98 protein-coding genes and 2 tRNA genes (2 of these 100 cut by a window edge) are annotated in these 115,343 nt (G+C 36.7%); 53 read left to right on the forward strand and 47 right to left on the reverse strand.

Annotated elements, in window-relative coordinates:
* Positions 1-298 carry the final stretch of an alanine dehydrogenase gene (locus APB85_RS10280; protein WP_057481816.1) on the forward strand. The gene continues 902 nt to the left of window position 1, outside the view, so 298 of the gene's 1,200 nt are visible here — the last part of the coding sequence; the start codon falls outside the window, past its left edge; it ends in the stop codon at positions 296-298.
* Between the two features lie 37 nt (positions 299-335).
* Positions 336-710, forward strand: coding sequence for a DUF4258 domain-containing protein (locus tag APB85_RS10285; RefSeq protein WP_057481815.1), 375 nt, complete (start codon positions 336-338; stop codon positions 708-710).
* A 67-nt stretch (positions 711-777) separates the two neighbouring features.
* Here APB85_RS10285 and bcp read toward each other — a convergent pair whose 3' ends face one another.
* The gene (gene bcp / locus APB85_RS10290) at positions 778-1,233 is read right to left on the reverse strand and encodes a thioredoxin-dependent thiol peroxidase (RefSeq protein WP_057481814.1); all 456 of its coding nucleotides are present in this window, start codon (positions 1,231-1,233) and stop codon (positions 778-780) included.
* A 92-nt stretch (positions 1,234-1,325) separates the two neighbouring features.
* On the opposite strand from bcp, the gene APB85_RS10295 reads away from it, so the two are divergent.
* The gene (locus tag APB85_RS10295) at positions 1,326-1,982 is read left to right on the forward strand and encodes an endonuclease III domain-containing protein (protein ID WP_057481813.1); all 657 of its coding nucleotides are present in this window, start codon (positions 1,326-1,328) and stop codon (positions 1,980-1,982) included.
* Positions 1,983-2,126: 144 nt separating this feature from the next.
* Here APB85_RS10295 and APB85_RS17325 read toward each other — a convergent pair whose 3' ends face one another.
* Both APB85_RS17325 and APB85_RS10300 read right to left on the reverse strand, forming a co-directional pair.
* Positions 2,127-2,279, reverse strand: a complete 153-nt coding sequence (locus APB85_RS17325) for a hypothetical protein (RefSeq protein ID WP_169929156.1) — start codon at positions 2,277-2,279, stop codon at positions 2,127-2,129.
* A 58-nt stretch (positions 2,280-2,337) separates the two neighbouring features.
* Positions 2,338-2,922 (reverse strand): RNA polymerase sigma factor, encoded by a 585-nt coding sequence (locus tag APB85_RS10300; RefSeq protein WP_057481812.1) that lies wholly within the window; start codon positions 2,920-2,922, stop codon positions 2,338-2,340.
* A 238-nt stretch (positions 2,923-3,160) separates the two neighbouring features.
* Here APB85_RS10300 and uvrA point away from each other — a divergent pair, with 238 nt between their 5' ends.
* A complete protein-coding gene (uvrA, locus tag APB85_RS10305) occupies positions 3,161-5,947 on the forward strand; it encodes an excinuclease ABC subunit UvrA (RefSeq protein WP_057481811.1) in 2,787 nt (928 codons plus the stop codon).
* Positions 5,948-6,137: 190 nt separating this feature from the next.
* Positions 6,138-7,343 (forward strand): hypothetical protein, encoded by a 1,206-nt coding sequence (locus APB85_RS10310; RefSeq protein ID WP_057481810.1) that lies wholly within the window; start codon positions 6,138-6,140, stop codon positions 7,341-7,343.
* Between the two features lie 81 nt (positions 7,344-7,424).
* Here the strand turns inward: APB85_RS10310 and APB85_RS10315 are convergent, their stop codons facing one another.
* The 4 genes from APB85_RS10315 to APB85_RS17625 all read right to left on the reverse strand — a co-directional run bounded on the left by APB85_RS10315 (position 7,425) and on the right by APB85_RS17625 (position 12,837).
* Positions 7,425-8,888, reverse strand: a complete 1,464-nt coding sequence (locus tag APB85_RS10315) for a polysaccharide biosynthesis C-terminal domain-containing protein (RefSeq protein WP_057481809.1) — start codon at positions 8,886-8,888, stop codon at positions 7,425-7,427.
* Position 8,889: 1 nt separating this feature from the next.
* Entirely contained in the window at positions 8,890-10,179 is a 1,290-nt protein-coding gene (locus APB85_RS10320) for a glycosyltransferase family 4 protein (RefSeq protein ID WP_057481808.1), read from the reverse strand.
* Positions 10,180-10,186: 7 nt separating this feature from the next.
* A complete protein-coding gene (locus APB85_RS10325; RefSeq protein ID WP_057481807.1) occupies positions 10,187-12,604 on the reverse strand; it encodes a YfhO family protein in 2,418 nt (805 codons plus the stop codon).
* Between the two features lie 80 nt (positions 12,605-12,684).
* Positions 12,685-12,837 (reverse strand): DUF4834 family protein, encoded by a 153-nt coding sequence (locus APB85_RS17625; protein WP_308430009.1) that lies wholly within the window; start codon positions 12,835-12,837, stop codon positions 12,685-12,687.
* A gap of 230 nt (positions 12,838-13,067) precedes the next feature.
* Here APB85_RS17625 and APB85_RS10335 point away from each other — a divergent pair, with 230 nt between their 5' ends.
* Positions 13,068-14,042: a transporter gene (locus APB85_RS10335; protein WP_057481805.1), complete on the forward strand. Its 975-nt coding sequence runs from the start codon at positions 13,068-13,070 to the stop codon at positions 14,040-14,042.
* 184 nt (positions 14,043-14,226) lie between these two features.
* Here the strand turns inward: APB85_RS10335 and APB85_RS10340 are convergent, their stop codons facing one another.
* From APB85_RS10340 to APB85_RS10350, 3 genes are all read right to left on the reverse strand, one after another.
* Positions 14,227-15,492: an aminotransferase class I/II-fold pyridoxal phosphate-dependent enzyme gene (locus APB85_RS10340; RefSeq protein ID WP_057481804.1), complete on the reverse strand. Its 1,266-nt coding sequence runs from the start codon at positions 15,490-15,492 to the stop codon at positions 14,227-14,229.
* Positions 15,493-15,638: 146 nt separating this feature from the next.
* The gene (locus tag APB85_RS10345) at positions 15,639-16,679 is read right to left on the reverse strand and encodes a PLP-dependent cysteine synthase family protein (RefSeq protein WP_057481803.1); all 1,041 of its coding nucleotides are present in this window, start codon (positions 16,677-16,679) and stop codon (positions 15,639-15,641) included.
* Between the two features lie 196 nt (positions 16,680-16,875).
* Positions 16,876-19,002 (reverse strand): S9 family peptidase, encoded by a 2,127-nt coding sequence (locus APB85_RS10350; RefSeq protein WP_057481802.1) that lies wholly within the window; start codon positions 19,000-19,002, stop codon positions 16,876-16,878.
* A gap of 63 nt (positions 19,003-19,065) precedes the next feature.
* On the opposite strand from APB85_RS10350, the gene APB85_RS10355 reads away from it, so the two are divergent.
* Positions 19,066-19,389 carry a YbaB/EbfC family nucleoid-associated protein gene (locus APB85_RS10355; RefSeq protein WP_057481801.1) on the forward strand — a complete coding sequence of 108 codons (324 nt, stop codon included), beginning with the start codon at positions 19,066-19,068 and terminating at the stop codon, positions 19,387-19,389.
* 83 nt (positions 19,390-19,472) lie between these two features.
* On the opposite strand, the gene APB85_RS10360 is transcribed toward APB85_RS10355, so the two are convergent.
* The 3 genes from APB85_RS10360 to APB85_RS10370 all read right to left on the reverse strand — a co-directional run bounded on the left by APB85_RS10360 (position 19,473) and on the right by APB85_RS10370 (position 23,713).
* Positions 19,473-19,988: a redoxin domain-containing protein gene (locus APB85_RS10360; protein WP_057481800.1), complete on the reverse strand. Its 516-nt coding sequence runs from the start codon at positions 19,986-19,988 to the stop codon at positions 19,473-19,475.
* An 89-nt stretch (positions 19,989-20,077) separates the two neighbouring features.
* Positions 20,078-21,106, reverse strand: coding sequence for a threonine aldolase family protein (locus tag APB85_RS10365; RefSeq protein ID WP_057481862.1), 1,029 nt, complete (start codon positions 21,104-21,106; stop codon positions 20,078-20,080).
* A gap of 186 nt (positions 21,107-21,292) precedes the next feature.
* The gene (locus tag APB85_RS10370) at positions 21,293-23,713 is read right to left on the reverse strand and encodes a zinc-dependent metalloprotease (RefSeq protein ID WP_057481799.1); all 2,421 of its coding nucleotides are present in this window, start codon (positions 23,711-23,713) and stop codon (positions 21,293-21,295) included.
* Positions 23,714-23,811: 98 nt separating this feature from the next.
* On the opposite strand from APB85_RS10370, the gene prfB reads away from it, so the two are divergent.
* From prfB to APB85_RS10390, 4 genes are all read left to right on the forward strand, one after another.
* Positions 23,812-24,910 (forward strand): peptide chain release factor 2 gene (prfB, locus tag APB85_RS10375; RefSeq protein WP_111327964.1). Its coding sequence is split into 2 segments (ribosomal slippage): positions 23,812-23,874 and positions 23,876-24,910, totalling 1,098 coding nucleotides; the frame shifts between segments, so codons are not numbered across the junction.
* Positions 24,911-24,980: 70 nt separating this feature from the next.
* The gene (locus APB85_RS10380; RefSeq protein WP_057481797.1) at positions 24,981-25,322 is read left to right on the forward strand and encodes an arsenate reductase family protein; all 342 of its coding nucleotides are present in this window, start codon (positions 24,981-24,983) and stop codon (positions 25,320-25,322) included.
* Between the two features lie 31 nt (positions 25,323-25,353).
* Positions 25,354-25,725 (forward strand): hypothetical protein, encoded by a 372-nt coding sequence (locus APB85_RS10385; protein ID WP_057481796.1) that lies wholly within the window; start codon positions 25,354-25,356, stop codon positions 25,723-25,725.
* Between the two features lie 119 nt (positions 25,726-25,844).
* Entirely contained in the window at positions 25,845-28,373 is a 2,529-nt protein-coding gene (locus APB85_RS10390) for an outer membrane beta-barrel protein (RefSeq protein WP_057481795.1), read from the forward strand.
* Positions 28,374-28,467: 94 nt separating this feature from the next.
* Here APB85_RS10390 and APB85_RS17330 read toward each other — a convergent pair whose 3' ends face one another.
* Positions 28,468-28,644, reverse strand: coding sequence for a hypothetical protein (locus APB85_RS17330; protein WP_057481794.1), 177 nt, complete (start codon positions 28,642-28,644; stop codon positions 28,468-28,470).
* A gap of 181 nt (positions 28,645-28,825) precedes the next feature.
* Here APB85_RS17330 and fumC point away from each other — a divergent pair, with 181 nt between their 5' ends.
* A complete protein-coding gene (gene fumC, locus APB85_RS10395; RefSeq protein WP_057481793.1) occupies positions 28,826-30,223 on the forward strand; it encodes a class II fumarate hydratase in 1,398 nt (465 codons plus the stop codon).
* A 171-nt stretch (positions 30,224-30,394) separates the two neighbouring features.
* Here fumC and ccsA read toward each other — a convergent pair whose 3' ends face one another.
* Positions 30,395-33,583: a cytochrome c biogenesis protein CcsA gene (ccsA, locus tag APB85_RS10400; protein WP_057481792.1), complete on the reverse strand. Its 3,189-nt coding sequence runs from the start codon at positions 33,581-33,583 to the stop codon at positions 30,395-30,397.
* 123 nt (positions 33,584-33,706) lie between these two features.
* Between ccsA and APB85_RS10405 the strand changes: the two genes are divergently transcribed.
* Genes APB85_RS10405 through APB85_RS10425 form a run of 5 tightly spaced genes read left to right on the forward strand, consistent with a single transcriptional unit; the run spans position 33,707 to position 36,802 of the window.
* The gene (locus APB85_RS10405; RefSeq protein ID WP_057481791.1) at positions 33,707-34,468 is read left to right on the forward strand and encodes a Rossmann-like and DUF2520 domain-containing protein; all 762 of its coding nucleotides are present in this window, start codon (positions 33,707-33,709) and stop codon (positions 34,466-34,468) included.
* Complete coding sequence (locus tag APB85_RS10410) at positions 34,452-34,964, forward strand: KdsC family phosphatase (RefSeq protein WP_057481790.1); 513 nt, start codon at positions 34,452-34,454, stop codon at positions 34,962-34,964. Before APB85_RS10405 ends, APB85_RS10410 begins: the two co-directional genes overlap by 17 nt.
* Positions 34,965-35,291 (forward strand): DMT family transporter, encoded by a 327-nt coding sequence (locus APB85_RS10415; RefSeq protein ID WP_057481789.1) that lies wholly within the window; start codon positions 34,965-34,967, stop codon positions 35,289-35,291.
* Positions 35,292-35,299: 8 nt separating this feature from the next.
* Complete coding sequence (locus APB85_RS10420) at positions 35,300-36,211, forward strand: geranylgeranylglycerol-phosphate geranylgeranyltransferase (protein WP_057481788.1); 912 nt, start codon at positions 35,300-35,302, stop codon at positions 36,209-36,211.
* Between the two features lie 6 nt (positions 36,212-36,217).
* Positions 36,218-36,802 carry a Maf-like protein gene (locus APB85_RS10425; protein WP_057481787.1) on the forward strand — a complete coding sequence of 195 codons (585 nt, stop codon included), beginning with the start codon at positions 36,218-36,220 and terminating at the stop codon, positions 36,800-36,802.
* A gap of 24 nt (positions 36,803-36,826) precedes the next feature.
* Here the strand turns inward: APB85_RS10425 and APB85_RS10430 are convergent, their stop codons facing one another.
* Both APB85_RS10430 and APB85_RS10435 read right to left on the reverse strand, forming a co-directional pair.
* The gene (locus APB85_RS10430) at positions 36,827-37,057 is read right to left on the reverse strand and encodes a ferredoxin (protein ID WP_057481786.1); all 231 of its coding nucleotides are present in this window, start codon (positions 37,055-37,057) and stop codon (positions 36,827-36,829) included.
* Positions 37,057-38,292 carry a peptidase U32 family protein gene (locus APB85_RS10435; RefSeq protein WP_057481785.1) on the reverse strand — a complete coding sequence of 412 codons (1,236 nt, stop codon included), beginning with the start codon at positions 38,290-38,292 and terminating at the stop codon, positions 37,057-37,059. The genes APB85_RS10430 and APB85_RS10435 overlap by 1 nt, the downstream gene beginning before the upstream one ends.
* 590 nt (positions 38,293-38,882) lie before the next feature.
* On the opposite strand from APB85_RS10435, the gene APB85_RS10440 reads away from it, so the two are divergent.
* The 4 genes from APB85_RS10440 (at position 38,883) to APB85_RS10455 (ending at position 44,926) form a co-directional block, all read left to right on the forward strand.
* Positions 38,883-39,422 carry a mechanosensitive ion channel domain-containing protein gene (locus tag APB85_RS10440; RefSeq protein WP_057481784.1) on the forward strand — a complete coding sequence of 180 codons (540 nt, stop codon included), beginning with the start codon at positions 38,883-38,885 and terminating at the stop codon, positions 39,420-39,422.
* 160 nt (positions 39,423-39,582) lie between these two features.
* The gene (locus tag APB85_RS10445) at positions 39,583-42,072 is read left to right on the forward strand and encodes a PIG-L family deacetylase (RefSeq protein ID WP_057481783.1); all 2,490 of its coding nucleotides are present in this window, start codon (positions 39,583-39,585) and stop codon (positions 42,070-42,072) included.
* Positions 42,073-42,177: 105 nt separating this feature from the next.
* The gene (locus APB85_RS10450) at positions 42,178-43,881 is read left to right on the forward strand and encodes a sodium:solute symporter (protein WP_057481782.1); all 1,704 of its coding nucleotides are present in this window, start codon (positions 42,178-42,180) and stop codon (positions 43,879-43,881) included.
* A 76-nt stretch (positions 43,882-43,957) separates the two neighbouring features.
* Entirely contained in the window at positions 43,958-44,926 is a 969-nt protein-coding gene (locus APB85_RS10455; RefSeq protein WP_057481781.1) for a Gfo/Idh/MocA family protein, read from the forward strand.
* 163 nt (positions 44,927-45,089) lie between these two features.
* Here the strand turns inward: APB85_RS10455 and trxB are convergent, their stop codons facing one another.
* Positions 45,090-46,082: a thioredoxin-disulfide reductase gene (gene trxB / locus APB85_RS10460; protein WP_057481780.1), complete on the reverse strand. Its 993-nt coding sequence runs from the start codon at positions 46,080-46,082 to the stop codon at positions 45,090-45,092.
* A gap of 247 nt (positions 46,083-46,329) precedes the next feature.
* Between trxB and APB85_RS10465 the strand changes: the two genes are divergently transcribed.
* A complete protein-coding gene (locus tag APB85_RS10465) occupies positions 46,330-46,944 on the forward strand; it encodes a trimeric intracellular cation channel family protein (protein ID WP_057481779.1) in 615 nt (204 codons plus the stop codon).
* Positions 46,945-46,985: 41 nt separating this feature from the next.
* Here APB85_RS10465 and APB85_RS10470 read toward each other — a convergent pair whose 3' ends face one another.
* The 7 genes from APB85_RS10470 to APB85_RS10495 all read right to left on the reverse strand — a co-directional run bounded on the left by APB85_RS10470 (position 46,986) and on the right by APB85_RS10495 (position 52,824).
* Complete coding sequence (locus APB85_RS10470) at positions 46,986-47,399, reverse strand: DUF6691 family protein (RefSeq protein ID WP_057481778.1); 414 nt, start codon at positions 47,397-47,399, stop codon at positions 46,986-46,988.
* 9 nt (positions 47,400-47,408) lie between these two features.
* A complete protein-coding gene (locus APB85_RS10475) occupies positions 47,409-47,966 on the reverse strand; it encodes a YeeE/YedE family protein (protein WP_057481777.1) in 558 nt (185 codons plus the stop codon).
* 140 nt (positions 47,967-48,106) lie between these two features.
* Complete coding sequence (locus tag APB85_RS10480; protein WP_057481776.1) at positions 48,107-49,009, reverse strand: NAD(P)-dependent oxidoreductase; 903 nt, start codon at positions 49,007-49,009, stop codon at positions 48,107-48,109.
* On the reverse strand, positions 49,000-49,140 hold the full coding sequence (locus APB85_RS17335) for a hypothetical protein (RefSeq protein WP_160319246.1): 141 nt from the start codon (positions 49,138-49,140) through the stop codon (positions 49,000-49,002). Before APB85_RS17335 ends, APB85_RS10480 begins: the two co-directional genes overlap by 10 nt.
* A gap of 48 nt (positions 49,141-49,188) precedes the next feature.
* Positions 49,189-50,730: an acyl-CoA carboxylase subunit beta gene (locus tag APB85_RS10485; RefSeq protein WP_057481775.1), complete on the reverse strand. Its 1,542-nt coding sequence runs from the start codon at positions 50,728-50,730 to the stop codon at positions 49,189-49,191.
* Positions 50,731-50,860: 130 nt separating this feature from the next.
* Positions 50,861-52,303: an acetyl-CoA carboxylase biotin carboxylase subunit gene (accC, locus tag APB85_RS10490; RefSeq protein ID WP_057481774.1), complete on the reverse strand. Its 1,443-nt coding sequence runs from the start codon at positions 52,301-52,303 to the stop codon at positions 50,861-50,863.
* A 35-nt stretch (positions 52,304-52,338) separates the two neighbouring features.
* Positions 52,339-52,824 (reverse strand): acetyl-CoA carboxylase biotin carboxyl carrier protein subunit, encoded by a 486-nt coding sequence (locus APB85_RS10495; RefSeq protein ID WP_057481773.1) that lies wholly within the window; start codon positions 52,822-52,824, stop codon positions 52,339-52,341.
* A gap of 166 nt (positions 52,825-52,990) precedes the next feature.
* Between APB85_RS10495 and APB85_RS10500 the strand changes: the two genes are divergently transcribed.
* A complete protein-coding gene (locus APB85_RS10500; protein WP_057481772.1) occupies positions 52,991-53,404 on the forward strand; it encodes a PepSY-like domain-containing protein in 414 nt (137 codons plus the stop codon).
* 78 nt (positions 53,405-53,482) lie between these two features.
* On the opposite strand, the gene APB85_RS10505 is transcribed toward APB85_RS10500, so the two are convergent.
* Both APB85_RS10505 and APB85_RS10510 read right to left on the reverse strand, forming a co-directional pair.
* A complete protein-coding gene (locus APB85_RS10505) occupies positions 53,483-54,829 on the reverse strand; it encodes an MBL fold metallo-hydrolase (protein ID WP_057481771.1) in 1,347 nt (448 codons plus the stop codon).
* 17 nt (positions 54,830-54,846) lie between these two features.
* Entirely contained in the window at positions 54,847-55,740 is an 894-nt protein-coding gene (locus APB85_RS10510) for a sterol desaturase family protein (RefSeq protein WP_057481770.1), read from the reverse strand.
* Between the two features lie 302 nt (positions 55,741-56,042).
* Here APB85_RS10510 and APB85_RS10515 point away from each other — a divergent pair, with 302 nt between their 5' ends.
* Positions 56,043-57,035, forward strand: a complete 993-nt coding sequence (locus APB85_RS10515) for an aldo/keto reductase (protein WP_103294453.1) — start codon at positions 56,043-56,045, stop codon at positions 57,033-57,035.
* A 53-nt stretch (positions 57,036-57,088) separates the two neighbouring features.
* Here the strand turns inward: APB85_RS10515 and APB85_RS10520 are convergent, their stop codons facing one another.
* The gene (locus APB85_RS10520) at positions 57,089-58,459 is read right to left on the reverse strand and encodes a hypothetical protein (RefSeq protein ID WP_146035379.1); all 1,371 of its coding nucleotides are present in this window, start codon (positions 58,457-58,459) and stop codon (positions 57,089-57,091) included.
* 172 nt (positions 58,460-58,631) lie between these two features.
* Between APB85_RS10520 and APB85_RS10525 the strand changes: the two genes are divergently transcribed.
* Genes APB85_RS10525 through APB85_RS10545 form a run of 5 tightly spaced genes read left to right on the forward strand, consistent with a single transcriptional unit; the run spans position 58,632 to position 62,015 of the window.
* Positions 58,632-58,988 (forward strand): hypothetical protein, encoded by a 357-nt coding sequence (locus tag APB85_RS10525; RefSeq protein WP_103294454.1) that lies wholly within the window; start codon positions 58,632-58,634, stop codon positions 58,986-58,988.
* Between the two features lie 60 nt (positions 58,989-59,048).
* Entirely contained in the window at positions 59,049-59,456 is a 408-nt protein-coding gene (locus tag APB85_RS10530) for a DoxX family protein (protein ID WP_057481766.1), read from the forward strand.
* A gap of 30 nt (positions 59,457-59,486) precedes the next feature.
* A complete protein-coding gene (locus APB85_RS10535; RefSeq protein ID WP_057481765.1) occupies positions 59,487-59,903 on the forward strand; it encodes a DsrE family protein in 417 nt (138 codons plus the stop codon).
* 32 nt (positions 59,904-59,935) lie between these two features.
* Positions 59,936-60,355: a DsrE family protein gene (locus tag APB85_RS10540; RefSeq protein WP_057481764.1), complete on the forward strand. Its 420-nt coding sequence runs from the start codon at positions 59,936-59,938 to the stop codon at positions 60,353-60,355.
* Between the two features lie 10 nt (positions 60,356-60,365).
* The gene (locus tag APB85_RS10545) at positions 60,366-62,015 is read left to right on the forward strand and encodes a bifunctional metallophosphatase/5'-nucleotidase (protein ID WP_083482197.1); all 1,650 of its coding nucleotides are present in this window, start codon (positions 60,366-60,368) and stop codon (positions 62,013-62,015) included.
* A 51-nt stretch (positions 62,016-62,066) separates the two neighbouring features.
* Here APB85_RS10545 and APB85_RS10550 read toward each other — a convergent pair whose 3' ends face one another.
* From APB85_RS10550 to trhA, 9 genes are all read right to left on the reverse strand, one after another.
* Positions 62,067-62,678, reverse strand: coding sequence for a class I SAM-dependent methyltransferase (locus tag APB85_RS10550; RefSeq protein WP_057481763.1), 612 nt, complete (start codon positions 62,676-62,678; stop codon positions 62,067-62,069).
* Positions 62,679-62,685: 7 nt separating this feature from the next.
* Positions 62,686-63,300: a class I SAM-dependent methyltransferase gene (locus APB85_RS10555; protein ID WP_057481860.1), complete on the reverse strand. Its 615-nt coding sequence runs from the start codon at positions 63,298-63,300 to the stop codon at positions 62,686-62,688.
* 7 nt (positions 63,301-63,307) lie between these two features.
* The gene (locus APB85_RS10560) at positions 63,308-64,348 is read right to left on the reverse strand and encodes an MBL fold metallo-hydrolase (RefSeq protein ID WP_057481762.1); all 1,041 of its coding nucleotides are present in this window, start codon (positions 64,346-64,348) and stop codon (positions 63,308-63,310) included.
* Between the two features lie 49 nt (positions 64,349-64,397).
* Positions 64,398-65,435 (reverse strand): cytochrome d ubiquinol oxidase subunit II, encoded by a 1,038-nt coding sequence (locus APB85_RS10565; RefSeq protein WP_057481761.1) that lies wholly within the window; start codon positions 65,433-65,435, stop codon positions 64,398-64,400.
* Between the two features lie 2 nt (positions 65,436-65,437).
* Positions 65,438-66,835 (reverse strand): cytochrome ubiquinol oxidase subunit I, encoded by a 1,398-nt coding sequence (locus APB85_RS10570; protein WP_083482196.1) that lies wholly within the window; start codon positions 66,833-66,835, stop codon positions 65,438-65,440.
* A 56-nt stretch (positions 66,836-66,891) separates the two neighbouring features.
* A complete protein-coding gene (locus APB85_RS10575) occupies positions 66,892-67,344 on the reverse strand; it encodes a methyltransferase family protein (protein WP_057481760.1) in 453 nt (150 codons plus the stop codon).
* A 37-nt stretch (positions 67,345-67,381) separates the two neighbouring features.
* Entirely contained in the window at positions 67,382-68,179 is a 798-nt protein-coding gene (locus APB85_RS10580) for a sulfite exporter TauE/SafE family protein (protein WP_057481759.1), read from the reverse strand.
* 70 nt (positions 68,180-68,249) lie between these two features.
* Positions 68,250-68,882: a Crp/Fnr family transcriptional regulator gene (locus APB85_RS10585; protein ID WP_057481758.1), complete on the reverse strand. Its 633-nt coding sequence runs from the start codon at positions 68,880-68,882 to the stop codon at positions 68,250-68,252.
* A gap of 96 nt (positions 68,883-68,978) precedes the next feature.
* Positions 68,979-69,629 (reverse strand): PAQR family membrane homeostasis protein TrhA, encoded by a 651-nt coding sequence (gene trhA / locus APB85_RS10590; RefSeq protein WP_201780893.1) that lies wholly within the window; start codon positions 69,627-69,629, stop codon positions 68,979-68,981.
* Between the two features lie 117 nt (positions 69,630-69,746).
* On the opposite strand from trhA, the gene APB85_RS10595 reads away from it, so the two are divergent.
* Positions 69,747-70,964: an exonuclease SbcCD subunit D C-terminal domain-containing protein gene (locus APB85_RS10595; protein ID WP_057481757.1), complete on the forward strand. Its 1,218-nt coding sequence runs from the start codon at positions 69,747-69,749 to the stop codon at positions 70,962-70,964.
* 3 nt (positions 70,965-70,967) lie between these two features.
* Positions 70,968-73,994, forward strand: a complete 3,027-nt coding sequence (locus tag APB85_RS10600; RefSeq protein WP_057481756.1) for an SbcC/MukB-like Walker B domain-containing protein — start codon at positions 70,968-70,970, stop codon at positions 73,992-73,994.
* A gap of 64 nt (positions 73,995-74,058) precedes the next feature.
* On the opposite strand, the gene APB85_RS10605 is transcribed toward APB85_RS10600, so the two are convergent.
* Positions 74,059-74,532: a UpxY family transcription antiterminator gene (locus tag APB85_RS10605; protein ID WP_057481755.1), complete on the reverse strand. Its 474-nt coding sequence runs from the start codon at positions 74,530-74,532 to the stop codon at positions 74,059-74,061.
* Positions 74,533-74,781: 249 nt separating this feature from the next.
* Positions 74,782-75,660 carry a cation diffusion facilitator family transporter gene (locus APB85_RS10610; protein WP_057481754.1) on the reverse strand — a complete coding sequence of 293 codons (879 nt, stop codon included), beginning with the start codon at positions 75,658-75,660 and terminating at the stop codon, positions 74,782-74,784.
* Positions 75,661-75,831: 171 nt separating this feature from the next.
* On the opposite strand from APB85_RS10610, the gene APB85_RS10615 reads away from it, so the two are divergent.
* From APB85_RS10615 to APB85_RS10625, 3 genes are all read left to right on the forward strand, one after another.
* Entirely contained in the window at positions 75,832-77,094 is a 1,263-nt protein-coding gene (locus APB85_RS10615) for a carboxypeptidase-like regulatory domain-containing protein (protein WP_229792197.1), read from the forward strand.
* A 325-nt stretch (positions 77,095-77,419) separates the two neighbouring features.
* Positions 77,420-77,493 (forward strand) — tRNA-Pro (locus APB85_RS10620).
* Positions 77,494-77,818: 325 nt separating this feature from the next.
* Complete coding sequence (locus tag APB85_RS10625; protein ID WP_201780892.1) at positions 77,819-80,026, forward strand: tetratricopeptide repeat-containing sensor histidine kinase; 2,208 nt, start codon at positions 77,819-77,821, stop codon at positions 80,024-80,026.
* Between the two features lie 501 nt (positions 80,027-80,527).
* Here the strand turns inward: APB85_RS10625 and APB85_RS10630 are convergent.
* The 4 genes from APB85_RS10630 to gyrA form a co-directional block, all read right to left on the reverse strand.
* A complete protein-coding gene (locus APB85_RS10630; RefSeq protein WP_057481752.1) occupies positions 80,528-80,752 on the reverse strand; it encodes a hypothetical protein in 225 nt (74 codons plus the stop codon).
* Positions 80,753-81,123: 371 nt separating this feature from the next.
* Complete coding sequence (locus APB85_RS10635; RefSeq protein ID WP_057481751.1) at positions 81,124-82,191, reverse strand: flavin monoamine oxidase family protein; 1,068 nt, start codon at positions 82,189-82,191, stop codon at positions 81,124-81,126.
* Positions 82,192-82,319: 128 nt separating this feature from the next.
* Positions 82,320-83,576: a tetratricopeptide repeat protein gene (locus APB85_RS10640; protein ID WP_057481750.1), complete on the reverse strand. Its 1,257-nt coding sequence runs from the start codon at positions 83,574-83,576 to the stop codon at positions 82,320-82,322.
* A 21-nt stretch (positions 83,577-83,597) separates the two neighbouring features.
* Positions 83,598-86,129: a DNA gyrase subunit A gene (gyrA, locus tag APB85_RS10645; RefSeq protein WP_057481749.1), complete on the reverse strand. Its 2,532-nt coding sequence runs from the start codon at positions 86,127-86,129 to the stop codon at positions 83,598-83,600.
* Between the two features lie 250 nt (positions 86,130-86,379).
* Here gyrA and APB85_RS10650 point away from each other — a divergent pair, with 250 nt between their 5' ends.
* Positions 86,380-88,941: an ATP-dependent Clp protease ATP-binding subunit gene (locus tag APB85_RS10650; RefSeq protein WP_057481748.1), complete on the forward strand. Its 2,562-nt coding sequence runs from the start codon at positions 86,380-86,382 to the stop codon at positions 88,939-88,941.
* Between the two features lie 117 nt (positions 88,942-89,058).
* Positions 89,059-89,433: a hypothetical protein gene (locus APB85_RS10655; protein ID WP_057481747.1), complete on the forward strand. Its 375-nt coding sequence runs from the start codon at positions 89,059-89,061 to the stop codon at positions 89,431-89,433.
* Here APB85_RS10655 and hutH read toward each other — a convergent pair.
* Both hutH and APB85_RS10670 read right to left on the reverse strand, forming a co-directional pair.
* Positions 89,430-90,938 carry a histidine ammonia-lyase gene (hutH, locus tag APB85_RS10660; protein ID WP_057481746.1) on the reverse strand — a complete coding sequence of 503 codons (1,509 nt, stop codon included), beginning with the start codon at positions 90,936-90,938 and terminating at the stop codon, positions 89,430-89,432. The two genes, APB85_RS10655 and hutH, sit on opposite strands and share 4 nt — an antisense overlap.
* A 250-nt stretch (positions 90,939-91,188) precedes the next feature.
* Complete coding sequence (locus APB85_RS10670) at positions 91,189-92,712, reverse strand: bifunctional ADP-dependent NAD(P)H-hydrate dehydratase/NAD(P)H-hydrate epimerase (RefSeq protein WP_057481745.1); 1,524 nt, start codon at positions 92,710-92,712, stop codon at positions 91,189-91,191.
* Between the two features lie 401 nt (positions 92,713-93,113).
* Between APB85_RS10670 and gcvT the strand changes: the two genes are divergently transcribed.
* The 4 genes from gcvT to APB85_RS10690 all read left to right on the forward strand — a co-directional run bounded on the left by gcvT (position 93,114) and on the right by APB85_RS10690 (position 96,210).
* Complete coding sequence (gene gcvT, locus APB85_RS10675) at positions 93,114-94,196, forward strand: glycine cleavage system aminomethyltransferase GcvT (protein WP_057481744.1); 1,083 nt, start codon at positions 93,114-93,116, stop codon at positions 94,194-94,196.
* A gap of 3 nt (positions 94,197-94,199) precedes the next feature.
* Positions 94,200-95,015 (forward strand): sugar nucleotide-binding protein, encoded by an 816-nt coding sequence (locus tag APB85_RS10680; RefSeq protein WP_057481743.1) that lies wholly within the window; start codon positions 94,200-94,202, stop codon positions 95,013-95,015.
* A gap of 89 nt (positions 95,016-95,104) precedes the next feature.
* Entirely contained in the window at positions 95,105-95,395 is a 291-nt protein-coding gene (locus tag APB85_RS10685; RefSeq protein WP_057481742.1) for a 4a-hydroxytetrahydrobiopterin dehydratase, read from the forward strand.
* Positions 95,396-95,490: 95 nt separating this feature from the next.
* Positions 95,491-96,210 carry a YebC/PmpR family DNA-binding transcriptional regulator gene (locus APB85_RS10690; RefSeq protein ID WP_057481741.1) on the forward strand — a complete coding sequence of 240 codons (720 nt, stop codon included), beginning with the start codon at positions 95,491-95,493 and terminating at the stop codon, positions 96,208-96,210.
* Between the two features lie 64 nt (positions 96,211-96,274).
* Here APB85_RS10690 and APB85_RS10695 read toward each other — a convergent pair whose 3' ends face one another.
* On the reverse strand, positions 96,275-97,477 hold the full coding sequence (locus APB85_RS10695; protein ID WP_057481740.1) for a proline dehydrogenase family protein: 1,203 nt from the start codon (positions 97,475-97,477) through the stop codon (positions 96,275-96,277).
* Between the two features lie 107 nt (positions 97,478-97,584).
* On the opposite strand from APB85_RS10695, the gene aroB reads away from it, so the two are divergent.
* The 6 genes from aroB to APB85_RS10725 all read left to right on the forward strand — a co-directional run bounded on the left by aroB (position 97,585) and on the right by APB85_RS10725 (position 106,968).
* Complete coding sequence (gene aroB / locus APB85_RS10700) at positions 97,585-98,652, forward strand: 3-dehydroquinate synthase (protein WP_057481739.1); 1,068 nt, start codon at positions 97,585-97,587, stop codon at positions 98,650-98,652.
* 61 nt (positions 98,653-98,713) lie between these two features.
* Positions 98,714-99,007 carry a hypothetical protein gene (locus APB85_RS10705; RefSeq protein WP_057481738.1) on the forward strand — a complete coding sequence of 98 codons (294 nt, stop codon included), beginning with the start codon at positions 98,714-98,716 and terminating at the stop codon, positions 99,005-99,007.
* Between the two features lie 303 nt (positions 99,008-99,310).
* Positions 99,311-99,979 (forward strand): response regulator transcription factor, encoded by a 669-nt coding sequence (locus tag APB85_RS10710; RefSeq protein WP_057481737.1) that lies wholly within the window; start codon positions 99,311-99,313, stop codon positions 99,977-99,979.
* Complete coding sequence (locus tag APB85_RS10715; RefSeq protein WP_057481736.1) at positions 99,976-101,361, forward strand: sensor histidine kinase; 1,386 nt, start codon at positions 99,976-99,978, stop codon at positions 101,359-101,361. Before APB85_RS10710 ends, APB85_RS10715 begins: the two co-directional genes overlap by 4 nt.
* A gap of 108 nt (positions 101,362-101,469) precedes the next feature.
* The gene (locus APB85_RS10720; RefSeq protein WP_057481735.1) at positions 101,470-105,813 is read left to right on the forward strand and encodes a CusA/CzcA family heavy metal efflux RND transporter; all 4,344 of its coding nucleotides are present in this window, start codon (positions 101,470-101,472) and stop codon (positions 105,811-105,813) included.
* Between the two features lie 9 nt (positions 105,814-105,822).
* On the forward strand, positions 105,823-106,968 hold the full coding sequence (locus tag APB85_RS10725) for an efflux RND transporter periplasmic adaptor subunit (RefSeq protein ID WP_057481734.1): 1,146 nt from the start codon (positions 105,823-105,825) through the stop codon (positions 106,966-106,968).
* Between the two features lie 81 nt (positions 106,969-107,049).
* On the opposite strand, the gene APB85_RS10730 is transcribed toward APB85_RS10725, so the two are convergent.
* Positions 107,050-107,124, reverse strand: a tRNA-Pro gene (locus APB85_RS10730).
* Between the two features lie 254 nt (positions 107,125-107,378).
* Between APB85_RS10730 and APB85_RS10735 the strand changes: the two genes are divergently transcribed.
* The 7 genes from APB85_RS10735 to APB85_RS10765 form a co-directional block, all read left to right on the forward strand.
* Positions 107,379-108,575: a PQQ-dependent sugar dehydrogenase gene (locus tag APB85_RS10735; protein WP_057481733.1), complete on the forward strand. Its 1,197-nt coding sequence runs from the start codon at positions 107,379-107,381 to the stop codon at positions 108,573-108,575.
* 92 nt (positions 108,576-108,667) lie between these two features.
* A complete protein-coding gene (gene udk, locus APB85_RS10740; RefSeq protein ID WP_057481732.1) occupies positions 108,668-109,276 on the forward strand; it encodes a uridine kinase in 609 nt (202 codons plus the stop codon).
* Between the two features lie 87 nt (positions 109,277-109,363).
* Positions 109,364-109,681: an FtsB family cell division protein gene (locus APB85_RS10745; protein WP_057481731.1), complete on the forward strand. Its 318-nt coding sequence runs from the start codon at positions 109,364-109,366 to the stop codon at positions 109,679-109,681.
* 30 nt (positions 109,682-109,711) lie between these two features.
* Positions 109,712-111,094, forward strand: coding sequence for a methylmalonyl-CoA mutase subunit beta (locus tag APB85_RS10750; protein WP_057481730.1), 1,383 nt, complete (start codon positions 109,712-109,714; stop codon positions 111,092-111,094).
* Positions 111,095-111,108: 14 nt separating this feature from the next.
* Positions 111,109-113,247 carry a methylmalonyl-CoA mutase gene (gene scpA, locus APB85_RS10755; protein WP_057481729.1) on the forward strand — a complete coding sequence of 713 codons (2,139 nt, stop codon included), beginning with the start codon at positions 111,109-111,111 and terminating at the stop codon, positions 113,245-113,247.
* 97 nt (positions 113,248-113,344) lie between these two features.
* The gene (locus APB85_RS10760; protein ID WP_057481728.1) at positions 113,345-114,226 is read left to right on the forward strand and encodes an SDR family oxidoreductase; all 882 of its coding nucleotides are present in this window, start codon (positions 113,345-113,347) and stop codon (positions 114,224-114,226) included.
* Between the two features lie 173 nt (positions 114,227-114,399).
* A protein-coding gene (locus tag APB85_RS10765) for a M16 family metallopeptidase (RefSeq protein ID WP_057481727.1) crosses the window boundary here: on the forward strand, positions 114,400-115,343 show its 5' end (the start). 1,888 nt of this gene lie beyond the right edge of the window; 944 of the gene's 2,832 nt are visible here — the first part of the coding sequence; it begins with the start codon at positions 114,400-114,402; its stop codon lies beyond the right edge, outside the window.

Genomic DNA, 115,343 nt, shown 5'->3' on the forward strand with positions numbered 1-115,343 from the left:
TATAGAAACCAGCGAGATCACCACCCACGATAAACCTATTTTTACCAAACACAATGTGTTGCACTATTGTGTGCCAAATATTCCTTCGCGCTATGCGAGAACTTCTTCACTTTCAATAAGTAACATATTTACACCTTATCTTTTGCATATCGCTGAAGAAGGTGGCCTGGAAAACACACTACGTTTTGATAAAGGTTTACGAAATGGTTTGTACTTTTACCACGGAATTTTAACCAATAAATCTATAGCCGACTGGTTTGATCTTTCTTACAGGGATATCAATCTACTTATTTTTTAAGATAATTTACAACCGGTGTTGCTTCAAAATATTTTAAATGAAATTAATTCATAGAATTGGATATTTCTCCGTTGGATTATTCTTTGGAATAATGCTTTTAATGTTCTTTTTAGGCGGAAAGAAAACATCTTGCGATTATTCTCCCGAAGCCCGGGTTTTAAAAAATATACGAATAAAAGAGCGTAAATTTTCTGCGGAAGCTTTTAACTATTTTGAGACGAATAAATTAGATACTGCTTTAGTATCAAAAAGCCTGGAAGATGGTGATGTAGATTTTGGCCGAAGTAATACCGATGCAAAACCTTGCAATATTTATCTGGTGACAAACGAAGTAAATTCAGCGATCCTTGAGCTTCAAATAGAAAATTGCGATAGCACAGCGACTATTCAGAAAGCAATTTTAAAAGATTAAAACAAAAAGAGTTTGCCTAAAGATTACCATCTAATAGACAAACTCTTTTCTATTTGTAAATTCTATGCTATTCAGAAAGAATTTGATCGGTATGTGCTTTAGTTTTCACCTTCTTGATCACTTCTTCAATTTTCCCTTCTTCGTCAATTATAAAAGTAGTACGGTGAATTCCATCATATTCTTTTCCCATAAATTTCTTAGGCCCCCAAACACCATAAGCCTGGATCACTTCTTTATCTTCATCGGCCAATAGTGGAAAGGGAAATTCATATTTATTTTTAAAGTTGGATTGCTTTTTTTGAGTATCGGCGCTTACTCCTAATATTGCATAACCTTTTTCCTGAAAACGCTCCCAGTTATCTCTTAGGTTACAAGCTTCGGCCGTGCAACCCGGTGTACTCGCTTTTGGATAAAAAAACAAAACCAGTTTTTTGCCTTTGAAATCTGATAATTTAACTGTATTTCCATCTTGATCTTCTACTGCAAAATCGGGTGCCTTATCCCCGGCTTCTAATGTTGTCATATTTCCTATTTTTGTATCGATTTAATCCTGAGTTTACCTCAAGAGTATTATAATTAGTTTTCAATCTCAGTTATCGAGTAAATTTAAACAATATGACCAAACAAGAAAAGGTTCAGTTCGTAATTGATACCTTAAATGATATTTATCCCGAAATTCCAATCCCGCTAGATCACAAAGATCCTTATACTTTATTGATAGCAGTTTTACTTTCAGCCCAAAGTACCGATGTAAAAGTAAACCAAATCACCCCAAAGCTCTTTGAAATAGCCGATAACCCAAAAGCTATGGTAAAACTTTCAGTAGAAGAGATAAAGGAAATAATTAAACCGGTTGGCCTTTCTCCTATGAAATCTAAAGGGATTTACGGTTTATCTGAAATTCTTCTGGAAAAGCATAATGGGCAGGTTCCCCAAAGCTTTGAAGCTCTTGAAGCTTTACCGGCGGTAGGTCATAAAACTGCAAGTGTAGTAATGGCCCAGGCCTTTAATGTGCCTGCTTTTCCGGTAGACACACATATTCATCGTCTAATGTATCGTTGGAATCTAAGTAACGGTAAAAATGTAACTCAAACAGAAAAGGACGCGAAACGCTTATTCCCAAAAGACCTTTGGAATAAACTTCATTTACAAATAATTTGGTACGGTCGGCAATATTCACCTGCAAGAGGCTGGGATCTTGAAAAAGATATCATTACCAAAGCGATTGGAAGAAAAACAGTTCTTACCGAATATTATAAAAAGAAGAAATAACTTGTAAGTAAATCACATCGCGGCAAGCCAACAAGACATTAAATGGAAAAAATTTTAGATTTCTAGGCAAGCCCAGGAGTATTGAATCTCTATTATCGAGTAAAAAAGACCTGTAGGCTAATAAACAGGTCTTTTTTATTGAGATTAATTAAGAATGGCTCCAAATTTAATTCCCTGGCAATCTACCACTCTTAATGCTTTTGAATAATTTAAAAGAAACTGTACCGTCTCTTTTTTAGGTTCCAAATTCTTCAACTGATCTTTTTTAGATAGTTTTTTAGTGTAAAGTTTCCCCATTAGATATTTTTTGCGTTGGTTTCTTATTCTAACGCAATCTTTTGAGGAATATTATAAATCATTTTGTTAAAACGAGATTATGCTTTTCAATAATTTTACGAAGATTTATTAATGCATAACGCATTCTTCCCAAAGCGGTATTTATACTTACACCCGTACGTTCAGAAATTTCCTTGAAGCTCATATCTTTGTAGATCCTCATAGTAAGCACTTCTAATTGATCTTCCGGTAATTCCTTAATAAGTTCCTTTACATCATTTTCTATTTGATCTTTAATGATTTGAGTTTCCACGTTTAAATCTGAATCACTTAAAACCGAAAAAATATTAAAGTCGCCACTATTATCAAATTTAGGCATACGCTTATTTTTCCTAAAATGATCTATGACCAGGTTGTGCGCAATACGCATTACCCAGGGTAAAAATTTCCCTTCTTCATTATATTTCCCTTTTTTTAAAGTATTGATCACTTTAATAAAAGTATCCTGAAAAATATCTTCAGCGACATCGCGATCAAAAACTTTAGAGAAAATAAAACTATAAATTCGGTGTTGGTGCCTGGTAATAAGTTTGCTTAGTGCAGCTTCGCTTCCGTCCATGTAATTACGCACAAGAACGGCGTCAGTAATTTCAACGTTATTCATATTAGTTACTTTAGTTCAGGATGGTAGGGGCTCCCGAGGTTAGGTTATTTAGTTTCTAAAAGTAACTTTATGCGATAGGCAGGTATCTTTTTATTAAATATGAATGACCAAATATAGCAAGATATATTCGACAAAAGCAAACAAAAGTTTAATTTTTTAACAATACAATAAGAATTTTATGGCTTTTTACCCTGCTGCTTATTAAGTATCTTTGCATCCTTGAACTAGAAAAATGAGCATGAATATTGACGTTGCCGAGGTAGATCCTAAGGAGAACATAATTATAAAAGGTGCAAAACTGCACAATCTTAAAAATATAAATGTAGTTATTCCCAGAAATAAATTGGTGGTGATTACAGGACTTTCCGGCTCCGGGAAATCCAGTTTAGCTTTTGATACCCTTTATGCTGAAGGCCAGCGCCGCTATGTTGAAAGCCTATCTTCTTATGCACGCCAGTTTTTAGGCAGGCTAAATAAACCTAAGGTAGATTATATTAAAGGTATTGCGCCTGCTATTGCTATAGAACAAAAGGTAAATTCTACCAATCCTCGTTCTACCGTAGGAACTTCTACCGAAATTTACGATTATTTAAAACTCCTATTTGCGAGAATTGGAAAAACCTACTCCCCTATTTCGGAAAATCAGGTGAAACGAGATCGCGTGGCAGATGTAATAGACCACGTTAAATCTTTTGAAGAGCGCGAAAAGTTATTATTGCTTGCTCCAATTCATATAGAAGAAGGCCGAACGCTTTCAGAAAAAATAAAAGTTCTGGCGCAACAAGGTTATAGCCGAATTAAGGTAAAAGACGATGTGCTTAGAATAGATGAGGCTGATCTTGAAAAAGTTAAAGCGGAAGATACTTTATTGGTGGTTGATAGAATTATCACCAAAGACGAAGAAGATTTTTACAATAGATTGGCCGATGCTACCGATGCAGCCTTCTTTGAAGGAAAAGGAGAACTTTATATTGAAAACTTAAAATCTGGAAAAAAGAGACATTTCAGCAATAAATTTGAGTTAGATGGGATTAGTTTCCTTGAACCTAATGTTCATTTATTCAGCTTTAATAATCCTTATGGTGCCTGTCCTAAATGCGAAGGCTACGGTGATGTTATAGGAATTGATGAAGACCTGGTGATTCCAAATACTGGACTTTCTATTTATGAAAACGCCATTTTTCCATGGCGTGGCGATAGCATGAGCTGGTACCGCGATCAATTAGTTAATAATTCGCATAAATTCGATTTTCCAATTCATAAACCCTGGTTCCAGCTAACGCAGAAACAAAAAGATTTGGTTTGGAATGGAAATAAACATTTTGAAGGTTTAAACGACTTCTTCCAGTTTTTAGAAAGTAAAGCTTATAAAATTCAGAATAGAGTGATGCTCTCCCGCTACCGCGGAAAAACGCGTTGCACCACCTGTAAAGGAAAACGCTTGAGGCCGGAAGCCGATTATGTAAAAATTGACGACCATAGTATTACCGATTTAGTTGAAAAACCCTTAGATAAAGTTCGGGAGTTTTTTGATACCCTAAAATTAAATGAATACGACCAACAAATAGCGAAAAGACTGCTTACAGAGATAAACAACCGACTTAAATTTTTATCTGAAGTTGGTTTAGATTATCTCACATTAAATAGAAAATCAAACACGCTTTCTGGTGGAGAATCGCAGCGAATTAACCTGGCAACTTCCCTGGGGAGTAGTTTGGTAGGGTCTATGTATATTTTAGATGAACCTTCTATTGGTTTGCATCCGCGTGATACAGAACGGTTAATTGGGGTGCTTCAAAACTTGCGTGATCTTGGCAATACCGTAATTGTGGTAGAACACGATGAGGATATTATGAACGCTGCCGATGAAATTATTGACATTGGCCCCGAAGCTGGAACCCACGGTGGTGAAGTTGTAGCCACGGGAACCCTGAAGCAAATTTTAAAATCAAAATCGCTCACCGCACAATATCTTAATGGAAAGGAGGAAATACCTGTACCTAAAGAGCGCAGAAAAGCTTCAGGAGAAATCAGGATTTTGGGAGCAAGAGAAAATAACCTTCAGAATATAGATGTAACCATTCCACTTAAAACCTTTACCGCGATAACCGGAGTTTCAGGAAGTGGAAAAAGTACGCTGGTAAAGAAAATTCTTTATCCGGCAGTTCAGAAGAAAATTGGAGGCTATGGAGAAAAAGCCGGCCAGTACACCGATATTGAAGGCGACTTTAAAAACCTGGGTAGCGTAGAATATATAGACCAAAATCCAATTGGTAGATCTTCTCGCTCCAATCCCGTAACCTATATTAAAGCTTACGATGATATTCGAAACCTTTTTTCTGACCAAAAGTTATCGAATATTCGAGGTTTTAAACCCAAACATTTTTCTTTTAATGTAGAAGGTGGTCGCTGTGAAGTGTGCAAAGGTGAGGGAGAAGTAACCATAGAAATGCAGTTTATGGCCGATGTTCATTTAGAATGTGAAGCCTGTAACGGGAAGCGTTTTCAAAAAGATGTGCTGGAAGTTCAGTTTGAAGGAAAAAATATTGACGATGTACTGAATATGACCATCGATGACGCCACTAACTTTTTTGCCGAAAACAAACTAGATAAAATTGTTAGAAAACTAAAACCTTTACAAGATGTTGGTCTTGGTTATGTGCAATTGGGGCAAAGCTCTTCTACTCTATCAGGTGGGGAAGCACAACGAATAAAACTGGCCTCATTCTTAGTAAAAGGTGCTACCAAAGAAAAAGCATTGTTCATCTTTGACGAACCTACTACCGGACTTCACTTTCACGATATTAAAAAGCTATTAAAATCTTTCAATGCTCTTATTGAGAAAGGACATAGCGTTGTGGTGATAGAACATAATATGGATTTGGTGAAATGTGCCGATCATATTATTGATATTGGCCCAGGTGGTGGAGTAAACGGAGGAAGTATCGTTGCAAACGGTACTCCCGAAGAAATTATTAAGTCAAAAAAATCTTTTACAGGAAAGTATCTCAAAGAGAAATTATAGCTATTATCTTTTCTGAAAAAATACGTGCTAAATTTAATTTGTATTGAATATTTTTTAATGAAATATTCATTTTTCAATATAAAACCTCTAAAAACCAGCTTTTTTAGAGGTTTTCTTTTTTTGGCACGCGGTTTGTATTTTATGTTTTGATTCTAATGAGAATCATCTTTAATCACCTAAAACGCAAACTATGAAAAATATCGCCTTTTTAATCAGCTTTTTATTTATTGGCATATCGGCTTCAGCAGCTTCTGATGCTACTGCCCCCAGAGCCTACAACGATGCTCTTATTTTTGTTGAAAATGGTGTTGAGTTTGCCGTTTATCCTAATGGGGAATTTGACTTCTATTACAATCCGGAATTTAGAAGAACAAATGTTGTAAATATTTCTACTCCAAATATGAATATCAGTTATAACTCGGGACATAATTATGATGCTTACGTGCAATATGACGATTATGGAGCGGTAATTCAAATTGAAAGTGTTCCGGTTTTTTATGATTACTACGGAAGAATTATTCGCGCCGGTGATGTTTTTATAGATTATAACCGTCGTGGCCGCATTGCAAGAGTTGGAGGTTTACATATTCACTACAACCGTTTTAACCGAATTACCAATTATACCGGTTATATAAATCATTACAATAATAGATATGTGTATAGACCGTGGCACCAGTATTATTCGAGACCCAGAAGTGGTGTAAGCATTGTGTTTGGTCAGCCGTATAGAGCATATTATCAACCGAATCGGGTAACTTATGTGCAGCACGTAAATTATTACAATAACTATTATACAAAAAATGTAAATCGAAATTTTTACAGACCAAATCAAACAGCAGTTTCCTATAATCATGGAAGAAGAACTTCAGGAAAACGAGATCTAAAAGAAATTAGAAATGACGAAGGCCGAGTAGCTTCAAACACAAATAATGTGAGAAGTAATCGTAATTCTGAAAGATCTAAAGCTACTCAAAACAGAAGCAGAAGTAGAACTTTTAGCTCTGAAAGAAATAGCAGCACCAACTCTCGCGGAAATGCTGTAAGATCATCCAGAGGTACAAATACGTATGATGCTGTAAAAAATAGAAATACCCGTTCCAGAAGTGAAGCCAGAACAGGCAGAACCAAGAGAAGTGAAGCGGTAAGCAGTAGGTCTTCTAATAGAAAAGTAAATTCATCTGCTAGAAATAGTAGAACTGTTAAAAGTACTCCTACCAGACAATCAAGTAGAGCTAGAACCGCGCCTAAACAAAGAAGTTCTCAAGCTACTGGCAGAAGTAGCAGAAGTAGTAATACCAGAGCGGTAAAAAGCAGTACGAATACAAGGTCTTCGGGTAGAACATCAAATTCTTCTTCACGAGGAAGAAGTTCGGCACGAAATGTGAATAACAGATAATAAAGAATTCATAATTTAATTTTTTGGTTGGTTAGTTGGAAACCCCTTGAAGCTTCAAAAAGTTTCGGGGGTTTCCCGTTTTTAGGAAGTTTTTAGCCTTAGGGCTTTATTGATTATGCTATTTACTTCTGAAGAAAAATTTAGAAAATACGCTAAGGCTACATAGCTTATTCCTATCAAAATAGACTTAAAAGCAATGTTCAATATTGGATGAAAACCAAAATCCCAGAAATAAAAACCGAAAGACAAAATTCCCCCAACCAATAATACTAGCCAGGTTTTTGAAGTAAAAGGGAGAAAACTAAATTTTTTATGAACCAACCAAATTTTAACCGAATTATAGATAAAAAAGGCTATAAAACTCGCAATTGCCGCTCCTTCTATCCCAAAGCTGGGAATAAAAACCAGGTTTAAAACAAACGCTACCAGCACAAGAAGAACGCCTATTAAGAGTACAATTCGATAATAATCTGAATTAAAAAGAATGCTATTATTATTTCCCAAAAGATTATCGTAAAGCTTCACCAGGGAGATCAACAGAACCACTAGAATACTCAATTCATATTCATCGGGAATTAGTTCGTACAGTTGTTTTACGTTTGTGATTATCAGGATAAAAATGAGCAAGCTTACAATCAATAAGTTTAAAGAACTCTTTTTATAAAGATCTTCAAGACTTTTCTTATTCTTTGTATTGAGGAATTCAGCTGTCATCGGGTTTGTAATTTGATGCATGGCCTTTTGCGGCACCGAAATCACTGTCGCGATATAAATTGCAATTCCATAGATAGCGACATTTTCTATGGGCATAAAATATTCTATCATCACTTTATCCAGGTCTAACAAAGCCGTAGCTACAGAAGCTGCTATAAGGATTAATGAAGTATATTTTAAGACAGGAGATAAATTCTGTGGAAATTTAAAATCTAGTTTAGGGAAGTATAGCGAAAATGCATACATCATCATCGCAATGAGTCGCAATATAAAAACTCCAGCAATACAGTAAATGAACTGATGGACCGTAATCCAGTTAAAATAAACTGCTAAAAGCAATAGACTGATGCAGAACCTATGAAAAACCTCTTTCATAAAGTTTCCAAAGACACTTTTATAATAAAGCTTAGACCAGGCAAAAAAGATCTCGAAATACGAAGTGGCGAAAGCGATTAGAAAGATCAACCAGATATAAGGCCTTATAAGTCCATTCCCTTGTGTAAAATAATCGATTAGAAAAGAATAGCTCAACACTCCAATTAATCCTAATATTCCAGAAACTATTAAAGGTAGGAACAGGATTAAATTTAAAAGCCTGTCTTTTTCCTGTTTCGTTTTATAAAAAGTAAAGAATTTTACGAGCGTACTATGCACCCCAAAGGCCATAAATGGCCAAAGTAAACTTGCTGCCGAAAGTAAAAACGTAACAAGCCCATAATATTCCTGCTCCAGGAAATATGTGAATAAAAATAGTGTGTTAATCGCGCCAATGGCAAAACCAAAATAGGTTGTAATTAAGTTGGTAAAAGATTGCTTTATAATTACACCCATTTTATACGCTCTTTATCAAACTCGCCAGTTCCTCTGTTAGATTTTTCCTGCCGTATTGAGAGATTTCTCCTTTCACAAAATTAGTATCTCCCTCTTTATATTTCTCGTATTGAGATAAAATTACGCCTTTAAGTTTATTTCTTTCTGAATATTGAAAATACTCGCCTGAATCGGTTTCTTTTAAGATTTGCTGAACATCCCATTTTTGTGGGCCAATAGCTAAAATTGGTCTTTTAGACATTAAATATTCGAACAATTTCCCCGGAATAATTCCCCGGGTTTCTTCGCTGTTAATTTCAATTAATAACAGTAACCGGCTTTTCTGTTGAAGAGCAATTGCTTGTTTATGGCTTAAATAACCAAGTAATTGAAGCTTATCCCCTAGTCCAGCCGATTTAATTGAAGTGACTACTTCTTCACTTACTGTGCCAGCCAGCTTTAATTCCAGGTCTTTTTCAAAATCTGAATTTTCTTTTACGAGCTCTGCCAGGGCTTTCCAGAGATTTTCGGGATTTCTTTCCGAAAGCAAAGAACCAATATGGGAAATACTAAATTTACCATCCAATTCGTTGGTTTGCGCTTCACTTTTTTCAGCATCAAATCCGTTGGTAATTACGCTTATTGGTTTGCTGGTTTTTTCTGTAAATTCAGCTTTCGTAGTAAAACTGGTAGTGATAATTTGATCAGCTGAATTTAAAACTTCCCGTTCAAGGCTTAAGTGCTTCTTTTTACTGGATTCAGTAAGTTTTAGCTTTTTATGATATCCAATTTGAGTCCAGGGATCACGGAAATCGGCTATCCATTTTAAATCGAGTTCCTGCTTCAATTTTAAACCAATAAGGTGTAAACTATGCGGTGGTCCCGTGGTTATTATCTTTATAATACCTTCTTCCTTCAAATAGGTTTTAAGAAATTTTACAGATGGTTTTATCCAAAATTTCCTCGCATCAGGAATAAATAGATTACCACGGATAAAAAGTAAAGATTTCTGCAAAAATGACTGATTTCTTTCATCAGCGATAATCCCTTTGCTAATGGTTTTAGTTTGATCTTTAGAAAAAAGTCCCGCTATTTGATAAGGTTCAAAAATAGGCGCCTTTAGAATAGTTATTCCTTCAGGAATTTCGTTTTCCAGGGAATTATCCAACATAGGATAATTAGGATTTTCAGGAATATAAATCACCGGTTCAATTCCAAAATCACGTAAATACTTTACAAACTTAAGCCAGCGCTGCACACCGGGACCACCGGCCGGAGGCCAATAATAAGTTATAATGAGTATCTTCTCCATTTAAGAACTATTCCCGGTTTCGGGATTTATAATAGAATCCGCCTAAAATAATTAAAACCAATATTATAGAACTTGCCAGGGCAATGCTGCTGCCGGTGTTTACTACTTCGGGTTCAAATCTAAAAGTTACAGTATGTTCGCCTGCAGGAATATTCATAGCTCGTAGCAGATAATTAGCACGAACATGTTCAACTTTTTCTCCGTCCAAATATGCCTGCCAGCCCGGCTGGTAATACATTTCAGAGAAAACTACAAACTGAGGCGAAGAGGCATTGGTTTTATATACCAATTCATTAGGCTGATAACTTTGTAATTGAATTTCTGCATTTCCGGTAGCTTTGAAATCTTCAGAAACTTCACTCTTAAATTCTGAATTTACAACCGCAGTATTTTGAAGGTCAACTTCTTTCAAATTCAATATTTCTTCATTGGCAGATTCAACCCATTTAATATTATCTACAAACCAGGCATTTCCAAAGGCATTTGGATTTTGCTGTGCCTGTGGCTGGCCCCCTTCAGAAGGAACAATAAAGTATTTGGCATTCAGCATATTTAGAACTTCCATATTGTTTTGCGAAATATAGAAATCATACAAATCTTGCATTCTGCCCGGTTTGGCGGCATGATAACCGCCTATGGCATTGTGAAAATAAGAAGTTCTACCCGTATTAAAAGGACTTCCGGAAACATCAAAAACGCGGTAGTGACCATCATCCTGCAATATTTGCTGATCGGCAGCATTAGGTTGGAACGGACGATCCATTTGTCTTGCACTTACAAAATCATCATTATTCACATAACGTTTATCTACCGAAATAAGGTCTACAAGAATTAAAAGTGCCAGGGCCGGAACCAGCCAGTTTTGGGTAATTTTCTTTTTTATATACAACCAAATTGCCGTTGCTGTTAATGCTGAAAAAATAAGCGACCTAATAAGGTCTTCGGTATAAATAGTCTTTCTATCTTCTTTAAGTGCTCTAACAAAATCGGCTCCCAGTTGCTGAATTAAAGCCGAATCTCCTGCACCGCTAAAATCAAACAGTACTGAACGGAAAAGCAATAAAGCAAGCCCAATTCCTCCTACGATAATACCAGACCATTTAAGCGCGTATACTTTTGTCTCTTTTTGAAGTTTAGGATCAAATAATTTATAAAGTCCGAAAACGGCTAAGACCGGAACGCACAATTCTATGATCACCTGTATGGAAGAAACCGCACGGAATTTATTATATAACGGAACATAATCGATAAAAAATTCAGTAAAAAACCCAAAGTTCTTGCCCCAGGAAAGAATTAGCGCCAGCACACTTCCACCAACAATCCACCATTTTAATCGGCCTCTTACAAGGTAAAGTGCAAAAACAAAGAGAAATAATACCGTTGCCCCAATATAAGCCGGCGCGCCTACATATGGCTGATCCCCCCAATATGTTGGTGCATTCTCAGCAAAATCGGCTGCCTGAACCGGGGAAGCACCAAGTTTCAGTAAGGAATCATAAATTTCAGCGTCTTTCCCAATATCTTCAGCATTAGAACCACCCATAAATCTTGGAATAAATAGATTTAAAGATTCCATTATCCCGTAGCTATATTCGGTGATATAATCGAATGTTAAGCCCGCAGCCGGTTTATCAGAACCATCAGGGGAAATTGTTAAACCTGTATCACCTCGGGTACTGTGGGCGGTGTACTCTTGTGTGGCAAGTAAATTGGTAGCGTTAGCACCTATGGCCAATATAACTGCCACTACCATTACTCCTAACGCTTTAAAAAATTTCGGAAGTATATTTTTTCGGTAGGCATCGATCAAATAGGAAATGCCGAGGACGATAACCAGCAGCAGTAAATAATATGTCATCTGAAAATGGTTCGCACCTATTTGAAGGGCCATTGCCAGTGATAATAATAAAAATCCCCATAAATATTTTTGCCTAAAAGTGAGGATAATCCCGCCTAAAACCATCGGCATATAAGCTATAGCGTGTGCTTTGGCATTATGCCCTACTCCAAGAATAATTATGAGATAGGTAGAAAACCCGAAGGCTAAAGCACCTAAAAATGCCAGCCGAAAATCGAGCTTTAAACAAAGTAATAAAATGTAAAAACCTATAAAATACAGAAAAAGATAATCGGCAGGTCTTGGTAAAAACCGAAGAACAGAATCTAGTTTTTTAACGTAGTTATGCGGATAATATGCGCCTAATTGAAAGGTTGGCATTCCGCCAAAAGCAGAATCGGTCCAATAAGGTTCCTGGTCGGTTTGGTCACGAAAATCGTTTTGCTCTTTGGCCATCCCGATATACTGAACGATATCGCTTTGAAAAATCTTTTTCCCTTCAAGAACGGGACTAAAATAAAATAAAGAAACTATTACGAAGCCTACCAAAACGAGAAGATGCGGTAAAAACTTTTTAAGATTGGCCATCTGAAATTTTTTAGATCACTTTCTATTTAAACTGAATGGGCAGCTTCTTCCCTATTCAATATAAAAAATTGATCCCGAAATTAATCAATTTCCTCGTAATCTATATATTCCCCAACGTTTTTATTAGATTTTCGGCCTGCTTTCGGCTTTTTATCAATGCTTACTTTTCCTTCCTTTTTTTGAGACGCAGGACCTTGCTGTTGTCTAAACTGCTGTTCGAAACGTTTTCCCATTTTCCGCAGGAAATATTTGAGAATAAGCGGCCCAAACCATTTAATTAGTAATTTAAAGGCAAAATATACTAATAGAATGATTAGAATCGTTTGTAATACATCGGAAAAAGAAGCTTCTAACATTTTCAGGAAATTTCTACAAAAATAAAAATAAGCCTTGAGAATAGCAGCCTTAGCTTCCTAAAAAAATAATAAATCTGCTATCTTTGAAAGTAACAAACCAATCTAATATGCACTATTTAAAAGTAGGAATCGCTTTTATTTTCTTCGGAATTTTTAACGCAAATGCTCAATATACAGAAACCATAAACTCAAATAGACCCGGAGAATCTCAGGGTGCTTACGCTGTAGGAAAAAATGTTTTACAATTAGAAGCAGGCGCTTACTTTGGAAATGATAATCATAGCCTGTTTAATAGTGATACCGATATTCTTGGAGCGAGTTATGGCTTACGTTATGGTTTTTTAACTGAAATCCTTGAACTTAATTTCTTTGGTTCTTTTCAGGATCAGGTAACTTCCATTCCAGTGGGTAACAGTGTAGATGAATTTAAAACCACCAACTTTAAGACGAACACCATAGGGGCTAAGTTTCTACTTTTTGACCCCGGCGTGAGTGTCAAAGAAAGAGAAGTGAATCTTTATAGCTGGAAAGCGAATCAACGACTGGATTTACGTAGCCTAATTCCCGCTGTTTCTGTCTATGGAGGTGCAAATTTTAGCTGGTGGGATAACCCATATATGTTTGAAGGCGAATCAGAAATAAGTCCGAAGGCAGCTATTATCACTCAGAATAACTGGGGCAACTGGGTTTTGGTTATGAATTTTATTGCAGATAAGTTTACTGAGGAATTTCCGTCTTATGGAGGAGTATTCACATTAACCCATGCCGTAACGCCTAAATTTGCGGTTTTTGGGGAGTTTCAAACGTATATAAGTGATTTATATGCCGATGATTTAGTTCGCGGTGGCGCTGCTTATTTATTCGGAAAAGATTTTCAACTGGATATTTCCGGGCTGGTTAATTTTAAAGATACACCATCAAGATGGCAGGTGGCTGCGGGAGTTTCTTATCGGTTCGATTTCCACGAAGATGATGAATATATTGAAGATACCTACGAAGGAAAGCGAAATCAACGCGGTGAAGAACTCGAAGAAACCGGATTTTACAAAGACGATGATGAAGGAGATGGTTCAGATAAATAAATCTAAACCTTATTTTTCCTAAAAATTAGAAATAGAAAAACCGTTTAGAAATAACTTTAAAGACGTCAAGCTGAATTCATTTCAGCTTCTAGGTTTAAATGAAACTAGACCCTGAAACAAGTTCAGGGTGACGAAGAAAAATAACTTCTAAACGGTTTTTTAAGCTTTATTTCAATAAATACAACTACTCTTTGCTCGCCATAGCGGCAGAAACTGAAGCAGATAATCTTTTATAAGTTCCGTTTTCTAAACGCTCTCTAATTGATGAAAAAGCAACTAAAGTTTCCTCAATATCTTCCATGGTATGAGAAGCGGTAGGAATCATTCTCAAAAGAATAAGTCCTTTTGGAATTACCGGATAAACTACAATAGAACAGAACACACCATGATTTTCCCTTAGATCTTTTACCAAAGCCATAGCTTCCGGAATACTTCCTTTTAAGTAAACAGGAGTCACACAACTTTGTGTAGTTCCAATATCGAAACCATTTTCTTTAAGTCCGTTTTGAAGCGCATTTACATTTTCCCAAAGCTTATCTTTAAGCTCTGGCATTGTTCTTAACATTTCTAAACGTTTCAATGCGCCAACCACCAATTGCATTTGCAACGATTTCGCGAACATTTGTGAACGTAAATTATATTTAAGGTAGTCTATAATTTCTTTATCGGCTGCAATAAAAGCACCTGTACTTGCTAAAGACTTAGCAAAAGTGGCAAAATATACATCAATATCATCCTGCACGCCTTGCTCCTCACCTGCTCCTGCACCTGTTTTACCAAGTGTTCCAAAGCCATGAGCATCATCAACAAATAACCTAAAATTATATTTTTGCTTAAGCTCAACAATTTCCTTTAATCTTCCCTGTTCTCCACGCATTCCAAAAACACCTTCAGAAATCAATAAAATTCCTCCTCCGGTTTGTTCTGCAATTTTAGTAGCGCGCTGCAGGTTTTTTTCTATACTTTCAAGATCGTTGTGTTTATAAGTAAAACGTTGACCTAAATGTAAACGTACACCATCTATAATACAAGCGTGAGCATCTACATCATAAACGATCACATCTTGTTTAGAAACCAAAGCATCTATGGTAGAAACCATTCCCTGGTAACCAAAATTAAGCAGGTAAGCCGATTGTTTATGAACAAAAGAAGCCAGTTCGTCCTGAAGTTGTTCGTGAAGCTGGGTGTGTCCACTCATCATTCTCGCACCCATAGGATAAGCCGAGCCATATTCTGCAGCAGCTTCCGCGTCTACTTTTCTTACTTCGGGATGATTAGCAAGTCCCAGATAGTCGTTAATACTCCAGGTGATCACTTCTTTCCCTCTAAATTTCATTCGGTTAGAAATTGGTCCTTCAAGTTTAGGAAATACAAAATATCCTTCTGCCTGCTCTGCCCATTTTCCTAATGGTCCTTTGTCTTTATATATTTTATCAAATAAATCCCTCATCGATCTTTTTTTAGTCGAGCCGCAAAAATACTTAAAATTGGCTCAATTGCACAAAGTTATTTTTTTCTTAAAACTCAAATAAAAGAAAAGCATCCTGCCGGGATGCTTTTGTATTTTTTATTTCTGAATCGGTTTCAAAATACTTCTTATTTTATAAATTCTATAGGCTGTGCCTCAATCTCATTTTTAGTATCAAAAAAGCCCTGTTCTTCCATCCAATCATCACTAAAAACTTTCCCCATATATCGGGAACCGTGATCTGGATAAATTACCACTACATGGCTATTCTCATCAAATTCGCCCTCTTCAGCAAGTTGTTTAAGTCCTTGTGTAGCTGCACCACTGGTATAACCTACAAATAAACCTTCGGTTTTAGCAAGTTCCCTTGCTGTATGAGCACTATCTTCGTCACTCACCTTAACAAAACGGTCAATAATTTCAAAATCTGTTGCCGATGGAATAAGATTTTTTCCAAGTCCTTCTATTCTATAAGGGTAAATCTCATTAGCATCAAACTCTTTTGTTTCGTGATATTTTTTCAAAACAGAGCCATAAGCATCTATTCCTATTACTTTCATTTCAGGATTCTGTTCCTTTAAATATCTTGCGGTTCCAGAAATTGTTCCTCCAGTTCCACTACAAGCAATAAGGTGTGTAATTTTTCCTTCGGTTTGGTTCCAAATCTCAGGACCAGTAGAATTAAAATGCGCGTCTATATTTAAATCATTAAAATATTGATTGATATAAACCGAGCCTTTTGTTTCTGAATGCAACCTTTTAGCCACCTGGTAATAAGACCTGGGATCATCTGCCGATACGTGAGCAGGGCAAACATAAACTTTGGCTCCCATCGTTCTAAGCATATCTATTTTATCTCTAGATGCTTTAGAACTTACAGCCAAAATACATTCGTAACCTTTTATAACACTTACCATCGCAATACTAAAACCGGTATTGCCTGAAGTAGTTTCTATAATAGTACTACCCGGTTTAAGAATACCTTTTCTTTCAGCTTCTTCTATAATATAAAGTGCAATACGATCTTTTGCGGAGTGTCCCGGATTAAAGGCTTCTACTTTAGCGAAGAATTCTCCTTTAAATTTCTGGGTGATTTTATTAAGTTTTATCAAAGGTGTATTACCTATAAGTTGTAATACATTGTCATATACTTGCAAATCTTCTTTCATAAATCGAAGTTCTTTACAAAATTTGGGTTAAAGATTTCGCCCATTTTATGAGCTCAAAATATTTCAACAAGGTCAAAATATTTTATTTTTTCGTCCCGATAACTATCGGAAATATATTCCGCCAACCTGTGCCGGTTGATTTCACTTACAATAAACACAAAAGTGAAACCGCACAAATTTAAGGTAAATTTTTTAATTAGTGGTCAATTCCTTCTAAATCCAACAAAAACGCATATTCTTCGGCCACTTCCTTTAAGGCTTCAAATCTTCCTGAAGCTCCGCCGTGACCTGCATCCATATTTGTGTGAAAAAGCAACAAATTATCATCGGTTTTTAACTCTCTTAATTTTGCCACCCATTTTGCCGGTTCCCAATATTGCACCTGGGAATCGTGCAAGCCAGTTGTTACCAGCATATTAGGATAATCCTGTGCCACCACATTATCATAAGGAGAATATTGCATCATATATTCGTAATAATCCTTATTATTAGGATTTCCCCATTCATCGTATTCACCAGTCGTTAATGGTATACTGTCATCTAACATAGTAGTAACCACATCTACAAATGGAACGGCCGCAATAACACCCCGATAAAGTTGCGGCGCCATATTAATTACCGCACCCATTAGTAAGCCGCCGGCAGAACCACCCATTGCATAAAGATGTTCTGCGGAAGTATATTTTTCCTGAATTAAATATTCTGAAACATCTATATAATCGGTAAATGTGTTCATTTTGTTGAAGAGTTTCCCATCTTCATACCAATTACGTCCCAAATATTCCCCGCCGCGAATGTGTGCAATTGCATAGATAAAACCACGATCTAACAAACTAAGTCTTACTGTTGAAAAATAAGGATCTATGGTAGACCCGTAAGAACCATAAGCATACTGTAATAAAGGGCTATTTCCATCTAGTTTAGTGCCTTTTTTATATACAAGGCTAACCGGTATTTTAGTACCGTCTTTTGCCATAGCCCAAATTCTTTCTGAGAGGTAATTATTTTTATCAAATTTTTCATCTAAAACCGCCTGCTCTTTTAGAACCATCTTTTCGCGAGTTTCCATATTAAAATCTATCACCGATGTTGGCGTGGTCATAGAGTTATAGGTAAACCTTAGAATATCGGTATCAAAAGAAGGGTTTATAGAGATGTAAGCAGTGTAAGTTTCATTATCAAAAGGGATATAATATTCTTCTGAATTATCCCAGCGTATCACTTTTATCTTGTTTAAACCATTGTGACGTTCGCTTACCACAAGATATTTTTTGAAAATATCTATGTCTTCCAACAGGTAATCTTCCCGATGCGGAATTACATCTACCCAATTTTCCTGGGTAGTTTTTTCAACCGGGGTTTTCATTAACCTAAAATTGGTGGCTTTATCTTTATTGGTCATCACATAGAAATCATCTTCATAATGTGCAATACTATACTCTAAGCCACGTTCTCTTGGCTGAAAAACCTTAAACTCACCAGATGGATCATCGGCTTTTAAGATTCGGTATTCTGTAGTTAAAGTACTATGGCTCCCAATGATGATGTATTCTTTTGACTTCGATTTATACACATAGGTATTGAAAGTTTCATCTTCCTCTTCAAAAACCAGTTCATCTTCAGCAGAATCAGTTCCTAAAATGTGCTTATAAATTCGGTAAGAACGTAAGGTTTGATCGTCTTTTTTAGTGTAGAAAAGTGTTTTATTATCTGCTGCCCAGGTAGAACCTCCGGTAGCATTCTCAATTTTATCAGGATAAATTTCTCCTGTTTGCAGGTCTTTAATCTGTATGGTATATTTTCTTCGGCTTAAAGTATCTACTCCAAAGGCCACCATTTTGTTATCGGGACTCACGTTTAACCCGCCAAGGCTGTAATATTCAAAACCTTCGGCCATTTCATTTACATCAAAAAGCAGCTCTTCCGGAGCTTCAAGCTCCCCTTTTTTACGAGAATAAATAGGATAATCTTTTCCGGTTTCAAACCGGGTAAGGTACCAGTAACCATTTAACTTATAAGGAACCGACTCATCATCCTCTTTGATTCTAGCTTTCATTTCCTCAAATAACCGATGTTGAAAATCCCTGGTGTGTTCAGTCATTTTCTGGTTATACTCATTCTCCTGGTTTAAGTAATCAATTACTTCTGCATCATCACGGTTGTTCATCCAGTAATAATTATCTACTCTCACATCACCGTGAAATTCCAGGTTTTTGGCTATTTTCTTCGCTTTAGGCGGTACAATTTCTTTTTTCAAATCTGCATTATTTTGAGCGCTTGCAAAGGTAATGCTTCCCAGTAAAATACATAATAGTCTATTCATATTAACAGGATTAATCCTGTAATTTAGTAAATTTGCCTTTTATAAATTTTAAAAAAGAAGACTATGTTTGGAGATATGATGGGTATGATGAATAAGATCAAGGAAACCCAACAAAAAGTTGAAGAAACTAAAGAACGCTTAAAAACTGTTAGTATTGAAGAAAAATCGAGCGACGGTTTGTTGAGTGTAACGATTACTGCTACCCGCGAGATTAAAAATATTAATGTTGCAGACGAATTACTGGAAGATAAAGAGCAATTAGAAGATTACCTGGTACTTACTTTAAATAAAGCTATTGCCAAGGCTTCTGATATTAATGAAAAAGAACTCGCAGCGGTTGCTAAAGACGGTATGCCAGATATACCGGGAATGGATATGCTTAAATAAGTTTATAGCTGATTTCCAGCAAAATAAAATACCTCACAGATATGAAAATTTGTGAGGTATTCTTATATAAATTAAAACTTTACTTAAGCTTCTCCCCTGGCGGGATATTCCTTTTCTAGCACAAAATCTATAGCTTTTAGCAATTCGTCAAATTTTGGTCTTGCAAAAGGCATGGTTTGTATTGAGGCTGCGTAAAGCGTATTATCTGGTTTTATTAAAAACAATCCGGGTTCAAAAAATACCTCGGGTTCGTTGTCATTTATTCCTTCAGAAACATATAGATCCCATTTTCTGGCATCTTCAGTAGCAAAGTTAAAACCAATAGTTAACTTATCTACATCCCATTCTTTTACTGTTTTTTCTGCCAGAGATTGATTGTTGGCACTAATGCAAATTATGTTTACACCTTTTTCCCTAAATTCTTCAGTTTTTTCATTTAATTCCTGCAAATAAGATTTGCAAACCGGGCAATGTAATCCCCGATAGAAAACAACCAGCGTAAAATTTTCGGGTTTTTGATCACGTAAGTCCCATTGCATTCCATTTGTAGTTTCTACTCTTAATCTAGGCACTTCTTTTTTGGGCAATACATTTTTCATAATTCAATTCTTTTTTTTAAAATTATAAAATTCAATTTCAGAAGCATATTAAAAGCTTTATAAGCTTAGGTTAAATTTTTCTAAGTGTACTATAATTTAACCTCCCGGAGCACCTTCAGGAATTTTTGGTGCATTTCTTCAGTATAATCTAAATGAGTAACAATTCTCAATTTGCCCTGCCCCATATTGCTTATTCTAATATTTTCCTTCTGAAGATTTTTCATAAATGCAGCTTCATCTGAAGCATTCTTGAGGTAAAAAATAATGATATTTGTTTCTACCTTTTCTACTTCCCCTACATAATCGGCGGCTTCTAAAGTTTCAGCAATATCAGCAGCTCTTTTGTGGTCTTCGGCTAAACGCTCCACGTGATTATCCAAAGCATAAATTCCGGCTGCGGCCATAAAACCAACCTGGCGCATTCCACCACCCAAAACTTTACGAATTCTAATGGCGTTTTTCATCAATTTCTTATCGCCAATAAGCACCGAACCCATAGGAATTCCAAGGCCTTTAGAAAGGCAAACCGAAATAGTATCAAATAATTTTCCGTAATCTTTAGGATCTTCATTTTTAGCAACCAAAGCATTAAAAAGCCTTGCACCGTCTAAATGCAAACCGAGTTTATGCGTATTGCAAACCTTTCTTATCTTTTTGATTTCTTTTAGATCATAACAAGCGCCTCCGCCTTTATTGGTGGTATTTTCCAAACACACTAAACTCGTCAACGGGCTGTGATAAAAGTCTGGCGGATTTATATTTTCTTCAACCTGGGCCGCGGTAATCATTCCGCGATCACCATCTATCAACTTGCAGGAAACCCCACTATTAAAAGAAGCGCCACCACCTTCATAGTTAAAAACGTGCGCCCATTTATCACAAATAAGCTGTTCGGCTGGTTGTGTATGCAATTTTATAGCCGCCTGGTTGGCCATACTTCCTGTAGGAAAAAATAAGGCTTCATCCCTTCCGAACATTTTTGCCAGTTTTTCTTCTAAGGCATTTACGCTAGGATCTTCTTTATAAACATCATCACCAACTTCGGCTCCCATTATTGCTTTCAACATTCCGCTGGTTGGGCGGGTTACGGTATCACTTCTTAAATCTATTTCTTTCATAAGCATTCTTTCGTCATTTCCGCGAAGGCGGAAATCTTTTTTATTGTTTAACTTTCAACTCCACAAAAGAAGAAATCTCTTTATATGGTTTATCATTTCCTTCCCGAAAAAATGGGATAAACTCTGGCGGAAATCTCTTTATTATTTTTTCTTTCGTTATTTCCCTAAGAGAGAAAATCTATTTTATTAATTTCTAAAATAATCCATTGGCTCACATCTAAAACTTCCAATAGGACTTCCATCGGGTATTTCAGGAACGTTTAACCTGGTCTTATATTCGCTGGGATTTTTCCTGTAATTTTCAATTTCCCTATACATCTGTTGATATAGAACACCTTCCATATTACTTAACCAATTTTTTAATTCCTCAATTTGCGCATTGGCAATCGCTGCTACTTTTGCCGTAGCCGATTCATTTTCGGCCAATTTTATTAACTGAAGCAAGACCTGGTAGTTTACTGCTTCCTGCACTTCATTTAAATAAGCGTTGCGGTGAGACTTTTTTATGGTATTACTTATCAATTCATTCAAAACTTCTTCCGGTCCCAACTGTTTCTTATCTAATGATTTTTGCTGAACTAATCTCGCCATTCTTTCTGGATGTAATAATAAGGAAAGCGATAAATTTGCCGAAGTCACCGGTGCCCCCAGGGCATCAAATGATACCCCGGTATTACTTTTAAAAGATTCGCGGCTGCGATTGTAACCAAAAGCTCGCGGTGGGAATAAGTCCAGTTTTTCCTGCGGAATTGCAATAACTTCTGCATCTAAAGTTTTCAAAATCGCATTTAACGCATTTTCCTGCATTTCTAAAGTTGCGCTTTCCCAATTTTCATTATTTCCACCTTTTACTACATAATTATAATCGAGTCCTCCAATGATTTTCACCGCCGATTCAACCTGGTAACGATGTAAAAAATATAACGGCACAAAAACATCTTCCAACACCGAGTAAGGCTCGCTAGTTCGAATATTATCTGCCGAAAAATTCTCGATACCTTTTTTTCTGATTTTTAAGATTCTTTCTAATTCTTCAGTTGCGTTTTTACCATTATCCCAAAGATGTGCGTTTATATGAGCTCCTCCCTGCGCCCGGGCATCTGAATCTGAAATAAATTGGTGACCGGCCTCTTGTGCCTGTTCTAAAACTGAGTTTAGAAATTCTCTTTCTGAAGTATTTTCAGGAATATCAGCATAAGAATATTTAACAGTTACTTTATCCCATTCCCCTATTCCGGTATCGTAGGCATTTGCAATGCTAATTTCGTCATTTTCCAGGCTGAATTGTGGATGCGGGTAATCCATTACCGAGGCGTTATCATTTACACTTGCAGCAAAATTATGAGCAAAACCAATAGTATGACCAATTTCGTGAGCCGATAGTTGCCGAATTCTAGCCACAGCCATTTCCATCATTTTCTCGTGATTTTTATCACTTTCAGCAAAGGGCTTATTTAATAAAGCCTGGGCGATCATAAAATCCTGCCGAATCCTTAAGCTTCCTAAACTTACATGGCCTTTTATAATTTCACCGGTTCTGGGATCTACCACGCTGGCACCATAACTCCACCCGCGCGTAGAGCGGTGAACCCATTGTATCATATTGTAACGTGTATCTAAAGGATCGGCATCTTCGGGGAGCATTTTAACCTGAAAAGCGTCTTTATAACCAATCTCTTCAAAAGCTTCATTCCACCAACGCGCTCCTTCCAGTAAAGCCGACTTTACCGGTTCTGGCGTACCGGGATCCAAATAATAAACAATCGGCTCTTCGGGTTCACTAATTTCAGCTTCGGGATTTTTCTTTTTTAAGCGATGGCGAATGGCAAATTTCTTTTCTATAGGTTCGTAAACCGGAGTGGAATAGTCTAAATAAGAAATTGAGATCGCACCGCTGCGAGGATCAAAAAGTCGTTTTTGATAATTATCATCGGGTAATTTCACAAAAGAATGATGCTGAATAACACTAAGCTTTTTAGCATCTGGCGCTACACTTTGCAGCGTTCTTCCCTTGGGTTCACCTTTAAAAGTAAGCAGAGCTTCAAATTCTACATTTTCAGGAAAAGCTTTTGTACGTCCTAAAGAAAGTGCACTTTTAGATTTATCGAGTTTATAGGTTCCATATTCTCCTTTTTTAAGTCGGCCGGCCACATTATGAGCATCCTCCATCAAAAAAGGAGTGAAATCTATAATATAAACTGAATCTTTTTCTTCCTTAATTTCAAAACCGTAGATAACCGATTTTGCAAAAGCCTGCTCCACACTTCGCTTCTCTAATGCGTTATCGGTTTCTGCTCTGTATCTCTGATTCGGTTGCACCAGCAGTAACTTATTTCCCGCTTTCTGAAATTTTACAATAGCTTCATTTCCTAACTGCCCACGATCTAATCCTATATCGTTAGACCCAAGTCCGCTGGTTAAGGCGTGCACATATAAAAATTCACTTTCCAGCTTATCAACTTCAAGGTAAATTTCATCTTTATCTTCGTTATAATGAAAATTAAAAAAGCCTTCAAATTCTTTAAGATTTTCTTTTTCAGAAAGAAATTGTGCCATTCCAGGAACTGAGAAACTGACTAACAGGAAAATAAGTAAAAAATGCTTCATTTACGTGATTTTATAGGAAGTCTAAAACTATAAAAATATCGTTAAATACTTTCCCGGCGCGGTCTTAAATTCTATTTTTACCTTTAAAATTTACAAGTATGATCACACACGAGCATATCAAAGATCTTAGAGAGCGCCTTGGTGCGTTAAGGAGGTATCTTTGACATTGATGCCAAGAAAATAGAAATATCCAATCAGGAAGAAAAAACTTTTGCTCCAGATTTTTGGGACGATCCTAAAAAAGCTGAGATCACAATGCGTGATCTTAATGCTGAAAAACAATGGGTAACCGATTTTGAGAAAGCGCAAACCTTGGTCGAAGATCTTGAGGTTCTTTATGAGTTTTATAAAGAAGGGGAAGCCAGCGACCAAGATGTTTTAGACAAAAACAAGCAAGCTTTAGACCTTATAGAAGATCTGGAGTTTAAAAATATGCTTTCTGAAGAAGGTGATAAGTTAAGCGCTGTTTTACAAATAACAGCCGGTGCCGGTGGTACCGAAAGTTGCGATTGGGCCGAAATGCTTATGCGTATGTACCTGATGTGGGCCGAAAAACGCAATTTTAAAATTAAAGAATTAAATTACCAGGCGGGAGATGTTGCGGGAATTAAAACCGTTACACTGGAGATTCAAGGTGAATTTGCTTTTGGATGGTTAAAAGGAGAAAATGGCGTACACAGACTGGTACGAATTTCCCCATTTGATAGTAATGCAAAACGCCACACTTCTTTCGCTTCGGTATATGTATATCCGCTGGCTGATGATTCTATAGAAATAGATATTAACCCTTCAGAAATTTCTTGGGAAACTATGCGTTCTTCAGGTGCGGGAGGACAGAATGTAAATAAGGTAGAAACTGCGGTTAGATTACGCCACGCTCCTACCGGAATTGTTGTTGAAAATTCTGAAACCCGTTCCCAGCTGGAAAACAAAACTAAGGCTATGCAGCTTTTAAAAAGTCAGTTGTATGAGATCGAACTTCAGAAGCAACAGGCACAGCGCAGGGAGATTGAGGATTCTAAGATGAAAATAGAATGGGGATCACAAATTAGAAATTATGTGATGCATCCTTATAAGTTGGTAAAAGATGTTAGAACTGCAGAAGAGACGGGGAATGTAGATGCCGTAATGAATGGAGAAATTGATATTTTTCTGAAAGCTTTTTTAATGATGATGGGACAACGGCAGGAAGATTGATAAGTTTCTGCCAATATATTTTAGATTTAAAATTTATTGTTTATTTTAAAATAGCCAAAACCAAAAAATAATGATTACCGTTTATCACAATGCCAGATGCAAAAAATCTAGAGAAGGTCTGGAACTTGTAAAAAATTCTGGGAAAGAATATCAAATAAGAGAATACCTAAAAGAGCCACTTTCCGAAGAAGAATTGAGTAAGCTATTGGACAAATTAAGTTTTTATCCAATGCAACTAATTCGTACCAATGAGAAAATTTGGAAAGAAGAATATAAAAACAAAGATCTTAGCGATAAGGAGTTAATCACTGTTATGGTGAAAAACCCTAAGCTTATTGAAAGACCTATTGTAGAAACACCAAACACAGCTGTAGTAGGTAGACCAGGTTCTAAAATTGAAGATATATTGTAATTAAATTTAGTATATCAAACCATCAAAAAAAATGAAAACTCAAAATAAAATAGCAATAATAGGCGCCGCCGGATTTTTAGTTGCAGGCTTTGTTTATTCCCATTTTTACTTGCATAAAAAGAGCAGGAAAGAACTTATTGAAATAGCTCGGGAACTTGCTTATACCTGGAAAAAAGAACTGGAACTGGATTTTGAACAAACAGAGAAACTGGAAGACCTCATTATCGAGTATACTTTAAAGAAGAATGAGATCATAAACGCAACAGCGCTGAGTGAAGATGAAATTATCTTCAAATTAAAATCAATTCAGAAAGCAGAACATAATAAGCTGCAAAAATTAATGACCGATAAGCAGTTTCAGAAATATTTGGAGCTAAATAAAAAAATTAGCCGTAAATCTTAGTTTCTGAATAGCAGCAGCATAAATTCATTTTAACATTTTAAATCTGGTTTTAACGCGAGTTTAACCCAAATCGCATTAAACCATCTTCGTTAATTAAGGTCAAAGAATAAAAAATTTCTATGACCACCAAAATGTTAAGTACGCTCAGTGCAGCGTTTTTTCTTTTTTTTACTTTCAGTAGTTACGCACAATCCTCTAGTAAAACTTATGAAATTTCTGGAAAAGTAATTGATAATGAGCTCAATGTACCGCTTGAATATGCGACCATTTCTATTGTAGATGTTAACGATGCGCAAAATGTTAATGGCGGTGTTACGAATTCCAAGGGTGTTTTTAATATTGAAGTAGACCCCGGCACTTATAATATTATTGTTGAATTTATTTCTTACGAAACCAAACGCTTTAATAATCGCCAGGTTAATTCAAATTTAAACCTGGAAACTATAGAGCTTGGTATTAGCTCAGACAATTTAGATGAAGTTGTGGTGAGAGCCGAAACCACCCAGGTTGACATTAGGCTGGATAAGAAAATATACAATATTGGGAAAGATCTTACTACGGCCGGAGGTACCGTGAGTGATGCCTTAAATAATGTACCATCCATTTCGGTAGATATTGAAGGAGGTATTAGTTTAAGAGGTAATGACAACGTAAGAATCCTTATTAATGGTAAACCTTCAGCTATGGCCGGCTTTGGAAATACCGATGTTTTAAGTCAATTACCTGCTGAGGCTATAGAACGCGTAGAAGTGATTACTTCTCCTTCTGCCCGATATGATGCCGAAGGTACTGCCGGAATCATTAATATTATTCTTAGAAAAAAGGAAACCCTTGGGTTTAATGGCTCCGTTACTGTAAATGGTGGTATTCCCGAAAATGCTAGTATTTCTACTAATTTAAACTACCGTACAGATAAATATAATCTCTTCACCACTACCGGTTACAGATATTCTGAATCCCCGGGTTACGGTTTCTTTGACACCCAATATTTTGAACCACGGGAAGATGTAATTCTTGATAACCTGATGTATGATAGAAATATAGAAGACAGGGATTATGACAGGATCAACCGCGGTTTCAATACCAATGTTGGGATGGAATATTACCTATCTGATATGTCTTCTATTACAGGAGCTATTTTCTATAGAATTGGTGATGATCGCGATGTGACCAATAATATGAATGATTATCTAATGGGAGACACCGAACTTTTAGGTACTAACAGGAGAGAAATTGAAAATGAAGAAGACGAGAGTATTCAATTCTCACTTAATTATGTAAAGAAATTCAATAATGAAGGTCACGAACTTACCGCTGATTTCCAGTTTGAAACTGATACAGAGACTCAGGACGCTTCTATTAATGAATTTACCATATATAATAATACAGAAATAGATGAAATTGATATTCCTTCGGAATCTACACTTACAGACGAAGATCAAAAGGAATATTTGATTCAGGCAGATTACGTATTACCTATTGGAGAGGAATCTCAGTTTGAAGCAGGTTATCGTGGTAATTTTGAAAATGAGGTGACCGATTACAAACTTTTTCAGGAAAATAGCCTTGGGGAGTTTGTACTAAATGAAACCCAGACAAATATTTTTGATTATTCAGAAAATGTTCAGGCTCTTTACACGCAATACGGTACTAAATTCGGAAGTTTTAGTTTTCTTTTAGGATTAAGACTGGAGAATACCAATTTAAAAGGTGAGATTGATTCAGAATTAACAGAAGAGGAATTACAGGAAGAATTCTCTTTCGCAGTAGATACAGATTTTGATAATAATTATCTTGGTTTATTTCCTACCGTAAACCTTATTTATGAACTTGGCAAAGATGAAAACATTACTTTAGGTTATAACCGAAGAATAAACAGGCCAAGAGGATGGTATATAAACCCTTTCCCTTCCAGAAGTAGCCGTAACAATATTTTCCAGGGGAATCCAAACTTAAATCCTGCATTTTCTAATGCATTTGATCTTGGATATTTAAAAAAATGGGAGAAATTCACCTTAACCTCTTCAGTTTACTTCCAAAGAGAAACCGATGCTTTTCAAAGAGTGCAGGAGGAAGTTTTTATTAGCGGACCTTCAGGTCAACAAATAGAAGTAATTAGAAGTATCCCATTTAACCTGGCTACAAACGACAGGATGGGTGGAGAATTAGGTTTTCTTTACAATCCGGCAGATTGGTTAAGACTAAACGGTAGTGTGAATGTATTCCGTTTTAAACTGGACGGTGAATTTAATGGCACCGATTATAGTCAGGACAACTCGAGCTGGTTTGGTAGATTTAGTTCAAAAGTTACTTTACCACTAAAAATAGATTGGCAAACAAACTTATTTTACCGAGGCCCTTCAGACGAAATTCAGGGAACTCAAGAAGGAATTTTAAACGTAGACCTTGCTTTTAGTAAGGAGATCCTAAACGAGAGAGCTACACTTTCTTTAAATGTGAGAGATATTTTTAACGGAAGAAAAAGAAATAGTTCTACCACTACAGAATTCTTTAGCCAGGAAAGTGAATTCCAATGGAGACAGGGACAATCTGTAAATGTTTCTTTTATCTATAGATTTAATCAGCAGAAACGTGAACAACGTCGTAACGATAGTGATCAGGACTTTGAGGAGGGTTTTGAAGGATAATTTATAACACAAATAAACCGGCTTACTTAAGCCGGTTTATTATATATTATTTAAAATTAAAGCATAAAAAAAGGGACATTAACTGTCCCCTTTTTTATGCTTTTTCTTCTTTCGCTTTTTTTCTTGCTGCTTTCTTTTCTTTAAGCAATTCTCCAACAGAACCACCTATCCAATAAGGTAAAATAGCCATTAGGAAAATCATAAGCCAGAATCCCATGGTTAAAATAACCAGGAAAGCCAGAAAACCGAGATATTGATCGAATTCGAACATAATTTCCAAAATTTTTTGATCTGGTCAAATATACTAAGCTTTGCTGGCTTATCACAATTAAATTTTCAGAAATTATAAAACTGCTGATTAAAATCAGGAAAATTAAAGGCTAAATTCTCTCTATTTATTCCTTTAAAACCCCGCTATCTTGTAAATTTGTGTAACAACTAATATAAAAATTATGAATTATAGAATAGAGAAAGATACTATTGGAGAAGTAAAAGTTCCGGCAGATAAACTCTGGGGTGCTCAAACCGAACGTTCAAGGAATAATTTTAAAATTGGACCGGCTGCCAGTATGCCTTTAGAAATAGTTTATGGCTTTGCTTATCTTAAGAAAGCAGCCGCTTATACAAATTGTGAATTGGGGGTTTTACCGGTAGATAAGAGAGATTATATAAGCCAGGTGTGTGATGAAATACTGGAAGGCAAACACGACGACCAATTTCCATTGGTAATTTGGCAAACCGGTAGCGGTACTCAAAGCAATATGAATGTAAACGAAGTAATTGCAAATAGAGCACACCAATTAGCCGGTAATACTTTAGGCGAAGGAGATAAAACACTTCAGCCAAACGACGACGTTAATAAATCGCAATCTTCTAACGATACCTTCCCAACGGGAATGCATATCGCGGCTTATCAAAAAATCACCAAAGTAACGCTTCCAAGTGTGAAGCAACTACGTGATACTTTAAAGAAAAAATCAGAAGAGTTTAAGGAAGTGGTAAAAATTGGCCGTACGCATTTTATGGATGCCACTCCCCTAACCTTAGGCCAGGAGTTTAGCGGTTATGTAGCCCAATTAGACCACGGAATTAAAGCTCTTGAAAGTACGCTTCCGCATCTATCTGAATTAGCGCTTGGTGGAACAGCGGTAGGAACCGGACTTAACACTCCAAAAGGCTACTCTAAAAGAGTATCTGAATTTATTGCCAAATTCACTGAACTACCTTTTGTTTCTGCTGGAAACAAATTCGAAGCACTTGCTGCGCACGATGCTTTTGTGGAAACTCATGGCGCTTTAAAACAATTAGCTGTTTCCCTAAATAAAATTGGAAATGATATTAGAATGCTTTCTTCCGGGCCACGAAGTGGAATTGGCGAAATCAATATCCCGGCTAATGAGCCCGGCTCATCTATTATGCCCGGAAAAGTGAATCCTACACAATGTGAGGCTTTAACTATGGTTTGCGCTCAGGTTATGGGGAACGATGTTGCTATTAGTGTTGGTGGAATGCAAGGCCAATTTGAGCTAAATGTTTTTAAACCGGTTATGGCAGCTAATCTTCTGCAAAGTGCAGAACTTATTGGTGATGCCTGCGTTTCTTTTGATGTTAATTGCGCAAAGGGAATTGAAGCTAATAAACCACGAATCCAGGAACATTTAAATAATTCTTTGATGTTGGTAACTGCTTTAAACACTAAAATTGGTTACTATAAAGCTGCCGAAATTGCCAATAAAGCTCACGAAGATGGAACTACACTGAAAGAAGCTGCGGTTGAATTAGGCCACCTTACCGAAGAACAATTTGATGAGTGGGTGCAACCTAAAGATATGGTGGGAAATATTAAATAATTCCTTCTAAATTGATAAGAACAAAAAAGCCTGTCTAAAATTTTAGACAGGCTTTGTTGTTATTCGTCATCCTGAACTTGTTTCAGGATCTAAGTTGTTATGAATCTAAAAATATTAGAAGCCTAACCAAGTTCCTTTAGACACTAGACTTTTAAATCCGAAGTTTACCACTTACTTTTCATTTTTTTTCTTAGGCTTTTTAGCATAAAACTTCTGAAATCTCCAGTAAGACACAGCTCCCAATAATGCTACTATCGCTACTGCATAGTAAATAAAAGTAGGTGTAATTACTTTATCTCCGCTAGCATAAGAGTGTAATCCGGCCAGGTAAAAGTTTACCCCAAAATAAGTCATCATAATACTGGCAAAAGCTACAATAGCCATAAAATTAAAGAACCATCTACTTCTAAGCCCTGGAACTAAACGCATATGGATAACAAATGCATATACCATAATACTAATTAAAGCCCAGGTTTCTTTTGGGTCCCAGCCCCAGTAGCGTCCCCAGCTTTCGTTGGCCCACTGTCCTCCAAGGAAGTTTCCTATAGTAAGCATCACAAGACCTACCGTTAAAGCCATTTCAGTAATAATGGTGATCTCTTTTATATTGAGGTCCATTTTCTTTTTATTGCTTTCTGTAGTGAAAATCATTAGCAGTAAGGCCACAGCACCAAGGATCATTCCCAGCGTAAAAGGACCATAACTTCCTACAATTACCGACACGTGAATCATTAACCAATAAGAATCCAGTACTGGCTGTAAATTAGCAATAGAAGGATCCATCCAGTTCCAATGTGCGATCATTAGAATCATAGAAGTTACAAAAGCCGTAGAGGCAACAGTTAAGCTACTTTTTCTTCCGAAAGCTAAACCAAAGAACATGGTGGCCCAACCTACATAGATCATAGATTCATAAGCATCACTCCAGGGAGCATGTCCAGAAATATACCACCGGGCAATTAGTCCCAAAGTATGCAGTATAAAAAGCAGTACAATAACACCGCCACTAATCTTCACCAGCCACTTTGTAACACTATTTTCCTTAAAGATCCTAACAATAACAAACACCAACATAAGTAGTCCGGCTGTCATATACATCCAGAATAGGTTCTTAAAAATATCGTATTTGTTATAAGCGATCTCAGCATTGATCTTATCTTCTGAAGGCATCACTTCTTCACCGAATTTCTTCTGAAATCCTTTTATGCTTTCCAGAAATTGATTCGCTTTTGTATAATCTCCGGTTTCACTGGCCTCAGAAAGTGAGGTCATATACAAGGGAAGAATCTGTTTAGTATACACCGAATCCATTCCTTTAAAAACCACGCCTTCATCCTCTAATTCAGGATAAGAAACCCATTTATTATTATCATCTCCCGGAATTGGGAAAATGCGAAGTATTTTGCCCTGAAGCGCACGATACAATAAATTCACTTTTTTATCGGTATTGATAAAATCTTTTTGAAATTTATTGGGAACCGCTGCCTGGTAAGCATCTTCCAGTAATGGTGAGAGTTTATAACTTCCGGTTTCATCAAAGAAACTACTTAGCGTTAAATACTTTTCCCCTTCATCTACACCCAAAACATTATGTAAACTATCATTATGTTTTTCAACATATATAATTGGAACATTGTACCAGATCATTGGATTTTGGGTTAACGAGACCAAAACCTGATCTGAACTTAAACCTTCATATTCATCAGATTTACTTAATTTCCGAAGTAATTCAGAAGAATAAGTATTGGCCGGTTTCATCCTTCCACTGGCATCCTGAATTACCAGTTTACCAAATTTAGCTGCGTGTTCTTCACTTACAGCGTTACTCTTAAGAATAGAATCTACTTCTTTTTTAGCCGATTGGGCGTGTTGGTGATCATCTTCAGGCGCCTGGGCAAACATAGAACCTGCAGCCATAAAGAAAATAAGCACGGTAGTTAACTTTTTCTTTTTGTCTTTTACTTTTTCCAGCATTTCCTTAAGATTTCCAAATCGAGAGCCTTTATCAAAAAGGATAAGCATCAAACCTAAATAAAGTAGAAAATACCCAATGTAGGTAACCCATGTTCCCCAGAAATCGTGGTTTACAGAAAGAATAGTTCCTTTCTCATCTGGCATAAAACTAGCTTGAAAAAACCTAAATCCTTTGTGATCCAGGACGTGGTTCATATAAATTTCATAAGGTCTATTCTCTTTTCCTTCTTCGACTATTTCTACCTTACTTTTAAAAGCCGAATAACTATTTTCTGTACCGGGATATTTGTCAGCTATAAAGTCATTAAGCTTTATCGCAAATGGTAATTCTATTTCTTTACTGCCGTAATCCAGGTAAAATTCGAGTCCAGCAAGTTCTACCTTTTGGGGTTCGCTGGTAATTCCCTGTCCGCCCATTAAGGTGACAGTTTTAGATTCGCCTTCAGAAGAAACCCTTAAAGTTAATGCATCAGATTGGCCGTCGGCTTTTTCCGGGGTTCTCACAATATCGTATTTCCCTTTTACCACCGGTTCAGGAATTACAAATTGCATATTTCCAATATTATATAAAGAGCGAAGCATCAGGTTTTGGGTAGAATCTTTTACTAAATCTCCACGCTTCTGGTCAGCCATTCGCATATAATCTCCCTCAAAAGGAGAATCTATGGTGTATTTCCCACTTGCTTCATTGTAAGTGATATTAATAGCACCTTCGGTGGGCTCGTTCAATGAAAACAAAACATTATGAATATTTTGAACTTCGCCTTCTTTCAAATAATGATCGTGGCGTTCCCCACCTCCTGCTTCAACAATTTTAAGATGATTTATCCCATCTTCAGCGGGTACCAATTCTTCTTTAGCACCGTAAATAAAATTAGTTGCTTCTATAGTAACCGGTTGGCCATTATAGTCGGTATTCAGCACATACTCGTTTTCAGTCTCTGGAGCAAAAAGCACCGGTTCCTGCAAAACCCTACGCCTGGGCTCGCCATCAATTTCACCGTCAATAAAGGTTGTGAGAAAAGTTTTTTGGGAAAGCATAACATTGGTAGTTTCGCCTTCGCGTATTGGCATAACACCCTCATAACTAATATAACGCGTAATGAACGCGCCAACCAGGATTAATACAAAAGATAGGTGGATTAAAAGGGAAGACCATTTTTCGCGTTTATGGAGGTTATAACGCTTAATATTTCCGGCGAAATTAATCACAAAAAACACCATTATAGCCTCAAACCACCAGGTGTTGTAGATTAACACCCTCGCTGTTTCAATACTATACCAACTTTCAATAAATGTTCCGAACGCCATGGCCACGGCAAAGACCACAAACAAGACTGCCATTATACGTGTAGAAAATATGACAGACGCTATTTTATTCTGCATGAAGTAACTCTTTTTACGGCTGCAAATTTAAGGATTTTTAACGGTTTGCGCAGGTAAAAACAAAGACAATCTCCTACACGAATGTTAATTTTATTGCCTGATTATTTTTAATAATTTAGCCGAATGATAGAAATGGTAATTTTAGGCACCGGAAACATAGCTTTTCATTTATTCAATGCCTTTTCTGAGTCGGAAAACATCCGGGTGATCCAGGTTTATAATCACCGGCAGGAAAGCCTGAAATATTTTTCAAATTTTACAGATACCACCACTAATATCAAAAACTTAAAACCTGCTCATTTCTATTTACTTGCTTTAAAAGATGATGTTATTCCTGAAATAGCCGAAAAACTTAAGAGTTATGTTGGTATTATTTTACATACCTCGGGTGCCGTTGGCTTAAATGCATTGGATAGCACAACTAATTTTGGCGTTTTTTATCCATTGCAGACCTTTTCAAAAAATAAGGCAGTAGATTTTTCTAAAATACCGGTTTGCATCGAAGCAAATTCAGCCGAAAATTTAGAAAAAATAAGAAGTCTGGCTTCAAGAATTACAATAGATGTGCGTGAAATTGATTCTGAACAGCGCAAAGCTTTACACGTTGCAGCAGTTTTTGTGAATAATTTCAGTAATCATTTATATTCAATAGGAGCTGAAATTTGTGCAGAGAATAAAATAGACTTCAGCATTTTAAAGCCACTTATAGCAGAAACTGCTTCTAAAATTGAGAGTTTAAATCCACTTGAGGCGCAAACCGGCCCGGCTTTGAGAAATGATCAAAAAACAATTGAAACCCATTTAGCATTTTTATCTAAAAAACATAAGGATATTTACAGTCTTTTAACCCAATCTATTCAAGATTTACATGGAAAAAAATTATAAAGAATACCTAAACCAAATCAACACCTTTGTGTTTGATGTAGATGGTGTACTCACCGATGGCAGCATACAAATTAGCACCGCAGGAGAACTTCTGCGAACTATGAATATTAAAGATGGTTATGCACTTAAAGCAGCAAAAACAGCTGGTTACACGGTTTGCGTTATTTCTGGAGGAAAAAATGAAGGCGTTAGAAAAAGACTAAGAGATCTTGGAATAAACGATATCTATCTGGGTATTCACGATAAAGTGGAACAAATGGATGAGTTCTTTGATATCTATGAGATCAATGCCGAAAATGTACTTTATATGGGAGATGATATTCCAGATTACTACCCAATGAAACTGGTTGGTTTACCGTGCTGCCCCCAGGATGCCGTAGCTGAAGTTAAAGAGATCTCCAAGTACGTTTCTCACAAAAAAGGCGGAAAAGGCTGTGTTCGAGATGTTATAGAGCAAGTGATGAAAGTGCAGGGAAAATGGATGGATAAAGTTTAAATGAACTGGATTCTACTTATTCTCGCCGGTCTTTTTGAAGTTGGTTTTGCATTTTGCCTTGGTAAAACGAAGGTGACCACGGGCAGTAGCTCCAACCTTTGGTTTGCAGGTTTTTTAATTTCACTAAGTATAAGTATGCTTTTGCTTTATAAAGCCACACAAACATTACCAATTGGTACAGCCTATGCCGTTTGGACTGGAATTGGCGCGGTAGGAACCGTGTTGCTAGGAATATTTATTTTTAAAGAACCCGCTAATTTTTGGCGTATTTTCTTTCTTAGTACCCTAATAATTTCTATCGTAGGTTTAAAATTTGTTTCAGAATAATCTAGCATATGATCGCATATATAAGGCTACTAAGGTGGCCGAATCTTATTTTTATAGCCCTAAGCCTAATTCTAATAAAATTTTCATTTTTTGAAGAATTTGGTGCTACAATTACGCTTAACGCGTTCGGCTACGCTTTATTAATTCTGGCGACGCTATGTATCGCGGCTTCAGGTTATGTAATTAATGATATTTATGATATCCAGGCCGATAAAATTAATAAACCCCAAAAGCTGATCGTAGGGAATAAGATTTCAGAGAAAAAATCCAACAACTTGTTTATCACTCTAAATATTATTGGAGTGGCAATAGGTTTTTATTTGGCAAATTTGCTCGGGAGACCTGCCTTTGTAGCGATTTTTATCTTTTCTTCAGCATTACTTTATTTATACGCGAGTTACCTGAAGCAAATTCCGGTTTTAGGGAATATTTTAATAAGTTTCCTCGTAGCTTTTGTAGTGCTATTGCCAGCAGTTTTCGATCTTTTTCCTTCAATTTCCCCGCAAAATAAAAAAATTCAATCTTTATTATTTTCTATTCTACTGGATTATGCTGTGTTTGCATTTTTAGTGAATCTATTGAGAGAAATGGTAAAGGACCAGGAAGATACAAAAGGTGATTACAACGTAGGCATCAAAACCCTGCCTATTGTGCTTGGCCATAGTCGCACTAACAAAATCATTTTTGCGATTGGCATTTTACCTATAGTTGCAATAGTCTATTATATTTATAATTATCTCTTTGAGAATACTTTTCTGGTAATTTACTCGCTACTTTTTATTCTTGCACCCCTCCTCTATTTTCAGGTGCGTATCTGGGAGGCTACGAAGAAAAAAGATTATATGCACTTAAGTTTAATGCTGAAAATTATTTTATTTTTCGGACTCATCTCTATCGGATTTTATCAATTTTTACTCTAATATGTTATGCTGAAAGAACTTTTAAAAAATAAAGAAATCATTCTTGCATCTGGCTCCCCAAGGAGACATCAATTCTTTAAAGACCTGGACATTCCTTTTAAAGCAGATGTAAGACCGGTTAAAGAAGTTCATCCAGATTACCTTCAAAAAGAAGAAATAACCGATTTTTTAGCGCAATTAAAAGCCGAAGCTTTTCAGAAAGAATTAAAAAAAGATCAAATTCTAATTACCAGCGACACCATTGTTTATAATGAAGGAAACGCAATGGGAAAACCGGCAACGGCATCTGAAGCTAAAGAAATGCTTAGATCACTTTCCGGCAAAACCCATAGTGTCTTTACATCGGTTTGTTTTACTACGCACAATCACCAGTCTACAGTAAATTGTGAGACGAAGGTAAGCTTCAAAGAACTTACCAGCGGTGAAATTGATTATTATGTAGAAAACTTTAAACCTTTTGATAAAGCCGGCGGGTATGCCATTCAGGAATGGATTGGCCTTATCGGGATAACTAACCTGGAAGGAAGTTATTTTAATGTGGTTGGTCTTCCCACTCACCTGGTTTATAAAGAACTAATAGATTTAGCTTAAAAGCAAATTGAATTTCATTACTTTTTAAATATCTTTCACTTTGATGATTTTAACCGGACAGGCCGCTGCCGCTGCTTCAGCCGGCGCAAGGATGCTATGATCTGGAGATTTTAAGGTATGGAAACCTTTCTTATCAATTGCATTCAGCAAAACCGATTTTCCATCCTTTTTAGACATCTGGAACTGTTCAGGAGCTAGTTCTACGCAATAATTGCATCCAATACATTTTTGGCGCTGTAAAGTGATGACTACCATTAGGCTTCTACCATTTTATAAAGTTTATCAGAAAGTCTAACCCTAAACGGGACTTTTATAGTGCAGGAATCTCCCTTTATAGCCTTTAGCATGCTGGTCTCATTTACATAAAGTTCCTCTAAATCAATTTCTTTAGCTCCGGTACTTGGCCCGGTTATTAGAAGTTTATCTCCTTTCTTAATATCGTAAGCCTCTATCTTAAATTCCGCGATTCCTGCTTTAGGGAAATAATGAATTCCTTTTCCAACATATATTTTTTTCTGCGTAGCCTGAGATCCGGAGGTTTTACTCCATTCTCCCAGTTTCTGACCTAAATAATAACCGCTCCAGAAACCACGATTATATACCGTTGCCAATCGCTCCATCCAGGCTTCTACTTTTTCTGAAGTAAATGTACCTTCATCAAGAGCATCTATAGCTTCCCGATACACCCTAGTAACTGTAGCTACATACTCGGGAGCACGACCACGGCCTTCAATTTTAAGTATCTGAATACCGGCATCCATAACTTGATCTAGAAAGTCAAGCGTGCAAAGATCTTTAGGTGACATCATATACTTATTATCGATCTCGACCTCAAAACCGGTTTCCTGGTCGATAACTGTATATTTTTTACGGCAATTTTGTTTACACGCACCACGATTTGCCGAAGAATTATCTGAATGCAGACTTAAATAGCATTTTCCCGAAACTGCCATACATAAGGCACCGTGACCAAAAATCTCAACTTTAACCAATTCGCCCGACGGCCCTTTTATCTGGTTTTTTTCAATTTGTTCGGTAATCTTTTTTACCTGGCGCAGACTTAGCTCGCGAGAAAGCACCATAGTTTCGGCGAAAAGACTGTAGAATTTTATCGTCTCAATATTAGTGATGTTAAGTTGGGTAGAAATATGAACAGCCATTCCTTGTTCTCTTGCCGAGGCAATGACGGCCTGGTCTGACGCGATCACAGCCGTGACCCCGGCCTCCTTCGCTTTGTTCAAAAGAGTTTTGATAAGCGAAAGGTCATGGTCGCAAATAATTGTATTAAGAGTAAGATAAGTACTTACATTCTTCGCTTCACACCTACGGGTAATTTCCGGCAGATCTTCCATAGTAAAATTTACAGAAGCTCTTGCCCTCATATTAAGTTGGTCTATTCCAAAATAAACTGAATTTGCTCCATTGTCAAGAGCCGCCTGCAGGGATTCAAAATTTCCCGCGGGAGCCATAAGTTCCATTTTCGTCTTCATTCAAAAATCTAATAAGTGATAATTTTAATAGCTAAATTCAAAAGATATTGCTGCCGAATTAAATCGGCTAAAAACACTGCAAAAAAATTAAAAACCTCATTCCTTCCTCCTGATTAAAATCATATTTTGATAGATTTCGAAATCTTTTTTGATCAGAAAATAAATAGAATAGGTGCAAGCAAAGACATTAGTATCCGCCTTTGGGGAAGCTAAAAAAAGAGGTAATAGCAATTTCCCAAAATATTAGCTATCTCAAAAAGATAGAAAGTGAAAACCGATTACTGAATGCACGAATAAATTCCTGACATAATTTGTGATTGCAAGCCTTGTCGTTAAAACACGACTATCCCGAAAACTAAAAAATTAATTGAAAACTTCATGTTTCTTGCTAACACGAAACATTAAAGTTTGAAGGTCGAGTAAAAATTACAAAATAAACCGACTATAAAATGTTATTTAATTGATTTACTGTATATTAAAAATTACTTATTAAAGTTTATATTTAATGTAAAAAATTAAGGAATTGTTATTTAATTTTTATTGAAAAATGGCTTTTTAGATTACCTTTGTATCAAAATTTAGCCTAAATTATGTACGAAGTTTTTTCATTGTATAGAACTGAAATCTCCTATACGGTAGTAACAGTTTTCGTTTTATTAATTGTTCAGTTTCTTTTAAAGAAAGCTGCGCATAGAGTTGGAAAACGCAGTGAAATAAACTTCACCCGAACTAAATTAATGTTCAAATACATTAATATTCTTATTCTCTTTATTGCTTTTTTCCTATTAGCTATCGCCTGGGGAATGGGGCTTACAGAACTTTCCCTAATATTTTCTTCTGTGTTCGCGGTAATTGGGGTTGCACTTTTTGCTATCTGGTCAATTTTAAGTAATATCACTTCCGGGGTTATTCTTTTCTTTTCATTTCCGTATAAAATTGGTGACAAGATCAAAATACATGACAAAGATCTTCCTATTGAAGCTATTATTGAAGATATAAAGGCTTTTCATTTACATCTCAGGACTTTAGAAGGAGAATTAATTACTTATCCCAACAATCTCATTCTACAAAAAGCAGTCTCTTTGGTAGAAAAAGATGTTTACCTTGATGAGGATAAAAGCAGCCTCTAAGAAATTCTTATTGGAAGATTCATCGAGGATTTAATTAAGAATAATATTTTAATTTGCCACAAGCTCTGGATCATTTAACTTCGATTATCGAGTAAATTCTTATCTTCAGGCGGCTAAAGTTTTTATATTTGGTCATCTTTATTTAATCGCCTTGAGATCTATGCGCAAACTACTTAGTTTCCTTTTCTGTTTTTTTCTGTTGAATTTACACGCACAGAAGCCTGAAAAATTAAACGCTGCTGAAATATTTCAGGAAATAAAAAAACTTAATTTCCTTGGCTCTGTGCTATACATTGGCGCCCATCCAGATGACGAAAATACCCGGCTAATCTCTTATTTTTCGAACGAAAAAAATGCCCGAACTGCTTACCTCTCGCTAACTCGTGGCGATGGTGGACAAAACCTTATAGGGCCTGAATTACGAGAGCAATTAGGTCTAATTAGAACGCAGGAGCTACTTGCAGCAAGACGTATAGATGGTGGGGAACAGTTTTTTACCCGTGCCAACGATTTCGGTTATTCAAAAACTCCAGAGGAAACCCTGGAAATTTGGAATAAAGAAAAAGTACTTAGTGACGTGGTTTGGATCATTAGAAATTTTAAACCTGATGTTATTATCAACCGGTTTGATCATCGTACACCGGGCACCACTCACGGTCACCACACATCTTCTGCCATCCTAAGTCTTGAAGCCTTTGAAGCCGCAGCAAATCCTGATAAATTTACGGAGCAATTAGAATTTACAGAAACATATCAAGCCAAGCGGGCATATTTTAATACTTCCCCCTGGTTCTATGGAGGGCAGGAAGCTTTTGAAGAAGCTAATAAAAACCAATTTGTAAGTTTTGATACCGGAGTTTATTTTCCGCTCCTGGGACTTTCAAATCCCGAAATCTCTTCTTTAAGCCGAAGTCAGCACCAATCTCAGGGTTTTGGCAGCACAGGTTCCCGGGGAAGTCAAATGGAGTACTTAGAGCCAATTAAGGGAGATACCATTCGCTCACAAAAGGTTTTTAAAGGGATTGATACTTCCTGGAGTAAGTTAGAGGGTGGCGCAGAAATTGGCGAAATCCTGACTCAGGTTGAAGAGAATTATAATTTTAAAAATCCCGCCGCTAGTTTACCAAAACTGGTAGAAGCTTATAAATTGATTCGTGAATTACCTAATGAACACTGGCGTGAAGTAAAAACCAAAGAAATTAAGAATATTATCTATTCCAGCTCAGGTTTATTTTTAGAGGCTGTCGCAAATCAAGCTTCGGCTACCGCACGGGATAGCGTTCAGATAAACCTCGAAGCTATTAATCGCAGTGATTTCTCGATTACTTTGAGTTCGGTAGAATTAAGTCCGAATAACGCTAAAATTAATCCAGAAATTAAACTGGGAAATAACGAAAATTGGCAAAATGAGATCACGCTGAAGGTTCCAGAAAATACAGCTTACACCACTCCCTATTGGCTCAAAGAGGCTGCAAATAACGGAATATATAAAGTAGAAGATCAACAATTAAGAGGTCTTCCCGAAACACCTACACTCACTAAAAGCCTTTTTAATCTTGACTTTAATGGAGTTATGCTAAGTTTTGAAAAACCTATAGTCTACAAATACAATGATCCTGTTCTGGGGGAAACTTATCAGCCATTTGAGATTATCCCAGAAGTTTCGCTTTCTTTTGAAGACGAAATGATAATTTTTGAAAACGATGAACCTAAAAACATTTCAGTAAAACTTACTTCAGGAAAGGCAAACGTAAAAGGTGAAGTGAGTCTTTCTGCTGGAGAAGGCTGGATTATTGAACCTAAAAATCATACTTTTCAGCTTCAGCAAAAAGGAAGTACCACAAATCTTTCTTTTGAAGTCACCCCGCCAAAAGAGCAGGATGAAAGCTTTATCATTCCAACAGCAACAATAGACGGCAGGAAATTTTCAGAAGAACTTATTTCTATAGATTACCCTCATATTCCGAAACAAAATCTGGTTGTTCCTGCAAAATTAAAAGTTGCACGCTTAGAGATTCAGAAAAAAGGAGAACTCATTGGCTATATTGAAGGTGCGGGCGATGTTGTTCCCGAAAGTTTGGAACAAATCGGTTATCGTGTAAATAAATTAAATGCTGCGACAATTTCCAGGTCTTCGTTACAAAAATATGATGCCGTTGTACTGGGAATTCGTGCTCTAAATACGGTTGAGGCATTAAAATATAAACAGCAAATACTTTTTGATTACGTAGAGAACGGCGGAAATTTAATTGTGCAATACAATACCAATCGAGGTTTAGTGACCGAAAATATATCACCATTACCGCTGGAATTATCACGGGATCGCGTAACCTATGAAACTGCTGAAGTTAGATTTCTAGCTGAAAAACATCCCGTTTTAAATTCCCCGAACAAAATCACTAAAAAAGATTTTGATAATTGGGTTCAGGAACGCGGACTTTATTTCCCGGATTCGTGGAGTGAAGATTTTACACCAATTCTCTCTATGCACGATAAAAATGAAACTCCCAAAAATGGAAGTTTACTCGTAGCAAAATATGGAGAAGGTTATTTTATTTATACGGGACTCAGCTTTTTTAGGCAGTTTCCTGCGGGCGTTCCGGGTGCTTATAGACTTTTTGCAAATATGATTTCAATAGGAAAAGAATGAAAAAACCCGAAAAATTTACCTGGAGCAGCTCATACACCTTCGTTCTTTTGGCCAATGCGGCTTACATTGTAATCTTTTACTTCATAATGTCCCTATTCTCATAATATGCAATTAATAGACTGGATAATCCTTCTTGGCACACTGGCCTTTATTGTAACCTACGGGGTTTATAAGACCCGAAATAATAAAGGCGCCCAGGATTATATTCGTGGCGGAAGCGAAACCCGTTGGTGGACCATAGGACTTTCTACCATGGCCACACAAGCCAGTGCGATAACCTTTCTTTCTACACCTGGACAGGCCTTTCACGATGGGATGGGCTTTGTGCAGTTCTATTTTGGGCTACCGCTTGCCATGGTAGTAGTTTGTATGTTTTTTATTCCAATCTATAAAAGGCTTAATGTATACACGGCTTACGAATACTTAGAATCACGTTTCGACAGAAAAACGAGAACTTTAACAGCAATCTTATTCTTAATACAGCGAGGTCTTGCCGCCGGGCTTACCATTTTCGCCCCGGCCATAATCTTGTCGGCGGTTTTAGGCTGGAACCTTTCAGGACTTACTGTTCTTATAGGTTCTTTAGTGATTATTTATACCGTTGCCGGGGGTACCAGAGCAGTTAGTGTGACCCATAAACAGCAAATGGCTGTAATTCTTACCGGGATGTTTGCTGCGTTTTTTATTATTTTAAGCTATTTACCCGAAAATATTAATTTTAATAATGCCCTGGAAATCGCGGGTGCCAGTGGTAAAATGAATATTCTCGATTTCTCCTTCGATTTTGAAAACCGTTATACTTTTTGGAGCGGGATTATTGGTGGTGGCTTTTTAGCGCTTTCTTATTTTGGAACAGATCAAAGCCAGGTGCAACGCTATTTAAGCGGAAGATCTGTCAAAGAAAGCAGAATGGGAATGATTATGAACGGAATGCTAAAAGTGCCGTTACAGTTCTTTATTTTGCTGGTTGGTGTCATGGTTTTTGTATTTTATCAATTCAATAATGCGCCATTAAACTTTAATCCCGCCGCGACTGAAACTGTTTTGAATTCAGAATATGGCCGCCAATATGAGGATTTAATGCTAGAGCACGACGCGCTCCAGCAGAAAAAACAAAATCTACATTTACAATTTGCAGAAAACAATGATTTTACCCCTGCAAATAATTCATCTTACCGTGAAAACTTAGCTTCTTTAAATGCTTCAGAAAGAGAAACAAGGCAAAAAGCAAGAGACTTAATCGATGCTTCTGATAAAGACGCCGAAAGCAACGACAAAGATTATGTTTTTATTCATTTTATACTGAATAATCTCCCACGAGGCTTAATTGGCCTATTACTGGCAGTGATCCTTTCTGCTGCAATGTCCTCTACCGCCTCTGAATTAAACGCATTATCTTCTACGACTTCCATAGATCTTTACAAAAGAAGCCGTAAAACAGAACAATCTGATCGACATTACGTAAAAGCTTCCAAGTGGTTTACCTTGCTTTGGGGACTTATAGCCATTGCCTTTGCTAGTTTCGCCAATTTGTTTGACAATCTTATTCAGCTGGTAAATATCATAGGCTCTATTTTCTACGGAAATGTACTGGGTATATTTTTACTCGCCTTTTTTATAAAAATTGTAAATAGTAATTCGGTTTTTATCGCAGCTATAATCACACAAATTATAATCATCATTATTTTTACATTTGATGTGATGCCTTATTTATGGCTTAATCTGGTAGGATGTCTCTTAGTTATCGCTCTCGCATTAATCCTGGAATTATTTATAAAAACACCAGAACACAAAATAAAAAAGACATAGCAGATAGTGGAGATTTCGAAAATTATTAGATCAATAAAAACCACAATCTATATGTTAAGACTAAACTCTATTTAAAATGAAAACAATAAAATGGGGCATTCTTGGCCTCGGAAAAATAGCCGGAAAATTCGTAACAGGATTAAAAGATGTAGAAGGAGCTGAACTTTATGCCGTGGCCAGCCGCTCTAAATCTAAAGCGGAAGCTTTTGCAAAAGAGTACAACGCCACCAAATTTTTTTCCAGCTACGAAGCCATGCTGAAGGATGAGGCTCTAGATGTAGTATATATTGCGACACCTCACGTTTTTCATCATCAACAAACATTACTATGTTTAGATCATAAAAAAGCGGTTTTATGTGAAAAACCTTTCGCTATCAATAAAGAGCAGGTAGAAGAAATGATTGCCAAGGCAAAAAAAGAAAACGTGTTTCTTATGGAGGCAATGTGGACACAATTCCTTCCGCATTTTGAATTTGTACTTGACTTAATTGAATCTGAGAAATATGGTAAGATCAAAAACCTGAAAGCAGACTTTGGTTTTCCGGCACCGGTAGACCTGGATAAACGACTTTACAATAAAGACCTGGGTGGCGGCAGTTTGCTGGATATTGGCATCTACCCTATATTTATGGCGATGAGTGCTTTGGGAACACCCGAGAAGATTCATGCAAGTGCTAAGTTTAGCGAAACCGGCATCGATACCGAATGTGATATGATTTTTGAATACACAAACGGTGTAGAAGCAGAGCTAGGAAGTTCTATTGTAAGGCAAACTCCCACTGCGGCTATTATTCAGTTTGAAAAAGCTACCATAACACTAAACACCAGGTTTCATGAGCCTACTAGCGTAAAGATTCAAACTCCGGAAAGTGAAGAAACCAAAGAGTTTAAAGTGAATTCCAATGGATATAATTTTGAAGCTAAACACGTTCAAAAAATGTTGCTGGAAGGTAAAACCGAAAGCACCGAAATGACCTTCGCAAAAAGTTTACAGTTAATTGAGTTGCTGGATAAAGTTAGAGATCAAATTGGTTTAGAATATTAAAATTCCTGGCTCTGCAATTCATATTAGCCGTCCTAGATCTTCGAAAGAAATCGGAGCAAGCTGTGAAATGAGTTCAGGCTGGCAATAAATTTTCAACTAAAAACAAAAAACCTCACAAATCTAAAAGATCTGTGAGGTTTTTTTATATATAAATTCCAGGAAATTAAGCTTCTACTTTTTTAGTAGTTTTCACCTCTTCTCCTTCTTCGCTTTCAACAACAGCTAAATAGCGCTCTGCATCTAAAGCGGCCATACAACCGGTTCCGGCTGCAGTTACTGCCTGGCGATAAATCTTATCCTGCACATCTCCAGAAGCAAAAACTCCCGGGATATTGGTTTTGGTAGATTTTCCTTCGGTCATTAAATACCCGGTATCATCCATTGTTAATTTACCTTTAAAGATATCGGTGTTAGGTTTGTGACCAATCGCTATAAACAATCCGGTGATATCGATTTGCTCTTTCTCACCAGTTTCTTTGTTAAGCATTCTAAGGCCTTCTACCACTTGTTCGCCAATAACTTCATCTACTTCTGTATTATAACGAAGATCTATATTCTTAGTACTTGTAACGCGATGTTGCATGGCTTTAGAAGCACGCATCTGGTCACCACGAACCAACATAGTTACTTTATTACAAATATTAGCCAAATAAGTTGCTTCTTCAGCCGCGGTATCTCCACCACCAACTATGGCAACATCCTGACCTTTATAGAAAAATCCGTCACAAACGGCACAGGCTGAAACTCCACCGCCACGTAAACGTTGTTCACTAGGTAAACCAAGATATTTTGCTGTAGCTCCTGTAGAAATAATAATAGTTTCAGCTTCAACCCATTTAGAATTATCTACACAAGCCTTATGGATTCCACCTACTTTATCGCTAAATTCAACTTCGGTAACCATCCCTATACGTACTTCGGTTCCAAAACGTTCGGCTTGCTTTTGCAAGTCCATCATCATTTTTGGTCCGTCAACACCATCGGCGTAACCAGGAAAGTTATCCACTTCGGTAGTGGTGGTTAATTGCCCGCCAGGTTCAAGCCCGGTATACATTACAGGTTTAAGATCGGCTCTGGATGCATAAATTGCTGCGGTATACCCCGCAGGACCAGACCCTATGATTAAAGTTTTTATTCTTTCTAATTTATCACTCATTTTATCTTGTTTTTCTGTCTTACAAAAGTAGTAACTTTCGTTATAAACTTACATGAATCTTATTAAGATTTACTATTTAGTAATAATTCCTGGGTATAGACTTCATTCCTAAAATAAAAATTACCGGCTTCTCATAATTAACTATACCTTTGTCTTAAAATCTCTATCGGCAAACCGGTAGATTTTTAGGATAAACTTTATATTTCGGGAAGTCCGCAACAATTTTAAAATCTCGATTATCGAGTAAATGGAACTTACTTTATTCAATATACTTGATATTTTAGGAACCATCGCCTTTGCTATCTCTGGTGCATTGGCGGCTATGGACCGCCGTCTTGATCTCTTTGGTATCTTTATTATTAGTTTTGTAACTGCCATTGGTGGCGGTACATTACGAGATACTTTAATTGGCAACACGCCGGTTACCTGGATGGAAAACACCATTTATATTTACCTAATTGGCGTCGTAACCATTCTTGCCATCGTTTTTAGAAATAAGATTAATTACCTTAAAAAATCCCTTTTTCTTTTTGATACCATTGGTTTAGGAATTTTCACCATAACCGGCGTTGAAATAGGGATTAGAAACGATCTTGATCCTATAATTTGTATCGCCCTTGGTGCTATGACGGGTACCTTTGGAGGCGCCATACGTGATATACTTTGTAATGAAATTCCGGTAATTTTTAGAAAGGAAATCTACGCAACCGCTTGCCTCTTCGGCGGACTTGTTTTTGTAATTATGCACGACCTGGGTGTTAACCAGGATATCATTTACCTTACCACCTCGCTAATTGTGATCTCAATTAGGTTACTTGTGGTAAAATATCATATCTCACTCCCCTATTTCTATATTTCTTAGGAAAATAAAAACTAGCTCTTCATTACGAACTCACACTGTAATTAATGCGGAAGTTTCTTCCGAAGTAATCCATATATAAAAGTACCTAAAAGAGATCCTGCAAATACAATTAATATCGGCATAAATCCTGCGCCAATTAAGGTGAATATTGGTCCCGGACAGGCACCTGCAAGCGCCCAACCTAATCCAAAGATAATCCCACCATACATATAACGGCTAAAACTTTTTTCTTTCGGAATAAATGTTATTCGCTGTCCAAAAAAAGATTTCAGGTTTTTACGTTTTATAATTTGAACGCCTATAACTCCTAAAAACAAGGCCGAACCAATAATTCCATACATATGGAAAGACTGGAACTGAAACATTTCATAGATCCTGAACCAGGAAGCGGCTTCAGATTTAAACATTACAATTCCAAAAAATATACCTATCAATAAATATCCTATACTTCTCATAATTTCAATTTAAAATATTAACGGAAATAATAAATGCACCATTACCAAACCACCTATAAAAAAGCCTATAACGGCTATTAAAGAGGGTAATTGCAAATTACTTAATCCAGAAATTGCGTGTCCTGAAGTACAACCCCCGGCATAACGCGCTCCAAAACCAATTAAGATTCCGCCAACTAATAGAATAATTAAAGCTTTAATACCGCCAACGGCTTCCCAGCTGTAAAGTTCAGTTGGAAGATAAGCTTCCCCGGCACTGCTAAAGCCAAGTTCTTCCAGGGTATTAATCGTATCAGGATTAATGGCTACCGAAAGATCGTTACTTAAAAAATTTGCTCCTATAAATCCGCCAATAATAGCGCCGGTTACCACAATAAGATTCCAGCGCTGTGATTTCCAGTCAAAATCAAAAAAATCGGCTTTAGAATCTGCACCGCAAATTGTACACATCGTTCTTAGGTTGGAAGACATTCCAAAACCTTTGCCGATAAAGATGAGTAAAAACATTATTAAAGCTATAAGTGGACCCGATACATACCAGGGCCACGGCTCAAAAATCCATTCCATAGTTCTTATTTTTTTCGAACTGCAAATTAACTAGAATTTTTCCAGCAAGACAGTAACAATTGTTACAGGATGAAGCTATAAAAATAAACCCTGAAATAAATTCAGGGTTTCGTACTAATTTTTATAAATATTCTCTCTAACTAATTAAAATAAGCTTTTAAATTCTCCAGTACTTTTTCTGATAGTCTACGTTGGGTTTCGGCACTCCAGCCTGCACTTTTTTTATGAGAAATAACTCGATCTATTCGTTTTGTATCCTCGGAAAGTGAAGCACCGCCATCACCATCAAAAATAGCAAAGTTACCTTCAGCTTTTATCCAGTTTACAAAAGCTTTTTCTTCAAAAGGAAGCCCTAAGGAGGTATTGATCAAAATTTTTCCTGAACCAAAAGTTTCAAATTCCTGTTCGCCCAGCAATTTGGTATTCTTTGGCAGATGAAGTGTGATGATTTCTGAAGTTTTTAGTAATTCTTCTAAGGATAAATATTGAAGTCCTTTTGCCTCGAATTCCTTCTTTCTACTTCTGCTATAATAATACACATCTGCTCCAAGTGGCAATAATGCTTCTGCTAACAATTGACCAGTAGTACCCAAACCTATAATTCCAATCTTTCTATCGGTGAGTTCCACCGGCATTTTTCGCCACTGGTTTTTACCAAAACCGTGGAGTAATTGAATTAATTCTGAAATTATAAATTCTATCACTCCGGGATCACCGTAGTCAAAAATACCTTTAACGCTAATTCCTTTCTCCCTTGCAAAATCTACGGCCACGTTTGCCGATTCATCATCGTAAAGGCTGCAAGCCATCCCAATGTATTTTAGATGACTGCATTTTTCAATAACACTTTTTGGAATCTGGGTTTTCCATGAAACAATTATAGCTTCCGCCTCTCCAATTCGCTCTAAAAGTTCCTTTTCTGAATCTGGGCTGTCTTTAAAAACCTCTACCTCAGCCTCGCTGTACTTTTGGAGTTCTTCAATAGCCCAGTCTTCCAACTTAGTATGGTCTACGCAAACAATTTTATTGAACTTTACTCCCATTCCGGTAGTATAGTTTCATCATAAACCTGGTTCAATAATATACCATCTTCACGAATTTTTCTGGAAATTTCAAATTCCAGTTCCAGCTTTTTTCTTTCTAATTTTATATTAGGTTCTGTATTTTCAGACATACTTATAAAATTTATAGGTTTAGTATTTTAAATTTGATTAAAAATATTCTATAAAGGAATATTCCCGTGTTTTCGCTCAGGTCTCAGTACTTCTTTATTTTCTAACATACTAAAACCTTTTAATAATTTTCTACGGGTTTCTTTAGGCATAATCACCTCATCTATAAATCCGCGTTGAGCGGCTTCAAAAGGATTAGCAAAAGTTTCTGCATATTCAGCCTCTTTCTCTGCTAACTTAGCTTCGCTGTCTTCGGCTTCTTTAATTTCTTTCCTGAAAATAATTTCACTGGCTCCTTTGGCTCCCATCACTGCAATTTCGGCAGTTGGCCAGGCAAAATTTAGATCGGCGCCAATGTGCTTAGAATTCATCACATCGTAAGCCCCGCCATAGGCTTTTCGGGTAATTACGGTTACTTTTGGTACAGTGGCCTCACTTAGCGCATAAAGTAATTTAGCCCCGTTTAGAATGATCCCGTTCCACTCCTGGTCTGTACCGGGTAAAAAGCCAGGCACATCTACCAATACTAACAACGGAATATTGAAACAATCACAATAACGAGTGAAACGAGCTGCTTTTTTAGAAGAATCTACATCTAAAACCCCCGCCAAACTCATTGGCTGATTGGCAACAATTCCAACACTTCTTCCGCCTAAGCGCGCAAAACCAACAATAATATTATCGGCATAATCTTTATGAATTTCAAAAAATGAATCTTCATCTATTATTCCTCTAATCACCTCGTGCATATCATAAGGTTTCGTAGAGCTATCGGGTACAATACTGTCAAGTTCTTCCCTTATTTCATCTCCTAATTTATATGGAAGTTTTTCCGGTGCCTTTTTGTTGTTCTGGGGCATATAACTCACCAGTTTCTTAATATCTTCAAGGCAGGCGATATCGTTAAAGGATGTGATATGCGTTACCCCAGATTTTGTTGCGTGGGTAGAAGCGCCACCAAGTTCTTCGGAAGTTACTTCCTCGTTAGTCACCGTTTTCACCACGTTAGGCCCGGTTACGAACATATAACTGGTATCCTGAACCATAAGTGTAAAATCTGTCATTGCCGGAGAATAAACAGCTCCCCCGGCACAAGGGCCCATTATCGCTGAAATTTGCGGAATCACCCCAGATGCCTTTACATTTCTATGGAAGATATCGGCATAACCACCAAGCGATTTTACACCTTCCTGAATTCTGGCTCCACCTGAATCGTTTAAACCAATCATTGGCGCTCCAACTTTCACAGCAAGATCCATCACTTTACAAATCTTCTCTGCGTGAGTTTCAGATAAGGAACCGCCAAACACGGTAAAATCCTGGGCAAAAATATAGACCAATTTTCCGTTGATGGTCCCATAACCGGTTACCACACCATCGCCATAAAATTTCTGATCTTCCATTCCAAACCCGGTAGTTCTATGGGTTACCAGAATTCCGATTTCTTCAAAAGAACCTTCATCTAATAAATAATCAATACGTTCGCGGGCGGTAAGTTTCTTTTTTTCGTGCTGTTTAGCTATTCGTTTTTCCCCACCACCAAGGTGCGCCTGCTTAATTTTATCCTGTAACTTTTCTATATTCTGACTCATCAATATTTTTTTTACTCGATCATCGAGATTTAAATACTCCGAGGCAAGCCTCGAAATTCAAAATTTTTCCATTTAATTCCTCGTAGATATGCCTCGAGGTAATTTACTTCAACTTAAAAAGATAGGAACATTAGTTTTGAGGTATACGCAATTGTTGCCCGTCTTCCAGATATTTTTTTAAGGCTACCAAAGCAGCAAGTTTTGCTTCTTCCTGAATTTCATCTTCAAGTTTTTCGGCGGAATAATACTTCTTTACAAAGTGTGTATCAAAGTTTCCGCTTCTAAAAGCTTCGTGTTCAAAAACAAACTTTCCAAAAGGAAGCGTGGTCATTACCCCTTCAACTTCATATTCCTTTATGGCTTTTATCATTAATTGAATTGCTTCTTCACGCGTTTTCCCGTAAGTAATTAATTTCGCCAACATCGGGTCGTAATAAATAGGAACTTCCATCCCTTCTTCAAAACCATTATCTACCCGAATATTTTCTCCCTTAGGAATAGTATATTTTTCAAGCTTTCCAACACTTGGCATAAAATTATCCATAGGATCTTCTGCATAAACCCTAAGTTCTACGGCGTGCCCTTTTATCTTTAAATCCTCCTGAAGCAACTTTAGCTTTTCGCCCCTGGCAATTTTAATTTGCTGTTCTACCAGATCAATCCCAGTTATATATTCGGTTACGGGATGTTCTACCTGCAAACGTGTATTCATTTCAAGAAAATAGAAATTCTTATTTTCATCGAATAAGAATTCTACAGTACCGGCACCAACATAATCACAAGCCTTGGCTACTTTTACCGCAGCTTTTCCCATTTGCTTTCTCAGTTTATCATCAAGAACAACCGAAGGAGCTTCTTCTACCACTTTTTGGTGTCTACGCTGAATACTGCATTCTCTTTCAAACAGGTGAAAATAATTTGCGTGGGTATCTGCTAAAACCTGTATTTCTATATGCCTTGGGGACGACACGTATTTCTCAATAAAAACAGAACCATCACCAAAAGCCGATTCAGCTTCGCTTATGGCACGTTTCATTTGGTCTTCCAGATCCTTCTCTTTTTCAACAATACGCATTCCTTTTCCTCCACCACCGGCAGAAGCTTTTATTAAAATAGGAAAACCGATCTCTTTAGCAATTTTCTTAGCTTTTTCAGGATCGGTAATGGCTTCATCTATTCCGGGAACCATTGGGATATCGTAAGCTTTAACCGCATCTTTTGCTGCAAGTTTACTTCCCATAATTTTAATGGCTTTAGAACCCGGGCCAATCCAGGTAATTCCATTTTTTTCTACATTTTCTGCAAAACCGGCATTTTCACTTAAAAAACCATACCCGGGATGAATCCCGTCTACGCCTAATTCTTTTGCTACTTCGATTATTTTATCGCCTTTAAGATAAGATTCATTAGAAGGCGCTTCTCCAATACAAACCGCCTCGTCGGCAAATTTTACGTGAGGCGCGTTCCTATCGGCTTTAGAGAAAACGGCTACTGTTTTGATTCCCATCTTTTGAATGGTTTTCATTACCCGAAGCGCAATCTCTCCCCTATTGGCTACTAATATTTTTTTCATTTTAATGATTTTGAATTTGGATTCTGTTAATTGAATTATTCCATTTCAATTAACAACTGATTCTTTTCTACCGTTTCCCCTTTTTTGATCGAAACAGATTTAACCACTCCATCTCTGGGAGCAGTTAGCGTGTTCTCCATTTTCATCGCTTCTAAAACGAGCAAGTAATCACCTTCCTGCACTTCAGCACCCTCTTCTACGTTAACTTCCAGGATAAGTCCCGGCATTGGTGCTTTAATGTCATTGATCATTTGTGCACTCCCAATGGAAAGTCCCATTTCTTCAATAAGCAAATCCAGCTCATTAGAAATGGCTACTTTATAAGTATTGGAGTTGATCTTAATATCGTATTGTCGCTGAAGAAAATTTTCGGTAAAAACCTCAGCTTTAAAACTGCGATTTTCCTTTAGCAGGTGGTAATGCTTATCTGCAATTTCCTGGGTATCTAAAGAAGTAATTTGGTCTTTGGTAAATTCAAATTCATAAGAGTCATTAACCTTAACCTTATATTTTTTTTCCATATTTCGTTGTTTTCAAATCTAATTTGAAGCTTGTTTTGTAAATATAGAAAATCGTTTGAAATTAGTTTTAAGATAAATCAGAATTACCGCATATATATTCACAAAAAATTAAAATAAATCGGAATTACATTTCTTATTTTAGGGTTAAACCAAAAAACTAAGAATTATGAAAAGATTATTTATAACAGGATTATTGGTATTTTTCGGACTCACTTTTGGGCATGCTCAAAAATCTGAACTACCCGAAATGGTATCAGCCTATGTTTCGCAACTTTTTCCGAATGAAAAAATTAAAACTGTAAAAGTTGATAAAGGAGACAATTGGGAAACTTATGAAATTAAAATGTCTGGAGGTACCGAACTTAGTTTCGACCAAAATAACCAGCCGACTGAGATAAAGTGTAAAAGCAGAATTCCCGCTTCAGCATTACCACTTAATATTGCAGGTTACGTGACAAAAAACCATCCCAATATTAAAATTGTAGAATATGAAATGGATGAGGAAGGACACGAAGTTGAACTGGAAAATGGAGATGAACTGGAATTTGATCCAGAAGGGAATTTTGTAGAAATGGATTAACAGGTTTTTCCTATTAAAATAAAAAATCCCCGTAGAAATGATTCTACGGGGATTTTTGATTAAATAAGTACCTAAAAATTACTTGTTATTAAATTCTTTAATCGCTTCACTTAGATCATAAACCTTAGTGTTCTTAAATTTATTCTCAAGAATACTGCTTCCGGCTGCAGAGCGATATCCACCGGCACAGTGCACCATAAACGGTTTATCTTCCGGTAACTCATCGGCACGGTCTCTTAGCTCATTTAAAGGAATTGCCTTTGCATTTTCAAAGATTTTACCTTCAGCAATTTCTCCAGCATTTCTAATATCTACAATAGTATATTTATCCTTGTTTTCTTTGAAATCTTTTAGATCAAAGTCATCTGAAGATTTTGAAACTTTTTCAGATAAAGTAAGCACACCTTTCATTTGCTTTTCGTAACCTACTTTTGCGGTTCTTTCCAATAGTTCATCAATTTGATCTACACTATTAACCACCAGGTAAAACTCTTCATTTGGTTTAATGATGGCTCCCAACCAGGTTTCATATTTATCACTTTCTGATCTAGCCATAATATTGATACTGTTTGGCAAATGTCCTTTTTTATAAGCATCTCCATCTCGAGCATCTACTATGGTCTTTCCTTCTTCTGGTGCTGCGTCTACATTAAGTTTTACCGGCACTTCATATTTCGCTTTCTGCACGTTTAGAGCTCCATTTCTATTTAGGTCTACATTGAAACCAAAATAAGCAGGAATAAAAGGCTGATCTTTTAAGATCTCTTCCACAAACTCTTCTTCAGTTTGCTCTTTAAATGCCCAGTTTCCCTGGCGTTCATTTCCCAGTGTACTGGAAGAAGCATCACTCATATTTTTTCCGCAAAGCGAACCTGCACCGTGAGCAGGGTAAATTATAGTATCGTCTGGCAAATCGTTAAATTTGGTTTGCATCGTGTTATACATTTGCTTTGCAAGTTCTACACGTTTTGCCTTCATATTTCCGGCTTTTTCACGTAAATCTGGTCTTCCTACGTTTCCGATAAAAAGGGTATCTCCACTAAACATAGCTGTTTCTCCTTTTTCTTCAGCAATAAATGTTAAACTATCTGGCGAATGACCAGGTGTATGTAAAGCTTTTACACTAACACTTCCTATTTGCACCTCATCCCCTTCATCAAAAGGAGTGTGTGGGTAATCTACCCCAACTTTTTCACTAATATAGATTTTAGCACCTGTTTCTTCCTGAATTTGTAAATGTCCACTTACAAAATCGGCGTGTGGATGCGTCTCAAAAACTGCAACAATCTTTGCGCCGTTATCTTCAGCATATTTATAATACTGCATAGGATTTCGGCTGGGATCTACCACTGCCATTTCTCCATTACTTACAAGGGCATAAGAATAATGCGCTAGAGGTTCGTCTTTAAATTGTTTTATTTTCATTGTATGTCTCTTTTTAATTATTGAGTTGATTTCTGTATGTTCTTCTTTTTAAATGGAAAAGTCATCTGACTTTTAAAATCTTCTGGAAATTTTTCATCTCCTTCAAAACCAAGTTCTATATTTTTTCCTTCCTGCGGGATATATGCCGTACCGAACAAATAATCCCATATACTAAGACTTAAGCCAAAGTTCATCCCGTGCGGTCTGTCCGCCGGAAGCGCTTTAGAATGATGCCAGATATGCATTTTTGGATTATTAATAAGATACCCCAAAATACCGTAATTCCAGCCTAGATTGGCGTGGTTTAAATGTCCAATAAACACTGCAAACATATGAACCACAAAAAATTGCTGTATTCCAAAACCTATCATTGCCAGGGGAATATACTGCACCGATTTATAGATTACAGTTTCCATAAAATGGAACCTAAACTGCGCAGCAAAACCCATTTCTTTAACGCTGTGATGTACTTTATGAAATTCCCAAAGCCAGGGCTGCTTGTGCAATTGTCGATGAACATTCCACTGTATAAAATCTGCGATCACAAACATAATAAGCAACTGCCCCCACACCGGGAAATTTTGTACTTCTATGGCTACAATATTAGTAACTCCAAAAAGGCCCAGAAAATCATTAAATAATTCTACGGCAACGTTGGAGATCGCATTATACCCAACCAGCGAAAACAGGAAAAAATTAAATAAAATATAGAACGTATCCAGCCAGAAGCCCTTCCGAAAAATCTTTTGATCTTTTCTCCAGGGGATCAAAATCTCCAAGCCCCAAACTAATAGCGACAAGCCTATAAGCCAATAAAAATAATTGGTCCAAGACGGATTGCTAATTTCATTTACCAGGTAATTAAAGTACCCAGTAAAAGAATTGGCTATTATGTTAAAGTACTTTTCCAGACTGTTTTAATTTCTTGAGGCAAAAATATAATAATCCTGCACTTCAGGCAGTAACTTTTGTTACAGTTGGTAATTAGCAAATTAATAAAAACTTTAGAGCAAGTTCGCGAAGCATTATCAATGGAAAATATAATTTGATTTCGAGGAAAGCTATGGGGCATTTAATCTCAATTATTGAATAAGTTTTTTTTAGTAGACCTTAACATTCTTAAACGTTGTAGTGTTAGCTTAAGTTAAATACTCAGTTTTTCAGTCATTTCTGCTTAATTTTATTTCAGATTAGAGAACAAAAAAAGACGATTATGAGTAAGATGAAATTGAAATACAAATATGGTTTAGGCGGTGTTGCCATAGGTCACGGCTTTAAACCTATAAGTAATGAACAGGCAGAATCTACATTAAAAGCTGCCTGGGAGGCTGGAGTAAGATACTACGATACTTCCCCATGGTACGGCCTTGGCTTAAGTGAAAGACGTTTTGGACATTTTTTAAGCAGTAAAAAGCGAGAGGATTATGTTCTTTCTACCAAAGTAGGCAGGGTTTTAAAGGCAACTAAAAACATCCCCGAAGTAATGTGGCAGGAGCCATCCCCTTTTGATTATAAATATGACTATTCTGCAGAAGCCGTGAGACGATCGGTTGAAGATAGTTTACAAAGATTAGGAGTAGCTTATTTAGACTATGCTTTTATTCACGATCTTTCTCCAGACCATAATGGAGAATATGAAGAAGGAGTAACCTGGGAAGATCATTTTGAAGTAGCAAAAAATGGCGCTATGCCAGAGCTTGAAAAGATGAAAGAAGAAGGCTTGATTAAAGCCTGGGGACTTGGAGTGAATACGATAGATCCTATTTTAAAAACCCTGGAGGTTGCCAAACCAGATGTATTCCTTTCGGCTATTCAATATTCTTTAGTGCATCATAAAGATGCTTTAAAGCGTTTATTGCCCGCTATTGAAAAAAGTGAAGCTACTTTAATAAATGCCGCTCCTTTTAACGCCGGACTTCTTACAGGCCAAAAACGTTATAATTATGGCGGGGAAATGCCTGAAGATATTAGCGACAGTTATAAAAAGATTTTGAAAATTGCTGAAAAACATAAGGTTAACCTTGTGGCGGCATCCTTACAATTCTCTTTAGCTCCAAAAGCAGCAGATACCGTGCTGGCTGGTGCAAGTAAACCAGAACAGGTTCAGGAAAATGTGAAAGCACTGGAAGAAAAAATTCCGGCAGAATTCTGGTCAGATTTAAAACAGGAAAATTTAATTGAACAAAAAGCTGAAGTACCAGCTTAGATCCCAAACCCACGAATTCACTAAAAAATTTGGTGAATTCGTGGGTTTCAATTTTAAAAATTGAAATTGGTAACAAAATTCAATTGGTTATAATTACTTCGGTTAAATATACTTTCGGCGTTGGTATGGTTTAGATTTTTCCTGTGAACCCATAAGATATCAAAACTCAATCCTTCAAAAAAACCCCTTGCCCGGTAACTTAAGTGACTATTTACCTGGAAGGATTCATCTACATTATATTTATTGAATTCAAAATCATCAACTTTAGCGCCCCTCACTTGTTGCACCTCTACCCCAATATTAAAATTATCTGGAAGGAACCGATATTCGGTTTTGAAAACAAAAACATCAACATTCCCCATTCCTTCCAGCCTGGATCGTGAAATTGAAGTAAAAAAGCGATCTCGTCCTAATTCCTTCGGAAATAAAAACCGTCCCGAATCAAAAGCGTGGGTATAAGCAAAAGCTAATTTTAATCCCGCTTGTTCCCAACCTATTTGCGAGCTTAGTACCTGCCCGTTTTCCCCGGGTTGCACATATCTATTTATGTAAGCCAGATCTTCTGAATAAGAAAAAGGATTTTGATAAACATATTGAATTCCGAAGCTAAAATCAGTAAGCTTATAGTCGACTTCCACCCAAAATGTATTCATTATTTTATCCTGGTAATAATCATAAAAATTAAGCTCAAGATTTTCTTTTTTAAGATTATAATTTATGATCCCTATTCCTGAAGAAGAATAAAAATTATGGTAATTAGCTTTTTCTCCGTTGGGTTGAAATCCGTTATTAAAAAGTCCGTGCGCTTCATCCATAGCAAAGCATTGGGTTGTTGCACGTGGGGAAACCCCATTGAGCCAACCAAGATTAACCTGATGTTTTGAATTAAAATTTAAATGCGCCCAGCCTCCTCTATGCACAAAAGGCATCATACGGCCATCGCTCTTGTTTAAGAGTGGCGTAAACTCGGTCTCAAATTTTCCATATTCTATATATGATTTTCCAAACCTGTAGCGAATAAAAAGCTCTTCAAGTCTATTGAGATCTCTAAAGTTCCCTTTATCCAAAATATTATAAAGCTCATATTCCCATTTGGCATTTTTTCCCGTTACAGCATCTACCCTATCCAAATCGCTTCCAAAGCTTTTATACACAAAACTCCCTTTTACCCCAAGTTGAAAACCATAATAATTTCCGGTAGTAAATCCAACTGCGGCACCTGTTGCATTGCTGTAGTAATCTTTTAGGTCTCGGCTATTTATTGTGTTCATAAAGTAATTTCTAACATTCCCACTAACTGCTGCGTGGTGAAAAATATCCTGCAGGTGAAAACTTTCTTCTTCGGGCTGCTCATTAATTTGAGCATTAAGGCTTAAACTCAACATAAAAACAATTAGAAAAGAAAGTTTATGGAGGTGTTGCAAAACAAAATTTTTAAGGTTCGGGGTGCAAAATTCCTGAATAATAAAGGCAGCTACAGTAACAAGGGTTACTTTTAAAATTTCAGCTTTGTAACATAAGTCACTAACATTCCGAAATCTTCTAATTATTTTCGCCCATGTTTTAACAACCTAAACTTGATCTTCTCTTATAATAGTGAGATTCAAAACTTACATAGCAATTTTATTTACCGTAGTTTTCTTCGGAAAATTTCTGATGCTAGACGCGAAAGTGCTTAATAGTGTTTTGCATTCTGAAGGTATTGCACTGGTAAACCCGTTTTGTAAGAAAAACGATCGGCAAACAGCCGATGATAGTATTTTAAGTCAGGATTCTTCTGTTTTGGTTGTAAGCAGCGATGCAATATGTACTTCTTTCTTTTTTGTTACGAATCCAGAATTCCAGGAAGAAGAGGTTGAAGACAATTTCCACGACTTCAATTATTTGAATCCGGCTATAATTTCTATTTACTTTTCTAAAGATTATCCGCCTCCAAAGGCATTAGTGGCCTAAACATATATAATTCCGGAGATAACTTCGGAACATATTTTTATTCACTAATTCTTAATCAACATGAATTCACAAATTTTAGTGAGTCGTCGCTCTATACAATTATTACGGGTGATGCTTAGCGGGATATTTCTCGTAGCCAGTTTACACCATTTATTCAATATTAAAAAAACCGTAAATAGAATTGACCAGGCCAGTTTTAAAGGACTTGCCTATTTTTTCGGAAACCCTGAATTGCTAGTAATTCTATCTGGCGTGGTTATGCTTATTGCGGGTTTTGCCCTGCTTATAGGTTTCAAAACTCGCTGGACTGCCATAATTCTACTGGCAGTTTTAATTCCCATTACCCTTACTGTGCAGGTAGGACAAATTACAACGCTGGGGCCGCTTTTTAAAAATATTGCAATAGCCGGCGGACTCCTGTTTTTTATCCTCAACGATTTTAAAGATCAACAAACAACAAAAATATAACCGGCTGTTTCAGCCATAAAATTTATAAAAATGAAAAATTCAATTTTAATCTTTACAGCTTTTTTTATGCTGTTTTCAATAACTACAAATGCTCAAAACCACGATCCTGAAAAAAATAATTATGTGGTTTTAACCAAGAAAATTCCGCAGTTACAGCCCATTTTAATTACTGCGGAAGAGCTACAAAAAGAGGATGGACATCATTTTGGTGATTTCCAGGTTATTGTTTGCGGCCAGACCGTAAAAGGCTTAACCGATAAAGAACAAATGCAAAAGTTTATCCAACGAGCCAAAAAAGCCAATGTTGCCATTAAGGCCTGCGGATTTTCCCTCAAAAAATTTGGTGTAGATCCTAAAGCGATTCCATCAGAAATGGAAGTTGTTGAGAATGGAATCCTATATGATTTTCAACTTCAGAAAAAGGGATATTTCAGTATAGAGCTTTAAAAAAAGTATTCTAAATCATATAAAATATCAAGATGATGAAAAAAATAGGAATTCTAATCTTAGTCTTTATGCTGGGCGTTTCAGGTTTTGCTCAAACAAAATCAGGAATTGAGAAGAATAATTATGTAGTATCTACTTCCAAAATTCCACAGTTAGAACCAATAATTCTTACTGCTGAAGCATTAAAACAAGAAGATGGACACAAATTTGGTGATTTTCAGATAATCCTTTATGGACGAAATGTTAAGGAGCTTACAGATAAAGAGAAGATGAAAAACTACGTTGAAAAAGCTAAAGCTGCGGGCGTGGAGATAAAAGTTTGTAAACTCTCTATAAACTTTTTAAAAATTGACATAAAAGATTTACATCCCTACGTAAAGGTAGTAGACCACGCCTTTACACATCTTTTACAATTACAAAAGAATAAGAACTACTACAGTATAGAACTATAAAAGATAATCTATGAAAATTAGTTTAAAGACAGCATTAATCCTGTTTTCAGGCATTGCTACCATTGGTTTATATACCTCTTGCAACAATGCAAATGGTAAAAACCCAGAGAAAAATAAAGATAAAACCACTAAAATCACCATTTTACAAACTGCCGATATTCACGGGCAACTTGATTCTCACCCCGAATTATTTTGGGAAGATGAAGAAATAGTTTTTAAAGAACGTGGTGGCCTGGCGCATATTCAAACCCTCTTTGAAGAAGAACGTGCCAAAAACCCAAATACGGTAATTTTGGATGGTGGCGATCTTATCCAGGGAAGTGGCTATGCCGCTCTTTCGGAAGGAAAAATTTTTCCTGAAATTATAAAGAATATGGATTACGATCTTCTAGTGCCGGGAAATTGGGAAGTAGTCTATGGCAAGAAAGTAATGATGAATGTTCTACAGGGTTTTGAAACTCCTGTAATTGTTCAGAATATGTTTCACCAGGAAGATAATAAAGAGCTTTTCCCTCCCTACTGGACCAAAGAAATTGAAGGTGTAAAACTTGGGTTTATCGGGATAAACGATCCTGATGTTCCTGTAAGGCAAAACCCGATTTTTAGTGAAGGTATTGACTTTAGCGGATTAAACGAGGGCGTAGAAGAACTTATTCTGAAAGTAAAAAAGGAAGAGAAAGTTGACGCGCTGTTTTTGGTAACCCATTTTGGGATTTTTAAGCAGGTAGAATTGGCTAACAATCCAATTGCTAAAGATGTAGATTATATCTTCGGAAACGATACTCACGAACGCGTACGGGAGCCTATTCAAGGGAAATATGCGAAAGTTACCGAACCCGGGGCTTTTGGCTCTTTTGTAGGTAAATTAAATCTTTATTTTAAAAATGGAAAGATTGTAGATGAGGAATATGAGCTGATAGAGGTTGATCCGAAAAAATACCCGGCCAATCCTAAAATTGCTAAACTAGTCGATAATGCAAAGAGACCCTATGAAGAACATTTGGAGACCGTGATTGGTTATACCGAAACGCCACTTTACCGCTATTTAACGGTTGAAAACCCCATGGATAATATGATCACCGATGCTGCCAGATGGAAAACCGGTGCCGATATTTCTATCTCTAATGGATTTCGTTTTGGAAATCCCATAGTTCCCGAAAATGGAAAACCGGCGCCTATAACCCGGGCTAATTTATGGAATTTGCTCCCGGTGAATGAAAAAGTAAAAACCGGAAAGGCTACCGGAAAACAGATAAAAGACTGGCTGGAAAGTGAGATGCACAATGCCTTCGCCCAAACTCCAACCGAGCGTTTTGGCGGCTGGATGGTTAGATTTTCTGGAATGGAAGTAGATTTTAATTCTCAGAATAAAAAAGGAGAACGAATAAAATCTGTTACGGTAAATGGCGAGAAAATCCAGGAGGATGAGTATTATACCATTTCTGCCTGTGTGCGGCCCGGAGACCCAATTGATAATCTTTGCCGAATGCCGAACGTTAAAAATGTTGAGGTACAAGACTATACTATTCACGAGGTAGTGGAAGAATACCTACAAAAACATTCCCCGGTTTCACCGACCCTGGATGGGCGTTCTTATTGCGAATATTTAGGTGAAAAATCTTTTTCTACGGTTCCCGGAACCGATTATGAATTCCACTAGATAAAACAAACCTCACAAGTGAAGAAAATAGCTTGTGAGGTTTTTTATAAATCACGGCTTTGTAGCTACAAAACGAATTACCGCTGCTTTGCCATTATGGTATTTCCCTTCAGAAAGTTCTATTAATTTATCTTCAAATTCCTCGAATTTAAATCCGTTAAAACTGGTTTGTAATTCTTCTTTTGAAAACAACATTTCAGCATTCTTAGGACCACCAGATTTTGGATTTTCTTTCTGAACATCTATCTGCGCTTTACTAAAAGCTTCAAAAATAATAGTTCCCCCAGGCTTTAATAGATTTCTAAATTCGGCAAAATAGCTGTGTTTATCCTCCGGTGAAAAATGAGCGAAAATTAAAGCTATAGCATCAAACTGTTCCGTTTTATAATCCATATCGGGCAATTTCCCAACCTGGTAATCAATTTCTACACCTTCTGAATTTGCCAACTTAAGGGCTTTATCCCTGCCTTCTTTACTAATGTCAAAAGCAGAAACCCTCCAGCCTTTTTTAGCCGCGTAAACTGCATTTCGGCCTTCTCCTTCTGCCGGGAACAAAATTTCTCCAAGCTGTATTTCATCAAGTTTCTCTTTGAAATACTTATTCGGAGCTTTTCCGTAAACATAATCCGGCTCGGCGTAGCGTTCATCCCAAAACTCTTTCATAAAATTTCTATTTTTTCCTGAAGCAACAAAACGTAAAATTCTGAATAGCTCCCGTTGGGGTTGTCTGATCTATGTTTTTACTTTCCACAAGATTAAATTTGGCTTCAAGTAAATTTTCAAGATCTTCTTTATCATATTGCTTAACCGTACGGCCGCTACATTTTGTAGGTCCATTCTTTGAAAAAGTTGCAATAATTACAAAGCCACCAGGAATAACCGAATTTTCCAGTGTACGAACATAGTTTTCAATTTGCTGATCTTCAGTCAAAAAATGAAATGCTGCTCTATCGTGCCAAAGATGATATGTTTGGGTTGCTTCAAAGCTTGAAACATCAGCATTTATCCAGGTTATTTTTTCGGCTTCGGCACCCAATCGGGCTTCAGCTTTTTCCAAAGCTTCTTTAGAAATATCCAGAACCGAAATATCGCGATAACCTTCTTTCATTAAAAAATCTACAAGATTAGAATCTCCCCCACCAATGTCTATAATCTTAGAGGTATAAGGCAATTCTAGTTGGTCAATAAAATTTAATGAAATCTCAGGTTTTTCCTGATACCAACTTGTTTCAGGATAAGATTTCTTTGCATATACTTCTTCCCAATGGGCTTTCATCTCTTTCATAATCAAATTATTTTTCTTCAAAATTCCACCAATACTTTTGCGAAAATTGCTCTCCTATAATATAAGTTTCTCCAATTTTAGGAGCAACTACCCTTTGTTGCTGCAATTCTGCTTCTGCCATTAAGCGTTTAATAGGTTCGTTCCAGGGATGCACAGAGAGTACAAATTTTCCCCAGTGCACCGGAAATAAGATTTCGGCATTTAAGTCTTTAGCAGCCTGTACTGTTTCTTCAGGAAGCATATGTATTTGTGGCCAATATTTCCCATACTGTCCGCATTCTAAGAATACAAGGTCGAATTTCTTAAATTGCTTCCCTATTTTTTTAAACTCGGAACTATAACCAGAGTCACTCCCAATATATATCTTATAATCTTCCCACTCTAGAGCAAAAGAAGACCATAAACTAGTATCTCTTTTAAATCCCCTACCCGAAAAATGTCGTGCAGGTAAGGCAGAGATTTTAAGGTCTTTATATATTTCTAAACTTTGATGCCAGTTTAATTCCGTAATTATTTTAGCATTTATTCCCCAATGTTCCAAATGCGCACCTACGCCTAAAGAAGTAATTATTTTTGAAATTTTAGGCCTTAATTGTTTTAAAAACTTATAGTCCAGGTGGTCGTAATGATCGTAGGTAAGAATTAGTAAATCTATATCTGGAAAGTCTTCTGCCTTATATAAATCTGTACCTGAAAAAGATTTTCCGAAAATCTTAAACGGGGACGCAAACCCGCTAAACACAGGATCTACTAAAATTTTATAGCCATTAAAACTTAATAAATAAGAGGAATGACCAAACCAAATTACGGCGGGTTCGTTTGAAGTAAAATCCTTTAAATTGGCTTTTTTATGCGGAATTTTCTCTGAAGGGCGAACACTCTTTGGCCTCTTAAGCATTTGGTTTAAGATTTTGGCTATAGACGCATCTTCAGTTTGCAGGACGGTAGGTTCTATATTCTGAAACTTAGCATCTCGCGTATTTTCGGCCTCCTTTATCCGTTTTAATCTTTCACCTGAAGGTTCTTTTCCAAATCTTTTAAAGAGCATTTTTTGAATTTATTCCATTTATAAAATTCAGTATTTTCCTATTTACAACTTACTCATATTTTTTCTCATTTTTCTCTAAAACCTTAATCATATTAAAAGAACGCATTAAATGAAAAAGCCCGGGTAAAATTATAAATCCACCAATAAGAAGCATGATGGCCAAATTGCTAATCGTAGCCTCTGGAGCCAGGTTTGCCAACAAACTTACTTCTTCGGTTGCTGTAATAATTATATAAGGAAAATGAGCGTAAAGTGCTGCAAACAGGACTAAAATTACCTGGAAAACCGCTAAATATCTACTGGCTATTCGGTATTCCTTCTTAATGAATTTCCACAATGGAAATAATAAGATGCCAGAAAATGCTACACAAGCCAGTGAAACCGGATTATGTATAAAATCTTCGGCAAATTTTATATCGCTGAAATATCCAAAACTGATTAAAATAAATCCGAGCACTACCAAAACGGTAGTGAAGAATGCCGAGTTTCTAGCGTAGTGCTTTCGGGCTTTACCTTCGGCTTCGCCAATTAGAAGCGTAGATGCTAAAAATGCACAAAGAGCGGCGTAAAATAAACCAACCAACAGGCTAAAAATATTGAGCCAGTGTTGCATAAAGAGATCATAAAAGCCGTAGTTTTCATAATCTTCGGTAATAATAATTTTACCGCCAATAAGCGCCCCAAAAGACATTCCCAAAAAAACTGGGGTAACAAAACTTCCAATTCTAAAAAGCCAGTTATACCAAAATTGAGACTTATCTACCACCGCATCATAATGCCTAAAAACAAAAGCGACACCTCGCAGGGTAATACCCAGCAAGACTAAAGTTAAAGGAATATGTAAGTAAATTATAATGATATTAAAGTAAGCAGGAAAAGCCACCCACAAAATTACAAGCATAATAATAAGCCAGATATGGTTTGCTTCCCAAATGGGACCCATTACCCTATAAATTGTATCCCTGGTATGTTCCTTATTTTTTGCAGAAGAAAACAATTCTACAATTCCGGCGCCAAAATCGGCACCACCGAGTAACACATATAAAAGCAATGAAAACAGCAGAAAAAATAAAACTATATACAACATAACTAATCTTTGCTTTTATTCTTCATATTAATAGGATTGTTTTTTCGTGCTCTTTCACGGTTATAAGATTCCTGAGAGGAATTTTCGTTAGATCCGTCCTCGTTGGGTTCTTGATTAAGAGATTTTATCTGTCGGTTCATTAACCAGGTAACGGTTATTCCCAGCACCGTATATAAAAACAGGTAGAAAAAGAAACTATACTTCATTCCAGGCATAGGAGTTACGGCATCTTCGGTGCGCATTATCTGGTGAATTATCCAGGGTTGGCGTCCAACTTCAGTAACTACCCAACCTGCTTCTATAGCTACAAAACCAAGGGGTGCAACAACTATAAATAACAGCCAATAATACTTATTATTAAGCCATTTTTTCTTCTTTAAACTGATAAAATAAATAAGCCCGGCAAACATCAATAATGTTCCGATCCCTACCATAATTTGAAAGGCATAATGCACAATAGCAACCGGTGGAAGTTCATCATCTGGGAAATCATTTAATCCTTTTACTTCGGCATCAAAATCACCAAAAGCAAGAAAAGATAAAGCCTTGGGAATTTCAATTTTATTGGTTACCGTTCGGTTTTCTTCATCTACAATTCCTCCAATATAGAGCGGAGCGCCTTTTTCGGTCTCGTAATGCGCTTCCATAGCAGCCAATTTTACCGGTTGACGTTCGGCTACATCTTTAGCCGAAAGATCACCGCTTATTGGCTGCAAAAATGCTGCAACTGCACCGAAAATGATTGCTATCTTAAAAGCTTTAGTATGTAATTCTACATTTCTTTTCCGGAAAATTTGAAAAGCGTGAATTCCTGCAACTCCAAAACTGGTAGCTACGAAGGCAGCTAAGGTCATATGCAAAGCTTGTGTAAACCAGGCAGGATTCAGTAAGGCTGCCACAGGATCTATATTGGTAAACTCGCCATTAATATAATCGAATCCAGAGGGAGCGTTCATCCAGCCATTTGCTGAAACTACCAGTATTCCTGAAGCTACTCCAGAAATACCTATGATAACCCCGGTAAACCAATGAAATTTTTCCGGGAGTTTTTTCCAGCCGTAGAGGTAAAATCCTAGCGCGATGGCTTCCACAAAAAATGCAGCACCTTCCAATGAGAAAGGCATTCCAATTATTGGTCCTGCATGTTTCATAAATTCGGGCCAAAGCATTCCCAGTTCAAAAGAAAGAGCAGTACCTGAAACTGCACCGGTAACAAAAAAAATAGCCACTCCTTTTAGCCAGGCCATACTTAATCTTTTATAAACAGGATTTCGTGTTTTTAACCATTTATGGTGCGCTACCACCATAAAAAAAGGCATTACCATACCAATACAGGCAAAAATAATGTGGAAGCCTAAAGTAAAGGCCATTTGTAGGCGAGCATAATCTAAATTCTCCATCAACTTCTAGTTTATTGATTTTAAATCCGTTAAATAGGGACTTTTCAATATAATTTTCAACGAATAAATTTAGGGAAAAATCTACCGGTGTTCTGCCGGTAATCACGATAATTTGGATACTTTAAACATAATTGTTCTTCTTCGTAATTTGATTTATACCTAAAAAGTAAAACTAACAAGAGCACGATACCAAGCTTATAAAACGAATTAAAATACAAAGCCAGAAAAAAGAGGGCAAAGAGGATTCCTGAATAAATGGGATGCCTAACATATTTATAAACTCCAGAAGTAATTAAAGTGGCGTTATTCTTCGGTTTAGGGAAAGGTGACAAATTGGTGTTTAGTTGCAAAAGCGCTGTAAATATAAATAAGAATCCCAACCCACTTAAAACCAAAAAAACCGGCTGAAAAACGTCTAGCCGGTTAAATTTTAATGTATCAATTTCAATAATAAAAGCAATAAAAAGTACAAGTTGTATCCCAACAAAAATGTAATTTTTATAATGCATTTATTTCAGTTTTAATCTATTCTAATAGTAATCTGTTTTATGAAATTTCGGCCCAAATAATATACACACCCATTAGCAGGACGAACCAACCAAAACCTTTTTTCAGTTTTTTACCGTCTATAAATTTATTGAGATAGATACCTACAAACATTCCTACCATAGAAAGTCCGGTGAAGATGGCTAAAAATATCCAGTCTATATTCATATTCTGAACATCCCCAATAAAACCTATAAGCGATTTAATTGCAATAATTAACAAAGATGTGGCCACAGCTTTTTTCATTGGGAGTTTGGCCAGAAGTACAAGAGCTGGAATAATTAAAAATCCTCCCCCGGCACCAACAATCCCGGTTAAGACACCTACTACGATTCCTTCAATAATGATTAATGGGTAGTTATAACTTATTTTTTCTGAATCTGCTTTTTTCTTACCATTTTCCCTAATCATTGAGACCGAAGCCAGAATCATGATAATCGCAAAAAACAGCATAATCCCGATGTTTTTCGTGATTTCAAAGCCACCAATACTAAAAAGAGATTCGGGAATGGCGGGCACCATATATTTTCGAGTAGCATAAACAGCTATAAAAGCCGGAATAGAAAACACGATAGCGGTTCTAAAATCTACCAGTTTCTTCTGCATATTTTTAAACGCACCTACCAAAGCAGAAGCACCAACTACAAAAAGAGAATAAGCCGTAGCTGTTACAGGATTAATTGCCAGTAAATAAACAAGCACGGGAACCGTTAATATAGAACCACCGCCTCCAATAAGGCCTAAGACAACTCCAATAATTAATGCTCCAAAGTAACCCAGTATTTCCAGTATTTCCATATCTAAATTTTATTTCGGTGCAAAAGTACTTGCAATATGGGGCTCTTACAGTAACAAGGGTTACATAGGTTTAAAGTGCCATAACTTCTATGCTGTTGCGTTGTAGTTTTATTTTTCCATCCAGTTCCAGTTTTTTAAGCAACCTTGAAATTACCACCCGCGAAGTATGTAAATCGTATGCAATTTGCTGGTGTGTCACGGCAATCACTTCATTTTGATTGATCTTCGCTTTATCTTCAAGGTATTTCATTAAACGCTGATCCATATTCATAAAGGCAATGGTATCTATGGTATCCAGCATTTCGGTAAGACGGGCCTGGTAACTGGCAAATACAAAATCTCGCCAGGATTTATATTTCGAGGTCCATTCCTCCATTTTTTCAATAGGGATCATCACTAACTTTGTGTCTCGCTCTGCCACGGCCCTAATTTCACTTTTGGTTTGGCCAAGACAACAGGAAAGAGTCATTGCACAGGTATCGCCACGTTCCAGGAAATACAATAAGAGTTCATCTCCATCCTTATCCTCACGCATAATTTTAATAGCGCCTTCAATTAGTAAAGGCATCATTTTCACATAATCGCCAATCTCAATAATTTTTTCGCCCTGCGCTTTAAACTGAAGTTGGCCTACCTTGTTTATCTCTTCAATAAGTTCATCTTCAAAAATAAAACCGTAGGCTTCTTTTAATTCCTGTAACATATAATATTGCTGTGCTATTTATTAATTCTGAAAACATTTTTTCAGAAACTAAAATTAGTATTTAAATTGAAATTGATCGTGTTTTTAGCCGAAAGTCTATCCCGGCAACACATAAAAATAAATAGAAAGGTAATGACAAAAGGTCCCGAAAAGCACGAAAATGTGGAAAATAGCATGGTTAAATTTCACTTTATCAAAACTAAATAACACGGCACCAATTGTATACGAAATTCCGCCGGCAAACAACCACCACAAACCTTCTGAACTTAAATTATTGTACAAAGGTTTAATGGCAAAAACAATGATCCAGCCCATAAGTACATACATAATAGTAGACAGGGTTTGGTATCTCCCGGTAAAGAAAAGTTTAAGAAAAATCCCGGTAAGTGCAATACCCCAAACCACTCCAAAAATCGTCCAGCCAACCCAACCGTCTAATGTTACAAGTGCAAAAGGCGTATAGCTTCCTGCAATAAGAACATAAATTGAAGCGTGGTCCAGAATATTAAGTTTATAACGCAAACTTTTATTGGTGGCACTATGGTAAAAAGTTGAAGCCGCATATAACAAGATCATACTTGCGCCAAAAATGCTAAAACTTACAAGGTGTACCGTTTCGCCAAGTTCGTTCGCCCTTAATATTAGCAAAACGAGACCCAAAATGCTTAAAATTAAACCAAACCCGTGGGAGAGCACATTTAATTTTTCTTCCAGCTCATCGTATTTTTGGTGAGGTACGTTTTTCACAGTGCTTTAATTGAATCTATAAAATTAAAAATATTCAGGCTTAAACGGAATATTTTAAACGCCCAATTTTTATTATTTTCGGGCTTTCACACCGGCACAAATTCTTAACCGATTCTTATGAAAATTCTGCATACTGCCGATTGGCATATTGGTAAAAAACTGCATAAACATAGTTTACAACCCGATTTTGACCTTTTTATAGATTGGCTTTGCAATTGTATTTCGGAAAATGAAGTAAAGGTTTTATTGGTGTCGGGAGATGTTTTTGATCTTGCAAATCCTTCTTCGGAAGCAAGGCAGCAATATTTTAAAGCTTTGATGAAACTGAAGCGACTAGACTGCAAGATAATTCTAACCGGTGGTAATCACGATTCTCCTACTATGCTTAATGCCCCACAGGAAGTATTACGCGAATTAGATATTCATATTATTGGCGGTTTACCAAACGAACTTTCAGAATGTATTGTTCCTATTAAAAATGATAAAAATGAAAACGAAATTCTTGTCGCCGCTCTCCCCTATCTTCGGGATGCCGATTTAAGAACTGCCAGCCAGGGAAATTCCTACGAAGACCGGCTGGAAGCTTTGCGAAAAGGAATTCAGCAAACATTTTTAGATACCGCTGAAATTTGTAAATCTCAATTCCCTGAAATTCCAACGATCGCTATGGGGCATCTTTTTGCTGCCGGCGCAGAAACCTCAGAAAGTGAACGCGACATTCAAATTGGCAACCAGGCAGCTTTTAATGCGCTTCAGTTTGGAGATTATTATAATTATATCGCACTTGGCCACATTCACAAACCACAAAGGGTAAATGCAGCTACTCCTACTTTTTACAGCGGCTCCCCTATTCCACTTTCATTTAGTGAGCGTACTAATAAAAACCGTATTCTTCTATTGGATACAGAGACCGGTTGGGAACCAAAAAGTATAGAAATTCCGAGTTTTAGAGAATTATTGAAAATTACTGGAACTCTGGAAAAACTTCAGCAAAAATTAATGGAGCTCCAGGCTCGGGAAGGACTGGCTTCTTTAATTGAAATTGAAATGCAAGAAGATAATTTTGACGCTAATAAAATCTATGAACTGGATCAGTTAGTCGATAATTTTAAAGTTGAAGGTTACGAGATTGTAAAGCATCGCGCCAGTTTTGAAAATAAGATTAGTGGTAGCGGCGAACTCTATGAGGAAAAACAACAATTGGAAGATCTGCAACCTTTAGATGTTTTTCAAAAATTGGTAGATAAGCAGGAAGAAGATGAGGAAACCCGCAAGGAATTAATGAGCGCTTTTAATGAAATTCTTGAAGAAGTGCATCAATCTAAAAAAGCTTAAATAATGAAGATTCTAAGCATAGCCTTTAAAAATATTAATTCCCTAAAAGGTGAAAATTTTATAGATTTTGAAGCAGCTCCGTTTTCGGGAAATACACTTTTTGCCATCACCGGGCCCACTGGAAGTGGTAAGAGTAGCATCCTTGATGTGATCTCACTCGCGCTTTTTAATCAGGTGCCAAGGCTGGGGAAAATCAGTAAAAAAGAAATTAGGGAAAAAGGAGCCATTCTTACCCGAAACCAAAAGGAAGCTTACGCCAAAGTAACTTTTGAGACCGGTTCGGGTCGCTACACTTCTTCCTGGAGTATTGAGGTGAATCGAAATGGAAATCTCAACGATTATAATATGGAGATTGCGAATCTTCAGGATAACTCGTTACTAGATCTTAAAAAATCTGAAGTTCCGGGGAAAAATGAAGAATTGATCGGTTTAAATTACGATCAGTTTATTAAATCGGTTTTACTGGCCCAGGGCGATTTTGCTAAATTTCTCTCGGCTAAAAAGGAAGAACGCGGCGAATTACTGGAAAAAATTACCGGTACCGGCATCTATCGGCAGTTAGGCATTATGGCTTTTGAACGTTTTAAAGCCGAAACTAAAGAAATTGAATCCCAGCAAAACGAAATAAAACTTTTTGAATCGTATTTGCTTTCTAAAGAAGATCTTGACACTTTCAAAAAAGATCTAGAAGAAAAAACTACTCAAACGGAAAGTTTGCAGAAGGATTTGAAGCTGATTGAAAAACAGCTGGACTTAAAGGAGAACATTAAAAAGCAGGAAAAAGAAATAAGCGGTTTACAGGAAGAAGAATCAAAACTGAATCAACAGCTTAAAGCATTTGAAGCCGAATATGGTGAAGCTCTTAACCAACACGAGAAACTGCAACCTATTGCTGAAGACTTACAATCCTGGAACAGATTTCAGCAGGAATTACAAAGTTTAAAAGAAAACCTGGGAAAGACCTCGGAAAAAATTGAAGCGAATAAAGAGAATACCTCCGGTTTTATTCAGCGTGTAAAAGGTTTTGTTCAGGAAGATGTTAGTGCGGAAAATTTAAAAGAAAAATTAAATCTTTTTACCGAAAAAATAGTCAGGCTTCAGGATGAGAAAACTTCCCTGGGACGTGATTATAAAAGTAAGCTACAATTATTCAAAACCGAAATTCGTGAATTAAAACTGAAATTTCCGGAGAATGATCTACAAACCGGAAAGAAATTACTGGAAGAATTTCAAGCTGAACAACTTCAGCAGAAACAGCAACTCGAAATTGATTTAAAAGAAGTTGATTTAGAAAAACTGATTTCGGAAAAAGCCCGTTTAAAAAACGACCTGGAAAAAGCGCGTGAAGCGAGACAGTTTTCAGAAAAAAAACTCCAGCTAGAAGAAAATAGTAACAAACTTACTAAAGACATTCAGGCGTATCAACCGGAACTGGAAGCTCTCCCAAAAGTTATTGAAAAGGAAGAAAACCTACTTATTTCCTTAAAAAAGGATTTAGAGATACTTCAGCTTAAAAAGGAAAATCAGCTAAAAACCGCGAAGTTAGAAGAACTTAGAAACTCGCTAAAAATAGGAGAGGCCTGCCCCCTTTGTGGTTCTAAAGAGCATCCTTATTCTGAACATCTTCCCGAATTTGAAGATAAGCTGGAAGTAAAGATTTCAGCAAAAAATAATGAACTAGAGGAGCAAAACAAAAAACTTATCCAGGCGCAATTAAAATTCGCACATTTAGAAGAATCGCTAAAAAAAGCTAAAAAGGATTTAACTGAGATTGAAAACCAGGTTTCGGAGAACAAGAAATTATTCAGTGAAAAATATCCTGATTTCAATTTAGCTGAAAAGATAAATTGGGAAACGTATATCGCAAAAATAAATACAAAAATTGAAAGCCTTGACGCATTTGAAACTACGCAACAAAAATTGAGTGCGATAGCCACTGGATTGCCAATTCTGGAAGAATTAGATCAAATTCTGCAACAAGGCAAATTACTACAGCAGCAACTTCAAGCAAGTTATTCAGGAAATAATATTGTGCAAGACAGCCGGGAATTACTGGATAAATGGAATGCTTTAATTCACGAAAAGAATTACTTAAAAGAAAACGAAAAAGAGCAAAAGGAGCAATTAAGTCAGCAATCAAAAAGATATGATAAACTGTTGGAAAAGCTTCAACCTGAAATTATAAAACAAGGTTTTGAATCTATTGAAAAAGCGTTCAGCGCACTCTTGCCGGGGAATAAATTCCTGGAGTTAAAAGACAAAAAAGATAATATTTTAAAACAAAAAAGTATTGCATCTACTGGAATTTCCACCTTACAAAAACAGCTCAAACAGTTTAAAGAAAATGAAAGCCAACGTACTGCTGAAGATTTAGCCACAGAACAATCAAAAAAACAGGGAGAATTTGAGCAGGCAAAGTCTACTTGCGAAGAATTGCGAAGAAAACTGGAAAATAACAACGAGTATCTCTCCCGACTAAAGCAACTGGAAAAACAAATTGCTGAAAAAGAAAAACAGAGCAAACGCTGGCGACTTTTAAATACGCTAATTGGCGACAGGCAGGGGAAAAAATTTAATGATTTTGCTCAAGATCTTACCCTTTCGCAATTAATTCACCTGGCAAATGTGAGGTTGAAAGACCTTAGCGAACGTTATAAAATAGACAAAGCAAACGAAGATGAAGACGACGGCCTGGTTACTATAGACGAAGATATGGGCGGGCAAAGAAGATCGGTTAAAACACTTTCTGGCGGCGAGACCTTTCTTTTAAGTTTGTCACTGGCACTGGCCTTATCTGATCTCGCTTCAAGAAATGTTGAAATTAACAGCTTATTTATCGATGAAGGATTTGGGACTTTAGATCCTGAAACTTTGGATCAAACTCTGGACACTTTAGAAAAATTACAGGCAGAATCTGGTAAAACCATTGGAATTATAAGCCACGTTGCTTCATTAAAAGAACGTATCGCTACTCAAATTCAATTAACCCGAAATGGGCAGGGTTATAGTAGTTTGACGGTGAAGTTGTGAGTTGTGAGTTGTGAGTTGTGAGTTGTGAGTTGTGAGTTGTGAGTTGTGAGTGAAAATAAAAATTTTAAATCACTTCTTTAGTCAGGACCTCAACGGTGCAACCTAATTTTGGAAGAATAAGTCGCATTTTTCTATTTCCAACTTCACGAATAATAGCCTCGTGGTCTTTAAAAACTCCATTTTTGATGCTTATTTTATCTCCCTGGTTTAGGTGATCTACTTTAGCATCGTCAACTTTTTCACCATCAAGCCATTCCTGGATGACTTCAATTTCTTCATTTCGTACTATTGCCGGCTTCCCCAGCCAGAATAAATACCGAACTACTCCCGGCACATCAAAAACCCGGTTGCGATTCTTTTCTTCCAGCTTTATAAAAACATAGGATTTAAAAAGAGGAGTTTTTAGTTTTTTCTTGCGGTCTTTCCACTGTTTGATTTCAGTAATTAAAGGACAATAAACCTCTACCCCCATTTGTTCCAAACTTTCGGCTACTCTTTTTTCAGTTCTTGGTTTGGTGTATAAAACGTACCACGACATAATTAAGATTTATCTGCAAGTATTACGTCCAGGAGTTCTAACTCCATCTCTTCGCAGTAGGGTAATGTTGAAGAAATTTAGATTGATTTGCTAATTAGTTACTCAAAAATACAAAGATTTTTAGGAATTATTATAACGATAGCTTATAAGAAAACTCGATTAATCGATGAACTACTGAAGGCTAATTTATTAGGAATAATCCCAAATTCAATAATTTCAAAAGAGAAGCAAACATTATAGAAAAAATTTCTATTCTAAACTACAGGTTTCTGAGTCCAGCTCAAACTGTACGGTAAAATGCTCAAAATTGTAAGCTTCAAGAGTATTCAATACTTCTGCTTTTAGCCTTTTATACTCTTCGAATTTATTTACATTTTCAAGCTTTACATGGGCCGTAAAAACGTGGTGCTCTCCTTCCTGCGACCAAATATGTACGTGGTGGGAAGAAGCTACTCCCCGGATGTTTTCAATTTTATTTTTTATTTCCTTTAAATTAATATCTGCCGGAGTACCCTGCAAGAAAATAAATAGCGTCTCTTTTAATCTTTTAAATACATTGTAAAGAATATATAACGTAATGGCCAGCGATAAAGCAGGATCCAGGTAATGGATGTCCTTAAACTGAAGAACAATCGAAACCACCAAGACGGCTACCCAACCCAAAACATCTTCCATAAGATGCCAGGAAACCACTTTTTCGTTAAGGGTTTTACCGCCACTCAATTTCCAGGCAGCATAAGCATTCACAGCTACTCCTATTATCGCGAAGATCATCATTCCCTGCGCATCAGAATGTTCAGGATTCATTAACCTTCCAACGGCTTCATAAATCACATATATAGAACCGCCAATAAGTACAAGACTATTAATTAGTGCTCCTAATAGTGAAAACCTTCTGTAACCAAAGGAAAATTTTGAATCGCTTTTTTGCTGTGCTTTTTGATCCAGGTACCAGGAAGTACCCAGGGAAAGGCTATCTCCCAGGTCGTGTACAGCATCAGAAATTATAGCAATGCTATTGACATAAATTCCACCAATAAATTCAAGAATCGTAAATCCAAAATTCAAGAAAAAAGCCAGTTTAAGGTTTTTTCCCGAAGAGTGATGATGATGATGATCGTGACCCATAATTTATACTAAAAGTCCATTATCTTTTCCTTTCGAAATTAGTCATTTTTTTGGCTATGGCTAAATCTTCATGCTAATACACCGCAAACTATAATTTCTGAAGGCGGCAATCACACTATTATTTTTGCTTAAAATTTCGTATATTAGAATGAATATCAAAACTTTATAGCTGTGAAAAATTTAAAAACCCTAATTCTTTTTTTAGTGGGTGTACTTGTTAGCTATACACCCCTAAGCGCAACGACAATTCTACAAAATACCTCTCAAGATTATGTAGAATATAAAGGTGAAGTAATTAACTCGAATAGCGAGGATATAATTATGAACGCCCATATCTCGGTAAATGAAACCAATATTTCTACGGTTACTAATTCCGAGGGAAAATTTTCTCTAAAAGTCCCAACAGGTATAAGACCTGCTACGGTAAACATTTCATATTTAGGTTACCAGAGTAAAAATTTACCGCTGAGTTATTTTAAACCAGAGGGTACTTTAATTTACCTGGACCCTGTGATGGAAGAACTTTCTGAAGTAAAAGTATATGAAGCAGGCGATGCTCGAGGTTTGGTACGGGCAATATTAGATAATCGTGGTGATAACTATATTGACGATCCCACCCAAATGACTGCTTTTTATAGAGAGAGCATTACTAAAGGTAATAGAAACGTTTCCTTAAGCGAAGCCGTAGTAAAAATCCATAAAAAACCTTATAGTCATTACGGAGAGGAAGATATAGAATTGATTAAAGCACGTAAGACGGCAGATTATGATCGTTTGGATACCCTGGCACTTAAATTACGTGGTGGGCCATTTAACACGCTCTTTATTGATGTCATGAAATATCCTGACTATTTATTTTATGAAGAGAACTTAGACAATTATGAATTCAATTTTGAAGAGCCAACCCGAATTGACAATCGTTATCTATATGTGGTAAGCTTTAAGGATTTGAATAAAGAAATGCCCTGGTTTTTTGGAAAACTTTACATAGATGCCGAAACCCAAAGCCTGGTAAGAGCAAAATTAAATATGAATGTAGATAACAGGCGCGCAGCTACCAATATGTTTGTAAATAAAAAACCAGGAGGAACAAAGGTATACCCTATTGAAGTAATGTATGATATTGACTATCATCAACAAGACGGCAAATGGTATTTTGGATATTCCAACGCCAAACTTCTCTTTGTAGTGAACTGGAAAAAGAAACTGTTTAATTCGAGGTACCAGGTAAATTCTGAAATGGCCGTAACCAACTGGCAGCTTGAAACCGAAGACCGGATTAAGAAAAATGAAAATTTCCTGAATAAAAGGGTTGTTATGGGAGATGATATATCTGGTTTCACCGATCTACAATTCTGGGGAAGCAATAATATTATAGAACCCGATAAGTCTATACAGAACGCCATAGATAAAATTCAAAGAAATATCCAGTAAAGAATTAATCATATAAATTGCAGAAGGTTGTTTGAATTGTTTTTCAAGCAACCTTTTTTTGACTGTATAAATAAATCAACGAGTTATAGATCGCAAATTAGCCGACTTAAAGTTTTTTTTGCAAATATCCTTACTGACTTTCAACAAGTTAAAATTGCCAGAAATTAAGCATCTAAATAATATGATTTTCGTTTTGATAATAGCAAATAAGCACTTTAATTTGCAACTCAATTTTAGGCAGTTTCTATTGTTTTCTTACAGTTTAACAGGAAAAGCCAGAAACTTAAATAAAACGAATTCTGAAAGCTAAAATTGAATTATGAATCGGGATGTGGCGCAGTCTGGTAGCGTATACGCCTGGGGGGCGTGGGGTCGCAGGTTCAAATCCTGTCATCCCGACAAAAAGCCACTGGTTATCAGTGGCTTTCATTTTTTTAGACATTTTTCGGACAGAATTTCTCTTATCCTTCTCAATTCTTTAAAACATATTGCACGATACTTCCAAAAAAGGGTTTTTAAAACGAATTGTAAAAACTCTAGACTCTATAGAGTTTCGCAAATCCTTTCCAAATAACTCGGTTTCCATCTTTTCGCATTAACAAACTTCTGTTAAACAGGCTAAATTTTTGTATTTCAGATACTTGTATGATTATTATAAAAGAGATTATCGTATATTTCTAGTTAGTAGGGTATTTTTCTTCTCCCCCAGTTTAATTAGTGATATATGAAAATAATTTCCGCTATAGTACTGGTTTGTAATTTTTCTGGCTTCAACTTTTCCCAGGATCAAATTCCTGCTATCAAAAAAGAGCCTGGAACCTTTAAGCGTATCCTGAAAACTGCGCCTGCTACTACTCTTACTAAAATTCACCAATCCTTAGTCCATTACAATTCTCACAATGGTTTATCAATTGTTCATCTCCCAACAGGCAGAGCGATGATCAACTCTTTTAAATCCTTTATCTGGTGTATTGCTTTGCTCCTATGCACGAACGGATTTGCCCAGAGTTCTTTGGTTAAAAAAAACGATAAACCTGTAGTTGAAATAAGTGTTCACCAAAACCTTTCTTCAGATGAAGTTCTGGCTTTGAGTAGAACTTATCAGGGTAAGGCATTGTGGTTTAAAGAAATGCCACATTTTAATAGAGATAGTACTGTTTATTATTTTGATAAAGCTGCATTACTATTGCAAAATAGCAAACCGCTACAATATAAGCGTTTGGCTGAATTATACCGCGATATTACAGACAGAGCAAATAGGTCTCATAACTTTAATATAGTAGATTCCCTGGCTCCCATAGGTTGGGCTTATTACGAAAAAATCCCTGAAAACAATAAAGATAAGGTTTTGGGTTATGAGCTATTGATCAATTGGGCTTTGATAAAAATTATAAGAGGAGAGCCAAAACCGGGCCTCGAGCTTTTTGTAAAAGCTCTGGATTTGCTTAAAGATGATAAACGGCCTGAAATTCAGCTTAAAATATTGAAAGATAAGGGTAGGTTCTACTATCAATATGGTTTGCCCGAGGAAGAAGAAATAGCAATTCAATATATAAAGAAGAGTATTATTGGTTATGAGAATTCAGATTACCCTGAAAAGCAAGAGGCTCTAGTCACTGCCTATAAGGTTCTGACATATTATTATGAAGAATCAAATCCAGATTCGACTGACTATTATATGAACCAATTTCAGGAACTATTGCCTCAAATTACAAATCCCTTTCATCATACCTGGTATTATTACTCAATGGGTAATCATCTAATCAATAGGAAAAAATATGAAGAAGCAAAATCCTACCTGATTGAAACTATACAAGTGCTAGAGAAATATAACTTAACCACGATTGATATTTATCAATTTGCACATTCTCGTATAGGGGATATTGCCAGGGAAGAAGGCAGATATGATGAAGCAATTTCGTATTACGAAAAAGCCAGGAATTCCTCAATTGCCATTAATACCAAGGCAAATACCGCATATTTTATTCAGAAATTATTCAATGTTTATGAACTGAAAGAAGATTATAAGACTGCTCTTAATTATTACAAAGAATGGTCAGAGGCCAATAATATCATAGAAGTAGAAAGAAACGAAAGGAGCCTTCGGGAAAGTGAATTACAGGTAAATGTTCTAAAACAAGATAAAGAGCTTGCTGCTAATCAACAAAAACAAACTATTTATACGGTTGCCTTAATTATTGGTGCCTTATTGCTCGCCCTATTGTATCGTAATTATAGACTTAAACAAAGTAGCAATCAAAAGCTAAGAGCATTAAATGGAGAGTTGGCCGAAAAAAATATTTTACTTGACCAACGCAATGCTGAAAACGAACTGCTCCTTAAAGAGATACATCATCGTGTTAAGAACAATTTAGAAATGGTAAAAAGCCTGATTGCATTACAGTCGGCTCAAATAGATGATCCCGCAACTAAAGATGCCATGATCGCCAGCCAAAACAGGGTACAATCGATGGGCATTATTCATCAAAAATTATATCAAGGTACCAATCTGGGAAGTATTGAAATGAAGGATTACTTCCTCAACCTGGGCGAAGGCATTCTCGACAGCTTTAATGCAGAAGATCGAGTAAAAATTGAATGCGCTATGGATAACCTGGAACTGGATATTGATACTGCCGTTCCCATTGGTCTTATTGTGAATGAGCTGCTCACTAATGCCCTTAAGTATGCATTTCCAAAACAGCAACAAGGCGTTATTAATATAAGTCTGGAAAAAAGTAGTAATCAAAATTTGAGACTGGAGGTGACCGATAATGGTGTAGGGAAAACTGCAGGCCTTGCTCCCAGAGGCACCGGTTTTGGATCACAATTGGTACAATTACTTACCCTGCAACTAAATGGGAAGATGAGAGAACACAATGATAAGGGAACTCATATTGAATTTGACTTTATGATCCAAAAAAGCGCATAGTGAGCTAAAGCATCACAAAATTAGTTGTGCCAGCCGAGATGTTTATTTTTGCAAAATATTCTTTTCAATTTATTGAATTGAGATAAAAAGTTACCGGAATAATTACTTTATGTAAAGAGGTTTAGGACACATAAGGAAACCAGCTAATATTTTTTATTTGATCTCAATTTTAAAGATAAGCTAGATGGTATTGAAACTTCCAGGATAAGTTAGAAACAGGGTATGCCGACCATATAATCCACTTTTCTACCCCAGACTATTAACTTATCAAAAATCTTAAAAATAAAGGATAACTATATTTAGATCATACAATTACCCTTTTCTAAATCTCAAGATATAAGAACTATCACTTTTATGAGAGCTGTTCTTGAGCTTTCTGTTTATATTTTATAAAGTCTATACTCTATAAAATGAATTATAAATAAACTTTGTTCACTCCTTTTGAATTTCGAGAACGAAGCTTAGTGAATAATTCCAATTGAGGCCAAGTATGTTTTAAATCTAAGCCTCCGAATTACCTTCAAGGCCTGGAATATCCTTCATAACTCCGTTTTCAGATTTACCCAGAACAATAACTTCTTTACTTTCTTTATATTCCTCTATTGCCAGAAGCAGTTGTTCTTTGGTATCCCTACGGATTTTTATTCCAGTTCTCTGATTTTTATTACGGACTTCAATATAATATCCGTCACGCAGATCTTTAGGTTTTGTGGAAGGTCTTCCCATATCTAATTTTTAAATATAAAATAGTGAATTAATCTTAATATTTTTCTATTTCCCTAAAATAATAATAACAGGCTAAATAAAAAGCGAAGAGTGAAGTTCTTCTCTATTTTTTTTTAATTACTCTCATAATTAACATACACTCCTGCTAGTATTTTAATTTTAAGGCTATTCAGTTACCAATCATAAGCTCAAAACCAGCAAATTAAAAATTTAGTTCTTATTTAGTTTGACAACTTAGTGAATGTTAGTTAGTTTTAAAAGCCCCGCCCTCTAGAATATTTTAGCTTTCCCGATGATGAAGTATAAAAAACTACTATTCTTTAAGTTAATTCATACCCCGGGTATTAAAAAAGATTCAGATAATTTTTATATTATCTATCCTGAAAATCTAATTTGGCTAAAGTATTAAAGGCAGAAATAACAGCTCCCTCCATATAACCTGCAAATTCAACTGCAGTTTCTGTTCCAGAGAAGTATAATTTTTTATTAAGGTAGCTCTGTTGCAAGAGTGGGTGGCCATTATTTTGATGCGGTCTTTGAACTAATTGTTTTCCTCCCGACACAAATTCATCTACCCAAATTTTATCTTTATAACTTATTGGTGTGAATGTTTCCTTTCCCAATAATTCTTCTAAATGTTGCAATACAAGTTTTTCTCTTTCTTCCGGGGAATAACTTATGGCGCCAGAATTTAAAAAGCCTGTAAAGCCAAATTTATTTTGTTCAAAATTAGTATGGTCGTACATTTCTGCAACGATTCCGCAGTGACTGTAAAGCATTCCCGAGTATCCAGAATTCCTCCAAAAAGGTTCTTCATATTCCAGGACAAACTTTATACTACCTGCCATCCAGGTTTGAACTTCTGGTAAAATTTTTGAGACATCGGCCGGCAAATTAGGCCTAAATTTTATAAGAGAACCGGCTAGCTCAGGCGGTAGACACAAGATAACTTTATCTGCAATTTGATTTTCTTTATTGGCAATTTCTATTGATAATTGATTGCCAACCTCTGTGATGGAAGTAACTTTTGAATTAAGGCTAAGGCTTTCAAAAGGTAGTTTCTTACTCAAGGTATTAATCAAGATTTGGGTGCCACCTACTATTCTGTAAGATGGATTATCAGATTCTGGAACAAAAAATTCCTGCGGTGGCTCGAACGATTTGGTTTGAAACAATGATTTACCTTTAGAAAATTGCGGATATTTTTTCAATCCTAATTCTTCTATCAAAGAGTTTAGGTTTGGATGCATCTCTGAAAACCAGGTTGCCCCCAACTCCATAGGCGTTCCCAGGTTACCTTTAACTGTTTGTATTCTTCCGCCTATTCGTGATGAAGCTTCAAGTACAGTGGTTTTTATATTTTGTTGTGATAATTTATAAGCTAAGGTAAGTCCGCTTAAACCTCCACCTATAATTATTATTTTCTCATTAGAATCCATTTAAAACTTCTTATTAATTCTTAGTCAGCTTAGAAAATACTTTCAGCAATTTGAGGTAAATTTCTTATTTAATAATAAAAAAACCACCGGAAAACCGGTGGTTTAGTACTATTCTATTTAGAGAATAATTACTCTAATCTAGCTTTAAGCTCTGCAGCTTTTTCTTGTTCACCTAATTGGTTGTAGATGTTTATAGCTGTTCTTATCACATTCTCATTTTCTGGATCTGATTCAATCACTTTTTCAAGGTAAGGAACTGCTTGCTCATAAATCTCTTTACGTTCTTCTTCAAGCTCTTCGTAACGCTTGTTATCTTCCTTACTCATTCCAAGCCCATTCATCTCGTCAATTATAGCACGCTCTTTTGCAAGGATAGCAACTACAATGTTCATTCTTGCATTTGTCATTTCAGGATCAATCTCAAGCGCTTGCTTATAATATTCAATGGCTTTTTCATTATCCCCTAATTCAGCAGCGGTAACGCCAAGATTATAGTATACGTTAGGATCGTTAGGATTTTTCTTTACCATTTCCTGCATAAGCTCATTGTACTTTTCTTTATTACCCATTCTGTAATAAACATCAGCTTCAGCTTGTAATAATGCAATATTGTCAGGATTTTCAGCTTTTGCGTCTTTAATCGCATCAATTGCCTTCTCATCTTCACCTTCCTGGATATAGATTAAAGCAATGTTTTTAGCGATCTCTCCCTTTTTAGAAGGAATTTTACGCTCCTGAGGGTTTTCATATTCCCCAGTTTTAAGCATAATATCTCTCTGTTCTTTAGTACTCATTATCTCTTCCTCACCAGTTTCTACATTGGTGGCAAGATATTCTACACCAGAACCATCATAACCTAATTCCTTTAGATCTTTATAGTATTCTAAAGCTGTAGTATAGTCCTGTCCATTTAAAGAGTTAGCAGCAGCATAATATAAATAAAGAGTATCCTGCTTATTTAATTGGTAACTGTAGTACAACTTATCTGAAGCACTCTCGAAATCTTCAGTATTTTGATCGTTGATAGCACTCTGAACCAAGGCATTTCTAACCTGTTCAAAACCCTGAACGGCTTCTTCTTCATTGCCTAACTCCTGAGCTTTCTGAAAAGCTTCAGCTGCGATTTCAAGGTCTTCAAGAGAAGCTTTCTCACCACTTCCTAAATAAGCTTGTCCTTTATAAAGATAGAATCTTTCTGTCCACTTTTCATTAGCCTCAGAAAGCATAGATTCAGCAGTTTGTAATTCAGTTTTGGCTTCTGCATAGTTGCCATCTTCTACGGCATCACCCGCATCTCTAATTTCACTTTTTTGTGCAACGGCAGCCACCGATAAAAATGACAACGCTACAGTAAAAATAGCTACAGTAAAAATATTAGTTTTCATCTTGTTTTGGTTTTTATTTAGTTATTCTTCACTATCGTCTACAATAGTTGTGCCATTTGGATTTTCTTCAGCATCTTCAGTCTTTTCCGGGTCTTCCATAAGCTCTACATCGTCTTCATCATGAAGCACTTTTGCAACAGCAGCAATAGCATCATTCCCTTTAAGATTGATCAATCTAACTCCCTGGGTTGCACGCCCCATAACTCTAAGATTAGAGACCTCCATTCTTATTACAATACCAGATTTATTGATGATCATTATATCCTCATCGTCTGATACATTTTTAATTGCAACAAGACTTCCGGTTTTTTCGGTGATGGATATTGTTTTGACACCTTTTCCGCCACGGTTAGTAATTCTATAGTCTTCAAGACTGGATCTTTTTCCGTATCCATTTTCAGAAACTACAAGTATATCTGAATTGAAATCTTCAACAGAGATCATTCCTACCACTTCATCTTTATCATCGGCAAGTGTAATTCCTCTTACCCCTGAAGCATTTCTTCCCATTGGCCTGGTTTTTCCTTCTTCAAACCTAATAGCCTTACCACTTCTTACAGCAAGCATTACCTGGCTATCACCATTGGTTAACTTTGCCTCTAGCAATTCATCGTCTTCCTTAATAGTAATAGCATTTATACCATTAGTTCTGGGTCTTGAATATTGCTCTAAAGAAGTTTTCTTTACCTGGCCTTTTTTGGTAGCCATAATCACATAATGCTTATTAATGTACTCTTCATCCTTAAGATCCTGAGTACATATAAATGCTTTTACGCGATCGTCTGGGTCTATATTGATAAGATTTTGAATAGCTCTACCTTTAGAAGCTTTACTACCCTCCGGAATTTCGTAAACCCTCATCCAGAAACATTTTCCTTTTTGAGTAAAAAATAACATATACTGGTGATTGGTTCCAGAGAATAAATACTCTAAGAAATCTTCATTTCTTGTATTAGAACCTTTTTGGCCAACTCCTCCCCTATTTTGCGTTTTATATTCGTTTAAGGAAGTCCTTTTAATATATCCGGCGTGAGAGATTGTAATTACCACACGTTCGTCTGGGATCATATCTTCTATACTAAGATCGCCACCAGAATATTCTATGGTAGAACGTCTTTCGTCGCCGTACTTTTCTTTAATTTCAAGAAGTTCGTCCTTAATAACCTGCATTCTGCGCTCTTTGCGCGCCAAAATGTCTTTCAGGTCTTCTATCGTGGCCATTATTTCATCGTACTCTGCGCGAAGTTTGTCCTGCTCCAGTCCTGTAAGTTGACGCAAACGCATCTCTACGATCGCCTTTGCCTGAACTTCGGTAAGCTCGAAACGCTCTATTAATTTGTTTCGCGCTTCTTCTGCATTGCTGGAAGAACGAATTAAGGCAATAACTTCATCTATATTATCTGAAGCGATAATTAATCCTTCAAGGATATGAGCTCTATCTTCAGCCTTCTTTAGTTCATATTCTGTTCTCCTTACAACAACTTCGTGCCTATGCTCAATAAAATGATAAATAATATCTTTTAAATTCAGCATCTCTGGCCTACCATTTACAAGTGCAATATTATTTACACTAAAAGAAGTTTGTAATGCAGTATGTTTATAAAGCGTATTTAATACGATATTTGGAATAGCATCTCGTTTCAATTGGTAAACGATACGCATCCCGTTTCTATCAGATTCATCTCTAATGAGACTAATACCCTCAATTTTCTTTTCATTCACAAGATCGGCAGTTTTCTTGATCATGTCTGCCTTATTTACCTGGTAAGGAATCTCGGTAACTACTATAAACTCTTTTCCGTTAATTTCTTCTAATGAAGATTTGGCACGCATAACAATACGACCTCTTCCGGTTTTAAAAGCTTCACGCACTCCGTCGTAACCGTAAATTATTCCTCCTGTGGGAAAATCTGGAGCTTTAATATGCTCCATTAACTCTTCAACCTCTATGTCGTGATTATCTATATAAGCAACGGTTCCGTCTATTACTTCAGAAATATTATGAGGCGCCATATTGGTAGCCATACCAACCGCAATACCACTAGCTCCATTTACAAGAAGGTTGGGAATACGTGTTGGAAGCACTACAGGCTCGTTTAAGGAATCATCAAAATTTAATTGAGTATCTACCGTTTCCTTGTCAATATCAGCAAGCATATCTTCACTGATTTTACGCATTCTGGCTTCGGTATAACGCATTGCCGCTGGGCTATCTCCATCTACAGATCCAAAGTTACCCTGGCCGTCTACAAGCATATACCTCATACTCCAGTGTTGAGCCATTCTCACCATAGTATCATAAACCGAAGAATCTCCGTGAGGGTGAAACTTACCTAATACTTCCCCAACAATCCTGGCAGATTTTTTATAAGAGCGATTAGAAAGTACTCCAAGTTCATACATTCCATATAAAACCCGGCGATGCACCGGTTTTAAACCATCACGAACATCTGGTAAAGCACGTGACACAATGACCGACATTGAATAATCAATGTAGGCCGATTTCATTTCATCTTCAATATTTATAGGAATAAGCTTTTCTCCTTCAGCCATATTGTAAAGTTTATTTTAGTTCTAAAATCTAACGTGCCAATTTACGTATTTTATAGATGTTGAAGCCCTGTTTGGCGTATTGTTTAATCAGATTTTATTAACAAATATTTAGTGTGCTATCGTTAATAAGTTCCTTATTTTACCCTTTGATTATTGAAAGTAATTTTGTCAATTAGCTAATATCATAGGATTAGGTACAATTTTTGAAAGTTAAGTACTGAATAAATCATAGAGAGAAAGGAAGATAAAGATGGATGATAATTTTTCCCCTAGAGTAAAAGATGTAATCGCATATAGCAAAGAGGAAGCATTGCGTTTAGGCCACGATTTTATTGGTACTGAACACCTTATGCTTGGTTTGCTGCGAGATGGAGATGGCAAGGCTATAGATATTTTAAACGCCTTAGATATAGATTTAAGTCACTTGAGACGTAAAGTAGAAATACTTAGCCCTGCAAATCCCGAATCTACTGCGGTTTCTAACGAGAAAAGGAATTTACACCTTACTCGACAGGCAGAACGCGCTTTAAAAACAACTTTTTTAGAAGCTAAGCTTTTTCAAAGTTCTAATATAAACACAGCTCATTTACTGCTTTGCATTTTAAGAAATGAGAATGACCCTACTACTAAACTACTTAATAAACTTAAAGTAGACTACGATGGGGTTAAAGATCAGTTCAAATATATGATTGCTAGCGATGAAACCGATTTTCAGGATAGCCCAACGGCTGAATCTTTTTCTGATGATGACGGCAATACAGATGACGCTACCAAGGATAGTCCATTTAGCGGTGGCGGCAGCGGTCCTGGGAAAACTTCTAAAAAATCTAAAACTCCAGTTTTAGATAACTTTGGTAGGGATCTAACCGCGATGGCCGAAAACGATAAACTTGATCCAGTAGTTGGACGTCAGAAAGAAATTGAAAGAGTTTCGCAAATTCTAAGTAGAAGAAAGAAAAACAACCCACTACTAATCGGTGAACCCGGAGTTGGTAAATCGGCTATTGCTGAAGGTTTAGCTCTTAGAATTGTACAACGTAAGGTTTCTAGAATACTTTTCGATAAACGCGTAGTTACTTTGGATCTCGCAAGTTTAGTAGCAGGAACCAAATATCGTGGTCAGTTTGAAGAACGCATGAAAGCCGTAATGAACGAGCTTGAGAAGAACGATGATATTATTCTTTTTATAGACGAAATCCATACTATTGTAGGTGCCGGTGGCGCTACAGGAAGTCTCGATGCGAGTAATATGTTTAAACCCGCATTGGCCAGAGGTGAAATTCAATGCATTGGAGCCACTACTTTAGATGAATACCGTCAATATATTGAGAAAGATGGTGCTTTAGAAAGAAGGTTCCAAAAGGTTATTGTTGAGCCTACCTCGGTAGAGGAAACCATAGAAATCCTTAATAATATAAAAGACAAATACGAAGATCATCATAACGTATCTTATACTGATGAAGCGATTGAAGCCTGTGTAAAATTGACCAACAGGTATTTAACCGATAGATTTTTACCAGATAAAGCTATAGATGCTTTAGATGAAGCAGGATCTCGCGTGCATATTACTAATATAGATGTGCCAAAACAGATTTTAGACCTGGAGCGAAAACTGGAAGAAGTTCGCGAAAAGAAAAACTCGGTTGTTAAAAAGCAGAAATACGAAGAAGCTGCTAAACTTAGAGACGATGAGAAAAATCTTGAAAAAGAACTTCAGGTAGCACAGGAAAAATGGGAAGAGGAATCTAAGAAGCATAAAGAAACAGTTGACGAAGATAGCGTTGCAGATGTGGTTTCTATGATGACCGGGGTTCCGGTAAACCGAATTGCTCAAACTGAAAGCAATAAATTGGTTGAACTTCCTAAGAAAATAAAAGGAAAAGTGATTGGCCAGGATGATGCGGTTGGTAAAGTAGTAAAAGCCATTCAAAGAAACCGCGCCGGGCTTAAAGATCCTAATAAACCAATTGGATCGTTCATCTTTTTAGGACAAACCGGTGTAGGTAAAACACAGTTAGCTAAAGTTTTAGCGAGAGAATTATTTGATAACGATGATTCACTTATTCGAATAGATATGAGTGAATACATGGAAAAGTTCGCTATTTCCAGGTTAATTGGAGCACCTCCGGGATACGTAGGTTACGAAGAAGGTGGACAGCTAACCGAAAAGGTTCGTAGAAAACCTTATGCAGTGATTCTGCTTGACGAGGTTGAAAAAGCGCATCCAGATGTTTTCAATATGCTACTTCAGGTATTGGATGATGGATATTTAACCGATAGTCTTGGTAGAAAGATCGATTTTAGAAATACGATTATTATCATGACCTCCAATATTGGAGCAAGAAAATTGAAAGATTTTGGACAGGGAGTTGGATTTGGAACTTCTTCTCAACGCTCTCAAGCCGATGAAAATGCACGAAGCGTAATAGAAAATGCGCTTAAAAAAGCATTTGCACCAGAATTTCTGAATAGAATTGATGATGTAGTGATCTTCAATAGTCTTGAACGTGAAGACATTCACAAAATTATTGATATTGAATTAGTGAAATTATTCAGCAGGATTGGAAGTCTTGGATACAGCTTAACTTTAAGTGAGAAAGCCAAAGATTTTATTGCTGAAAAAGGCTTTGATAAGCAATATGGTGCAAGACCTTTAAACAGGGCTATTCAAAAGTATATTGAAGACGCACTGGCTGAAGAAATCATTTCTTCTAAACTAAAAGAAGGCGATAAAATTTTTATGGATTTAGATGAAGAGAAAAATGAATTGACCATAAAAATTGACAAAGCAATTGAAGAAACAGAATCCTAGAGCTTTAAAAGATTATTAGTTTTATAAGAGGCTATTTGAAAATATTATTTCAAATAGCCTTTTTTTATCAAAGTCGTTGAAATATATTAAATTTGCCAGGAATTAATCCCTACATTAATGATCACAGAAATTATGGAATTGGAATTTGGGCAGGTGCGCATTTTTCAGAATATCCTAATCGCCGAATTGACCGAAGGCGTACTTTTCAATGCAAACAATAACTCAGAATTATTAAAAATTGGCCATGAGGTTTTTAAAAACAGACCTTACGGCTATATCTCTTTAAGAAAGAACTCTTATGCTGTAGATCCACTGGTTTACAGGGAAGCTGCTCTCGCAGAGAATTTAAAAGCTATTGCGGTAGTAAGCGAAAACGAACTTATTAAATTAAATGCGCATAACGTAGAACGCCAATTTTATAAAGATTCCGGTTCTTTTGAGGTATTCGATAGTTTAGAGGAAGCGATTAACTGGATTCAATTCAGAATTTAATCGAAGAAATTTTCAGTAAAATTAAAATTCTCCAGAAAAGATTTAGCCGATTTTATATGCGGTGCCATCGTTACATCGGTATGTAATATTGGAACTACTGCTCTAAATTCATTTAAAACATCACTTAATATTGCCGAAGTTTTTGCCGGTTCTCTAAAGTGCATAGCCTGCGAAGCATTGAAGAGTTCAATCGCTAAAACACTATTTAAATTCTCTACCACTTTTAAAAGCTTGGTAGCACCATTCGCGCCCATACTCACGTGATCTTCCTGCCCATTTGACGAAACTATAGAATCTACAGATGCAGGGACAGCAAGTTGTTTATTCTGACTCACAATACTTGCAGCCGTGTACTGCGGAATCATAAATCCGCTATTCAAACCCGGGTTTTCTACTAAAAATGCGGGTAAACCACGAAGACCTGAAACCAATTGATAAGTTCTTCTTTCTGAAATATTAGCGAGCTCTGCCAGGGCTATAGCTAAATAATCAAGGGCTAATGCTAAAGGCTGGCCATGAAAATTTCCCCCTGAGATAATTTTATCTTCTTCAATAAAAATATTGGGATTATCGGTAACCGAATTGATCTCTGTTTTAATGGTTTTCCTTACAAAACTCAACGTGTCTTTACTCGCTCCATGCACCTGCGGAATACATCTAAAACTATAAGGATCCTGAACATTATCTTTTTCATTTTTAGCAATTTGGCTATCGTTTAAAAACTTACGAATACGTTCAGCTGTTTTTACCTGTCCCCTATGCGGTCTCGCTAAATGAACTAATTCATCAAAAGGAGATAAATTACAATCAAACGCATCTATTGAGACTGAACCAATGAGATCGGCCAGGTAAGATAATTTATAAGATCTCAGTAAGGCATAAACACCGTGGGCACTCATAAATTGCGTACCATTAAGTAAAGCCAAACCTTCCTTAGACTGCAAATTTAAAGCTTCCCATTCCTGAATTTTTAGTAATTCCTCTCCACTTATTATTTTATCCTCAAAGTAAACTTCTCCTTCGCCAATTAAAGGCAGGGCCAAATGCGCCAATGGAGCAAGATCTCCGGAAGCTCCTAACGAACCCTGTTCGTAAACTACCGGTAAAATATCGAGATTATAAAAGTCTACTAATCTTAATACGGTTTCCAAAGCAATACCCGAATTCCCGTAGCTTAAAGATTGAATTTTAAGCAGAAGCATTAATCTTACAATATCTTTATTCACTTTATCGCCTGTACCACAAGCGTGAGATTTCACAAGGTTTTCCTGAAGCTCGGTTAATTTCCCCGGACTTATCTTTACATTACATAAAGCCCCAAAACCGGTATTTATACCGTAAACCGGGACATCGCTTTCAGTAATTTTTTTGTTTAAGTATTTTCTGGATTTCTGGATGTTAGATTCAGCTTCCTCGCTCAACGCTAACTTTTTATTATTCACCAAAATATCTTCAATGGTTTCCAGGTCTAAAATGGCTGAACTGATATAATGATGAGATTGCATAAAATATTATTTTTAGTAATGAAGGTTTATTCTGAATCTATAGCAGTCACAACAACTTACAGGGTTTGGTCCTGCAATATTCTGACCGAATTTTTAATCAAACAAAGAAATCAAAAAAATAAAATTTTTCGTTCTTGTATTTCTTTTAAATTCTGGGCCAAAATTCTTATTTCTGCTAATGTAATCCAAATTTAAAGCAGAAATTTTAAGAATTTTTCAAAAATAATATTTAAACAATTCTAAAAATAGGTTATCCTCTTTTTTCATCTTTCATTAAAGCAAGAAAAGCCGCTCCCATCTTATCACTAATATCACCAGATAGCATAGCTTCATAGCCAAGTTTTTCAGCACAAATATCGCCTGAGAGTCCGTGTAAGTAAACACCTAAAATAGCTGCCACCAAAGGCTCATATTTTTGCGACATTAAACCTGCTATTATTCCCGAAAGTACGTCCCCACTTCCGGCGGTGGCCATCCCAGGGTTTCCGGAATTATTGATATAAGTATGTTTTCCGCTAAAGACAAATGTATGCGCACCTTTTAAAACCAAAATCACCTTATACTTTTTAGTGAAATCTTCTATCTTCTTCATCTTATCAAAATCATCTTCCCATTTCCCTATTAAACGCTCTAGTTCTTTTGGATGAGGCGTTAATACGGAATTCTTAGGAAGCAAATCCAGTAATTCGTTATTCTCAGAAAGCATGTTTAATCCATCGGCGTCAATGAGCATAGGATTTTGAGTGCTTTCCAATAAAGCCTTAAAAGCTTTGACCGTCTTAGTCGATTTCCCTGCGCCCATACCAAAACATATTACATCGGGTTCGAGATCTGTTTCTATGTTTGTAAGTTCGTTAGCATCTTCATCGGTAATAACCATCGCTTCCGGCAGGTTGGTTTGCAATATATCATACCCACATTTTGGTGAAAAAATACTGCATAAACCGGCACCGGCTCTTAAGGACGATCTGGAAGAAAGCAGAATACTACCAATTTTCCCATAACTTCCCCCAACCACAAGACAGTGACCATAGTCCCCTTTATGAGTATTTCTATTCCGTGGTTTATAAAGTTGCCTCGCTTCGCGTTTGCCTATCAATTGCGCAACAGGCTTTACATCTTTTAAAAAGCCACGATCCAGGCCAATATCCAAAATCTGAACTTCTCCGGCAAAACCCATTGTTTCAGGCAGGTAAAAAACAATTTTTGGCGTTTGGAAGGTGAGCGTATAATTCGCTTTGATCACCGCTGCATCTTCAGCCGGAATTTTATCGGGGAATAATCCTGAAGGCATATCTACCGCTAAGCAAAAAGCTTCAGACTCGTTAATATGTCTCAGTAATTCTGCTAGCCAACCTTCGGCAGGGCGGTTTAAACCAATTCCAAAAATAGCGTCAACCACAAAATCACCAGGAGAAATCTCCGGGAAATCTTCTTTTCTTTTTATCAATTCGGGCCAGGTGTTGCTCTCTTTTTTATAGCGATCGTAATTTACCAGAAAATCATCAGAGCGTTTGTCGCTATAATTCACTACGTAAACTTCAACTCTATAACCGTATTTATGAAGTAAACGGGCCACTACCAGTCCATCGCCTCCATTATTTCCAATTCCGCAGAAAATTTTGATATTGATATCTGCACCTTCCAGCCTTTCGTGAATCTCATTAAAAACCAGGCTCGCAGCGCGCTCCATTAATCGCGTGCTCGAAATCCCTTCGGTTTCCATGGTTATTTCATCAGCTTCTTTTAATTGCTTTGCAGATAATATCTTCATAATTGGTTTGCTTGAAATTTACTTGATAATCGAGATTTGCCTCGAACTTAAACTATTATTTTTATAAACGCCTCGTGAGTTTTATCAGAGGTATTTTATGTTCATAAAATTACAAATTAAAGCCTGAAAGCTTCTGTTTAAAGGTTTAATCTAAACTTAAATTTCAGCGAAAATTGCAAATAAAACTTAAATAAAGTCTTCGAATAAATTGGCGCAAACTATTTTGAATTCAGCTTAAAACTCAAAGAAGTTCAGTCACTGACAATCAATATTCTTTTAAAAGCTGTTATTCCTATTCCAAAACACTGCTAGCCCGCTGTTTTTAATGATTCTCCATAAAAACCCCTTTTTAATATTATATTCAAAGCGAAATCAATAAATTTGCGCAAATTTTAAACAAAATGAAAGAAGTTGCCCTAGCCGCCAGACATAAAGAACTTAATGCCAAGATGGTACCTTTTGCTGGTTATAATATGCCTGTTTCTTATGAAGGTGTGAATATTGAGCATCAAAATGTTCGAGAAAACTTAGGTGTTTTTGATGTTTCCCATATGGGAGAATTTCTCATTACCGGCGAACATGCATTAGAACTTATTCAAAAAGTAACTACCAATGATGCTTCAAAACTGGTAGACGGGAAAGCGCAATACACGGTGATGCCAAATGAAACCGGCGGAATTGTAGACGATCTAATTATTTACAGAATTAATGCTGAAAAATATTTATTGGTAGTAAACGCTTCTAATATAGATAAAGACTGGAACTGGATCGCGCAACATAACACGATGGATGCGACCATGCGGGATATGTCTGATGAATTTTCTCTTTTAGCCATCCAGGGACCTAAAGCTGCCAAGGCAATGCAAGCTTTAACCGATGTAGATCTTTCTAATATGAAATTCTACACCTTTGAAGTTGCCGAATTTGCAGGTATAGATAAGGTAATTATTTCGGCTACGGGTTATACCGGCAGCGGCGGATTTGAAATTTATTTTAAAAACGAAGATGCTGAGCAAATTTGGGATCGCGTTATGGAAGCTGGAAAAGATTTTGGGATAAAACCAATTGGTCTTGCAGCACGTGATACTTTAAGATTAGAGATGGGCTTTTGTCTTTATGGAAATGATATAGATGAAACCACGTCGCCAATTGAAGCTAAATTGGGCTGGATCACTAAATTCACCAAAGACTTTATAAATTCTGAAGCCTTAAAAAAGGAAAAGGAAGAAGGACCAAAGAGAAAGCTAGTGGCTTTTGAATTGGAAGAACGTGGAATCCCGCGCCAGGGTTACGAAATTGAAGACGAAGATGGCAAGGTTATTGGCGAGGTAACATCTGGGACAATGTCACCCTCATTGGAAAAAGGAATTGGTTTAGGCTACGTGCCAACTGAAGTTGCTAAATTTGGCAACAAGATTTTTATAAAAGTTAGAAAAAAATCCATTCCGGCCATACAGGTGAAATTGCCCTTTTATAAAGGCTAATTTTTGGAACGAATTTTAATTTTAGGAGCAAGCGGCTTTATAGGCAATGCCTTATATAAAGAGCTATGCTCCTTTTTTGATACCCACGGTACCTACCATACTTCAAACGCGGCTTTTGAGGAGAATCATCAGTTTCATCAATACGATATTGAAACTGAAAATATTGAGATTCTGCTTCAAAATGTAAAACCTACGGTAATAATTTCGGCTGTTCGCGGAAGTTTTGACGCACAAATTATCGCTCATTTTGAAATAATAAATTACATTCTTACCCATAACTGTAAGCTTCTATTTATTTCTTCAGCCAATGTGTTTGATGCGTTTACCAATTTCCCTTCGTACGAATACGATAAAACCTTATCTCAGAGCATTTATGGAAGGTTTAAAATTAAAATTGAAAATGCTTTACTAAGACTACCTAACGATAAGTATAACATCTTACGCCTGCCTATGGTCTTTGGCCATAATTCTCCGCGCCTAAAACAAATTAAAACGCTTATTGATCTTGGCGAAGCCATAGAGGTATTCCCCAATGTGGTAATTAATGTGACTGAAATTGAAAAGGTAACCCAGCAGGTACATTATATTATTAACAGGAAAAAACAAGGAGTTTTTCATCTGGGAAGTAACGACCTTGTACATCAAAAAGATTTTATTGAAGAGGTTTGTGAAGTTTTAGGCCATAAAAACCTGGTCTTTAAAAATATCTATAATTCTAACTTCGATAGATTTTTAGCGGTTTTACCTAAAGAGAATATTTTGCCTAAAAACCTACAGGTTTCTGTACGCCAGGTTGCAAAGGCTTCTGTAAAGCAGTAGTTGTTAATCTTGTACTAAAAGTGAATTAGATTAAGAATTCAAGCTTTTGTTGCTTAAATTTAAGGTACTAATCACTAAATATTATTCAGATGACAAAGCTCAATGAAGACGATATCAATAAAAAACTGAAAAACCTGGAAGGATGGGTTTATAAAGATAACGCAATTCATACTTCTTTTCAATTTGCAAATTTTAAAGATGCCTTCACGGTTATGACGCGTATAGCCTTTGAAGCTGAAGCCCAACAACACCATCCTAATTGGGCAAATGTTTACAACGAATTGGAAATTTCGCTTTCTACACACGATGCCGATGGAGTTACGGAAAAAGATTTTAAACTGGCAAAAGCTATTGAAGAAATAGTTGAAGCTTCGGCTTAAATTCAGAAAAAAGAGTATTAAAATTTAAAGCTTCCAATTTTTAAATTGAATTGGAAGCTTTTTTATATTTTTGCCCCAATTTTTATTCAGAATAAATGGGAAGAGCATTTGAATTTAGAAAGGCGCGTAAGATGAAACGCTGGTCGGCAATGGCCAAAGCCTTTACTCGCATTGGAAAAGATATTGTGATGGCCGTTAAAGAAGGTGGTCCAGATCCTGATACCAACGCTAAACTAAGAGCAGTTATTCAAAACGCGAAAAGCGTGAATATGCCCAAAGATAATATTGAACGAGCCATTAAAAGGGCGAGTGATAAAAACCAGGGCGATTATAAAATTGTACTTTTTGAAGGTTACGCGCCACACGGAATTGCCGTATTGGTGGAAACCGCAACAGATAATAATAACCGTACTGTAGCCAACGTAAGGTCGCATTTTAACAAGTGTGATGGGAACCTTGGAACTTCAGGCTCGGTAGAATTTATGTTTGACCATACCTGTAATTTCAGATTAAATGCTGAAGGCTTGGATGTGGAAGAACTGGAGCTTGAATTTATAGATTTTGGAGCTGAAGAAGTTTTTGAAGATGAAGACGGCATTCATATTTATGCGCCGTTCGAATATTTTGGAGCTATTCAAAAAGAATTAGAAAATAGGGAAATTGAAATACTTTCTTCAGGATTTGAAAGAATCCCACAGGTAACAAAACCGCTTTCTCCAGAAGAAGCTGCCGATGTTGAAAAACTACTGGAAAGATTGGAAGAAGATGATGATGTGCAAAATGTATATCACACCATGGAAGAAACCGAAGCTTAATTTTCTTTATTGTAAGGCATAAAAAAAGCTGTTTGGAATTATATTTCTAAACAGCTTTTTACTATTAATGCTCTCCCCTATCGTGTTTTGTAGGCTCTCCTTTTCTACGTTTCTTTTCCTCTTCTAGAAGAGAAAGTTCACGCCCGGTTTGACCTTTTACAGAAGTATTTTCCTGAGCTCTTCTTAATAAATAAGGCACTACATCTCTTACCGGCCCAAAAGGCAATAGTTTTGCCGAATTATATCCTTTTTTAGCTAGGTTGTAACTAATATGGTCACTCATTCCATAGAGTTGGCTAAACCAAATACGGTCGTCATCTAAAGGCAAACCTTTATCTTCCATACTTTGTAAGGCCAGGTAATTACTTACCTCGTTATGAGTACCAATAAACAGGTGAATATCTTCAAGATTAGCTAAACAGTAAGACATTACGCTATTAAAATTAACATCGGTTGCTTCTTTGTTTTCGCAAATTGGCGATGTATAACCATATTTTTTAGCACGTGCATTCTCCTTTTCCATATAAGCACCACGCACAATTTTGGCTCCAACCTTAAAGCCTTCTTTTTTAGCTTTTTCGTGTAGGTTTTTTACATATTCTAACCTATCCCAACGGTAGCACTGGAAAGTGTTATAAATAAGAATTTTGTCCTTATTATATTTCTTCATCATTTCCTCCATAAGATCATCGGCTGCAAGTTGCATCCAACTCTCCTCGGCATCGGCATAAAGTCTTACATTATTTTCGTAAGCGCAATTACAAAACTTATCTACTCTTTCCTTAACACGCTCCCACTCTTCCTTTTCATCATCACTTAGATTTACGCGCTCGGTAATTTTTTCCCAGATGGCAAACCTTCCGATTCCGGTAGGTTTAAAGAGTGAAAAAGGTAATTCGTCACTTTCGGCAGCGAATTTAATCAGCTTCATTTTCTTTTCCAGGGCAGCATCAAATTGTTCTTCGGTTTCCTTGCCTTCCACCGAGTAATCAAGAATACTATGCAATTTTTTAGAGTACATCTCTTTGGTAAGCGGTTTACAATCTTCTTCGGTAATACCGCCACAAAACTGCTCAAAGATGGTTTTTTTAATTAGTCCTTCCACCGGCAAGTGAAGCTTTAAAGAGAATTTGGTTAACCAGGAACCTGCATCTACCAGCGTCTTCTTATTCATCATGCTAAACAAAAAGATAGCACGATCCAGCTCTAAATCAGATTTTAATTTAAAAGCCGTTTTTGTGTCGTTAAAGATTTTTCTATTAATCATGGGCGTGTGTTAATTGTAGCAAATATAATTATTGAAGTTTGATTTTATTATGAATATTTCTGCTTATTTTCGAAGCCATATTACAAATGCTAAAAACCTCATCAACTATGTCTCATAGTGAAGTTAAAGGGCCGGTTTACTATCAGGAAGACGGCTTTCTCAAGCTAAATGCTTTTATAAAAGAAGTAAATCCATCTAAAATATTTTTTTTAGTAGACAATAACACGCACCGTGATTGTCTTGCTATTTTTTTGAAAAAGCTGGAATCTCCTGAAAATGTTGAAATTCTTGAAATTGAAGCAGGAGAAATAAATAAAAACCTTGAAACCTGCACAGGCCTATGGAATGCACTTTCTGAATTGGATGCCGATCGCAAAAGCCTTATGATTAATATAGGTGGCGGTGTGGTAACCGATCTTGGCGGTTTTGTAGCTTCAACATTTAAGCGTGGCATTCGTTATATTAATGTTCCTACAAGTCTCCTGGCCATGGTAGACGCCTCTGTAGGAGGTAAAACAGGCGTTGATCTTGGTAACCTTAAGAACCAGATTGGAGTTATTAATCACGCCGAAATGGTGATCATAGATCCCGCCTTTCTTGGCACTTTACCGCAAACAGAAATGCGAAGCGGACTCGCTGAAATCTTAAAGCACGCTTTAATTAGTAGCGAAACTTACTGGAATAAAGTAACTAATCTAAGTGAGCTTACTTTAGACGATCTTGATGAAATCATTAAAGAATCGGTAGAAATTAAAGCAAAAGTAGTTACTGAAGACCCAGAAGAACACGGATTACGAAAAACATTAAATTACGGCCATACGCTGGGTCACGCTATAGAATCTTATTTTCTGACTCATTCTGAAAAAACGACGCTACTTCACGGGGAAGCCATTGCGGTTGGGATGATTCTGGCCACTTACCTTTCAAAGGAACTTCAGGACTTTCCTGAAGATAAATTAAAGGAAATTACTGTTAAAATTCTGGATATTTATGATCGGGTAGTATTTTCAGAAGAAGATATTCAGCAAATCATAGATTTAATGAAATACGACAAGAAAAATTCCCACGGAAATATAAATTTTGTCCTTCTAAAAGATATTGGAAACCCAGTGATAGATTGCAAAGTACCTAACCAACTAATTTGGAATGCTTTTGAATATTATAAGAAAGCTTGATTTATAACTTAAAAATACTATTTTTAAAACATACTAACTACACCCTCATAAACTCTTATTTATGAAAAGAATTATTGTTGACTACAAAAAACTAACTCCGGAAATCCTTGGCCTTTTAGTCGAGAAATACCCAGATGGGTACGACGACGACCAAATTATTGCGTTTAAAAATGCGAAAAATGAAACTATTGAAGCGGTTGAAGTAAAGACTGAAGATACGATCTACCTGGTTAAGGTAAGTACACGTCTTGAGAATACTATGGCCAATTTTGATGAAGACGATTACGATGATTCAGATTATAATGAACCAATCGTAGAAATTCCTGAAAAAGACGAGGAAGAAGAAGAAAAATAGCAGCACTTGTTTTTCTGAAATATTTTAAATTTTATAAAAAAGGGATCTTACTACGCCGAAGGATCCCTTTTTTATTTTTAAAGTTAAAAACTTTCGTTTTTTCACCATGTCAAAAATAGATTACCATAATATATATCATATTTCCAAACCTATCTTCTTTGTAATTTAAGAGCGCTTTTAAAAAGCTTAATTTAGTTCAGCTACTGAAAGAAACGTATAGATTATTAAAAATAACTTTCGGCTTAAGCTAATCTTAAGAAACTTCTAATCTATACTTAAACAAGTTTAATGAATATTTGAATAATGAGAATACTAATTGTAGAAGACGAAGCGGGCATTGCAGCTTTTCTAAAACAAGGATTAGAAGAGGAATCTTTTGCTGTGGATCTTGCCGAGGAAGGAAAAGAAGGCCTGCACTTAGCTTTATCGGGCGAATATGATTTATTACTATTAGACTGGATGTTACCGGGTTTAAGTGGTATAGAAATATGTAGGCAATTCCGGAAAGAATTTAAGGAAACACCTATCATTTTTCTTACCGCGAAAGACACTCTTGATGAAACCGTCTTTGGTTTACAATCTGGTGCAAACGATTATATCAAAAAGCCTTTCCATTTTGAAGAACTTTTAGAGCGTATCAAGGTACAGCTTAGGCCAAAATCTGGGGAGCATTCCTTCTTCACTTTAGGCAATATCACTTTAAATACTGAAACACACGAGGTGCATAAAAATGCTGATGAAATTCATCTTACCCAAAAAGAATTTGGACTCTTGGAATACTTAATGCGAAATAAGGGCAAAGTGTGTAGACGAACCCGAATTATAGAAAGTGTTTGGGACATACAGTTTGAATATAATACCGGAGTTATAGATGTATATATTAATGCACTTAGAAAGAAACTAGCATTATCTGAAGATGAAAATTATATCCAAACAGTTCGCGGAGTGGGATATATCGCAAAAGAATCATGAACCTGAACTTCAAAAATAGAATCACTTTACATTATATTGTAGCCACGGCAACTCTAATGGCCCTGGTATTCGGTGCTATCTTTTTTACCGTGAAAAATACTGTATTAGAAAACCTTGACAGTGATCTTTCTTATGAAGCAATAAAACATACTGGGGAAATAGCAATTAGCGGAGAGCGCATCTATTTTGCCAATAAAGCAGAATGGGAAGAACGCGAGCATCGGGAAAGTGAAGTAAATCCTGTATTTATTCAAGTGATGGATAAGCAAGGTAATTTAATGGATAAATCACCAAACCTTAAGATGGATCAACTTCCATTTAAACAAACAAAATTCGGGGGACATTTCAATACTAAGTTGAATCAAAAGAACATCAGGCAGGTTCAATTACCCATAGAGAAAGAAGGAAAAATAAAAGGATATATGCTTGCGGCTATGTCTTATGAGTCTGCCCTTTCAGTAATTTCAAAATTAAGAAATGTATTATTGATCTCCTTTTTTATTGTTTTGATTGGAGTGTATTTTGTTTCACGTTTTTTAGCCGGAAGAAGTATTAAACCCGTCCGGGAAATAAGTAATACTATTAGCAGAATTACCAGAAACAACCTCAACGAGCGGGTAAGCACTCCACACCACCAGGACGAAATTCATGAACTTTCAACTAATTTTAATGCCCTGCTGGAACGTATAGAAAATGCTATAGAAAGAGAAAAACAGTTCACCTCTGATGCTTCACATGAACTAAGAACGCCCCTGGCAACTCTAAGGGGAACCCTGGAAGTATTGATAAGGAGACCGAGAAGCCAGGTAGAATATGAAGAAAAAATAAGGTATAGTTTAATCGAAATAGACCGAATGACTTCTACGCTTGAGCAACTACTGCTACTAGCCCGTTTAGATAATTCAAGCTACCAAAAAAAGCACGACGAATGGACTTCCCTGCCCAAGCTTATTGATGAATCAATATCCCAATTTAAGAATGCTATAAATGAGAAGAACTTAAAGATAGATCTCGATTTTGATCATTCAGATAAAGCTCAAGGACTTTATTATTACAGCAAAATTATTATTGATAATATTTTAGGTAATGCTGTCAAATATTCCAGGGCTAACTCAAACATTAACATTGGAGTCAAAACGCTTGAAGATAAAATTATTTGTACGATCACAGATGAAGGAATTGGAATCAGGGAAGAAGATTTGACCAAAATTTACGACAGCTTTTTCAGGTCTGATGCGCTTAGTCATAAAAAAATAACAGGTAATGGACTGGGCCTTGCCATAGCTAAAAAGTGTGCTGATGCCATAGGAGCCGAAATAGAGATTAAAAGTACTTTTGGCCGGGGCACAACAGTAACCATCATATTCTTAAGCCAATCTTAAGAAAAGCTTGAGGAAAGCCTTAGGCCAATCACGATAACTTTGGGTGTCATTAAAAATGCCACATCGATAGAGGAGCAAATTTATCTTTGAAAAACACAAATAGAAATTATGCTAGACCGTATTATTAAATTTAGTATTTCTCATAAATTAATTATTCTTCTTTTTACGGTCTTTATCATTGGTTTTGGGTTGTATTCTCTGTCCCAAATTCCAGTGGGCGCAGTTCCAGATGTTACCAACAATCAGGTACAGGTAATTACAACCTCCCGAAATCTTTCTACCCAGGATATGGAACAGTACATAACCTACCCGGTAGAATTAGAAATGGCCAATTTGCCAGGAGTTAAAGAAATTCGTTCGGTGTCTAAATTTGGTCTATCGGTAGTTACTATCGTATTTGAAGAAAGTCTCGGCACCTATTTACCAAGGCAGCTTATTGCAGAGAAAATAAAATCGGCTTCTGAAAAAATACCAGACGGATTTGGAAAACCAGCAATGGGTCCCATTACTACCGGCTTGGGTGAAATTTATCAGTACACTTTAGATGCCAAACCAGGGTATGAGGATCGCTATTCTGCGGAAGACCTTAGAACTATTCAAGACTGGATCGTAAAAAGACAATTGTCGGGTATTAATGGTGTGGTAGAAATTAATGCCTGGGGTGGATATGTAAAGGAATATGAAGTCGCAATTAATACCAATAAATTGAATGCGATGGATATTAGCATTTCGCAACTGTTCACCGCACTTGAAAATAATAATAGCGTAGCGGGTGGCGGGTATATTGAAAAGGTAAACCAGTCATATTTTATTCGTGGACAGGGTCGGGTTACTTCTCTGGATGACATTAGGAATATAGTTGTTACAAATAAAAATGCAACCCCAGTTTATATCGGGGATGTGGCTAAAGTTGGTTTTGGACAGGCTACTCGTTTTGGTGCTATTACCGCTAACGGAAAAGGTGAAACCGTTCTTGGGCAGGTGATGATGTTGAAGGGTGCTAATTCTAATAAAGTTATTGAAGCCGTAAAAGATCGTGTAGCTAATATTTCAGAAACTCTTCCTGAAGGAGTGGTGATCAAACCTTTTTTAGATCGCAGTGAACTTATAGGAAGAACCACTTTTACCATTGCTGAAAATCTTATCCTGGGCTGTCTCATCGTTATTTTTGTAGTGGTTTTATTGCTCGGAAACCTCCGATCTGGATTAGTGGTTGCTTCGGTAATTCCACTATGCTTACTATTTGCGCTCTTCCTGATGTACATCTTTGGTGTTGATGCCAATTTAATGAGTCTAGGAGCGATAGATTTTGGGATTATTATAGACGGCGCGGTAATTATCGTAGAGTTTACGGCCTTTAAAATGACTCAAAAGCAAAATGAATATGAAAATCTCGATAAGCAAGAATTGCGAAACCTAAAAGATAGGGTTAGTTTTAATAGTTCTTCGCAAATGATGAATTCAGCCATATTCGGGCAGTTGATCATTCTTATTGTTTTTATTCCCATCCTATCCCTTAGTGGAGTTGAAGGAAAAATGTTTCGCCCTATGGCACTTACCTTTAGTTTTGCATTGATTGGGGCAATGATCTTCTGTCTTACCTACGTACCGGTAGCTTCGGCCCTATTTTTAAAATCAAAAGAACCTTCAGAAAAAAATATTTCCGTTAAGCTTATCAAGTTTTTAAATCGAATTTATAAGCCTTCCATAAACTGGGCTTTGCGCCGTAAAAAACTGGTACTAGCCGTGGCGGTCATTTTACTTATTTTTTCAGGCTTTATTTTCAGCAGGATGGGTGGTGAATTTATTCCGCAGTTAGATGAAGGTGATTTTGTAATTCAACCTGTCTTAAAAACAGGAACTTCCCTTAGTAAAACCATTGAAACCACCACAAGGATCGAAAAAATCCTGCTAGACAGCTTTCCAGAAGTAGACCAGGTAGTTAGCCGAATTGGTGCCGCAGAAGTTCCTACCGACCCTATGTCTATGGAAGAAAGTGATGTGATTGTCTCACTAAAACCAAAAGGGGAATGGGTCTCGGCTGACACAAAAGATGAGTTGGCTGATAGGTTTAAAGAAGCTTTAGCTATAATCCCGGGAATGGAAATCGAATTCACCCAACCCATAGAAATGCGTTTTAATGAATTGATCACCGGCGTGCGTGCAGATATTGCTGTGAAGATCTTTGGGGAAAACCTGGAAATATTAAATACTAAAGCACAAAAAATCAAAAGCCTCATCGCAGATGTGGAAGGAGCTTCAGATATCGTAGTTGAAAAAATTGTTGGTCTCCCCCAAATGAATGTAAACTACAAACGCGAAAAAATAGCTCGGTATGGTCTTAACATAGCAGAACTCAATAAAATTATCACTATGGGTTTTTCAGGAGCTACTATGGGTAGTGTGTTTGAAGGTGAAAAACGCTTCGATATGGTTTTAAGACTGCAAAAAGACCGGCGCCAGGATATTTCTAATTTAAAGAACCTTTATGTAGATACGCCTTCAGGAGAAAAAGTGCCGCTCAGCGAACTGGCAGATATCACCTATCAAAAAGGAGCTGCTAAAATCTCTAGAGATAATACACAAAGGCGAATTGTAGTTGGAATAAACGTGAGAGATAGCGATTTACAAACCGTTGTAAATAAGATCAAGCAAATTGTAGATGCAAATATTAGCTTACCTCCCGGGTATACTATCACCTATGGCGGGCAGTTTGAGAATTTGCAAAGCGCCACCTCACGTCTAAAAATTGCCGTTCCCATCGCGCTGGTACTTATTTTTATTCTGTTGTATTTCGCTTTTGGAACCTTTAGAGAAGCTTTAATGATATTTTCAGCTATTCCTTTAGCTGCCGTAGGTGGAGTTCTTTTATTATGGATACGCGGAATGCCCTTTAGTATCTCGGCAGGAGTTGGCTTTATCGCTCTGTTCGGTATTGCTGTATTAAACGGAATTGTACTTATTGAACATTTTAAAGAATTACGAGAGAAAGGAATGGAAAATAATGATAACCTGATTATAAATGGGGCCCAGGATAGATTACGTGCTGTTTTATTAACGGCTTCTGCCGCAGCTTTAGGTTTTTTACCAATGGCTGTTTCTACCGGAGCAGGTGCCGAAGTACAGCGGCCGTTGGCTACTGTGGTAATTGGCGGATTGATCACCTCTACCCTACTTACCTTAATTGTTTTACCGGTAATATATTCCTTATTTAATAAAGAGAAAAAGAATAAGGGGAAGGCCAAAGATAAGCTTCGTGTAAAGCCTTTAACTATCTTTCTATTATTGGTTGGTTTTTCCGGTTTTTCCCAGGAAACTGAGGTCACTACTATTGAGAATGTTGAAGAACTGAAGAAGATAGCATTTGAAAACAATTTTGGCCTCCAGGCCTCTTCTCTTCGCGTTGATGAAGCCGATGCCCTTATTGGAAGCGCCTTTACTTTTGACAAAACAGAAGGCTATTTTGGAAATGACGAGAGTAACCGTGCAAACGATCAATCGCTCGATGTTTTAGGGGTGCGCCAGTTTTTTAATTTTCCCACGGTTTATTTTGCACGTAAAAAAGTCTATAAAACCGGTTTCAGACAAGAACAAAGCACCTTTAAGCTGAAGCAGTTAAATTTAGAACAGAAAGTTTCAAGAGTATATTATCAGCTGCAGTATGAAAAAGCCAGGATTGCTGTATATGAAGATCTGGATAGTTTGTACCAAAAATTCGCTTATGCCGCAAAAAGAAGATTTGAACTGGGTGAAACCAATTACCTGGAAAAAATCACTGCTCGATCTAAACAAAAGCAGTTGGAAACTCAATTAAAGCAAGCACAAAATGAGCTTAGTATTTCTTATGAAAAACTAAAACCATTCATAAATACTGATCAGGAAATTATTATTAAAAAGGTTCCTATAGAAAAGCTAAGCATTAAAAGTTTAGGAGTTCAAGGTAATCCCGGTTTGGAATTTTACCAAAATCGTAATGATTTCTTCCAGGCCCGGGCTGCATTAGAAAAGCAAAATCTGCTGCCCGATATCAGCTTAAGTTACTTTCAATTTAATAACGATGTTATAGATACTCCTTTAAAAGGCTATCAGGTTGGCGTTCATATTCCACTGTTGTTCTTCGGGAATTCTTCAAAAATAAAAGCTGCAAATATTGCGAGACAGGCGGCCGAGCAGGAAACTGCAGATTATGAAGTAAGATTGAATTCAGAATACAAGCAACTTCTTCAACAACTAAATAAGCATCAGCAAGCGCTTTCCTATTATGAAAATGAAGGAAAAGGCCTTTCTGAAGAAATCATAAAAACAGCAAATTTAAGCTATAAGAATGGGGAGATAGATTTTTTTGAATATATCCAGAGCCTTGAAAACTCCTACAACATCATTCTTTCGTATTACGAAAACCTGAACGCGTATAACCAAACCGTACTTCAGATAAATTATTTAACCTTATAAGCTGATCTCATGACAAATAATTTAAAATCCATATTAATACTTCTTGCCGTATTATTAATGTCTTCCTGCGGAGATTCAGAAAAAGAAAATAGTGAAGAAACGGCCACTAATTCCAGCGATGGAGGAATACAATTAAGCTTTGCGCAATTTGAAGGCAGCGATATGGAATTAGGGGAAATTGAAGAAAACAGCTTCCCGATAAGTGTTGAAACTACCGGAATGATAGACGTGCCGCCAGAAAATAAAGCCATGGTGAGTTCTTTTGCCGATGGATATGTGCGAGAAACTCCTTTGCTTATTGGCGACGAAGTTAAGAAAGGGCAATTTTTGGTAAGCCTGGAAAATCCAGATTATGTGCAAATGCAGCAGGATTACCTGGATGCAATGGAGCAAATGAATTATTTAAAATCTGAATACCAAAGACAGAAAACACTTCTTGAGGAAAAAATCACTTCTGAAAGAAATTTTCTCAAAGCCGAAAGCGAATACAAACGTAACCAGGCAAAATACCGGGCGCTTCGCAAAAAACTACAAATGCTCAATTTGAATCCGGAAGCGGTTGAAAAAGGGAATATTTCTTCTATGATTCGCATCTACGCACCTATTACAGGTAGTATTACCGAAATGAAGATCAATAACGGGATGTACGTTTCTGCCGCCGATGAACTAATGCAAATCATAGATCGTGACCACCTCCATATTGAATTGAATGTCTTTGAAAAAGATGTGATGAAACTGAAAAAAGGACAGAATATAAGGTTTATTATTCCTGAAGCTAATACCGATACCATTGAAGGCAAAGTACACCTGGTAGGAACCTCTATAGATGAACAAAAAAGAAACGTAAAAGTACACGGACATTTTATAGACGAGCAGAAAAAAAACAGTTTTGCCACCGGAATGTTTGTAGAAGCCGAGATCATTATAGATAAAAGAAAAGCAAAAGCCCTTCCTGCAGAAAGTATCGTTTCCCTGGATAATACTAGTTATGTATTGGTATTAGACACAAAAACTGATAGCAACTATATTTTTAAACGTCGTGAAGTTCTACCTGGAGATACATTTAATGGTTTTACTATCATTAAAAACAGTGCTGACTTTAAGCAAGATGACCAGTTTTTAACCAAAGGGGCCTTTACCTTAATTACTGAATAGTAGAAACCTGAATTTTAAATAGTGAAGAAAATCTAATCCATAAAAAAAGCCTCACATTTTTAAATGAAAGGCTTTATTTAGTCGGGGTGGCAGGATTCGAACCTGCGGCCTCCTGCTCCCAAAGCAGGCGCGATAACCGGGCTACGCTACACCCCGAGTAATTTCTTAATCGCGCTCGGCGCGATAATTGGGCGAAGTTTATCCCGACTTTACGTCGGGGCTACACCCCGAAACTCAATAGCAAATGCCATCGTTTCAATTTCAAAATGTCAACCTGCAGTCATTAATATCCTGCAAAGCGGGTGCAAATATAAGAAAACTTCTCAGTCTACAAGAAAAACTTTAGATTTTTTATATCTTAGATGAAAACTTAGCTATAATGCAGGCTAAGCCAAACCAAAAAAAACATTATGAAGCGTATTTTATTATTATTAGGCCTGATCTTTACTTTTTCCGCTTGTGGAGAAAATCAAAAATCAGAAGAAAAAGCTGAAGTTGAAGAACAAACTGAAACCAGTGATCAAGACAGCAATCCCGTTCCCGACAAACAACCGGAAGCAGTTTCTCCCGACAGGGAATATGAACACGAGGTAGTGATTGGAGATATGTCAATCCCGTGGGGTTTTGACTTCCTACCCGATGGTAGTATACTGGTTACCGAAAAAGGAGGAGATATTTATCATTTTAAGGACGGAGAAAAAGTAGCGATCTCTGGTGCTCCCGAAATTTACAACCAGGGCCAGGGTGGCTTACTGGATATTGCGCTACACCCAGATTTTGAAACTAACAATTGGGTCTATATCACCTATTCTTCCCAGGAAGGTGAAGGCGAAGGCGGAAATACTGCCTTAATGCGAGCCAAACTGGAAAATAACCAATTAACAAATCGCGAAGATCTTTATAAAGGAGAAACTAACTCTACCAGGGGACAACACTTTGGATCACGAATTGTTTTTGACGGCGAAGGTCATTTATTTTTTACTATCGGTGATAGAGGAAATAGAGATGTGAATCCGCAGGACATTACAAGAGATGGTGGAAAGGTGTACCGACTTGATTTAGATGGAAGCGTACCTTCAGACAATCCTTTTGTAGGAGAGGAAAACGCGAAAGAAGCTATTTATTCTTACGGACACAGAAATCCGCAGGGAATGATCTTCAACGAGGAAACAGGTGAAGTATGGGTTAACGAACACGGCCCAAAAGGTGGTGATGAGATAAACGTAGTGAAAGCCGGAAAAAATTACGGTTGGCCGGTAGTAACCTACGGTGAAAATTATGATGGCACTACGATTACTGAAGAAAGAACCGGACCAGAGTTTCAGAATCCTCTTACCTACTGGGTGCCTTCTATTGCTCCCAGTGGATTTGAAAAAGTAACTTCAGATAAATATCCTGAGCTAAAAGGAAACCTGTTAGTTGGTTCGCTAAAATTTCAATATTTGGAACATTTAGCTATGGAAAATGGCAAAGTGACCAAGAGAGAGAAATTACTTGAAGGTCTTGGAAGAATGCGAGATGTTCAACAGGGTCCCGATGGATTTATTTATGTAGCGGCTGAAGGAACAGGAATAGTAAAAATGTTACCGCTTGAAGAAACAGAGTAATTTATAATCCCTAAGATCAGGGCTTAGGAATTAAATATCATATTTATTTCTAATTTGGGGCAAATGTTTAAATTTGCCCCAAATTTTTTTAGATGCTCATTATAGGAATTACAGGTGGAACCGGAAGTGGAAAAACAACGGTGGTAAGACAAATTATAGATGAATTAAAAAATGAAGAGGTAGATGTTATTTCTCAAGATTCCTACTATAAAGATCTAAGTCATTTAGCAAAAGAAGAACGGGTTAAGACCAATTTTGACCATCCAAAATCTATAGATTTTGATCTCCTGGTAGAACATTTAAAAGAACTTAAAGCTGGTAACACTATTCAGCAACCTGTTTATTCTTTCAAAGAACACAATCGTACTAAAGAAACACTGGAAACCCAACCCAGGAAAGTCGTTATTGTGGAAGGCATCTTGATACTCGCCCATCCGGATATTAGGGAGATGTTTGATATTAAGATCTACGTTCATGCCGATAGTGATGAGCGTTTAATTCGCCGACTTAAGCGAGATATTTCCGAACGTGGACGCGATTTAGATGAAGTTCTATGGCGATATCAAACTACGCTTAAACCAATGCACCAGCAGTTTATAGAACCCACCAAAGAATTTGCTGATCTTATAATTCCTACTAACAGGTATAATACCGTAGCTGTTGATATTGTACAGACCATAATCAAGGACCGCTTGGCCTAATTTTGTATCTTTATTCCAAATAGCCGGTAAGGCATTAAAACTTACCAATCACCAAATAGTCTTAATTAGTTACTGAAGCTAGAAGAATTGAATTTAAAAGAATTAAGAAACAAAAGATGGTTTAAGGTTATCAGCAATAAATATGTTTTGCTGATACTTATTTTTGGTGGCTGGATGTTTTTTCTTGATAGCAATTCCTGGCTAATTCATAACGAACTAAATCAGGAAATAGACGAACTTGAAGAAAACAGGCAATATTATAAGAATGAAATTTCTAAAGATAAAGCTACAATACAACAGCTTCAGGATTCAGTAGAAATAGAAAAATTTGCGCGACAGCAATATTATATGAAACGTCCCGATGAAGAAATATTCATAATTGAATATGATACTATTGAAGAGTAACCGGGAATTAATTTTCAGAAAAAATACGCAATGAAAGAATCTTTATTTCAGGAATTTGACGAAGTTTCTGCAAAAGAATGGAAACAAAAAATACAATTTGATTTAAAGGGAGCCGATTATAACGAGAAACTCGTCTATAAATCCCTTGACGGAGTTAATATAAAACCCTTTTATAATGCTGAAGATATTCAAGACAGCATAAAAACACCTTCTCCAAAAAACTGGAACATTTGCGAAAGATTATACGTAGTTTCTGCTGAAAAAAGCAATAAACGCGCAAACGAAATCCTTAAAAAAGGAACCGAAAGCCTTTGGTTTATTATCCCAAATGAAGAAATTTCTATTGAAAATTTACTGAAAGGAATAGCTCTGGATAAAACTATAATTTACTTAAGTTTTAGCTTTTTTTCTGAGGATTATTTCAAACGTTTGCGGGAATTATTAAAAGGGAAAAAACATCAAATTTTTCTTCAATTTGATATTATAGGCAACCTAGCCCGCTCGGGAAACTGGTTCCATAATCTTCAAAAAGATCACGAAATCCTTGAAAGTATTTTTACCAATTCAAAAAATTTTAAATCGGTAATCAGTATAGATACCACTTTATATCAAAATGCCGGTGCGAATATTCCGCAGCAATTGGCTTATGCCCTGGCACACGTTAACGAATATCTTAACCATTTTCAGGAAAACCCGAATTTCGAGAAATTTCAACCACAATTTTTGATCGCTTCGGGACCTAATTATTTCTTTGAAATTGCTAAAATTAAAGCCTTAAGATGGCTGTACGCTACTTTAGCTTCAGAATACAATATTCCAGAAACTTGCCATATCCTGGCTCAGCCTACTAAAAGAAACAAAACGCTTTACGATTTCAACGTAAATCTTCTTCGAACCACCACCGAAAGTCTGAGCGCGGTTTTAGGCGGTGCCGATACGGTTTATAATATGCCTTATGATGCTATCTATCATAAAAACAATGAATTTGGCGACAGGATTGCGCGTAACCAATTGTTGGTGATGAAACACGAGGCTTATCTTGACAAGGTTGCCAATGCTGCTGAAGGTGCTTATTATATTGAAAGCCTCACCAAACAATTTGCGGAAATGGCCTTAGATATTTTTAAAGAAATAGAAAAGGGCGGTGGCTTTTTAAAGCAATTAAAAGAAGGAGCTATTCAGCGAAAAATAAAGGAAAGCGCGAAAAAAGAACAGGAACAATTTGACACGGGCGAATTGGTATTAATAGGTACTAATAAATTCGAAAACCCGCAGGATAAAATGAAAGATGAACTGGAATTGTATCCGTTTTTAAAGCAAAATCCGCGTAAAACTCTAATAGAACCTATCCTGGAAAGACGCCTAAGTGAACAAATGGAGCAGGAAAGAATAAACCAGGAAAAAGCCGATTAATTAAAAAAAGAGTAATGCAAAGAAAAGATCTTCAACATATAAAACTTACAGCACCAGTACTTGGAAAACGGCAAAAGGAAGGTGAAAATAACACCTATAAAACTCCGGAAGAAATAAACTTGCAGCCTTCCTATTCAAAAGAGGATATTAAAGATCTAAAACATTTAAATTTCGCCGCAGGAATACCTCCATATTTACGTGGTCCTTACAGTACCATGTATGTAAGCCGGCCCTGGACAATCCGCCAATATGCCGGATTTTCTACTGCTGAAGAAAGTAATGCTTTTTACCGTAGAAATCTTGCTGCCGGCCAAAAAGGACTTTCAGTAGCCTTTGATCTTCCTACCCATCGAGGTTACGACAGTGATCACGAGCGCGTGGTTGGAGATGTTGGAAAAGCCGGTGTGGCTATAGATTCGGTAGAAGATATGAAAATCCTTTTTGATCAAATTCCGCTCGATAAAATGTCGGTTTCCATGACCATGAATGGTGCGGTTTTGCCAATTCTAGCTTTTTATATCGTTGCTGCCGAAGAACAAGGCGTAAAACCTGAGCAACTTTCAGGAACTATTCAAAATGACATTTTAAAGGAGTTTATGGTAAGAAACACCTACATCTACCCTCCAACTCCTTCTATGAAGATCATTTCAGATATTTTTGAATATTCTTCGCAGAATATGCCGAAATTCAACAGCATAAGTATTTCAGGGTATCATATGCAGGAGGCCGGTGCTACCTGCGATATTGAACTCGCTTACACCTTAGCCGATGGATTGGAATATATTCGAAAAGGTTTGGAAGCCGGAATGGATATAGACAGTTTTGCACCCCGACTTTCATTTTTCTGGGGAATTGGGATGAACCATTTTATGGAAATCGCTAAAATGCGAGCCGCCAGAATGCTTTGGGCAAAACTCGTAAAGCAATTCAATCCTAAAAATCCAAAATCCCTTTCACTTAGAACACATTCACAAACCAGCGGGTGGAGTTTAACCGAGCAGGATCCTTTTAATAACGTAGCGCGAACCTGTATTGAAGCTGCAGCGGCAGCCTTTGGCGGAACGCAAAGTTTGCACACAAATGCTTTAGATGAAGCCATTGCACTCCCAACAGATTTTTCAGCAAGAATAGCGAGAAACACACAGTTACATCTTCAACAGGAAACAAAAATCACAAAAACGGTAGATCCCTGGGCCGGAAGTTATTATGTGGAAAAACTTACCGACGAGATCGCTGAAAAAGCCTGGAAACTCATAGAGGAAGTTGAAGAATTAGGCGGAATGACCAAAGCCATTGAAAAAGGAATACCGAAGATGCGCATTGAAGAAGCCGCAGCAAAAAAACAGGCCAGGATAGATAGTGAAACCGATATTATTGTGGGCACTAACAAATACCGACTCGAAAAAGAAGATGAGCTGGTTACTTTGGAAGTAGATAACCAGACCGTAAGAAAACAACAGATAGAGCGCCTAGAGAAAATAAGAGCCGAAAGAAACACCGAAAAAGTTAAAAAAGCGCTAAAAGATCTTACCGAATGCGCGGAAAAGGAAAACGGGAATTTGCTTAGCTTAGCTGTTGAGGCGGCAAGACATCGCGCAACCTTAGGTGAAATTAGCGATGCGCTGGAAGAAGTTTACGGTAGGCATAAAGCTAAAGTACAAAACTTTAGCGGTGTATATTCTAAAGAGATGAAAGAGAACACTTCGTTTAAAAAAGCCAGGGAACTGGCCGATAAATTTGCAGAACAGGATGGAAGACGACCCCGAATTATGATCGCAAAAATGGGTCAGGATGGTCACGATCGTGGCGCCAAAGTAGTCGCTACCGGTTATGCAGATCTTGGTTTTGATGTAGATATTGGTCCACTTTTTCAAACCCCAAAAGAAGCAGCAAAACAGGCAGTGGAAAACGATGTTCATATCCTTGGAGTTTCCTCTTTAGCAGCAGGACACAAAACTCTGGTTCCGCAGGTTCTGGAAGAATTAAAGAAATTAGGTAGAGAGGATATTATGGTAATTGTTGGCGGGGTTATTCCGTCGCAGGATTATCAATATTTATTTGATGCCGGCGCTGTGGCGGTTTTTGGCCCGGGAACTAAAATAAGCGATGCCGCTATCCAGCTTTTGGAGATTTTAATAGAGGAAGAAGTTTAAACTCGTAAAAATAACCTTGCAGGTTTTATGAATTATAAAAAGACTTAAAATATTATATCTCACTTAGTGAGTAAACCAACCAACTAAAAAATATACTATGGATTTTACTAAAAAAATGCTTCGGGACGATGCTTTAAAAGGCAAAACAATTATCGTAACCGGTGGAGGAAGTGGCCTCGGAAAAGCAATGACCAAATACTTTATGGAACTTGGCGCTAATGTAGCTATAACTTCCAGAAATCTGGAAAAACTTCAAAATACAGCCAAAGAACTTGAAAATGAGACCGGAGGTAAATGTTTCGCTGTTCAATGCGATGTTAGACATTACGATCAGGTAGAAAATATGCGCGATGAAGTTCTAAAAGAATTTGGAAACATAGATGTTTTATTAAACAATGCTGCAGGAAACTTTATTTCTCCAACCGAGAGATTAAGCGCCAATGCTTTTGATACTATTATTGACATTGTGCTAAAAGGAAGTAAAAACTGTACCATGGCGCTTGGAAAACATTGGATAGATACAAAACAAAAAGAAAAAACCGTACTAAATATTGTGACCACTTATGCGTGGACAGGTTCTGCTTATGTAGTGCCAAGTGCTACCGCGAAAGCAGGAGTTTTGGCTATGACGCGCTCCTTAGCGGTAGAATGGGCAAAATACGGAATTAGGTTCAATGCAATTGCACCCGGCCCCTTCCCCACTAAAGGCGCCTGGGATAGATTATTGCCGGGAGATTTAAAAGATAAATTCGATCTTGCTAAAAAAGTTCCACTAAAAAGAGTTGGTGAGCATCAGGAATTGGCAAACCTTGCCGCCTATTTGGTCTCAGATTTTTCAGCTTATGTAAATGGTGAAGTAATTACCATAGATGGAGGCGAATGGCTTAAAGGTGCAGGCCAGTTTAACTTATTAGAAGCAATCCCCGAGGAAATGTGGGATCAATTGGAGGCCATGATTAAAGCTAAGAAAGGTAATTAAGTATCTTTTTTTAAGTTTATATTTCAAAGCCTGGAACTTTTAAAAGTTGCAGGCTTTTTTATTTCATATAAGTAATCTCACAAAACCTTTTTCAACTAAATATTTAATTCTATTGAAAATAATATCACAAAAGATGTATATTGTTGCACAATTAATCAATAACACCTATTTAAATGAAAAAATTACTACTGAATTCATTAATTCTTTTCTTAGCAGTCAATGTTGGATTGCAAGCTCAGGAGAGTGAAAATATTCCGATAAGTCCCAAAGTTAAGATGGGCAAGTTGGATAACGGCCTTACCTATTATATTAGAAATAATGAACGCCCCGAAGACAAATTAGAGCTCCGTTTGGTTATAAACGCCGGTTCTATTCTTGAAAATGAAGATCAACAAGGTTTGGCTCATTTTGTAGAACACATGAATTTTAATGGCACCGAAAATTTTGAAAAAAATGAACTGGTAGATTACCTACAAAGCATTGGTGTAAAATTTGGCGCCGATCTTAATGCATATACCAGTTTTGATGAAACTGTTTATATTCTTCCTATCCCCAGCGATGATGACGAAACCCTAAACACCGGTTTTCAAATACTTGAAGATTGGGCGCATAAAGCTACTATGACCGATGAGGATATCGATGAAGAACGCGGTGTGGTTATGGAAGAATACCGTTTAGGCCTTGGTCCCGATAAGCGTATGATGCAGGAATACCTTCCAAAAGTAATGTATAACTCTCATTATGCAAACAGGCTTCCTATTGGAAAAAAAGAGGTGATTCAGGAAGCAGATTACGAAACTGTTCGCAATTTTTATAAAGACTGGTACCGTCCAGATCTTATGGCTGTTGTGGCTGTAGGAGATTTGGATGTTGAAAAGATAGAAGAAAAGATCAAAGAGCACTTTTCTAACCTGGAACCAGTAGAAAATCCCAGAGAAAGGAAAACTTATGATCTTCCCAATCACGAAGAAACCTTTGTTTCTATAGCTACAGATGAAGAAGCTCCATTTTCCCAGGTTCGTGTGTATTATAAAGACCACAAAGAATCTGAAGATGTGGTTACTAAAGAGGATTATATAGATCAGATGGAAAAAAATCTTTTCTCAACAATGATCAA

It is taken from the genome of Salegentibacter mishustinae (assembly GCF_002900095.1).
Taxonomy (GTDB): domain Bacteria; phylum Bacteroidota; class Bacteroidia; order Flavobacteriales; family Flavobacteriaceae; genus Salegentibacter; species Salegentibacter mishustinae.

What these genes read in the sequence shown, in the direction of transcription:
- APB85_RS10485 (WP_057481775.1), bottom strand. Translation starts at nt 50,730, where the DNA reads ATGAGTCAGAATATAGAAAAGTTACAGGATAAAATTAAGCAGGCGCAC.
- fumC (WP_057481793.1), top strand. Translation starts at nt 28,826, where the DNA reads ATGAATTATAGAATAGAGAAAGATACTATTGGAGAAGTAAAAGTTCCG.
- APB85_RS10425 (WP_057481787.1), top strand. Translation starts at nt 36,218, where the DNA reads ATGCTGAAAGAACTTTTAAAAAATAAAGAAATCATTCTTGCATCTGGC.
- APB85_RS10385 (WP_057481796.1), top strand. Translation starts at nt 25,354, where the DNA reads ATGAAAACTCAAAATAAAATAGCAATAATAGGCGCCGCCGGATTTTTA.
- APB85_RS10370 (WP_057481799.1), bottom strand. Translation starts at nt 23,713, where the DNA reads ATGAAGCATTTTTTACTTATTTTCCTGTTAGTCAGTTTCTCAGTTCCT.
- APB85_RS10595 (WP_057481757.1), top strand. Translation starts at nt 69,747, where the DNA reads ATGAAAATTCTGCATACTGCCGATTGGCATATTGGTAAAAAACTGCAT.
- accC (WP_057481774.1), bottom strand. Translation starts at nt 52,303, where the DNA reads ATGAAAAAAATATTAGTAGCCAATAGGGGAGAGATTGCGCTTCGGGTA.
- APB85_RS10465 (WP_057481779.1), top strand. Translation starts at nt 46,330, where the DNA reads ATGGAACTTACTTTATTCAATATACTTGATATTTTAGGAACCATCGCC.
- aroB (WP_057481739.1), top strand. Translation starts at nt 97,585, where the DNA reads ATGTCTCATAGTGAAGTTAAAGGGCCGGTTTACTATCAGGAAGACGGC.
- APB85_RS10405 (WP_057481791.1), top strand. Translation starts at nt 33,707, where the DNA reads ATGATAGAAATGGTAATTTTAGGCACCGGAAACATAGCTTTTCATTTA.
- APB85_RS10735 (WP_057481733.1), top strand. Translation starts at nt 107,379, where the DNA reads ATGAAGCGTATTTTATTATTATTAGGCCTGATCTTTACTTTTTCCGCT.
- APB85_RS10325 (WP_057481807.1), bottom strand. Translation starts at nt 12,604, where the DNA reads ATGGCCAATCTTAAAAAGTTTTTACCGCATCTTCTCGTTTTGGTAGGC.
- ccsA (WP_057481792.1), bottom strand. Translation starts at nt 33,583, where the DNA reads ATGCAGAATAAAATAGCGTCTGTCATATTTTCTACACGTATAATGGCA.
- APB85_RS10715 (WP_057481736.1), top strand. Translation starts at nt 99,976, where the DNA reads ATGAACCTGAACTTCAAAAATAGAATCACTTTACATTATATTGTAGCC.
- APB85_RS10705 (WP_057481738.1), top strand. Translation starts at nt 98,714, where the DNA reads ATGAAAAGAATTATTGTTGACTACAAAAAACTAACTCCGGAAATCCTT.
- APB85_RS10720 (WP_057481735.1), top strand. Translation starts at nt 101,470, where the DNA reads ATGCTAGACCGTATTATTAAATTTAGTATTTCTCATAAATTAATTATT.
- APB85_RS10640 (WP_057481750.1), bottom strand. Translation starts at nt 83,576, where the DNA reads ATGAAAACTAATATTTTTACTGTAGCTATTTTTACTGTAGCGTTGTCA.
- udk (WP_057481732.1), top strand. Translation starts at nt 108,668, where the DNA reads ATGCTCATTATAGGAATTACAGGTGGAACCGGAAGTGGAAAAACAACG.
- APB85_RS10655 (WP_057481747.1), top strand. Translation starts at nt 89,059, where the DNA reads ATGATCACAGAAATTATGGAATTGGAATTTGGGCAGGTGCGCATTTTT.
- APB85_RS10350 (WP_057481802.1), bottom strand. Translation starts at nt 19,002, where the DNA reads ATGAATAGACTATTATGTATTTTACTGGGAAGCATTACCTTTGCAAGC.
- APB85_RS10360 (WP_057481800.1), bottom strand. Translation starts at nt 19,988, where the DNA reads ATGAAAAATGTATTGCCCAAAAAAGAAGTGCCTAGATTAAGAGTAGAA.
- APB85_RS17625 (WP_308430009.1), bottom strand. Translation starts at nt 12,837, where the DNA reads ATGGGAAAACGTTTCGAACAGCAGTTTAGACAACAGCAAGGTCCTGCG.
- APB85_RS10500 (WP_057481772.1), top strand. Translation starts at nt 52,991, where the DNA reads ATGAAAAGATTATTTATAACAGGATTATTGGTATTTTTCGGACTCACT.
- APB85_RS10295 (WP_057481813.1), top strand. Translation starts at nt 1,326, where the DNA reads ATGACCAAACAAGAAAAGGTTCAGTTCGTAATTGATACCTTAAATGAT.
- APB85_RS10345 (WP_057481803.1), bottom strand. Translation starts at nt 16,679, where the DNA reads ATGAAAGAAGATTTGCAAGTATATGACAATGTATTACAACTTATAGGT.
- APB85_RS10570 (WP_083482196.1), bottom strand. Translation starts at nt 66,835, where the DNA reads ATGGAGAATTTAGATTATGCTCGCCTACAAATGGCCTTTACTTTAGGC.
- APB85_RS10545 (WP_083482197.1), top strand. Translation starts at nt 60,366, where the DNA reads ATGAAAATTAGTTTAAAGACAGCATTAATCCTGTTTTCAGGCATTGCT.
- trxB (WP_057481780.1), bottom strand. Translation starts at nt 46,082, where the DNA reads ATGAGTGATAAATTAGAAAGAATAAAAACTTTAATCATAGGGTCTGGT.
- gyrA (WP_057481749.1), bottom strand. Translation starts at nt 86,129, where the DNA reads ATGGCTGAAGGAGAAAAGCTTATTCCTATAAATATTGAAGATGAAATG.
- APB85_RS10355 (WP_057481801.1), top strand. Translation starts at nt 19,066, where the DNA reads ATGTTTGGAGATATGATGGGTATGATGAATAAGATCAAGGAAACCCAA.
- APB85_RS10390 (WP_057481795.1), top strand. Translation starts at nt 25,845, where the DNA reads ATGACCACCAAAATGTTAAGTACGCTCAGTGCAGCGTTTTTTCTTTTT.
- scpA (WP_057481729.1), top strand. Translation starts at nt 111,109, where the DNA reads ATGCAAAGAAAAGATCTTCAACATATAAAACTTACAGCACCAGTACTT.
- APB85_RS10610 (WP_057481754.1), bottom strand. Translation starts at nt 75,660, where the DNA reads ATGGGTCACGATCATCATCATCATCACTCTTCGGGAAAAAACCTTAAA.
- APB85_RS10320 (WP_057481808.1), bottom strand. Translation starts at nt 10,179, where the DNA reads ATGGAGAAGATACTCATTATAACTTATTATTGGCCTCCGGCCGGTGGT.
- APB85_RS10695 (WP_057481740.1), bottom strand. Translation starts at nt 97,477, where the DNA reads ATGATTAATAGAAAAATCTTTAACGACACAAAAACGGCTTTTAAATTA.
- hutH (WP_057481746.1), bottom strand. Translation starts at nt 90,938, where the DNA reads ATGCAATCTCATCATTATATCAGTTCAGCCATTTTAGACCTGGAAACC.
- APB85_RS10650 (WP_057481748.1), top strand. Translation starts at nt 86,380, where the DNA reads ATGGATGATAATTTTTCCCCTAGAGTAAAAGATGTAATCGCATATAGC.
- APB85_RS10540 (WP_057481764.1), top strand. Translation starts at nt 59,936, where the DNA reads ATGATGAAAAAAATAGGAATTCTAATCTTAGTCTTTATGCTGGGCGTT.
- APB85_RS10335 (WP_057481805.1), top strand. Translation starts at nt 13,068, where the DNA reads ATGCACTATTTAAAAGTAGGAATCGCTTTTATTTTCTTCGGAATTTTT.
- APB85_RS10690 (WP_057481741.1), top strand. Translation starts at nt 95,491, where the DNA reads ATGGGAAGAGCATTTGAATTTAGAAAGGCGCGTAAGATGAAACGCTGG.
- bcp (WP_057481814.1), bottom strand. Translation starts at nt 1,233, where the DNA reads ATGACAACATTAGAAGCCGGGGATAAGGCACCCGATTTTGCAGTAGAA.
- APB85_RS10450 (WP_057481782.1), top strand. Translation starts at nt 42,178, where the DNA reads ATGCAATTAATAGACTGGATAATCCTTCTTGGCACACTGGCCTTTATT.
- APB85_RS10670 (WP_057481745.1), bottom strand. Translation starts at nt 92,712, where the DNA reads ATGAAGATATTATCTGCAAAGCAATTAAAAGAAGCTGATGAAATAACC.
- APB85_RS17325 (WP_169929156.1), bottom strand. Translation starts at nt 2,279, where the DNA reads ATGGGGAAACTTTACACTAAAAAACTATCTAAAAAAGATCAGTTGAAG.
- APB85_RS10685 (WP_057481742.1), top strand. Translation starts at nt 95,105, where the DNA reads ATGACAAAGCTCAATGAAGACGATATCAATAAAAAACTGAAAAACCTG.
- APB85_RS10445 (WP_057481783.1), top strand. Translation starts at nt 39,583, where the DNA reads ATGCGCAAACTACTTAGTTTCCTTTTCTGTTTTTTTCTGTTGAATTTA.
- APB85_RS10565 (WP_057481761.1), bottom strand. Translation starts at nt 65,435, where the DNA reads ATGTTGTATATAGTTTTATTTTTTCTGCTGTTTTCATTGCTTTTATAT.
- APB85_RS10380 (WP_057481797.1), top strand. Translation starts at nt 24,981, where the DNA reads ATGATTACCGTTTATCACAATGCCAGATGCAAAAAATCTAGAGAAGGT.
- APB85_RS10635 (WP_057481751.1), bottom strand. Translation starts at nt 82,191, where the DNA reads ATGGATTCTAATGAGAAAATAATAATTATAGGTGGAGGTTTAAGCGGA.
- APB85_RS10535 (WP_057481765.1), top strand. Translation starts at nt 59,487, where the DNA reads ATGAAAAATTCAATTTTAATCTTTACAGCTTTTTTTATGCTGTTTTCA.
- APB85_RS10285 (WP_057481815.1), top strand. Translation starts at nt 336, where the DNA reads ATGAAATTAATTCATAGAATTGGATATTTCTCCGTTGGATTATTCTTT.
- APB85_RS10340 (WP_057481804.1), bottom strand. Translation starts at nt 15,492, where the DNA reads ATGAGGGATTTATTTGATAAAATATATAAAGACAAAGGACCATTAGGA.
- APB85_RS10410 (WP_057481790.1), top strand. Translation starts at nt 34,452, where the DNA reads ATGGAAAAAAATTATAAAGAATACCTAAACCAAATCAACACCTTTGTG.
- APB85_RS10475 (WP_057481777.1), bottom strand. Translation starts at nt 47,966, where the DNA reads ATGGAATGGATTTTTGAGCCGTGGCCCTGGTATGTATCGGGTCCACTT.
- APB85_RS10625 (WP_201780892.1), top strand. Translation starts at nt 77,819, where the DNA reads ATGAAAATAATTTCCGCTATAGTACTGGTTTGTAATTTTTCTGGCTTC.
- APB85_RS10420 (WP_057481788.1), top strand. Translation starts at nt 35,300, where the DNA reads ATGATCGCATATATAAGGCTACTAAGGTGGCCGAATCTTATTTTTATA.
- APB85_RS10300 (WP_057481812.1), bottom strand. Translation starts at nt 2,922, where the DNA reads ATGAATAACGTTGAAATTACTGACGCCGTTCTTGTGCGTAATTACATG.
- APB85_RS10430 (WP_057481786.1), bottom strand. Translation starts at nt 37,057, where the DNA reads ATGGTAGTCATCACTTTACAGCGCCAAAAATGTATTGGATGCAATTAT.
- APB85_RS10580 (WP_057481759.1), bottom strand. Translation starts at nt 68,179, where the DNA reads ATGGAAATACTGGAAATACTGGGTTACTTTGGAGCATTAATTATTGGA.
- APB85_RS10365 (WP_057481862.1), bottom strand. Translation starts at nt 21,106, where the DNA reads ATGAAAGAAATAGATTTAAGAAGTGATACCGTAACCCGCCCAACCAGC.
- APB85_RS10415 (WP_057481789.1), top strand. Translation starts at nt 34,965, where the DNA reads ATGAACTGGATTCTACTTATTCTCGCCGGTCTTTTTGAAGTTGGTTTT.
- APB85_RS10585 (WP_057481758.1), bottom strand. Translation starts at nt 68,882, where the DNA reads ATGTTACAGGAATTAAAAGAAGCCTACGGTTTTATTTTTGAAGATGAA.
- APB85_RS10750 (WP_057481730.1), top strand. Translation starts at nt 109,712, where the DNA reads ATGAAAGAATCTTTATTTCAGGAATTTGACGAAGTTTCTGCAAAAGAA.
- APB85_RS10440 (WP_057481784.1), top strand. Translation starts at nt 38,883, where the DNA reads ATGTACGAAGTTTTTTCATTGTATAGAACTGAAATCTCCTATACGGTA.
- APB85_RS10605 (WP_057481755.1), bottom strand. Translation starts at nt 74,532, where the DNA reads ATGTCGTGGTACGTTTTATACACCAAACCAAGAACTGAAAAAAGAGTA.
- APB85_RS10495 (WP_057481773.1), bottom strand. Translation starts at nt 52,824, where the DNA reads ATGGAAAAAAAATATAAGGTTAAGGTTAATGACTCTTATGAATTTGAA.
- gcvT (WP_057481744.1), top strand. Translation starts at nt 93,114, where the DNA reads ATGAAAGAAGTTGCCCTAGCCGCCAGACATAAAGAACTTAATGCCAAG.
- APB85_RS10630 (WP_057481752.1), bottom strand. Translation starts at nt 80,752, where the DNA reads ATGGGAAGACCTTCCACAAAACCTAAAGATCTGCGTGACGGATATTAT.
- APB85_RS10310 (WP_057481810.1), top strand. Translation starts at nt 6,138, where the DNA reads ATGAAAAATATCGCCTTTTTAATCAGCTTTTTATTTATTGGCATATCG.
- APB85_RS17335 (WP_160319246.1), bottom strand. Translation starts at nt 49,140, where the DNA reads ATGTCTGAAAATACAGAACCTAATATAAAATTAGAAAGAAAAAAGCTG.
- APB85_RS10560 (WP_057481762.1), bottom strand. Translation starts at nt 64,348, where the DNA reads ATGCTCTTTAAAAGATTTGGAAAAGAACCTTCAGGTGAAAGATTAAAA.
- APB85_RS10435 (WP_057481785.1), bottom strand. Translation starts at nt 38,292, where the DNA reads ATGAAGACGAAAATGGAACTTATGGCTCCCGCGGGAAATTTTGAATCC.
- APB85_RS10760 (WP_057481728.1), top strand. Translation starts at nt 113,345, where the DNA reads ATGGATTTTACTAAAAAAATGCTTCGGGACGATGCTTTAAAAGGCAAA.
- APB85_RS17330 (WP_057481794.1), bottom strand. Translation starts at nt 28,644, where the DNA reads ATGTTCGAATTCGATCAATATCTCGGTTTTCTGGCTTTCCTGGTTATT.
- APB85_RS10725 (WP_057481734.1), top strand. Translation starts at nt 105,823, where the DNA reads ATGACAAATAATTTAAAATCCATATTAATACTTCTTGCCGTATTATTA.
- APB85_RS10550 (WP_057481763.1), bottom strand. Translation starts at nt 62,678, where the DNA reads ATGAAAGAGTTTTGGGATGAACGCTACGCCGAGCCGGATTATGTTTAC.
- APB85_RS10555 (WP_057481860.1), bottom strand. Translation starts at nt 63,300, where the DNA reads ATGAAAGAGATGAAAGCCCATTGGGAAGAAGTATATGCAAAGAAATCT.
- APB85_RS10575 (WP_057481760.1), bottom strand. Translation starts at nt 67,344, where the DNA reads ATGCATTATAAAAATTACATTTTTGTTGGGATACAACTTGTACTTTTT.
- uvrA (WP_057481811.1), top strand. Translation starts at nt 3,161, where the DNA reads ATGAATATTGACGTTGCCGAGGTAGATCCTAAGGAGAACATAATTATA.
- APB85_RS10600 (WP_057481756.1), top strand. Translation starts at nt 70,968, where the DNA reads ATGAAGATTCTAAGCATAGCCTTTAAAAATATTAATTCCCTAAAAGGT.
- APB85_RS10315 (WP_057481809.1), bottom strand. Translation starts at nt 8,888, where the DNA reads ATGGGTGTAATTATAAAGCAATCTTTTACCAACTTAATTACAACCTAT.
- APB85_RS10710 (WP_057481737.1), top strand. Translation starts at nt 99,311, where the DNA reads ATGAGAATACTAATTGTAGAAGACGAAGCGGGCATTGCAGCTTTTCTA.
- APB85_RS10505 (WP_057481771.1), bottom strand. Translation starts at nt 54,829, where the DNA reads ATGAAAATAAAACAATTTAAAGACGAACCTCTAGCGCATTATTCTTAT.
- APB85_RS10480 (WP_057481776.1), bottom strand. Translation starts at nt 49,009, where the DNA reads ATGGGAGTAAAGTTCAATAAAATTGTTTGCGTAGACCATACTAAGTTG.
- APB85_RS10470 (WP_057481778.1), bottom strand. Translation starts at nt 47,399, where the DNA reads ATGAGAAGTATAGGATATTTATTGATAGGTATATTTTTTGGAATTGTA.
- APB85_RS10515 (WP_103294453.1), top strand. Translation starts at nt 56,043, where the DNA reads ATGAGTAAGATGAAATTGAAATACAAATATGGTTTAGGCGGTGTTGCC.
- APB85_RS10530 (WP_057481766.1), top strand. Translation starts at nt 59,049, where the DNA reads ATGAATTCACAAATTTTAGTGAGTCGTCGCTCTATACAATTATTACGG.
- APB85_RS10455 (WP_057481781.1), top strand. Translation starts at nt 43,958, where the DNA reads ATGAAAACAATAAAATGGGGCATTCTTGGCCTCGGAAAAATAGCCGGA.